Raw genomic sequence first — 112,209 nt, 5'->3', positions numbered from 1 at the left:
ACCTCAATGCAACGAAGCTTCGCTTAAAGCAAGAGTTCGAGACTTTGGGGGGCTACGTCTGGATTACTGAGGGGCGAGAGGTGGAGAACTATATCCCCCCAAAAGTTTTGCACAAATTGGCTGGAAAGGTGCTGAACGCGGATTGCTACGCCGATATCGTGGCGTTGCCAGAGCTTAAGCCATTTGGAGGCGACAAGATAGCGCTAGCACACAGCGTCGTCGAAGAGCTTGGGGCCGAAGGCCTTCTAGGGCACCTAGACTTGAAGATGCGCTTGGACCAGCTTGGTGCAGCGATAGCCAACTGGAACGGTGCATAAATGAATGGCCATTCGGGAATGATTTTTGGGTCAAAAATGTGAGTGCCCATCTCACGGGTGTGGTAACGAGTTTTCCCCCCGTGCCGCCCTAACCTCCGCAGTTCCCGCCATCAAATCTCTGATGAGTGCGGCATCCTTTTCGGCGTCAGCCATTAGCTGCTTGAGATGTGCTAAGCGGGCCCAGTAGCGTTCCCATAGTTCAGCGCCCACTTTGGCGATCATCTCGCATTCGGTTTGAGCGGGCGTAGTCTCAGCAGCTAGTCTTTCCAGCCGAGAGGCCCGCTCATCTATGTCTGTAACGCCGCGTCGTCGGGGTGACTTCTTGGCATTCCCGGTAAGCCAAGTGCGCCAATCACTGCCGCCCTTCGATTGATTGCAAGGGCCGCACGCTGGCACGAGGTTTGTTGTCGAATGGTAGTAACCTGAAGGCTTTCCCCCTTTGACCAATGCAAAAAAGTGGTCTGCATCGGTAGCAGGGCCGCCGCAGTATACGCATTCCCCAGGCTTGAAGCCAAAACGCTCAACGTTACGCGCGACCGCTAGCTCATCCGCTTCTCTTGGAATGATCGCGTGGACGAACGCAGCTGCAACGGATGTTCCACGCCCCTTGATCGTCGGCCTTGATGCCATTGTTTCCCTCCAACTTCCCATTGTTAAGGTACTTTGCGGATATGGCGAGCGCCAGTGAGTGCTTCTGGGCGTGGTCTCACTAGGGCAAGCCCATGTGAGTCTCTCAATTGGTCGCCCAGGCGGTCTCATATGAATGGTCTCTTGACATTTCACCCTTAAGTCTCACATAATGGTCTCACATGAACGCCAATGGGAGACCCAAAGTCATGTCCACATCCGCACTAGTCGGCTACGCCCGAACTTCCACCACCGATCAAAAGGCCGGCCTTGAGGCCCAGCTTCGCGACCTTGAGCAAGCGGGGTGCACCAAGGTGTTCCGGGAAGAGATTTCCTCCGTGGCGACCAATCGGCCACAACTTGCCGCCGTGCTTGAATGGGTTCGCGAGGGTGACATGCTGGTTGTGACCAAGTTGGACCGCCTAGCACGGTCTGTGGCTGACCTTGTGTCGATCACTGCGGCCCTGAAGGCGAAGGGGCAGGCCTTCGTATTCTGGCGATGAACCTCGACACCGCCACCCCCACCGGAAAACTCATGCTGAACCTACTGGGCTCAATCGCGGAGTTCGAGCGGGAGTTGATGCTTGAGCGGCAACGCGAAGGGATCGCGAAGGCAAAGGCGGAGGGGAAGTATGCGGGAAGGCAACCGACAGCCCGCGCAAAGGCAAGCGACGTGTTGCGCCTCAAGTCGGAAGGCAAGTCCGCAGGCGACATCGTGACGTCACTCGGGATCAGCCGGGCGAGTGTGTTTCGGATACTGGCTGAGGTTGCGAAAGGTTAGCGACCACGAGGCGAGTAATCGTTCGCCCACTTGTCCAAGATCGGCCTCAATGCTCCCAGAAATCTGACGACGAGGTTTCGATATTCTTTCGCCTCATCGGACGTGATCGGCCCATCAGAATGAGCGGCGACATTTCTCGTTTGTCTTAAGCTGTCATAGGTTCGCAAAAGGCTCTCAGGCAAAATGCCACGGCTACTTAGATCGCGCATAAAGCTGACATGGTTTGGAATCCTGCTAGTTTCGGGGCCTCCTGCCTTAATAATCGCCTCTCTGATCGTTTGTTCGACACCCCTGTAGGCCGTCATCACGGCGCCCGCCGGATCGGTCTCAGCTTCAATCGATAAGGGATCGGAGCTTGACAGGCGCGGCACAGGTTTTGCTAGTTCTGGCACCGCCGAGACTTGTTCTTTTGCAAGTTCCAGAACGTCCGAGAACTCCCATTCGGTGCCGCCGGGCACAGCAATTTTCTTAGTCCGGTCGAGTAGTCGGGCAATCTTATTTCGAAAGACCAAAACAAGGGTCACAATGGCGACTGGCCAAGCGAGCGAAGAAATTCCGTTCGAAATGAATGTCAGCCAGTCCATAGTAGCCCCTCGCCAATCCGCAGGGATCACTATCACAATGTGCAACCTCTACAACATCACCACATCACAAGAAGCCGTCCGCCAGTGGACACGGACTTTGCGGGACATCCTGGGGAACCTTGAGCCCTCCGTCGACATCTACCCTAACCAGTTCGGCCCGGTGGTCCGCAATGCTCCGGACGTTGAGCGGGAACTTGCCAATCTGCGATGGGGAATGCCCACACCGCTTGAGCGCGTCAGGGGCAACGCGGACTCAGGCACTACCAACATCCGCAATCCGCAGTACGGCCACTGGCAGCAGTATGTTGGCGTCGAGCACCGTTGCGTGGTCCCGGTGACGAGCTTCGCGGAGCCAAGCCCCACGCTGGGCGACAAGGACCCCGAGACGGGCGGCATCCAGCGGAACTTCTGGTTCGCACTTAGCGAGGACCGGCCTTTGTTCTTCTTCGCCGGCTTGTGGACGCGATGGCAAGGGGTGCGCAAGGTCAAGGAAGGACCCGGCGATCATGAGGTCTACGGCTTCATGACGACCGCACCCAATGCCCTCATCAAGCCGATCCACGACAAGGCCATGCCGGTGATACTGAGGACGCAAGAGGAAACCCAGACGTGGCTTACAGCGCCATGGTCGGAGGCGAAGGGGCTACAACGCACGGCACCTGACGATGCGCTTGTGATTGTCGAGAAGCCGGCCACACAGTTTAAGTTTCCGCACGGGGTCGACTCGCGCGGCCAGCTGCCGTTGCTATAGAATATGCCGGTTGGGCAAGCTCAGTCTGAGGGGCAATCGTGAAGAAACATATCTGGCGGGAAAGCTATGCTGAAAATGGATTTCCCCCGTTTCCGTGCCCGCGTTGTAGTACTGGCTCCCTTTGCCTTGATAAAGATACCCTCAAGAAGCTTCACGAGCCGGCCCGGGACGAGGACTACTACAATCGCGGTGGTGCGTTCTCCGGACTCTTAAAATGCTCAATCTCTTGGTGCGGGGAAGTGGTCTCAATGGCAGGCGTATTAGTTCCTAGCAGGGCCATGACCAAGTTGGAGAGATGGTGGAGGAAGACCGCTACCACATCAAGGCGCTGGTCTCCCAAGTGCCAGTCATTGACATTCCTAAAAAGACGCCGGCTGTTATTGAGAAACCAATCAGGGCCGCATTTTCAATGTTGTGGTCTGATCGTGGAGCAGCAGCAAATAAGCTCCGGATCAGCGTTGAACGTATTCTCGACCATTTCGAAGTGCCGGTACGATCTGAACGCGGTGGCGGCTGTCACTAGCTCGGCGAATTGAGCTTTTCAAAGACAGGAGCGAAGGCCATGCCGACACTTTCGACGCTCTGCGAGAAGTGGGGAATACGGGGAGCCATGAGGGGACGTAACTTTCGATGCAATCATAAAGTCGTTCGATATCTATGAGGATGCACTCAAAGACCTCTTCTCCGGGCGAATTGCCGAGCGTGCCGCCATCGCCAAGGAACTCAAGGAGACCCGGGGCAAACGTCGCCAAAAGTGACACTGGGTTCCAAAATCTGGCATCCCTACCCATCCCGCCAGATCACCTTGCGCACCATTCGGATTTCGACAAGCCGCCTCACGCGTATCTTCATGACCTCCGATGCGCTCGGTAGCAGGATGTCGACGTCAAGGTCACGCCGCTTGCACCGCTCACAACGCATATGTCGGTCCACATCCCAGAACGGAATGTTCCCGACTAGCTGCCCAAGGTCTCCCGGCAGATAGTGGCGCGTGTTGCAATTGAAGCATCGGACGCGGATCAACTGACCAACCTCATGTGCCTTGCACAGGGTTTGCACGAGACGGCGGGGTTTCCTGGGCTGCTCTGGCATGGGTAAAAATAGGAATGAGTTCCTCGCCGAGTCAATTCGAGCTTGACATTTATGTTCCCTTTTTGTTCACTTGACGCATCCCATTGTTGGAGTAGGCGCTAATGGACCGCATCGTGACACTCACCACCCGCCAAGAGGCCGCCCTCCAGGCCCACGCAGATGATTTCGTCGCCGTGCATAAGGGCGACGTAATGAAAGCGCTGAAGGAAATGATCGTGCTCAATGGGCATCTTCAGCAACGCCTTGACGCGCTGACTGCACCACGCCACGCGACACGCTAGGAGGAGCCGCAATGGGTACGATGCACTTGGACAACGAAGCCAAAGCAGAGCTGCACGCAGAAGCCGAGAAGCTCGTTGCCCGCTATGACAGCCCGCTTGAGACCGTAAAAGCGCTCATGGCTTATAACTGCGAGCTGGAAACCCAGATACTCGCCATCGCCCACCGGCATCCAGGGATAGTTTCCATAGGCTACGACGACACGCCGCCTGTTGTGAGGTGACGGCCCGTGGACACGTTAGCCGAGTCTATGCCGCCCTGCGGCTCCTAAGCAGATGACCCCTAAGCCAGACAACCCTGCGCCGCCGTCCGATGAGTGGGAGCTTGCCGCCGATGAGATCATTGCGGCCCACGGTGGGGACGCCAAGGCGGCTATGCAGGCGCTTCTTGCTGCCAATGCATCCCTAGAGCGTGAGGTGGCTCTATGGGCTCCTGCGGTCAGCTATGGCTTCAGCAGGGGGTGGCATCGGCGAAGGCGGGGTGAGGCCGACTAGAGAACCCCAGGAAGGGAACTGCCATGTCAGACAACATCCTCCCGCAACAGAAGATGCCGAAGCTGATTGTAGTCACCGCCTTCGACCGCGATGAGGGTGGCGACCTCCAGCCTGTCTTTGGGCCGGCCGAGCAGCAGACTGAGGACCGGGCAATAAGGACAGCGAGGGGCCTAGCCGGGAAGCACGCCGGCGTCATTGCGTGGTCGCGTGATGCTAATCCGTCGCTTGGTGAGTACGGGGAGCCCACGACGCTCTTTGTGGGTGGCGACGTGCCGGACATGGAGTAGGGCTTAGTTGGACAGCGCCCCAGCCACATCGCCATCGTTGTTGATACGGTTCGCCAGCTCGACACATTTCGGAACTTGGAGGCAAGCTCGGATGGTCGCCCGCTGTGCGTAGCCGCGCTCAGAGGTGCTCTCGAAATGCGGCTGGGCTAGCCATCCGGCGCATAGGCCAGCAGCAAGGATTATTGGGTAGCCGTATCGCCTCGCGGTCAGCTCTGCACGCTCCCGACGAAGCTTCCCTTTCTGACCGTCAAAGCTCCAGTTGATAGCGATACCCGCCGCCAGAAAAGTACCAACTGCAAGGCAAAGCATCCATTTGCCGTTCAGGGCAACGAAGGGGCTAGCCATCCAAAGCGCCAGCGCAGCAGCACCTAGCGATAAGCATCCAATGATGATCAAGAACGCCATTGTCTCGAATAGCTGGCGCGTGGCTTCCGTCTTGCCATCTGTGTGGAATGCGGCGAGCAAGCGCTGTCGCTCGGCGTCATCCCTAGCGTGGGAATAGAGGCTTCGCTTCCCTTCTTCGGTTAGCATTTTCCGGTTCCCCTTGGAGGCAGTGGCCTGCGGTACGCCCCCGCAAGCAGCCTCCTCGTGACCCCATGATCGGGGAGTTGGAAAACCGAGTTCCGGTTCCTGCGGCCTTTAGTTCCGGAGAACCTGGACATACGCCACAGGCTCCCCGACCAAAAAAGTCGAGGATCGGCACCGATGTGTTCGGCACCATATTTGAACTCAGGGTTTCCACACCCCGGAACGCCGCGTGAGCGCTCTGCAAGCACCATGATTCAAGGGGGAAGGAATTGCAACATGCATTGCGTCGGGAGGTAGGACACTGGCGAGAGCGCGGAAGTAACCTATTTTTGCCGGGATTTGCGGCAATTCGGCCACAATTGGCTGTGGTCTTTCCCCAGTAAATGCTGCCAACTAGGCTTACATGTCAGTGGACCGTTCTGTCCTTCGCCAACAAGGTATTCCGAGATGAAAGTTGAACTAAGAAAGCCGGAAATTCCCATTCTAGTTCCAAGGCCAAGGCCGGTTGAAGACCTTCGCCTTATCGTAGGCATTTCTGGACCTTCCGGTGGTCAGAAATTCCATGGCTTTTGCGTGCTCATCCTGGCTGGTGGGGATGAAATCGCACGGATTCCGTTCAAATCGAATGGCGAAAAGCGGACGACGCACATGCGCGGAGCCTTGGGAGCAGCTCTGTCGGCTTTCGAGTTTATTGATGCCAACTTTTCAGAGAGCGACAAGGCCAAGGTTTTCTCCAAAGACGAATATGTATGGAAGTGGCTTCCCCAGAATATCTCTGCCTGGATCGCCGAAGCAAAACGACCGAACAGAGATTTGCTCCTAAAGCTCGCGCCGATGATCGAAAAACATTTGGCTGTCAGTTTTCATAGCGCTGCTGAAGCAAGTGAAGCCGATATGAACCTAGCGGCCGATGCAGCAAAGGAAGCCAAGTTAGGAACTGTCAGCGCCTACGACATCGAGGAAGAGCAAGATGTCGAAGAGCAAGCCACCGAATTTCTCCGGCTACGCGCCATGAGCCGAGACCCTTGGAATTAAGGCCCGCCGTTGTGACCTCAGCACCGAGCAACGATGCAAACACCTGCACGATTCCCGGATGTGGCAAGCTATCGGAATTGGCCCAAGGGAATGGCCGGTCCGGCAACTTCTGTCGCTATCATGTGCAGCGGAAATCTCGGCATGGCTCGCATTGGCATCGGACCTACAGAGCGGCTGAATTGAAGCCTTACCTTGATGCCGCATCGAGTTGGCTAACTGCTCAGCAAAGCTGGAATGTCGCATTGGCTAGCGCGATAAGGGAGATGGACTACTTACTGGCCGGCTCCGGCAGGGCTGAAGCTGCAATGAATCTGCGCGGCCTCAGTGCAGCCACCAGGGCGCGGATTGCATTCGCCCGGCTGAGTGAGGCAGAGGTCCCAGCAAACAGGCTGGTCGCCATCTATGTCGCCGTGGCGGCCCTTATTGAAGACGACTTTGGAAGCCATAGGACACGCGAGTTCCAGATCGTGCAGGCTGCCAAGGTTGCTCATCGGTTGGCAAGCGGCACTCATCGGCGGTGGTTGATGTGGAACCCAAGGGGGGCGGACGTTCCAGTTGAGATTCATGCCTACCCGCGATCCGCCGGATTGGTGCGGCGGAATATTGGGGAGGCAATGGGGAAGGTTGTTGACCCGTTAGTTGCCGAAGCCGTGCCTGAAATCATTCAACTGAAAGTCGCCAAGAGCGGCCCGCATCCGTCACACCGAGGCCGGCAGAAATGAAATTCGCGGCCGCTTTATCGAGTGATCACATTGAGCAGGGTGGGGACGCGCATGTTCAACGCTTAGCTCCCCCCATTCCCCTTATCGCCGCCCGTGGTGGTGCGCTTAAGGAGATTAACCTTCCTAGCCCCCATCTCCATCAATTCGGCTTAATGGCTCATTGAGGCCGGCTTAGAGATTGGTGGCTTTGATGGACGATCCCTTCTCCTCCTCCGACCATTGGTTTGATCCCTGGGCAACGGCATCAGGCTCCCACCTCAAGGCCCTCACCGCCTCCATTACCAAGCAGGTGCTTCAAGCCACCGCCAAGGGACCTAAAGCCCGCATGAGGCAGCCCCGTGCTGAGCAGGTGGAGAGGGTGACCAACATAGTGTCCTGCCTAGTGGCCAACCTAGCGACCATGCATCTTGGTCACCCAAAGCATAGCCGTCTCGCCATCCCCCTGCGCCACACCTCGCAGTCCCGCTATGATCGTAAGGGCTTCGGGCACCTGCCCCACGTCATAGATGCGATGGCTGCCGAGGGCCTAGTGATCAAGCACCAGGCGCACATCAAGAAGCGCAGGACCGGCATAGAGGCTACGGGGTGGTTGCTTGATGCCTTGCTCAAAGGGACAGTGGCGGAGGTGGGGAGAGCAGAGGGGGAGGAGGCTATATGGCTGACAGCGAGGATGGGCCGTGATGCCTTAGGCCGAAAGCTTCCCTTCGTGCTGGTGAACTATCGGGACACCCCTGAGACATGCTCACTGCGGAGGGAGATGGAAGAGATCAATACCTTCCTCTCCACCCAGCACATAGAGCTTCAAGGCCAACCCCAAGGCGGCTTCAAGCTCACCCGTCGCTTCACACTCCGCCACAAAGGGGACCCGCACACCTTCCACCTTCATGGCAGGCTTTACGGTGGCTTTTGGGAGTCTCTGCCGACGAGGCTGCGGGCTGACCTGCGCATCAATGGGGAGCCGATAGCCGACCTAGACTTTGCCAGCATGTTCCCCAGGCTTGCCTATGCTCGGATAGGGGCTGAGCCGCCTGTGGGTGACCTCTATGCCATCCCCGGTTTGGAGGATCATCGCGCCGGCGTGAAGGGTGGCTTCGCGGCCATGCTGTCGTCCTCGAACGAAATGACCCGCCTACCGGGTGACGTGAAGGGTGCCCTGCCACCGGGTTGGACCGGACGGAGGTTGGCGGAGGCGGTTGGGGCTAAGCATCCCGCCCTGGTGCCCCTCTTCGGCAAGGACATTGCGCTAGACTTGATGTTCACCGAAAGCACCATCTTGGTTGCCGTATTGCTGCGGCTGGCGAGGATGGGGATAGCGGCCTTACCGATGCATGATGGGGTGATGGTGGCGGCTAGACACTGCGGGATGGCCAAAGAGGTGATGATCGAGTTGGCTGTCATGAGAACCGGCATGTCGATTCCGGTAGAGGTCAAATGAGACCGGTTAGCCTCACTCCTTGCTGGGTCCAGCGCCGCCCTCATTTGGGCTTCTCGAAAGACCGGGAGAAGAATGTCACGAGCGATGCGCATATCCCAAGCACGAGCATAGCATCCTCCTCCGTGACCGCGGCATCGCCGCTTTCGAGCAAGGGGTGACGAATACCTGGCTCATCACTTCCAAACCCGTAAAGCTGCATGATGCCGCGCTTGAAAGAACCGTGGATGGGCCGGCGTTTCGCGAGTTCCTCAAGGGCGTCCGAGAGCTTGTCTTTCCCCGTGAGAGAGCGAACGGTCGATTCGACGGCATGAATACCCTCGCGAATGCTGTCCGCGAAGTTCCCATTAGACAGGTGTGATGCAGCCTCCTTGAGATGCGTGTGCGCCCCTGCAAGGCCAGAGCTTTTGGAAACACGCAGCGCTTGGACGATCGTTTCGGCCTCCTGCGACGATCCAACAGGTACCAGCGTGTCGCCTTCTAACAGTCGGTATGCGCTGCGTTCGCTTTCGAGGACATGCGCGATAGCTGCCCCGAAGGACGAACTGCCATCAAGCCTCACTAAAGCCTGGATCACACCGAAAATCTGTTTCGGCGATAGGTCCGTGAAGATGGTTTCGAAGACATCCATCTGTCTGATCTTGTTGCTCTCAAATTTCGATGAGATCCGCCCCAGGTGCTCGATATAGAATCGTCTCAACACGCTCGTCCAATGGGGGCCGAGGCCCTGGGTAAGGCTTGTGTCGCGCATTTCGGCCTCGACAAATCGAACGAGGGTATGAAGCAGTCGGGCACGGAGCTTCTTCGGCATCTCTTCAGGTAGAAGTTGGCGCGGAAGGTCCTCCATGCCTTCGGCTTGCTCGAAGGTCAAAGCCTTCCGTCTTCGCAATTCGCTATCGTCTGCCATGTCGGAGACCCCATCACCAACGCATAGATATAGCGCAACTAATGCTTGGTGGGGACGAGCAGCATGGCGCAAGGCGGGTTAGGCACAGCTGATTTGGGGCACCAGTGTGGGGCACCGCCACTCACAGCTTTAGTATAAAACTATGCAATAACAGCCAGTTAGACTTCTTCTGAATATCTGGCGGAGAGAGCGGGATTCGAACCCGCGTTACGGTCTCCCGTAAACACACTTTCCAGGCGTGCGCCTTCAACCACTCGGCCACCTCTCCGTCCTTGCATTCGCGCCGGCCGGTTTTGCCACGCGGGTTGGGGAGATGCATCCCTTTGGGATTTGCGGGAAGACCCGCTTGATGGACACCGCCAACCAGCGGATGCCCTTCCCGGCGCCCGTCAATCAAACAGGCGCGGGGCTCATCTAGTCGATCCGGCGCCGAATGCCAAGCCATAACGGCAGTCTATTCGCTTTGCCGGCCATGCATCGTTTCGCGGGGCGTTGAACGGCTCCGCTTCTAAGGCGCTTCGGTTCTGAATGGTGTGCACGGGCAAGGCGGCAGGGCCGGCCGCGCTTGACTTCGCCCCTCGCCACCTGTCGAGTGCGGCGGAGGCTTTGCGGGGGCAACGTCCAGACATGACATCGAGCAATGAACAGCCGGCCAGCGGAACGCCGGCCGGAGGCATGCCAGGCGGGCTGACGCCCGCAGGGCGTCCGGACAGCGGGCTGTCCTTCGTGCCCGTGGTCTGGCTCCTCTTCGTCATGGCATGGTCGGTCTACTGGCTGGTCTCGGCGCGGTGGCTGTTCGAGAGTTCCGGCCTGCCGGACAGGGTCTTCTATTTCGTGCTTGGCGGACTGGCCTTCGACATCGTCACCATCGTGTGGGGGCTTTATCTGCTCGGCCTCGCCTTAAGCCGTTCCGCGCGCTTTCCGCGTCATTTCACCATCTGGCAGATCACCACCATCGCCTGGCGGCTGGCCGAGCAGGTCTATGCGCTGACCGTGCCCGATTTCACCGTCTCCGCCAGGGAGCTTGCGATCGCCGCCACCGAAATCGTCATCGGCCCGTTCTGCATTTACCTGCTGCGCCGCCGCGACGAGGCCAAGGCCTTTTATGCAAGGCCGGAAGCGCAGGCATCGTCAGCCTTTAGTTCGATCGTCGCCGCGCTGGCCGGCATCATCCTCGGCGCCGTGGTCGGCACTGTCGCCGGCTTCGCGCTTGGCGCGGGGATCGCCGAAGCCACCGACATCAGCTGTTTCGAAGGCGGCTGCGGCTACTTCGCGGTGTTCATCGGCCTTGCCGGGCTGGTGGTCGGGGCCATTGGCGGCGGCATCCTCGGCATCTGGCTCGTCCATCGGCGGAGCCGAAAGGTGGCCATATAGGCGGGCGATAGGCTTCAAATTCGCGTATGGCGGTTGCGCGCCGGGCGTGCGCATTCTATTCCTCGCCTTTGACCGGAAGGTCCTCGGGAGGAACTTGAGGACCGGGGAAGATTTCGATGTTGCGTTTTTTGTTTCGCCTCGCGGCCATGATCGCACTCTCGGTCGCCGTCATCATGGCCGTGCTCGACGCGACGCGCTCGGTGGCGGCTTCCACATTGGTCATGACGCCGCTGAATTCGAGCTGGCTGGCGGTTTCGCCCGACACCCGCGCGGCCTTCGAGACCTTCGTGCGCGCCAAGGTCAATCCGATGATATGGGATGGCGGCATCGCCTGGGTGCTTGCCCAGCCGGGGTTTGCCGTATTCGCGGTGCTTGCCTTCATCCTCTATGCGATCGGCTACCGGCGCCGGCGGCGCGGCGGAGAGTTCGCGCCGGGCTGATGGGTTGTCCCAGCGGACTGCGACGACAACGCGGCAATCGTCCACAGCTGTCACCGCATTGGGCATGTTTTTCCAACGGGGGGCATGCTTTTCCAAAAGGTCAAAATTCCGCGTGAATTTTGTTTCGGGCCGTGCCAGATTGCCTTGAGCGGGAGGGAGTACACTCCTGGCTGATGCCGCATGCCTGCCGGAGAACCGGGCAGACGGGCGGCGCGTAACGGAAAAAAATAACCGACAGGGTGTGGATCACATGAAACGTATCGTTCTCGGCCTCCTGGCCGCAACCGCAATGGTTCTTCCGGCTTTCGCCGCGGATGTCCAGCCGGCCATCCTCTACGATCTCGGCGGCAAGTTCGACAAATCCTTCAACGAGGCTGCCTATCACGGCGCCGAAAAGTTCAAGACCGAGACGGGCACCGCCTATGTCGAGTTCGAAGTGTCGAACGCCTCGCAACGCGAGCAGGCGCTGCGCCGCTTCGCCGAGGACGGCCGCAACCCGATCGTCATGGCCGGCTTTGCCTGGGAGGATGCGCTGAAGGTGGTCGCGAAGGAATATCCCGATCTCAACTTCGCCATCATCGACGATGCCGTCGATATGCCCAATGTCCGCTCGCTGGTCTTCAAGGAAAACGAAGGCTCCTATCTCGTCGGCATCCTGGCGGCGATGGCCTCGAAGTCCAAGAAGGTCTCCTTCATCGGCGGCATGGACATTCCGCTGATCCGCAAGTTCGAATGCGGCTATGTCGGCGGCGCCAAGGCGGCCGGTGCGACCGATGTCATCCAGAACATGACCGGTGACACGCCCGCGGCGTGGAACGATCCGGCCAAGGGCGGCGAGATCGCCAAGACGCAGATCGACCAGGGCTCCGACGTCGTCTATGCCGCGGCCGGCGGCACCGGCGTCGGCGTGCTGCAGGCGGCGGCGGATGCCGGCAAGCTCGGCATCGGCGTCGATTCCAACCAGAACGGCCTGCAGCCCGGCAAGGTGCTGACCTCGATGCTGAAGCGCGTCGACGTTGCGGTCTACACCGCCTTCATGGACGGCAAGAACGGCACCTTCAAGGGCGGCCTGCAAAATCTCGGCCTCAAGGAAGGCGGCGTCGACTACGCCATGGACGACAACAACAAGGCGCTGGTCACCGACGAGATGAAGGCTGCCGTCGAAAAGGCCAAGGCCGACATCATCGCCGGCACGATCCAGGTGCACGACTATACCGCCGACAACGCCTGTCCGTATTGATCTGTATCCATTAGAGTTGAAACCGCCGGGCGAGAGTCCGGCGGTTTTGTTTTTGGGTCTTGAAGGGGGCCGCAACTTGAGAGGCGAGAGTGAAGCCGACCATCGGACCGATGACGGAACGCGATGTTGATGCAGTGGCGCGACTGCGCATCGCCGCCTTTTTCGGGGGCAGCGCAAGAACGCTGAATGAGGACGTCGCCGGGCTTCGCGAGTTGCTCAATGGAGATGGCTTCGAGGCGGCGCTTGTGGCGCGGATAGGGGACGTCCCGGTCGGGACCTGCCTGCTGGTTCGCCACGAACTTGAACCCGCGCATGAGCTGACGCCTTGGCTGGCGGGATTGGTCGTCGATAGCGACCACCGCGGCAAAGGGATCGGCCGCGCGCTGGTTGCAGCCATCGAAGCGCATGCAACCGCGATCGGTGTGGAGAGGACTTACCTCTATACCTGGGTGGCGCGAGACTTCTATGCCGGGCTCGGTTGGGCAGTGGTCGAGTCGTTTGAGCAGGACGGCTACCCGATGCTGCTGATGTCGCGCGAACTCGGCTTATAGCTGTCCGACGAGATAACCCAGCGCAAACACCACCATCAGCGTAATGGCGATAGCGAAGCCGCGTCGGCCACCGAGCGAATGCACGCCGACGCCATAGGGCTTCCGCTCCAGTCTGCCGATCACCGGCTTCGCTTCGTCGTGGCCGACCACACGCATCTGCGGCAGTTCGGCGATGCGTTGCGAGATCAGCCGCCAGCGATCGCCGTCGCCCGAGGGCCGCCCCGTGCGGTCGAAGACATGCATGCGCTCGGCCAGCCGCATCACCGTGTCGCGGAAGGCGGGATCGATCTCCAGGTCGCGCTCGGCACGTTCCCGGTCGCGATCGTTCATCAGGCCAAGCACATAATCGCCCGCCCGCGCAACGCGATCGCTTTCACTGGCCATAGGCTTCTCCTTGCTACCAGTGCGGCGGTTTGGTTATCGGCACGTCGGGTGCCGATTGTTCCTCCAGAGCCATGAAGCGCCCGGTCAGGGCATCGAGCTTGCGCTGCATGCGTTCGATCGCCGTCCACTGTTCGGCGATCTGGCCCGACAGTTCCTCGATGGTCTTTTCCTGCTCGGCGGCGCGGATTTCCAGCGTCGTCAGCCGGTCGACAGGCATGATCATTCGAAACTCCCCAGGTCCTGGTGCACGCAGTTGCAGCATGATGCGACTGTTGAGCCTTGCATATTAGTGAATGTGAAGGTCTGCGGCCACGTTCGAAATTGACAAGCGCACCGGGATTTGTCGAGAGTGGCCACTGCGCCGCCAATTGGCACGGGTGGGGCATCATGCTAGGCGTTTTGACCAAGCGATAAAAAAATAAGAGTGGGACAGGCTGCATGGCGCAAGCCGCAATCGAACTGATCGGCATCAACAAGAGTTTTGGCGCCGTTCGCGCCAATCGCGACATCAATCTGGAGATCGCACGCGGCACCATCCACGGCATCGTCGGCGAGAACGGCGCCGGCAAGTCGACGCTGATGTCGATCCTCTACGGCTTCTACCAGGCCGACAGCGGCGAGATCCGTGTCGGCGGCAAGGCGGCGTCGATCAAGACCTCCAACGACGCCATCGCGCTCGGCATCGGCATGGTGCACCAGCACTTCATGCTGGTCGACAATTTCACCGTGCTGGAAAACATCATCCTCGGCGCCGAAAGCGATGCGCTGTTGAAAAAGAGCATCGCCAAGGCGCGCTCCGAACTGGAGCGGCTCGAGCGCGAATACGGGCTGGAAGTCGATCCCGACGCCATCATCGAGGAATTGCCGGTCGGCCTGCAGCAGCGTGTCGAAATCCTGAAGGCGCTTTATCGCGGCGCCGAAATCCTGATTCTCGACGAGCCGACGGGCGTATTGACGCCGGCCGAGGCCGACCATCTGTTTCGCATCCTCAGGCAGTTGAAGGACCAGGGGAAAACGGTGGTGCTGATCACCCACAAGCTGCGCGAGATCATGGCCATCACCGACAATGTCTCGGTCATGCGCCAGGGCACGATGGTGGCGACGCGCGAGACCAGCAAGACGACAGTCGGCGAACTGGCCGAACTGATGGTTGGGCGGCGCGTGCTGCTGCGGGTCGAAAAGGGCGAGACGGAGGCCGGCGCGGTCAAGCTGGCCGTCAAGAACCTGACGGTGAAAGACCAGCGCGGCGTCACCATGGTCGACGATATCTCCTTCGATATCCACGCCGGCGAGATCGTCGGCATTGCCGGTGTCGCAGGCAACGGCCAGTCCGAACTGCTCGAGGCGATTTCCGGCATCAGGCGCGCGGTTTCCGGCTCGGTGATGCTCGATGGCAAGCCGATCGACCTGACCGGGGCCGCCGATCCCGGCGAGTTGCGCGACCGTGGGCTCGCCCATGTGCCGGAGGACCGCCATCATGTCGGCCTGGTGCTGGCCTTCGAGGAGAACGAGAATTCGATCCTCGGCTACCATGACGACCCGCGCTACCTCAAAGGGCCGTTCCTCAACATCGACGCCATCATGACCGATGCCGAGGACAAGATCGAGAAGTACGATATCCGTCCCGGCAATCCGCGTCTGAAGACGGCGAATTTCTCCGGCGGCAACCAGCAGAAGATCGTGCTGGCGCGGGAAATGGAACAGGACCCCGGTGTTCTCATCGTCGGCCAGCCGACGCGCGGCGTCGATGTCGGTGCCATCGAATTCATCCACAAGCGGCTGATTGCCATGCGCGACCAGGGCAAGGCGGTGCTGGTGGTGTCGGTCGAGCTCGACGAGATACGCTCGCTGTCCGACCGTATCCTGGTGATGTTTGCCGGCCGCATCGTCGGCGAGCGCGGCCCGGAGGCGACCGAAGGCGAGCTTGGCCTGCTGATGGCCGGTGTCGAGCGCCAGGAGGCGGCGCAATGAGCACGCCTTACGCAAAATTGCCGGCCTGGGCCGATTATGGGCTGATCCCGCTGATCAACCTGTCGGTGGCCTTCATCGTTGCCGGCTTCGTCGTCATGCTCGTGGGCGAAAACCCATTTCGCGCCGCCGTCATCCTGGTCGAAGGCGCCTTCGGCAAGGGAACCGGCATTGCCTTCACCCTGTTCTACGCCACCACCTTCATCTTCACCGGCCTGTCGGTGGCGGTGGCCGCGCATTGCGGCCTGTTCAACATCGGCACCGAGGGCCAGGCCTATATTGCCGGCCTCGGCGTGGCGGTGGTCTGCCTTGCCTTCGACAGTGTGCTGCCATGGTGGCTGACCTTTCCGCTGGCGATCGCCGCCGGGGCCGCGGTCGGCGCGCTGTGGGCGCTGATCCCGGCCTATCTGCAGGCCAAGCGCGGCTCGCACATCGTCATCACCACCATCATGTTCAATTTCATCGCCGCGTCGATCATGGTCTATCTCCTGGTCGGGCCGTTGAAGCCGGCGGCCTCGCAAGCGCCGCAGACGCGCAACTTCCTCGACGGGGCCGAGCTGCCCAAGCTCAACTGGATCATCGAACTGTTCGGCGCCAAGATCCGCTCGGCGCCGTTCAATATCTGCTTCCTGCTGGCGCTGGTCATGGCCTTCCTGGTCTGGCTGCTGATCTGGCGCACCAAGCTCGGCTATGAGATGCGCACCTACGGGCACAGTCCGAAGGCGGCGCGCTATGCCGGCATTTCGGAGACCCGCATCATCATCATCGCGATGATGATCTCGGGCGCGCTGGCGGGCATGATGACGCTGAACCCGGTGATGGGCGACCAGCACAATGTGGCAATCGACTTCGTCTCCGGCGCCGGCTTCGTCGGCATCGCCGTAGCGCTGATGGGCCGGCTGCATCCGGTCGGCATCGTGCTGGCGGCGATCCTGTTTGGCATGCTCTACCAGGGCGGTGCAGAACTTGCCTTCGAGATGCCAGCGATTTCCCGCGACATGATCGTCATCATCCAGGGCCTGGTCATCCTGTTTGCCGGTGCGCTAGAGCACATGTTCCGGCCCTATGTGCAGGCGCTGTTCGCTTCGTTCAGTCCAAGGTCGGTCGGCATGGAAGCGGTCAAAGGGAAGGGCGCCTGAGATGGATGTGTTCATCGCCATCGTGCAGATCCTGGACTCGACCATACGCCTGTCGGTACCCTTGCTGCTCGCTTGCCTCGCCGGCCTCTATTCTGAACGCGCTGGCGTCTTCGACATCGGGCTGGAAGGCAAGATGCTGGTCGGCGCCTTCGCCGGTGCGGCCGCAGCTTCGGTCTTCCATTCGGCCTTCCTCGGTCTCGGCATGGCGATCGTGATGTCGGTCGCCTTTGCCCTGGTGCACGGCTTCGCCTCGATCACCCACCGCGGCAACCAGATCGTTTCCGGCGTGGCGATCAACTTCGTCGCCGCCGGGTCGACAATCATTCTGGGCCAGGCCTGGTTCCAGCAAGGCGGGCGAACGCCGGCGCTGCAGCCGGGCGAGCGCTTCGAGGCCATCACTCTGCCAGGTGCTGCCGCCATCCACGACGTGCCGATTATAGGGCCGATCTATTCCGAGCTTTTGTCCGGCCATTCGATCCTGGTCTATCTCGCTTTCGCCATGGTGCCGTTCACCTGGTGGGTGCTGTTTCGCACCCGCTTTGGCCTCAGGCTGCGCGCCGTCGGCGAGAACCCGGCCGCCGTCGACACCGCCGGCATCTCGGTCGCCTGGCTGCGCTACCGGGCGCTGATCTGCACCGGTATCCTCACCGGCATCGCCGGCGCCTACCTGTCGATGGTGCAGAATGGCGGCTTCGTGAAGGATATGACCGCCGGCAAGGGCTACATTGCGCTGGCGGCGCTGATCTTTGCCAAATGGCGACCGGTGAACGCCATGTTCGCCTGTCTTCTGTTCGGCTTCCTCGACGCGGCGGCGATCCGCCTGCAGGGTTCGCCATTGCCGTTGATCGGCAAGGTGCCGGTGCAGTTCATGCAGGCGCTGCCCTATGTGCTGACCGTGATCCTGCTTGCCGGCTTCATCGGCAAGGCGATCCCGCCGCGCGCCGGCGGCGTGCCTTATGTCAAGGAACGTTGATCCGGGCGCGCCCAGGAGCACTGTGTCGAACATGCGGCTGGTGCTCGAAAGGCGCCAGGAAAACGCAAAGCGCCGGGTTTTGACCACGATCGTCGGAGAGAACGTCTAGATGTCGCATGATCTGTTCGAAGCCGCGCAGGAGGCCATGGCCAAGGCCTACGCGCCCTATTCGAAGTTTCCGGTGGGTGCGGCGTTGCGCACCGAAGACGGCCGTGTCTTCACCGGCGCCAACATCGAGGTCGCGTCCTATCCGGAAGGCTGGTGCGCCGAGACCACGGCGCTCGGCCATTACATCATGGGCGGCGGCGGCAAGATCGTCGAGGTCGCCGTCATTGCCTCGCGCATGGCCAAATGCTCGCCCTGTGGCGGCTGCCGGCAAAGGCTGGCGGAATTCTGCCGGCCGGACACAAAGCTCTATCTTTGCGACAACACCGGCGTGGTCGAGACCGTGACCATGGGCGACATGCTGCCCTACGGGTTTCGTGGCGACATTTTGAAGTGAGAGTTGGCTGATATGAAGGAAGCTCTGGACCACCTCGTTGAAAGGCTGGACGGGTTGGCGCCGACAACGGCGATGGTGCTGGGGTCGGGCCTTGGCGGGCTTGTCGACCAGGTCGAAAATGCCGTGCGCATCTCTTATGCCGACCTGCCGGGTTTCCCCCGCAGCGGGGTGACTGGCCATGCCGGCGAGGTGGTCGCGGGGCTTTTCGCCGGCACGCCGGTGCTGATGCTGTCCGGCCGCGCCCATTATTACGAGCACGGCGTTGCTGCGGCGATGCGGCCGGCGCTGGAGGTGCTTGCCGGCATCGGCATCACCAAGCTGATCCTTACCAATGCCGCCGGCTCGGTCGATCCCGACATGCTGCCTGGATCGGTGATGCTGATCACCGATCACATCAATTTCTCCGGCTCCAACCCGCTGATCGGCGAGCCGAGCGACCGCCGCTTCGTCGGCCTGACCGAAGCCTATGATGCCGGCTTGCGCGCGGCGATCGAACGGGCGGCGAAGGCGACAGGGACGGCGCTGCACAAGGGCGTCTATATGTGGTTTTCCGGTCCGTGTTTCGAAACCCCTGCTGAAATCCGCATGGCCCGCGTCATGGGCGCCAATGCGGTAGGGATGTCGACCGTGCCGGAGGTCATTCTCGCCCGCTTCCTTGGGCTTCGCGTAGCCGCCTGTTCGGTGATCACCAATCTCGCCGCCGGGATGACCGGGGCGGAACTGTCGCACCAGGAGACCAAGGACATGGCGCCGATCGGCGGCGCACGGCTGGCGACGATCCTTGCGCATGTGTTCCAGGATGGGTTGCCGGAGCCGAAGGGCGCTGCCTGATGCTTCCGCAGGAAATCATCCGCCGCAAGCGCGACGGCCAGAAACTGTCCCCGCAGGAGATTTCGGCCTTCGTCGCGGGCGTGACTTCGGGCAGCGTCTCGGACGGCCAGGTCGGCGCCTTCGCCATGGCCGTGTTCTTCAACGGCATGAACCGCGACGAGGCGGTGGCGCTGACGCTCGCCATGCGCGATTCCGGCGATGTGCTCGACTGGTCGGACCTGCCGGGTCCGGTCACCGACAAACATTCGACCGGCGGCGTCGGCGACAATGTCTCGCTGATGCTGGCGCCGATCGTCGCCGCTTGCGGCGCCTATGTGCCGATGATCTCCGGCAGGGGCCTTGGGCATACCGGCGGCACGCTGGACAAAATGGATGCCATCCCAGGCTATATCAGCCAGCCGGATATCGCGCGCTTCCGCAAGACCGTGCTCGAGACCGGCTGTGCCATCATCGGCCAGACCGCCGATCTCGCGCCCGCCGACCGTCGCCTCTATGCGATCCGCGATGTGACCGGAACGGTGGAATCGGTGCCGCTGATCACTGCCTCTATCCTGTCGAAGAAACTGGCGGCCGGCCTGCAGTCGCTGGTGCTCGACGTCAAGGTCGGCAATGGCGCCTTCATGGAGAAGTCGCGCGACGCGACAGCACTTGCCAACAGCCTGGTCGAGATCGCCAACGGCGCCGGCCTGAAGGCCTCGGCGCTGGTCACCGGCATGAACGAGCCGCTGGCGTCGGCGGCCGGCAACGCGGTCGAGGTGCGCAACGCCGTCGATTTCCTCACCGGGAGGCTCCGCGACAAGCGACTGGAGGATGTGACGCTGGCGCTGGCCGCCGAGATGCTGCAATCGGCAGGGCTGGCGTCGTCCAATCAGGACGGTCTCAGGCGCGCGGCCGAGACGCTGGCCGGCGGCCGCGCGGCGGCCGCCTTCGCACGTATGGTCGCAGCCCTTGGCGGTCCCGCCGATTTCGTCGAGAAGCCGGAAAAATACCTGCCGAAAGCGGCGGTGGAGTTTGCGGTCAAGGCGGCAGGCAACGGCTTTGCCACCGGCATTGCCACCCGCGATATCGGCCTTGCCGTGGTCGGGCTCGGTGGCGGGCGTACGCGGCCGGACGACAGGATCGACCATGCGGTCGGCATCACCAGGCTGCTGCCGCTCGGCGCCGAGGTGCGGACCGGCGAGCCGCTGGCGCTCGTCCACGCCCGCACGCAAGCGGAGGCCGAAGCGGCCGCAGCCGCCGTGCTTTCGGCCTATACGATCGGGGCGTCGAAACCAGCCGCCGACAAGACTGTCATCCGGCGCGTGCTGCCGCGCGGGTAGCGGAAGGCGCTACTGCACCAGCAACAGTGTGCCGTTTTCGACCTGGTATTTTGCCAGCCGCTGCAAAAAGCTCATGCCGATCAGGTTGGTGCGCAGCGCCTTGTCGTCGAGGACCACGGCCTGGATGTTGTCGACGCTGATCTTGCCGATCTGCAGGCGGTCGATGTTGACCACAGCGGCCCTGATCGCGCCATTGGCGGTGTTGACCTGATGGCTGAAATCCGACGGGTTGAGCGAGATGCCGATGCGGCGCGCCGTCGAGGTGTTGATGGCGACCAAAGTGGCGCCGGTGTCGATCATGCCGTCGACCTGGCGGCCGTTGAGCTTGAAGGCGGAGGTGAAATGGCCGCGCTCGTCGGCCGCCACCAGGACCTTGCGACCGGTGGGCAGCGGTGCGGCCGGCTTGTCGGGAACCGAGGCGAGGCTCAGCTCGGGCTGCGGTTGCGGCTTGCCGGCGACGGTCGACTTCAACAGGTTGTCGAGAATCTGCGGGTTCGACTGATAGACGATCGGGATCGATGCCGACGTTCCGGCGAACACGCCCAGAATGAGAAGCTTGCGCAGCATGAATGGACCTTCGTGAAGGCCCATTTTTGCCCACGTATGGTGTGTGCCGCTTTAACGCCAACCCGAAACCGCGGCTTTGCGTAAACGGGCGGTAAACGACTGGATGTCAGCTGGCCTTGCCAGCCGCCGTCATTTGGTTCCGTACATGCGGTCGCCGGCATCGCCGAGGCCGGGCATGATGTAGCCCTTCTCGTTGAGCTGGCGGTCGATGGAAGCGGTGAACACGGGAACATCCGGATGCGCCTTGGTGAAGCGCTCGATGCCTTCTGGCGCCGCCAGCAGGCAAAGGAAACGGATGTTGGTGGCGCCGCGCTCCTTCAGCTTGTCGATGGCCGCGATGGCCGAGTTCGCGGTCGCCAGCATCGGATCGACGACGATCACCAGCCGGTCGGCGAGATCGCTCGGCGCCTTGAAGAAATATTCCACCGCCTCCAGCGTTTCGTGATCGCGGTAGAGGCCGACATGCGCGACGCGGGCCGCCGGGACCAGGTCGAGCAGGCCTTCGAGCAGGCCATTGCCGGCGCGCAGCACCGAGGCGAAGACGAGCTTCTTGCCCTCCAGCGTCGGCGCTTCCATGGTTTCCATCGGCGTTTCGATGGTCGTCGTCGTCAGTTCGAGGTTGCGGGTGACCTCGTAGCCGAGCAGGAGCGAGATCTCGCGCAGCAGCCGCCGGAAACCAGCGGTCGACGTCTCCTTCTTGCGCATGATGGTGAGCTTGTGCTGGACAAGCGGGTGGTCGACGACGGTGACGCCCTGCATGGGTTGCTCCAGTGAATGGTGAATAGTGAATAGTGAATAGTGAGCAGGTTTGCGAGTCCCGATGGATCGATCATTGCCGTTGACAGGCCGAAGCGCCGGCAAACCAATCACCAGTCACCAGTCACCAGTCACCAGTCACCAGTCACCAGTCACCTCTTCGCATCGAGCCGGGCAAGCAGCGCGCTTTTCGTCTTCCTGTCGACGAAAGCCGCCTCGATCGCGGTTCGGGTGATGGCGGCCAGCGCCTTTTCGTTCATAGCGAAATGCTCGGCGGCGATGTCGTATTCGCGCTTCAGCGAAGTCCAGAAATAGGGCGGGTCGTCAGAATTCAGCGTCACCTTGCAGCCGGCTGCCTGCAGCGCAGGGAAAGGGTGATCGGCGAAACTGTCGTAGACCTTGAGCGCGATGTTGGAGCCGGGGCAGCATTCGAGCACGATGCCCTCATCGGCGATGCGGCGCACCAGGTCGGGATTTTCGATGGCGCGCACGCCATGGCCGATGCGCGAGGGGCGGATGTGGTCGAGTGCGGCCTGCACCGTCTCCCAGCCGGTCAACTCGCCGGCATGGATGGTGATGCCAAGACCCGCTTCACGGGCGATCTCGAAGGCCCTGACATAATCCTCCATCTCGCCCATGCGTTCATCGCCGGCGACGCCGAAGCCGGTGACCAGCGGATTTCCGCAGCGCGCCGCAAAACGCGCCGCCTGCTCGATCGATTCGACGCCGACATGGCGTACGCCGGTGACGATCATGCGGCCCTCTATGCCGGTCTTGGCTTTGGCGCGCAGCATGCCTTCGCCGAGCGCATCGGTGTAGGCCTTGGGCGACAGGCCGGCCCTGACGGCATGGTCGGGCGAGGTGAAGACTTCGGAATAGATGGCGCCGTCGCGGGCAAGGCTGGTCAGATAATGGTCGGCGAGGCGGGCATAATCCTCCTCGGAGCGGAACAGGTCGGCGGAAAAGTCGTAAGCCGCGAGGAAAGAGGTGAAGTCGTGCCAGACGAACGAGCCGTTCTGGATATAAAGCGAGGTGTCCTTGCCGTATTTCTGCGCCTGGCGGACGACGAGTTCGGGCGCCGCTGCCCCCTCGATGTGGCAGTGCAGTTCCGCTTTCAAAGGCATGCAGTTATCCCGTCTCATCAGTCCAGGCCGTAAGCCCACCACCTGGAAGCGCGGCCGAACACCGCGCCTTAAACAATAGCGCCCGCACCATCGATCGGCTATGGTCCCGCCGGTTTTATGACGGATCAAAATAATGTCAGTTGAGAGAACCACGGCCGCGGGCGGCATGGAAACCTCCTATGGTTTCAAGAAGGTAGGGCCAGGCGACAAGCAGCCTCTGGTCAATGAGGTTTTCCACAAGGTGGCGAACCGCTACGACCTGATGAACGACCTGATGTCGGCCGGGCTGCACCGGCTGTGGAAGGATGCCATGGTGACATGGCTCAATCCGCCGAAACGTCCGGGCTGGAAAGTGCTTGACGTGGCGGGCGGCACCGGCGACATCGCCTTCCGCATTGTAGACGCCAGCCATGGCAACACGCATGCCACGGTGCTCGACATCAACGGCTCGATGCTTAGCGTCGGCCGTGACCGCGCGGAGAAAAAGGGCCTGTCCGGCAACACCGATTTCGTCGAGGCCAATGCCGAGGAACTGCCTTTCACCGATAGCACCTTTGACGCCTACACCATCGCATTCGGCATCCGCAACGTGCCGCGCATCGATGTCGCGCTGACGGAAGCCTTTCGCGTGCTGAAGCCCGGCGGACGGTTCCTGTGCCTGGAGTTTTCCGAGGTCGAGATGCCGCTGCTGGACAAGGTCTACGAAGCCTGGTCGTTCAACGCCATTCCGCAGATCGGCAAGATGGTGACGGGCGAGGGCGAACCCTATTCCTACCTGGTCGAATCGATCCGCAAATTTCCCAATCAGCAGAACTTTGCTGCCATGATCACCCGCGCGGGCTTCGAGCGCGTGTCGTTCCGCAACTATTCCGGCGGCATTGCCGCCCTGCATTCGGGCTGGAAGCTTTGAGGCACCACAGTTTGCAGCAGCAGGGTAGGCGATGAGCAGCGTCGGCGCCGCCTTTCGGCTCGCGCGGGCCGGCTGGGTGCTGGTCCGCGAGGGCGTGATCGCAGCACTGCCGGGCGACGAACTCGGCGGCCTGCCGAAATTCGGCTGGCGCATGGCCCGGCTCTTCACCCGCCGCCGCGCGCTCGCTTATGAGCGCAGCGACCGGCTGGCCAAGGCGGTGGTCCGGCTCGGACCCTCCTACGTCAAGCTCGGCCAGTTCCTGGCGACGCGGCCTGATGTCGTCGGCAACGACATGGCGCTCGACCTCGCCATGCTGCAGGACAAGATGCACACTTTTTCGCAGGCGGAAGCGGTGGCGGCGATCGAGGGCTCGCTCGGGCGCAAGATCGGCGAACTCTATACGCAGTTCGGCGGGCCGGTCGCGGCGGCCTCCATCGCCCAGGTCCATCCCGCGCAGGCCATGCATGACGGTGTCGATACCAAGGTGGCGGTGAAGGTGATCCGGCCTGGCGTGCGCCGCCGCTTCTTCCAGGATCTCGAAAGCTATTTCCTCGCCGCCCGGCTGCAGGAGAAATACATCCCGTCGTCGCGCCGGCTGCGGCCGGTCGAGGTGACCGAGACGCTGGCGCAGACCACCAAGATCGAGATGGATCTTCGCCTCGAGGCGGCCGCACTTTCGGAACTGGGCGAAAACACCAAGGACGATCCGGGCTTCCGCGTGCCGTCGGTCGACTGGGAGCGCACCGGGCGCGATGTGCTGACCATGGAATGGGTCGACGGCGTCAAGATGAACGACATCGCCGGGCTCGCTGCGGCGGGGCACGATCTGAAGGCGATCGCCACCAACCTGATCCAGTCGTTCCTGCGTCACACGCTGCGGGACGGCTTCTTCCATGCCGACATGCATCCAGGCAATCTGTTCGTCGAGGCCAATGGCAATATCGTCGCCGTCGATCTCGGCATTGCCGGACGGCTCGGCAAGAAGGAGCGCCGGTTCCTCGCCGAAATCCTCTACGGCTTCATCACGCGCGACTATCTGCGCGTCGCCGAGGTGCATTTCGAGGCCGGCTACGTGCCGCGCCAGCACAATGTCGCGGCTTTCGCGCAGGCCATTCGCGCCATCGGCGAGCCGATCCATGGCCAGCCGGCTGAAACCATCTCGATGGCGAAGCTTCTCACGCTGCTCTTCGAGGTCACCGAACTGTTCGATATGGCCACGCGGTCGGAACTGATCCTGTTGCAGAAGACCATGGTGGTGGTCGAAGGCGTCGCACGCACGCTCGACCCGGCCTTCAACATGTGGAAGACGGCCGAGCCGGTGGTCGGCCAGTGGATCGCCGGCAATCTCGGGCCGAGCGGCCTGCTGATGGACGCGCGCGACGGCGCCAAGGCGCTGCTGGCGCTGGCCCGCCAGGCGCCCGATCTTGCCGCCCGCACCGAGCGGCTGTCACGCGAGATCGATTTTATGGCGGAGCACGGCCTCCGCTTCGACGAAGCGACATCGCGCGCCATCGGTAAGGCCGAAGCGCGCTACACCCGCTCGGGCCGGCTGGCGCTATGGGTGATCGCGCTGACGCTGGTGTATATCGCGTGGAAGCTGCTCTGATCGCTTGCATCGCTAGCAACTGTGGTGCTAGCGTTGCAGTCGCGCTATTGATGTCGCGGAGCAAGTCATGGGCACCATTACTGTCCGCAATCTAGCTGACGACGTGAAGCAGAAATTGCGTGAGCGCGCTGCGGCGCGCGGGGTGTCGATGGAGGAAGAGGCGCGTGATGCGCTTGCCAAAAGCGTGCTGTCGGCGGAAGCCGGCATGCCCGAGAGCGAAACCCTCTATGCAACAATCCGCCGCTTGGTTGAGCCTCATGGAGGTTTTGACATCGATCTGCCCGAGCGAGGTCAATCCACAAAAACGCACAAAACCCTCGACGGCAAGCGCATCCTGCTGATCATCGGCGGCGGCATCGCCGCCTACAAGGCGCTGGACCTGATCCGCCGGCTGCGCGAGCGCGGTGCGGCGGTGCGCGTCGTGATGACATCGGCGGCGCAGGAGTTCGTCACCACGCTTTCGGTCGGCGCGCTTTCGGCCGACCATGTCTTCAGCGAATTGTTCGACCGCAATGACGAGCACGATGTCGGCCATATCCGCCTGTCGCGCGAGGCCGACCTTCTGGTAGTGGCGCCGGCCACTGCCGATCTGATGGCCAAGCTCGCCAACGGCCATGCCAACGATCTGGCCTCGACGGTGCTGCTCGCCACCGACAAGAAGGTGCTGATGGCGCCGGCGATGAACCCGAAAATGTGGTCGCATGCCGCGACGAGCCGCAACCGGGCGACGCTCGCCAAGGATGGCATCGCCTTCGTCGGCCCGGCCAAGGGCGAGATGGCGGAAAGCAACGAGGCGGGCGAGGGCCGCATGGCCGAGCCGCTGGAGATCGTGGCAGTGATCGAGGCACTGCTCGACAGCAGGCCGAAGCCGGTGGCCGGCCGCAGGATCATCGTCACCTCGGGGCCGACGCATGAGCCGATCGACCCGGTGCGCTACATCGCCAACCGCTCTTCGGGCAAGCAGGGCCATGCGATTGCGGCAGCGCTGGCAAGACTGGGCGCGGATGTACGCCTGGTCTCCGGTCCGGTTGGCATTGCCGATCCGGCCGGCGTTGTGACGACGCATGTGGAGACCGCGGCCGAGATGAAAGCGGCCGTCGAACAGTTGTTGCCGGCGGACGCCGCGGTCTTCGTAGCTGCCGTCGCCGACTGGCGCACCGCTGGCACGGCCGGCGAGAAGATCAAGAAGGTGGCGGGCCAAGGCCCACCGGCGCTGCAAATGGTCGAAAACCCCGACATTCTCGCCAGCGTCGGTCATCACGGGCAACGCCCGGGGCTGGTTGTCGGCTTCGCCGCCGAGACGCAGGACCTGATTGCCAATGCCGAGGCCAAGCTGAAGAAGAAGGGCGCCGATTTCATTGTCGCCAACGATGTCTCGCATGAAAGCGGCGTCGGCCCCACCGGCGTCATGGGCGGCGACCGCAACAAGGTGCGCATCGTCTCGAAGGACGGCGTCGAGGAATGGCCTGAGATGGGCAAGGACGAGGTGGCGGCGCGGCTCGCCGCGCTCATCGCCGAGCGTTTGCAAGCCTGAGCGGCCGCCGGTTCCGCAATCGGGCAGGCCATGGTCTTGCAGGCAGCCTTGTGGCCGAGGGCATTTGACGCCGACAGCGCCGGCGGAATGCTGTCGCCAAATTCTCGATCCGCCGTGCCCTCAGCCTGTCGCCAATTGCGGCCGGCGTGCCGCCAAAGCCATCTTCAACGCCGCCAGGCAACCGACAATGCCAAGTGGCACGAAGGCCAGGTACAGCCAGCCGGCGACGTGCGCTGCTGCCTCGCGGTTCAGCCCGTCCGAAAAGCCGCTGGCATTGGCGATGATGCCGGCCATGGCGGCGCCCACGGCGTAGCCGATGCGCTGCATGGTCGGCACGGCGGCCGAGGCGATCGTCTGCTCGCCGTCGCGGGCCGAGGCAACGATGATGCGGGTCAGGAAGGGCCATGACACGCCGAAGCCACCGCCTTGCAACAAAGCGCAGAGCAGGATCACCGGGATCGAGCCGGCGGGGATGGCATAGGCGAAACCGGCGAGGCCGGCTGCAATCATCAGCGCGCCGATGACGAGGATCTGCCGTTCGCGCTGCAGCGGCGCATTGGCGACGGCGATCGACAGGATTGACCAGGCGATCGATTCGGCGGCGATGATGTAGCCTGTGGTCAGGATCGGGATGCCGTGCAGCGTGGTAAGCAGAAGCGGCCCGTAGATGGAAAAAGAGACTGTCGCCACCGAGAAGGCGGCAACCATGCTCATGCCGCTGCCGACCGGCGAGCGCCATGAGAACAGGCCCGACGGGAACAGTCGCGATTGCGGCTTCATGGCGTCGACGAAAACGAACAGCGCCAGGCCGGCGAGGCCGAGGACCAGCAGCAGCGACGATCGAAGCAAGGCGACGTCGACGCCTGCGGTGGCGATCAGCACGACGGCGATGGCGAGGCAGCCAAGTGCTGCAAAGGGGAAGGGCGGCGAGGTGCCGGCGGCGGCTTGCGGCTTCGTCGCTTCCGGCGTGTTCAGGACGATGAAGCTTGCCGATGCCATGGCGATGCCACCCAGCACGAAGACGCCGAAGGCCCAGCGCCAGGACAGGAGCTCGACCATGATCGCGCCGAGCATCGGGCCGCTGAAGGCGGCGACGCCCCAGATCGCCGACATGATGCCGAACAGCTGTGGCCAGATGCTGCGGTTAAACAGCCGCTCGACCGAGACGAAGGCCAGCGACACCAGCGCACCGCCGCCGAGACCCTCGACCAGACGGCCGCCAAGAAACACCGGCATGGACGGCGCGGTGGCGCAGATCAGTGCGCCCACGGCATAGAGCAGGGCGGCGACCGTGACGTTGGAGCGTAGAGCGACATAGCTGACCAGCCGCCCGGCCGCTGCGCCGGCGACAATGGCGCCGAGCTCGTAGACGGCCAGCGACCAGCCGACGAACTGCACACCGGCGAGGTCCCCGACCATGGCCGGCATGACCGTCGCCACCATCGTCTCGTTGGTGGCGTGCAGCAGGATGCCGAGGCTGATGAAGCAGAAGCGCGCGAGGTCGCCGCTTGCCCACAATGCCCGCCAGTCGACCTTGTTGCTGGTGATTTCAGTCATTCTTTTACCCTGCCTTTGCATATCTCGATGCCGGCGCATGGCGCCAGAAGCCAATGGGGGCTTTCCGGCGGGGCCATGCGCGCTGTTTCAGTCAGGCGAGTTGTAAAACCTCAAGCGCAGTTGAGCTCAAGTGGCTTTTTATCGAAGTGCAGACGGTCGAGATTGGCCGGAAACCTCTCCGCTTGATGCGCCGGTCAGTTCTCAATGCTGCGCAGCTGAAACTGGCTGACGCCGATGGCAATGTTGATACCGGTCTGCGTCTGCAGGCTGAGCGGCTGCAGAGTGAAGGCCTGCGAGGAGCCGCCGACCAGGAGATTGGCGCCGGCGCCGACCGCCGCGGTCACTTCGGCGCTGGCGCCGATATAGTCGCCGGCCAACGCGCCGGGCGCATAGATGTTCCTCAGCGGCGTCAGCACCAGCCATTGCATGACGGTCTGCTTGGTGGTGCCGATGTCGAGCCCGTATTTGTTGACGGCGCCGAAATAGGCTTCCGGCGAAAAGCTCTTGTCGGCCGGCGTGAAGGTGCAGCTCAGATCCTTGCTGGAGCCGAAGATGAAGCCGGTGCCGCCGCCGATGGCGCAATCGAGCACACCGAGTTCGATACCCTGGCCTTGCGCTTGGGCCTGGGCGGTACAGATGATGGTGATAGCGGCGGCGATGGCTGGTTTCAGCACGGCGGATCCCCCAAAAAGCATGCGGCGCGAAACAGTAACCTGTTCCGCGCCGCGCGTAGAGGGATCAGTCGATCCTTATTTGCCGATGCTTATTTGAACGAGTGGATCAGCTCCAGGGAGGTCACGGCGACCGCTACATTGACGCCGGTCTGCGCCTGGACGCTGAGCGGCTCCAGCACAAAGGCGCCGTCCAGCCCGCCGACCAGCAGATTGGCGCCGCCGCCGGTCACCACGCTCGCCTCGGCGTTGACGCCGTAATAATGGCCGGCAAGGTCGCCCTCGTCATGGCCGCGGGTGGCGGCCAGAACCGCCCACACCAGCTGGCCCTGATGCGTCTGGCCGAGATCGACGCCGAGCTTGGAGATCATCCCCGTGTATTTCTCGGACGGCCCATGGTGATAAGGACGGAACGTGCAGTCGACGCCCTTGTTCGACGTGATGACGTAACCGACGCCGCCGTCGATGGTGCAATCGAGCGTGCCGAGCTGAAGCTTGCCGGCGCTGGCGGGAACGGCAAGCAGCGTCGTGGCAAGTGCCGCGGCACAGATGATTTTCTTGATCATGGGTCAGTCCTTTCGAAAAATGCCTTCAACAACGGTTGAATGGCCCGGAGCGTTCCGCTGAAAACTTGGCGCGATCAAGGCAGGGGTTAACGCTTTGCCCCCGGTGGTTAAGATTGGGTGATAGTGGGGTTTTCTGGATACGCATCCCTAGCGGAAGCGCTCTGCGCTTTCCCGGGGAGAAACCGCTCAAGCGGGGCACTGCATCAGGAATGGAACGTTGTTATAAAAGGCCGCGGATGGCGGCGCGCCGGCTGCATCTCAGCCGGCGGTGGCGCCCGATGTGCGCGACAGGCCGTCCTTGGCCGGCTGGTAGGTCGGGTCGAGATGGACGGCTTCGCGGTAGGCCTTCGAGGCCTTGACCTTGTCGCCGCGGCGCTCGTAGATCAGCGCCTGGTTGGACCAGGCTTCGGCGTTCTTGCCGTCGAGCTTGATGGCCATGTTGAAGTCGGAGAAGGCGTTGTCCTCGTCATTCATGGCGAGATAGGAGAGGCCGCGGCCGTTGTAGGGTTCGGCGGCGTCCGGCGCCAGCGAGATGGCGGTCGAGAAATCCTCGATGGCAAACTTGTGCTGGCCCTGGCTTTGATAGATCAGGCCGCGATTGTGGTAGGCGCGGGCATCCGTGGTGTCGAGCTGGATCGCCTTCTGGAAATCGTTGAAGGCCTGCTGGGTCTGGCCTGCCTTGCGATAAAGGTTGCCGCGGCCGATATAGGCGGCGTCATAATTTGCATTGATCTGGATCGAGCGGTTGTAGTCGGCAAGGGCGGCCGCCTGGTTGCCGAGGAAGCGCTGGATCAGCGCCCGGTTCGAATAGGCCTGGTAGAAATTCGGGTTGAGCTGGATGGCGGTGTCGAAATCCTTCAGCGCCGCCTGATACTGGCCGCCACGGCCATAGGCCGAGCCGCGCACATTGTAGCCTTCCGGATCCTGCGGATTGCGCTGGATCACCGCCGACAGCGAGGAGATGTTCTCGCTCGAGCCTTGCGCCTTGTCGATGTTGTTGAATTCGCCGGTCGGAACGCTCTGGCAACAGGCAAGCACCAGGCCGGACATCAGGGCTGCCGCCAGGGCCAAACCGCGCATTGTGGTTCTGCGCTCTACGCCGATTGCGTTCATGTCTGCCCTGTCCTCACTTCAGCCTCGCCGTCCAGGTCCCCCTCCGGGCCGGGTCACAGATTCTCGTAACAAAATCTAGAACGCCGTTTGCGCGTTCAAGGGAACGGCCTCCAACAGAATGGCGGCGCTCCAAACAAAAAGGTGGCGGCGATTCCGCATCGCGCCACCTCTGAGTATCCTTCGAAAAGGACGAAAAATTGGCGTCAGAACCGCGGCGGACGCGGAGCACCACCAGGACCACCGGCGGCGCCGGCAGCAACCGGGCGCGGCGTCATCGGCAGCAGGCCTTCGCGCTGGGCGCGCTTGCGGGCCAGCTTGCGGGCGCGGCGAACGGCTTCGGCCTTTTCACGGGCGCGCTTCTCGGAAGGCTTCTCGTAATGGCCGCGCATCTTCATTTCGCGGAAAATGCCTTCGCGCTGCATCTTCTTCTTGAGAGCGCGAAGCGCCTGATCAACGTTATTGTCGCGGACGAGTACCTGCACGGGCAATCCTGTCTTTCGGGTTTGATATCAACAGGCAAGTGACCATAGCCACATGCCTCCGCGGCGCTTTACACCACGAATTGTGGCGGCTGATAGCAGAATCAGGCCGCGCTGTCCACACTGGAAATGAAGGACAACCGCCAATTTGCCACGGCAGCCCCGAGATAGGGCGCCAACTAGGCGCTGGCCAGATGGAGCCGTGCGAAATCCTCGAAGAATTCGCCGTAATCGCAGGTAATTTCCTCGCCGGCTGATATATCTCGAGTGGCGGTGGCGCCGCCATATTGCGAAAAATCCGTGTTCGGCCGCTCGGCGTGGTTCATGAAGCGGCCATTATCGACTTCATAGACCATGAAGCCGGGACGGTCGGGGCTCGGATAGGCATAGCGGTCGAGCAATTCCTTGAGGTGCGGCGGCGCCGCCTCGTATTTGTCCATCGGGATCAGCCGGTCGAAATCCGGATCGAGCCGCCAGATCGAGGCGCCCTTCCTGATCGGCTCGGCGGCGAACACGCCGACGCCTTCGATTGCGCTCTGGGCGACATAGGTCCTGATCAGCAGCATGTCCGTCCTCCTCACCCGAAACCGAATCGCCAAATCGCGTGGAAAAAGCAAGTCCGGTTTCGGGGTCTATGGCTGATCGGCGCGGGCGATGACCCGCGAAATGCTTCACGTCCGGGTGATCGAGACGCCGCCATCGGCAAACAGCGCCGATCCTGTGGTGAAGCTCGACGCATCCGATGCCAGGAAGAGCGCAGCGCGGGCGATCTCTTCAGGCACAGCGACACGTTTCAAGGCATGCAGGTTTTCCACGAAAGCGCGTGATTCCGGCGTCTTGAATGTTGCCGACGGCGTGTGGGTGCCACCCGGCATCAGCGCGTTGACCCGCACCCCCCTGGGGCCGTATTCGGCGGCCAGCACCTGCGTCAGGCCGATCAGTCCGGCCTTGCTCGCGGCATAGCTGGTCATGCCCGGCATGCCGACTGTGTGACCGACGAAGGTCGAGGTGAAGATCAGCGATCCGCCGCCACGTTCGACCATCGCCGGCACCTGGTATTTCGCGCCGAGAAAGGCGCTGGTCAGATTGGCGTCGAGCGTCTCGCGCCATCCGTCCAGCGACAGTTCCGAAATCGGACCCATCGTTCCGACGGAGCCGACATTGTTGAAGGCGATATCGAGCCCGCCGAATTTTTCGACGGCGAGATCGACGAGGGCTTTTGCATAGACTTCGTCGCGGACATCGCCGGCAAGCGCGACTGCCGTGCCGTCGGCATCCTCGATTTCGACGACCAGCGCATCGAGTTCGGCCTGGCGGCGGGCGGCGATGACGACCCTGGCGCCTTCTTCGGCGAAGAGTTTTGCGGTGGCGCGGCCGATGCCGGAACTGGCGCCGGTGACGATCGCTATTTTACTGGTGAGTACGAACATTTTCTTACATCCTTTCATCGCGCCGGCTGTGCCGGCAACCGGGATGTTGATCGCAGTTCGGGACGGTGCTAGCCACCCGATACGTGCTCGACTTGCTGAATGGCTTCGCAGCGGCACAAGCGCCGCGCGCCGGACTATTGCTTCAGCAGCCAGCCGAGGCGGTCGAGCGAAAATGCGTAGCTGATGGCGATGAGCAGCGTGATGACAACGCCCGTGGTTGTGTGACCGGCGGCATAGAATCCGGCTGCACCGCCAAACAGGATGGCCAGTTCAAGCACCAGCCTGACTGCGCCTGGTACAGGAACCGGCGCGCGTCCGGACCGGCTTGGGTCGCCGCGCACCGCGAAGGTTCCCCACAGCGCAGCTGCAATGAACGGCAAGGCCAAGGCGAGGACCCAGCGCCACCATCCGCCGGAGAGGCTCCAGCCGGCAAAGCCGAGGCCAAGCAAGGCGGCAAGTTCCAGCAGGAAACGCAACGTCAGATTCCACCAGGCGTTGCCCATATCCGTCCTCCAGAGTCTCGCGATCGCCAGTGTGTCCGAACGCAGCCATGCCTGCCAGCCCGGGCAGGTCTTTTCCACCGCGGCGCAAAACGGCAAGCGCCGTCGCAAACAGCGCAAGGATGGAAGCGCCGTTTCGCTAGTGATACACCTCGCGCGCCGGGGCTGCGTAAAATACCCCACCGCCATTTGCGAGGCTGGAACGTTGAAAAAATATTCGGTATTCGCCATCGCCCGCGAGGCCATGCGCGGCCACAAGGGCTGGGAGGAACAATGGTCCTCGCCGGAACCGAAGAAGGAATATGACGTCATCATCGTCGGCGCCGGCGGTCATGGCCTGGCCACCGCCTACTATCTCGCCACCGTGCACGGCATCACCAATGTCGCGGTGCTGGAAAAGGGCTGGCTAGGCGGCGGCAACACCGGGCGCAACACCACCATCATCCGCTCCAACTATCTCTATGACGAGAGCGCCGGCATTTACGACCATGCGCTGAAGCTGTGGGATGGGCTCTCCCAGGAACTCAACTACAACGTCATGTATTCGGCGCGCGGCGTCATGATGCTGGCGCACAATGTGCACGACATCCAGGTGCTGAAGCGCCATGTCCACGCCAACCGTCTCAACGGCATCGACAATGAATGGCTGACGCCTGAGCAGGCGAAGGAATTCTGCCCGCCGCTCAACATTTCCAGGCAGGCGCGCTATCCCGTCGTCGGCGCCGCCTTGCAGCGGCGAGGCGGCACGGCGCGTCACGATGCGGTGGCCTGGGGCTATGCGCGCGGCGCTTCGGCGCGCGGCGTGCACATCATCCAGAATTGCGAGGTCACCGGCGTCAAGCGGGCGGCCAATGGCGCGGTCATGGGCGTCGACACGACGCGCGGCTTCATCGGCGCCAAGAAGGTCGGCGTGGTGGCTGCAGGCCACTCCTCTGTGATCATGAACATGGCCGGCGTGCGCATGCCGCTGGAAAGCTATCCGCTGCAGGCGCTGGTGTCGGAGCCGGTCAAGCCGGTGGTGCCGTGCGTGGTTATGTCGAACACGGTGCACGCTTATATCTCGCAGTCCGACAAGGGCGAGCTGGTGATCGGCGCCGGCACCGACCAGTATGTCTCCTATTCGCAGACCGGCGGCCTGCATATCCTGCAGCACACGCTCGACGCCATCTGCGAGATGTTCCCGATCTTCACCCGCATGAAGATGCTGCGCTCGTGGGGCGGCATCGTCGACGTGACGCCCGACCGTTCGCCGATCCTGGCCAAGACGCCGGTATCAGGCCTCTACGTCAATTGCGGCTGGGGCACGGGCGGCTTCAAGGCAACGCCCGGCTCAGGCCATGTCTTTGCCCACACGATTGCCAAGGACGATCCGCATCCTATCAACGCGCCCTTCACCATCGAGCGCTTCCGTACCGGCCGCCTCATCGACGAGGCAGCGGCGGCGGCGGTGGCGCACTGATGATGGTGGAGTTGGCTGTAGCGGTGCCGCTGGTGCTGGCGGGGGAGCAGGACCTGTTCCATTTTCCGTCACCGGACGAGGTGCGGACGCAGCCGATCAGCCGCGCCGGCAACGAAGCCAATTGGCCGTTTTCGATCGACGCCGGCATTCTGGCATGCGTGTGGAGTGGTGGCCAGAAGGTGGTCATCTTCATGGAGAACAGGCCCTCCGATCTCGGCGAGGACGACACATTCGAGCCGCGCAGCGTCATCGTGACGACCGATCCGTTTCAGCTCACGATCGGCAACATGGCGTATCGCGAGCTGTTTCGCCCCGCCGCAAGCGTGGAGGAGCGCATTCGGCTCGTCGCGCCTTTTGCGGCGATGGGCCAGAGGCTTTGCAACCAACCGGCCGGCGCGCATGTCGGCCACGGCGAATTGTAGGAACAAACGATAATGCTTCTCATCCGCTGCCCCTATTGCGAGGAAGAGCGCCCGGAGCTCGAGTTCCGTAACGCCGGCGAGGCGCATATTGCGCGTTCGGCCAACATGGCGGGCGAGAGCGACGACGACTTCGAAAAGTTCTTCTTCATCCGCTCGAACCCCAAGGGCATCATCTATGAGCGCTGGCGCCACATCCATGGCTGCGCGCGTTTCTTCAACGCGGTGCGCGACACCGTCACCGACAAGTTCGTCATGACTTACAAAGCCGGCGAGCCGAAACCGTCCAAGCTGCCCAAAAACTCCAACGAAATGGCTTCCAAATGAGCGGCGCGTTCCGCATTCCGAGCGCCGGCCGTCTCAGCCAGGCCAAGACCGCGCGGTTCTCTTTCGACGGCCAGTCTTACACCGGCATCGAAGGCGACACGCTGGCCTCGGCGCTGCTTGCCAATGGCGTGCATCTGGTGGGACGTTCGTTCAAGTATCACCGTCCGCGCGGCTTCCTGTCGGCCGGAGCGGAAGAGCCAAATGCGCTGGTCGAGGTCAAGCGCGACGCGGCACGCAAGGCGCCCAACATCCGCGCCACGGTGCAGGAGCTCTATGACGGGCTCGTCGCCAACTCGCAAAACCGCTGGCCGTCGCTCGCCTTCGACGTCGGCGCGGTCAACGATCTGGCATCGCCGCTGTTTTCGGCCGGTTTCTACTACAAGACCTTCATGTGGCCGAAGGCGGCCTGGAAGAGTCTCTACGAGCCGAAGATCCGCGCCGCGGCGGGTCTCGGCGTTTCGCCCGACAAGCCAGATCCCGACCATTATTCCTCGCGCTATGCGCATTGCGACGTGCTGGTGCTGGGCGGCGGTGCGGCCGGCATCGCGGCAGCGCTTGCCGCTGCCGAAACCGGCGCGCGTGTCATCCTCGTCGACGAGCAGGCCGGCTTCGGCGGCAGCCTGCGTTTCGAGAGCGGCGCCAGGATAGACGGCCATGACGGCTTTGGCTGGGCGCAAGCAGCGGTAGCCAAGCTTGCCGCCATGGACAATGTCCGTGTGCTCTCGCGCACGACGGCGTTCGGCTATTACGCGCAGAATTTCGTCGGCCTGGTCGAGCGGGTCAGCGACCATCTGCAAAACCCCGGCCACGATTTGCCGCGCGAGCGCCTATGGCAGGTACGCGCCAAGCGCGTGGTGCTGGCGACCGGCGCCATCGAACGCCATATGGTGTTTGCCGACAATGACCGGCCCGGCATCATGCTGGCCTCGGCGGCGCGGACTTATCTCAACCAGTACGGTGTCGCGGTCGGCAAAAATGTCGGCGTCTACACCGCCAATGACTCGGCCTACTCCGCCGCGATCGACCTGAAGAAGGCCGGCGTCAACGTGGCGGCGATCGTTGACCTGCGCGACCATCCGACCGGACCTGTGATCGACGAGGCGAGGGCGCTCGGGATCGAGGTCAATTTCGGCCGCGCGGTGATCCGCGCCGGCGGCAAGTTGCGCGTGACCTCGATGACGGTGCAGCCGAAGAATGGGGGCGGCGAGCGCACCATTCCGGTCGACGCCATCCTGATGTCGGCCGGCTGGACGCCGTCGGTGCATTTGTTCTCACAGTCGCGCGGTAAGGTCGCCTTCAATGACGAGACCAAGCGCTTCGTGCCGGGCATCTATGCGCAGGACTGCGTTTCGGTCGGCGCCTGCAACGGTACGGATGGGCTCTCGGCGTCGATCGACGAAGCCTATGCGGCCGGCGCCAAGGCGGCGAAGGATGCGGGCGGCAAAGTGGCCAAGGGCGTTAAGCCGAAGGTCGACGCGTCGGAAAGCTGGTCGCGCGGCATGCTGGGCGCGGCGCCCGGCGCCGGGCCGGACAAGACGGTCAAGGCCTTCGTCGATTTCCAGAACGACGTCACCGCCAAGGACATCCGCCAGGCGGTGCATGAAGGCATGCGCTCGATCGAGCACGTCAAGCGCTTCACCACCAACGGCATGGCGACCGACCAGGGCAAGACCTCCAACATGCACGGCCTGGCGATTGCCGCCGAGACGCTGGGCAAGCCGATCCCCGAGGTCGGGCTGACCACGTTCCGCGCACCCTATACGCCTGTCACTTTCGGCGCGATCGTCAGCCATTCGCGCGGTCCGCTGTTCGACCCGACACGCAAGACCGCGATCCATCCCTGGGCGGAAGCTCAAGGCGCGGTGTTCGAGGATGTCGGCCAGTGGAAGCGCGCCTGGTATTTCCCCAAACCCGGCGAGGACATGCACAAGGCGGTCGACCGCGAATGCGTCGCTGTGCGCAGCAATGCCGGCCTGTTCGATGCCTCGACGCTGGGCAAGATCGAAGTGGTCGGACCGGATGCGGCCAGGTTCATGGAACTGCTCTACACCAATCCATGGGAGAAGCTGGAACGCGGCCGCTGCCGCTATGGCATCATGCTGCGCGAGGACGGCTTCATCTATGATGACGGCGTCGTCGGCCGACTGGCGCCGGATCGTTTCCATGTGACGACGACAACCGGCGGCGCGCCGCGCGTCATGAACCACATGGAGGACTATCTCCAGACCGAGTTCCCGCATCTCAATGTCTGGCTGACGTCGATCACCGAACAATGGGCGGTCATCGCCGTGCAGGGGCCGAAGTCGCGCGACATCATTGCACCGCTGGTCGAAGGCGTCGACATGTCGGACGAGGCGCTGCCGCATATGTCGGTGCGCGAAGGCAAGATCTGCGGCGTGCCGACCAGGCTGTTTCGCATGTCGTTCACCGGCGAGCGCGGTTTTGAAGTCAACGTGCCGGCCGATCACGGCCAGGCCGTCTGGGAAGCGCTGTGGGCCGAGGGCCAAAAGCATGGCGCGACTGCCTACGGCACCGAGGCGATGCACGTGCTGCGCGCCGAAAAGGGCTACATCATCGTCGGGCAGGACACGGACGGTACGGTGACGCCGAACGATGCCGGGCTCGACTGGGCGGTCGGCAAGAAGAAGACCGATTTCGTCGGCATTCGCGGCCTGACGCGGCCCGATCTGGTCGCCAAGGGCCGCAAGCAGCTGGTCGGCTTGAAGACCAAGGACCCGAAAGTGGTGCTTGAGGAAGGCGCGCAGATCGTCGCCGACCCGAAGCAGGCGATCCCGATGAAGATGATCGGTCACGTCACATCCAGCTACTGGTCGGAAAATTGCGGTCGCTCGATCGCGCTGGCGCTGGTTGCCGGCGGGCGCGACCGGATGGGCGACACGCTCTATGTGCCGATGCCGAACGGGATGATCGAAGTGGAGGTTACCGGCATGGTGTTCTTCGACGAGACGGGAGGGCGCCTCAATGGCTAAGGCTGCTGCAAAGAAGACGGCCCCAGCTGCAGCGCCGTCGGTCGAGCGCCGCCCGGCCCTGGCTGAACGCGTCGTTTCCGCAACGGATGTCAAGGTCGAGGTGCTGCCGCCGGCGGAGCGCATGTCGCTGCGCGCGCCGGAGGCTTCCGTCGCGGCGCTGTCGAAGGCGCTCGGCCTGACCTTGCCGAAGCAGCCGAAAACTTCGGCGTCGAAGACAGGGCGCACGGCGCTGTGGCTTGGCCCTGACGAGTGGCTGGTTATCGATGAGGCTGGCAAGGATCCGCTGGCCGATCGTGCTGGGGTTGCCGCATTGCATTCGGCGGTCGGCATCTCGCACCGCAACGTCGCCTTCGCCGTCACCGGCCCGGCGGCTGCCGCCGCGATCAATGCAGGCTGCCCGCAGGATTTGTCGCTCGAGGCTTTTCCGGTGGGCGCGGCGTCGCGCACCATTCTCGGCAAGTGCGAAATCCTGCTGTTGCGCACGGCAGCCGACGCTTTCCGGGTCGAGTGCTGGCGTTCCTTCTCGGACTATGTCTTTACTTTCCTGTCGGAAGCAGCCAGCGACGCGGCGGCGTAGGAACGTTTGACGGGTCAAGCCGTTCTGCTTCCCCCATCAGGGAGAACATACGATGCCGTCGAAAGCGCCGCCGAAGTCAGCTGGCAAGACGTCCGCCGTGCGCTCACTCGAACATGAGCAGCATCACGAGGTGACTGCCGAAGAAGAGGAACTCGAGGAAGGCCTCGAGGACACGTTTCCGGCCAGCGATCCGGTGTCGATCACCTCGACCGCCATCCCAGGCGCGCCGGCAAGACCCGGCAAGGCCAAGACGGTGCCGGGTCGCAAACCGCGCAAGAAATAACCCGTTCGGCTACGCCAGGTTTGAACTCAGGAAAAGCCGGCTTGCGCTGAGGAAATGGGGGCGCTGAGGAAAAAACGGGCGGCCGGGATTATCCTGCCGCCCTTAAATTAATCGTTGTGCTGTGGTCGAGCCCGATCAACTTAGAACGTGCTCGGCACGATCCATGGGTTGATCTCGATGCCGAGACGCGGGCTCTTGGCCTTGACGTCGGACTTTTCGACCGAGCCGGTCACGGCGCAATCGAGCTTGGCATTGGTCGTGGTGTCGACGCAGGTGGCGGCGGGGGCCTGCTTGGTCGAGTGTGTGTTGTTGGCGGCGAAAGCCGAGCCGGAGAGAGCCAGCACGGTGGCGAGAGCGAGAAGGGTCTTGTTCATGTCTGTCTCCATCGGTTAAATTCTTTTCGTACATGTACGATACAACGTACACATACGCCCACCGAGATGGGTTTTCAAGTCGAAAAGCGTACGCGTACGACAAATTTTTTTGAATGCCGAAAATTGCGGCGCACTGACACAGCCGAAGCTGTCAGGCCGGACGTTGAATTGGAGGGGCGGGGATGCTCAGCAGTCGACCGGGGTCTCGGTCAGCGGCGGCACATTCTGAGTGCTGAGCGTGGCGAGTGTGAAATCGCACATCCGCGTCACGAAAGCCTGCGGATCCCCGAAGGGGTAGAACGGGAACGTGATCAAAAGCGAGATGGTGCCGTGGCCGACTGCCCAAAGCATGGTGGCGATGGCGCGCGGATCGCCCTGCAGCTTGCCTGCAGCAACGCAGGCCTCGACCCTGGATATCAGCGCTTTCATCGCCGGGTTGGCCTCTTCCATGTCCTCATAGCTTCTGCCTTCCGGCAGCTTGGTCTTTTCGGTCATGAACACGGTGCGGTATTCGTTGGGGTTGCCGAGCCCGAAGGCGGCATATTCGGTCATCACCGCACGCAAGGCCTCGATCGGATCGTCGGAAGGATGCTCCTCGATGCGGCGGGCAAGTGTTTCGAAGGCATCCTCGGCCAGCGCAAACAGGATGTCTTGCTTGTCGGCGAAGTAGGAATAGACCGACATCGGAGCATAGCCGACCCGCTTGGCCAACTTGCGGATGGTCAGGCCTTCATAGCCCTCTTCCTTGACGAGCTTGTGGGCTGCGTCGAGCAGTTCGGAACGCAGTTCGGCCTTTTGTTTCTCGCGGCGTTTCTGAACGCTCAGTGGCAAGATCCGGTGCCTTTGGTTGGTTGTGCATGACTGAATATATACGCTGTACGGAAACGGGCAAGGGCGCTGTCAGGGACATCAAAAAGCGACCTCAAGCTTTCTCTCGAATAGTCGTGCCCGTCTGGTCCATTTCGCCGGCATCTATGTCACAGCATGTGTAACCTGGGCGCACGCAGGCAACATCGGACTGTTACAAACAAAGCCTATTTGGCGGCTCTGCGAGAAATTTCGGTTTTCGGGGGCCTCTATGGCTGCGATAGAGCTTTCGTCCGGGCTGCCGGGCGCACATCCACTTTCTCATGGCGCAAGGCTGGCGCTCAGGCGAGTCGTGATAGTCGCATGGCTGGCGATCGCAATCGGCTTCGCCATGGAAGCGCTTATTCTGACTGCCGGATTTGCGGCAGGTTCGCACCCGGCCCCGACCCAGGTTCTGATAGACTTGGCGCAAGGCGTGACCTGGTCATTCTTCGTCTGCGCCGGCGTCAGCCTCGGCACGGCGATCACCAAGGTGCGAGCCTCGCTTGGCGGCCTTATCGCCATGATCTCGGGGCCGCTGGCCATGGGCATCGCCAAAGGTACGCAAAAGGTGATGGTGAGCGCGCTTGATGTATCGGCAAAGCCCGTGATCCTGTCGCTCACCACGCTCGGTATGTTGCGGGCGATCGAGTATGGCTTGCTGGGCTGGATGCTGGCTTCGCTGGCATCCAAGGAAAAACCTCGCTCGCTGCATTTCATGCTGGCGGGTGCCTTGGCCGGCGCGGTGTTCGGCGGCGGGATCACGGCGCTGACGATCGAGACCGCCGCAGCCAAGGACATTGCGCTGGCATTGCCGCAGGCTGTCGCCACCGGCCTCATTGAGATCGTGTTTCCGATCGGATGCTCGCTGGTCGTCTACATCGCCCTGCAAGTCAGCCGGCACATGAAGTTCATTTCCAGCGATGCGCGCTAGAGCCGGATGATTTCAGGTCGAATTGACCTGAATCTGAATCCGGCTCTAAATCAAATAGATAGAGCATGATGTCGTCCGAAAACCGCTTCACACTTTTCGGCATCATGCTCTGTCTACAGACGGTGATCGGTTTGCGTCCTGTTTCCAGGCCGGTTGCCACCGCCTCCGTGTGGGCTTGCTCCCCGGTCGGGGAACGGAACTGATCCGATCTGTCATCAAATCGCGCCGACCACACTATCTCATTGTCTACTCAGGTTCGGTCGATCAGCTTGGCGGCAAGGTGCGACAGCAGCTTCACCGCTTCGCCATAGGTCCTGGCCTTTTCGGGATTGGAGGCGTTGCCGTCGAGCGCCCGTTTGTAGACGCCCTGACAGATGGCCGCCAAGCGGAAGAAGGAGAAGGCGAGGAAGAAGCTCCAATTGTCGATGCCGCCCAGCCCGCGCCGCCGGCAATAGGCGGCGACGTACGCGTCCTCGGAAGGAAGGCCGAGGGCGGCGCGGTCGACGCCGCCAAGACCGCGAAAGCCCGAGGCGTGCGGCAGGCGCCATTGCATGCATTGATAGGCGATGTCGGCGAAGGGATCGCCGAGTGTCGACAGTTCCCAGTCGAGCACGGCCAGCACTTTCGGCTCATTGTGCGCGAAGATCATGTTGTCCAGCCGGTAGTCGCCATGCACGAGAGATTTTCGGCCGTCATCGGCCGGAATATGCGTCTCCAGCCACGCGATCAGCAGGTCCATGTCGGCGACCGTGCCGGTCTCCGAGGCGCGGTACTGGCTGGTCCAGCGTGCCAGCTGGCGTTCGAAGTAATTGCCGGGTTTGCCGAAATCGCCGAGCCCGACCGCCTCGACATCGACGTCGTGCAGGGCGGCCAGGGTGGCGTTCATGGCATCGTAGAGGGCGGCGCGCTCATCGTTGCCAGCGGCCTCCGGCACTGCCGGATCCCAGAAGATGCGGCCGTCGAGAAAATCCATGACGTAGAACATGCGGCCGATCGGCGTCGCCTCCGCCGACAGATGCAGCATCGCCGGCACCGGCACGGCGGTGCCGGCCAGCGCCTTCATGACCGTGAATTCGCGGTCGACCTGATGCGCCGATTTCAGCAACTGGCCCGGCGGCTTGGCGCGCAGGACATAGCGGCCGCTGGCCGCGGTCAGCAGATAGGTCGGGTTCGACTGGCCGGATTTGAATTTTTCGATTGCGGAAAGCCGTGCAAAACCAGGGATGTGCGCCTCGAGGTAAGGGGCTAGCGCTGTCTGGTCGAGCGTATTGGCGTCGCTCATGCGGTCTCCGGCTCACGCTCGATCAGCGTCAGCGTCAGCCAGCGCGCGGTCAGCGCCGGCTTCTTCGAGCCTTCGATCTCGATGGTCACGTCATGCGCCGTCTGCACCCAGCCCGACGGCCTGACCTTGACGTCGGCCAGCACGAAGCGGGTGCGGATGCGCGCGCCGGTCTTCACCGGCGCCAGGAAGCGCAGCGAATCGAAACCGTGGTTGACGCCCATCTTGCCCTTTTCCAGCGGCGGCATGGTCTCGAAGGTCATCGCCGAGAGCAGCGACAACGACAGGAAGCCATGCGCGATGGTGCCGCCGAACGGCGTCTCGTTTTTGGCCCGCTCGGGGTCGCAATGGATGAACTGGTGGTCGTCGGTGGCGTCGGCGAACTGGTCGATCATGGTCTGTGTGACCTCGCGCCATGGCGAGACGCCGACTTCCTTGCCGACGCTGGCCAGAAGCACATCGAGACTGATCGGTTCCACTGCGGTGTCCTCCCCTTGCCGCCGACCGCGGCTCATTCCTTGAACAATGTCAGCCCATGCTGCACCGACTGCCCGCCGTCGATCGGCAGGATGGCGCCGGTGACATAGGAACCGGCACGGCTGCACAAATAGAGCGTTGCGCCGCCGATGTCATCCGCCACGCCGATACGGCCGATGGGGACATGGCTGCCGACATGTCTGGCCTTTTCTTCGGTGCCGGTGGCAAAGGCGGTCATCCGGCTCTGGAAGGGGCCGGGGGCGAAGGCGTTGACGGTGATGCGCCGCGCCGCGAGTTCGATCGCCAGCGTGCGCGTCAGGTGGTGAACGGCGCCCTTGGACGCGGTGTAGGAATAGGCGTCGTCGGCCAGCGGCTGCGTGCCCATCACCGAGCCCAGGTTGATGACGCGGGCCGGATCGGCATCGCTCGCGGCGGCTTCCAGCAGCGGCAGCAATTCGCGCGTCAGATGGAAGACGGCGGTGACGTTGACGGCGAACACCTTGGCCCAGCCGCTATAGGGAAAATCCTCCAGGGAGGCACCCCAGGATATGCCGGCATTGTTGACCAGAATATGCAGCTTCTCGGTGCGCGCCTTGACCTCGCCGACCAGCGCGGCAATGCCTGCTTCGCTCGAGACGTCACCGGCAAAGCCTTCGGCACTGCCGGAGCCGCCGAGCCCGTTCAACTCAGCGGCGACCTTGATGCAATCCTCGCCCTTGCGTGAAGCGATCATCACGGTGGCGCCGGCTTGGACCAAAGCGGTCGCCACCATGCGGCCGATGCCGGTCGCGGCTCCCGTCACCAGCGCTGTCTTGCCGGCGACTGAGAACAGTTCTTCCAGATAGCTCATCGGAATTCCTCCGCGCTTTTCTGCTCACGGTCCGGGGCGAAAGGGGCTCGCGTTGACAAGGCTACCCGAAGTACGGTCATCCTTGCCACGGGTAAAGTGCCCAGATGCGTGAAAGGGTTGGAGACCGATGGCGGACATGAATCTCGGCATGACCGAGCGGCTGAAGCCGATCCACGCCCGTGTCGCCGCCATGGTGCGCGATGAGATCATGCCGCTCGATCATGATTTTTTGAGTGAGGTCGGCAAGGGCGGCGACCGCTGGGTCTACACCGCGCGGCAGACCGAGATCCTCGAGGGATTGAAGAAGACGGCCAAGGAGCGCGGCCTGTGGAATTTCTGGCTGACCGGGTCCGAGCGCGGCTATGGTCTCTCGACGGTCGAATACGCCTACCTCGCCGAGGAGATGGGCAAGGCGCATCTCGGCGCCGAGACCTTCAACTGCTCGGCGCCCGACACCGGCAATATGGAGGTGCTGGAGCGCTACGGCTCGGACGACCACAAGCAGGCATGGCTTGAGCCGCTGCTCGAGGGCAAGATCCGCTCGGCCTATCTGATGACCGAGCCGGACGTCGCTTCCTCCGACGCCACCAACATCGCCATGCGCTGCGAACGGCGAGGCGACGACTATGCACTCAACGGTGAGAAATGGTGGGCGTCGGGGGCCGGGGACCCGCGCTGCGCCATCTACATTGTCATGGTCCGCACCGGCGGCGAAGCCGAGCCGCAGCACCGCCGCCATTCGATGATCCTGGTGCCGTCCGACACCAAGGGCGTGATCAAGCTTCGACCGATGCAGGTCTATGGCGATGACGACGCGCCGCACGGCCACATGCACCTCCGCTTCGACAATGTCAGGGTATCGGCCGGAAACCTGATCCTCGGCGAGGGCAGGGGGTTCGAGATCGCGCAGGGGCGGCTCGGCCCCGGCCGCATTCACCATTGCATGCGCGCCATCGGCCAAGCCGAAATGGCGCTGGAGCTGCTGTGCCAGCGCTCGGTGCGCCGCGAGGCCTTCGGCCAGCCATTGGCCAAGCTCGGCGCCAATTTCGATATCATCGCCGAGTGCCGCATGGAGATCGAGATGGCGCGGCTGCTCTGCCTCAAGGCGGCGTGGATGATCGACCAGGGCGATGCGCGCGCAGCCGCGCCCTGGATCAGCCAGATCAAGGTCATCGCACCGCGCGTCGCGCTCAAGGTCACCGACGAGGCCGTGCAGATGTTCGGGGCGCAAGGCATCAGCCAGGACACGCCGCTGGCACGCTCATGGACGCATCTGCGAACCCTGCGCCTTGCCGACGGGCCGGACGCGGTGCACCGCCGGCAGGTGGCGCGTACGGAACTCAGGAAATACACGCAGGAAAAGGTCTGAGCGGATGAAGGCCATTATCGCCCGCGATTTCGCGCCGCTCGACCAGCTCGTCCATGCCGACAATCTGAAGGCGCTGGTCGGCTGGCATCTCGCCGGCAAGGTTCGGCCGGCCATCGAAGGCACTTATCCGCTGGCCGATGCCGCCGCCGTGGTGACGCGCGTGCTTGGCCGTGGCGCATCCGGCAAGCTCATCCTCAAACTGTAAGGAGCCCCGCCATGGCGATCCCCTCAGACATGAAAGCACTGCTGCTGACCGGCGACGGCTACACCAGGACGCCCTCCGGCAGTGCGCTGGAGGCGATGGAGCCGTATCTCAAGCTTGGCAGCATCGGCGTGCCGACGCCCGGACCGAGCCAGGTTCTAATCAAGGTCAGCCTCGCCTCGATCAACCCGTCCGACGTCATGTTCATCAAGGGCCAGTACGGTCAGCCGCGCGCCAAGGGCCAGCCGGCCGGCTTCGAGGGTGTCGGCACGGTCGTTGCCAGCGGCGACGAGCCCTATGCGAAAAGCCTGATCGGCAAGCGCATCGCCTTCACCACCGGCGTCACCAATTGGGGCGCGTGGGCGGACTATGCAGTTGCCGAAGCTGCCGGCTGCATTCCGCTGCTCGACACGGTCCGCGACGAGGATGGCGCGGCGATGATCGTCAACCCGCTCACGGCGCTCGCCATGTTCGACATCGTCAAGGAGACGGGCGAAAAAGCCTTCATCATGACCGCCGGCGCCAGCCAGCTTTGCAAGCTGATCGCGGGTCTCGCCAAGGAGGCTGGGTTCCGGCCGATCGTCACCGTACGCCGCGACGAGCAGATTCCGCTGTTGAAGGAGATCGGGGCTGCCCATGTGCTCAACGAGAAGGCGCCGGATTTCAAGGCAGCACTACGCGATGTGGTCAAGGCCGAGCAGCCGCGCATCTTCCTCGATGCCGTGACCGGGCCGCTGGCCTCGGCGATCTTCGACGCCATGCCGAAGCGCTCGCGCTGGATCATCTATGGACGGCTCGATCCGGACACCACTGTCATCCGTGAGCCCGGCCAGATGATCTTCCAACACAAGCACATTGAAGGCTTCTGGCTGGTCGAATGGATGCGCCAGTTCCGCGACAAGCGCGGCCCGGCGATCATGGAAGCACAGAAGCGCTTTTCGGATGGGCGCTGGTCAACCGACGTGACGGCGGTGCTACCGCTGGATGAGGCGATGGCGAAGGCCCCGGCGGAGCTGGCCAAGCCGAACGGGAAGGTGTTTATTAGGCCGTGACTTTCTACCCTCCCCCTTGTGGGGAGGGTCGACGAAAGAGCAATTTTGCTCTTTCGTCGGGGTGGGGGTTTTGGCTCCTACCTCTGTTATTCGCGGGAGCGCTGCACCGACGTTAGTTGGCGCTGCACCCCACCCCGGACCTGCGGTCCGACCCTCCCCACAAGGGGAGGGTAAGCGGAGCTATTCCGCCGGCTCGACATTGGCGTACGCCGCTTCCTCAAGCTCCCGCTTCAGCCTCGCTTCCTCATGCGCCTTCGGCGTGACGAAGCGGCCGAGCAGGAGGTAGGCGACCGGGGTCAGGAACAGCGTCGAGACGGTGGCGAGACCCAGCCCGCCGACGATGACCCAGCCGAGCGCGATGCGCGCTTCGGCACCGGCGCCGGCGGCCAGCACCAGCGGGACCCCGCCGAGGATGGTGCAGATCATCGTCATCATCACCGGCCGCAGGCGGATGATCGAGGCCTGCTCGATCGCCTCGCGCACGCCGAGGCCGCGGTCGCGCAGCTGGTTGGCGAATTCGACGATGAGGATGCCGTTCTTGGCCATGACGCCGACCAGAAGCACGAGGCCAATCTGGCTGTAGGCATTGAGGCTGGTGCCTGACAAAAGCAGCGCAAAGATTGCGCAGGCAAGGCCGAGGGGGACCGTCGCCATGATGATGACGGCGCTGACGAAGCTTTCGAACTGGGCGGCGAGCACCAGGAGGATGATGACCAGCGCGAAGCCGAAAATGGTGATCATGGCGCTGTTGGTCTCGCCGAGCGTCGCGGCTTCGGCCAGCGGCAGGACGCGGCTGCCCGGCGGCAGCAGCGGGGCGGCGATCTGCTCGGCAACGCCGAGCGCGTCACCCAGTGCGAAATTGCCGTTCAGGTTCGAGGTGATCGCCACAGAAGGCTGCTGCTGTTCGCGGGTCAGCGACGGCGGCACGGCGCGCTCGGTCAGCGTGGCGATGGTCGACATCGGCACGAAGCGGCCGTCGGCGGTCTTCAGGAAGATGTTTTCCAGATCGGTCGGATCATTGATCGGGTTGGTGGTCGAGACCAGCTTCACGCCATAGCTGCGGTCGGCGATGTAGACATCGACGACATCGTTGCCGTCGAGCATCGCCTGCAAGGTGTTGGCGAGCCCTGATATGTCGATGCCGAGATCGGAGGCGCGCTCGCGGTCTATGGCGACAGCCAGCTGCGGCTGCGTCGGGTCGATGGAAAGCCGCGGCGTCTGGAAGCGCGGATCGGCCTGCATCCGGGCGATGATCTTGACCGCCGCGTCGCCGAGCGCCTTGCGGTCGTTGCCGACCAGCGCGAATTGCAGGCCGTTGCCGGCGCCGCGAATGCCGAGGCTATTGGCCTGCACCGGGAAGATGCGCACGGATGGCACCTGCCGGGTCAGCTGGCTTATCTGCGCCATGATCTCCTGCTGGCTGCGCGTGCGCTCGTCCCACGGCGCCAGCGTCATCACCATGAAGCCGGAATTGTAGGCGCCGTTCTGGCCGGCGTTTTCGAAGGTCGAGACGATCTCGCCGGAATCGCGCAGCGGCTGGATCAGCCTCTCGATCTTCTGCATCTGCTGCGTGGTGTAATCGAGGCTGACGCCTTGCGGCGCGTTGATGCGCAACAGCACGACGGCGCGGTCCTCGCTCGGCGTCAGTTCCTGGCGGATGGTGCCGAACAGGCTGAAGGCGACGCCCGCAAACAGCACCGCAACCAGCAGCACGATCCACGGCGCGCCGAGGCAGGCATGCAGGGCGCGCTTGTAGGCCGCGTTCAGCGCGCCACCGACGCGCGCGCCAATGCCGTGACCGCCTTCATGGTGGAGCGATGCGCCGGTCAACATGCGCGAGGCCAGCATCGGGCACAGCGTCAGCGCCACCACGCAGGAGAGCAGCACCGACATGGCGAGGACGAAGCCGAATTCGCGAAACAGGCCGCCGGTCTGTCCCGGCAGGAAGGAGATCGGCACGAAAACGGCAACGAGCGTCAGCGTCGTGGCGATGACTGCGAAGAACACTTCTTGGGCGCCGAGCACGGCGGCGGCACGAGGCCCCATGCCTTCGTTGCGCCGTCGCACGATGTTTTCCAGAACGACGATGGCGTCGTCGACGACAAGGCCGGTTGCCAGCACCAGCGCCAGAAGCGTCAGGATGTTGATGGAGAAGCCGGCGAGATAGATGGCGGCGATGGTGCCAATCATGGCGACCGGCATTGACAGACCAGGGATCAGCGTCGCGCGCCAGTCGAGCAGGAAGATGTAGATGACGATCAGCACCATGGAGATCGACAGGCCGAGCGCGATCTCGACCTCGTGCACGGCGCCGTTGACGAAGACTGCGTCGTCGCTGGTGATCTTGATCGACATGCCCTTGGGCAGGTTTTCCTGCAGCTTGGCGACGGCTGCCTTCACTCCGGTGGAAATATCCAGCGTGTTCGATTCCGCCTGGCGGATGATGCCAAGGCCAATGCCGGTCTTGCCGTCGGAGCGCAACGAGGTCTGGCCGATGTCGGGACCGAGCGTGACGGTGGCGACGTCGCGGATGCGCGTCGTGCCGCCGATGATGATGTTTTCGAATTCTTCCGGCGTCGTCACATCGGCCGTGGTGCGGACGATGAGATCCTGGTTGGTGGTGGTGATCGAACCGGCTGGTGAATCGAAAGCGACCGAGGCAAGCGCTGCCCTCAGATCGGCGACAGTGAAGCCGAGGCTGGCGAGCTTGTTCTGGTCGACATCGATGCGGAAGATCTTGTCGCGGTCGCCATAGACCTGAACGTCGGCGACGCCGGGCACGGCAGCCAGTTCGTCCTCGATCTGGTCCTGGACAATCACCGTCATGTCCTGCACCGACATGGTGTCGGAGGTGACGGCCAGTCGCATCACGGCATCGGAATTGGCATCGGCCTTGACGATGCGCGGCGGATCGGCGGTGTCCGGTATCATGTTGGCGACACGGCCGACCGCGTCGCGCACGTCGGAAGCGGCGACGTTCAAATCGACGCCGTCGTTGAACTCGATGGTGACGCGGCTCTGGCCGAAGGACGAGGTCGACGAGATCGACTTGACGCCGGATACGCGCGCGACCGCACCCTCGATGGTGTCGGTCAGTTCACGGTCGACGGTTTCGGCGGCGGCACCCTCGAAAGCCGTCGACACGGTGACCACGGCGCGGTCGACATCGGGGAGTTCGCGGATTTCGACGCCGTAGAAAGCGGCAAGGCCGGCCACTGCGATCAGCGTGTTCAGCACGAAGGCCATAACCGGCCTGCGGATGAAGAGTGCGGTGAAGCCGGTTTCGCTGGCGGTGCTGACGGGTGCAGTCATGAGCCTTCGGCAGCTTCCGCGGCGCGCTGATCCTGGCCGGCGATGCGGACCGCGCCGCCTTCGCTGACGCTCTGGGTGCCTTCGGTGACGACCATGTCGCCATCCTCGATCTCAGCGTCGATCAGCACCGTCTCAGTGTTGCGCTGGATGATGCGCACGGGAACGCGCCTGGCCTTGCCGTCCTCGACCTGCCAGACATAGGCGCCGTCGGAACCCCACAGGATTGCCAGCGGGCTGACGGCCGGATAGGTGTCGCCGGGGAAGCGCATGGTGATGCCGAACGACATGCCGGCGCGCAGCGAATCCGCCGGATTGGCGATTGCAGCCTTGACCAGCAGGGTGCGGCTCTTTTCGTCGATGTGGTTGTCGATGGCCGACACGGTGCCGGTATAGGCCTTGCTCGGATTGGCGATCGGCGTCGCCGACAGTTGCGCGCCGACCTTGACGGCGGCGGCGAAGCGCTCGGGCACCAGGAAATCGACCAGGATGGAGGAGCGGTCGTCAAGCGTGGCGATCGCCGACTGGCTGGTGACGTAATTGCCGGCCGATATCGGCAGGATGCCGACCGTGCCGGCGATAGGGGCGACGATCGAACGACGCTGCAAGGCGAGTTCGGCATCCTGCAGCGCCAGTTTGGCGCCGGCCAGCACCACTTGGGCATCGGCGACGGCGACCGGGGTCGCGGCGTTGGAGGCCCTCAATGATTTCACCCGCTCGAGCTTGTCCTGGGCATCCTGCAAGGCGAGCTTGGCACGATCCTGCGAGATCACCTCGGTCTCGGAATCGAGAACAGCGATGATCTGCCCCTTGTCGACGCGGGTGCCGGACTGAACGAGGAATTCAACCAGCCGGCCGGAGCTGTACGGGTTGACCGTCACCGAGGCGTTGGCGCGGCCGGTGCCGATCGCCTGCAGGCGATCGTTGATGGTGGCGGTGGCCGCAGGCAAGGCGACGACATTTGCCGGGCGGCCGGCAGCGTTGCGACCGCCTGCCTGTTTTGTCGTGTCGACCGCACCGGTTGTGGCGGGCGCCGAAGCATAGGTCCAGTCGATACCCCAGCGTGCCAGAACCTCCGGCGCGCCCGGGAAGAATCGCGCCCAGGCGAGGACAGCCGCGACCAGGATCACAAGCGCAAAAACGATCTGTTTCCAGGCGACCATCGACACTCCGGTTGGCAAAACGTCTACCGGTTTCACCAAGCAAAAAAACGCGCAGCGACGCACCCGGTATGTGCGAAGCCGCCGCAATATCATGGCTTTATGGCAATTCTGCCGCTTCCATGCACATTAAATCTGCGTAATTTTGCGCACCTGCGGCCGGGATTGAGCGTGTCAGCGCAGGCTTTCCAGGTCGCGGATGCGCTTGGCGCTGTCGGCCTCGAGCTGCCTGGTGACAGCGCCGATCAGCGTCTCGGCGACAACGAACAGAGCGGCGGAAGAGTCCCACGCCGAAGGCACGGCGGTGCGTCCTGCAATGACATGGCGGGCGAAGCGGGCGATCGGCGATAGCCACTGGTCGGTGAACAGCACGATCTGTACGCCGCGCTGATGCGCGGTCTCGGCAAAGCGTACCAGACTGTCCTGGTAGCGCCTGATGTCGAAGATCACCAGCACGTCGCGCTTGCCCATGTCGATCAGCCGGTCGCGCCAGATGCTCTCCTGACCGGCGAGGTGATAAACGTCGGGCTGGATGATGGCGAGGTGGGCGGCCATGTAGCGCGCCAACGGATCGGTGAAGCGGCCGCCGATCAGGAATGTCTTGCCGCGCCGTTCGGCGAGCCTTTCGGCGATGTCGGCAAGCTGCCTGTCGGACAGATGCCTGAAGGTCTCGCGCATATTGTCCAGCGTCGCCTCCAGCATTGGCGACACGGCACTGCTGCCCGGTGAGGCCGGATTGAGCGTGCGCGATGCCGGCGACTGCAATTGCGCCGCCAGTTCGTCCTGCAGCGCCGACTGGAATTCGGGATAGTTCTGGAACCCCAGCCTGGAGACAAAGCGCAGGATGGTCGGCGACGATACGCCGGCGGCGGTCGAGAACTCGGCGACCGTCTTCAGCCCGATCAGCGGATAGTTGGCAATCAGCGTTTGCGCGGCGCGGCGCTCGCCGGCCGGCATCGTGCCGATGCGGTCCGAAATCAGTTCGGCAATGCTGGAAATCATCGTTTTCCCCACCCCTGAGCCCGTCCAGACCGCTTCCCCGAAATCGCGTTTGACAAAGCCGGACAAACTGTATGAAATCATCCAGAGGGACGCAATGACGCAAAATACGTAACATAAGATACAGCGCTCCCAGGGACGGCAGACTATGGAGAGAGCACGGCCCGCCAGCCTTGCATCGTCTGATACCGTAGGGGTGACGAACCCCGGCGGGTCCAGCCCTTTCGTGCTGACCTGCGACCACGCTTCCAACTTCCTGCCATCCGAATTCGGCACGCTTGGCCTGCCGGCCGAAGATCTCTCCCGCCACATCGCCTGGGACCCCGGCGCGCTGCCGGTGGCCCGCCGCATCGCGACCGCCCTCGATGCGACGCTCATCGAAACCCGCATCTCGCGCCTGATCATCGACTGCAACCGTCCGCTCGACGCACCGGACCTGGTGCCGCCGGTCAGCGAGACGACGGCCATTCCGGGCAATGCCGGCCTGTCGGACAGTGAGCGCGCCGAGCGCATCGCTTTGTCGTGGCGGCCGTTCCACGACACGATCGCATCGATCATCGACGACCGGCAGGCGCGTGGGCAGGAGACCCGGCTGGTGTCGGTGCATTCCTTCACCCCGGTCTACAAGGGCAAGAACCGGCCCTGGCATATCGGCATCATCCACGATGACGACCGCCGGCTGGCGTCGCCGCTCATAGCGGCGCTGCAGCGGCTCTCCGGCGTCAGTGTCGGCATCAACGAGCCCTATTCGCCGGCCGACCGCGTCTATTTCACTTTGGAGCGCCATGCACGCTCGCGCGGCCTTGCCTGCGCAATGATCGAAATCCGCAACGACGAGATCTCCGGCGAGACCGGGCAGCGGAAATGGGCGGATCTGCTCACAGGCATTTTTTCTGACCTGGAACCCGAGGAGGCCAAGGGTTCCCGGCGACACGCAGTGGGAAAGTCAGTTCAATCGGCCAGCTAGAAAAACAGGGGACGAAAATGGCAGGACCGGACAAATCAGACGCTGAAAGATCGGAGGATGTAAAAACCCTCCATAGCATGGGCTATGCCCAGGAGTTGGCTCGCCGCATGAGCGGCTTCTCGAACTTCGCTATTTCCTTTTCGATCATTTGCATTCTGGCGGGCGGCATCACGTCCTTCCCGCTGGCCATGGCGACCGGCAGCGGCTTCGAGGCGACTGTCGGCTGGGTCATCGGCGGCGTCTTTGCACTTGTCGTTGCCGCGTCCCTTGGCCAGATCGGCTCGGCCTATCCGACGGCCGGCGGTCTCTACCACTGGTCGTCAATTCTCGGCGGGCGCGGCTGGGGCTGGGCCACGGCCTGGATCAACTTGCTCGGCCTGGTCTTCGTCGTCGCCTCGGTCAATGTCGGCGTCTACGCGCTGTTCAAGGACCTTGTCTGGTCCGGCGTGTTCGGCAACGACGTCTCCGCGTGGGGCTATCAGGAGCAGGTGATCGGCGTTGTGATCATCACGGTCGCGCAGGCGCTGATCAACCATTTCGGTATCAGGCTCACCACCATGCTGACGGATTTCTCGGGCTACCTCATTCTGGTCGTCGCCGTCGTGTTGACCGCGATGTTCCTGATCTGGGGCGCAAGCTGGGATTTCTCGCGGCTCACCACCTTCGTCAACAACACCGGTGATCCAGGCGCAGGCTACGTTCCGACCGCACGGACGGCACTCGTCGCCTTCCTGATCGGCCTGCTCTACCCACTCTACACCATCACCGGCTTCGACGCTTCGGCCCACACGTCCGAAGAGACCCACAATGCCCGCGTGGCGGTGCCGCGCGGCATGATCCATTCGGTTCTGTGGTCGCTGGTGTTCGGCTTCGTCATGGCCGTTTCGTTCGTACTGGCCAGCCCCGATCTGGCAGCGACGGCCAAGGATGGCGCCAATGCCTGGTTCAATCTCTTCAACAATCTGCCGGCGCCATTCCTGCTGAAGAGCATCATTGCCATCGCGATCGTGCTGGCGAACTTCATCTGCGCGCTCGCCGGACTGACGTCGACCTCGCGCATGATCTTTGCCTTCGCGCGTGACGGCGGCCTGCCCGGTTCGTCGGTGTGGAAAACCGTCAGCCCGACATGGCGCACGCCGGTGGCGGCAATCTGGCTCGGAGCGGTGCTCGCGGTCGCAGCGACATTGTACTCGCCGGCTTTTGCCGCACTGGCGGCCGGCTGTGCATTGTTCCTCTACGTGTCCTACGCCATGCCCGTGGCCGCCGGCCTGCTTGCCGAGGGCAAGAGCTGGACCGAATTCGGCCCGTTCCGCCTCGGCATCTGGTCCAAGCCGTTCGCCGTCATCACGGTGCTTGGCGTTCTGGTGCTGATGTATGCCGGCATCCAGCCGCCCTTCGACATCCTGATCAACTATGCCATCGGCCTCATCGTTCTGCTGGTGGTTCTGTGGTTCGGCATCGAATCGCGCCGCTTCAAGGGCCCGCCGATCGGCGCCGACATTGCTCGCCGCGCTTCGGAGATCGCGGCCGCGGAAGCAGCCGTCGGCCAGACGGCAGGCTAACAGCAAAGACTAGATGCTCCGGCCGGCGCAAGCCGACCGGGGCAGGGCCGGCCAGCTAAGAATGGAAAGGGGACTACAATGGCAGCACCGGGTTATTCAGACACAGACAAGGCGGAAGACGTAAAGCACCTCCATTCCATGGGCTACGCCCAGGAACTTGAGCGGCGGCTAAGCCGCTTCTCCAACTTCGCCGTTTCCTTCTCCATCATCTGCATCCTGTCGGGCGGCATCAATTCGCTGGCGCAGGCAACGTCGGGCGCCGGTGGCATCGGCATCGGCATCGGCTGGCTGGTCGGCTGCTTCGTCTCGCTGACCTTCGCGGTCGCCATGTCGCAGATCAGCTCGGCCTATCCGACGGCCGGCGGCCTCTATCACTGGGGTTCGATCCTCGGCAATCGCGGCACCGGCTGGGTGACGGCCTGGCTCAACCTGCTCGGCCTGATCACCGTGCTCGGCGCCATCAATGTCGGCACCTGGACGTTCTTCATCGGCGCCTTCGGGCCGACGCTCGGCATCGAGGGTACGCTGACCAATCAGATGATCTTCCTGGTCATCATCACCGGCGCCCAGGCCCTGATCAACCATCTCGGCATTAAGCTGACTGCGAAGTTGACCGACTTTTCGGGCTACCTGATCTTCTTCGGCTCGATCCTGATTGCTGTCGTCTGCCTGTTCTCCGCCGAGACCTGGGATTTCAGCCGGCTCTTCACCTTCCACAACTACTCGGGTGAGGCCGGCGCCAGCGTCTGGCCGTCCGTCTCGAACGCCTGGGTGTTCGCTCTCGGCCTTCTGCTGCCGATCTACACCATCACCGGCTACGATGCTTCGGCACACACTTCCGAGGAAACCATCAAGGCGGCCTCATCGGTGCCGCGTGCGATGGTGATGTCGGTTATCTGGTCGGCGGTCTTCGGCTATTTGTTCCTGGCCGCCTTCGTGCTGATGATCCCCAACATGGACGACGCCGCCAAGCAGGGTTGGAACGTGTTCTTCTGGGCCTTCGACCAGCGCGTCAGTCCCGGCCTCAAGGAGTTCGTCTACCTCGTCGTGTTCATCGCCCAGCTGTTGTGCGGCCTCGCAACCGTCACCTCGGCTTCGCGCATGATCTTTGCCTTCTCGCGTGACGGCGGCCTGCCGGGCTCGTCGGCACTGGCCAAGGTCAGCCCGACCTATCGCACGCCGGTGGCGGCGATCTGGACGGCGTCGGTCCTGTCGGTGCTGTTCGTCTGGGGTTCGACGCTGGTTTCGGTCGCCGGTACTTCGGCCTACACCATCGTCGTGTCCTGCACCGTCATCTTCCTGTTCCTGTCCTTCACCGTGCCGATCGTGCTCGGCATGCTGGCCTGGGGTACCCCGAAGTGGGACAAGATGGGACCGTGGAACCTGGGCCGTGGCATCTTCATGCTGTTCGGGGTCCTTTCCATAGTGTCGATGATCCTGATCTTCATCATCGGCATCCAGCCGCCGAACGACTGGGCGCTGTACATCACCGTCGGCTTCTTCATCCTGACGGCGATTGTCTGGTTCGCCTTCGAGCGCAATCGCTTCCAGGGCCCGCCGCTGGGCGACATCATCGCGGCGCGTCAGGCAGCGATCAAGGCTGCCGAACAAGCTGTCGGCGAAACCGGCCACTGACGTCACCATCATGGCCATGGCCGGCGTGCAGCCGGCTATGGTTTCGTCCTCAACGACCAAGCACTGGAGTGCCAAAGGAATGGCCGGAAATTTCTCGTTCGATCAGTTGAAGAAAGCGGTCTCCAGTGGCGAGATCGACACGGTGCTGGCCTGCATCGTCGACATGCAGGGGCGGCTCGCGGGAAAGCGTTTCCTGGCGCAGTACTTTGTGGATTCTGCTCATGACGAGACGCATGGCTGCAACTATCTGCTCGCCGCCGACATCGATATGGAGCCGGTGCCGGGCTACAAGGCGGCAAGCTGGTCGAAGGGCTATGGCGACTTCGTCATGAAGCCGGACCTTGCGACGCTGCGGCGGATTCCGTGGCTGGAAAAGACCGCGCTGGTGATCTGCGACGTGCTCGACCACCACACCCATGACGACCTTCCGCATTCGCCGCGCGCGATGCTGAAAAAGCAGGTCAAGCGGCTCACCGAACGCGGCTATATCGGCTACTTCGCCTCCGAGCTCGAATTCTACCTGTTCAACGAGACCTACGATTCCGCCCGCAAGAAGCACTGGCAGGGGCTCGACACCGCGTCGCCCTATATCGGCGACTACCAGATCGGCATCACCACCAAGGAAGAAGGCGTCATGCGCCGGCTTCGCAACGAGATGGAAGCGGCGGGCATTCCGATCGAAAACTCCAAGGGCGAATGGGGCCCGGGCCAGGAAGAGATCAATGTGCGCTATGCCGAGGCGCTCGACATGGCGGACCGCCACGTCATCCTGAAGAACGGCGCCAAGGAGATTGCCGAGTCCGAAGGCAAGTCGATTTCCTTCATGTCGAAATACAATTACGGGCTCGCCGGTAATTCCAGCCACATCCACAATTCGCTGTGGAGCGCCGATGGCAAGACGCCATTGTTCTTCGACAAGAAGGCGGACTGGACTTTGTCCACGCTTGGCCAGCAATGGGCGGCTGGGCAACTGAAATATGCCAGGGAGTTTACTTGGTTCCTGGCGCCCTACATCAACTCCTACAAGCGCTTCCAGGCCGGCACCTTCGCACCGACCAAGATCATGTGGAGCGAGGACAACCGCACCGCCGGCTTCCGCCTGTGCGGTGAGGGCACCAAGGGCATCCGCATGGAATGCCGCATCGGCGGCGCCGACCTGAACCCCTATCTCGCTTTCGCGGCGCTGATCGCCGCCGGCCTTGCCGGCATCGACGAGAAGCTCGAACTGCAGAAGCCGTTCGTCGGCGATGCCTACCAGGCCTCGCGCCTGCCGGAGATCCCGAAGACGCTGCGCGACGCCACCGAGACGCTGGCCAAGTCGAAGATGCTGAAGCAGGCGCTCGGCGACGATGTGCTCGAACATTATGTCCACACCGCAAAGTGGGAGCAATTCGAATACGACCGCCGCATTACGGATTGGGAACTGCACAGGGGGTTCGAGCGGTATTAAACTTTATACAGCTTTAATGTTGACACTGTAGTGAAGTTAGTACCATATGGTCCCTGTAAACTGCAGTGCGCTACATTGAGGAGTTTGCAATGTCCAAATATGCGCCGCTCAAGGACTTTCTCATTGCCCAAAATGTCGATCGCGTTCCGATGTCATTCGCCGAAATCGAGAGAGTGCTCAATCTGCCGCTGCCCGCATCGAAGCAATACCCTGCATGGTGGAGCAACAATCCGAGCAACAATCCCATGACAAGGGAGTGGCTTGAGGCTGGGTTCGAGACCGAATCCGTCAATATAGGGAGTGGGAAACTGGTATTTCGCCGCGTTCGCAAAGTGCCCATTTCGACGCCGCCCAGTGGTAGCGTGCCTGCCGCGCCAAAGGAGGCGCGCGCGGATCGCCACCCCGGTTTTGGTTTCATGAAGGGCCTGATAACAATCGAAGCCGGATTTGATATCACCAAACCTTTCGATGACGAGCCATGGGACCGGGGCTATCTGGGCGGTGAGGCTGACGCGCGTGACGGCAAACTTGCGGTGCGTAAATGAGCGAAGGGCCGAACCTACTTCTGGATACATGTGCGATGATCTTTGTCGCCAACGATAGTCTGATCGATCCGCACGCAAGCCGGGAGATTTCGGAAGCGGCCTATGACGGCCGTCTGTATCTTTCGCCGATGTCGGCATGGGAGATCGGAATTGGCGTAGCCAAGGGCCGGCTCAATCTGCCATTGGCGCCACTCGACTTCGTGGAGCGATTCATCGAGCGAATGTCGGCAAAGCTCAGCGCTATCTCACCAGCCATTCTGATTGCGTCATCCAACCTGCCCGGTCCGCCTCATGGTGATCCCATGGATCGGATACTGATGGCAAGTGCGAGAGCGTTGGACATGGTTCTGGTGACGCGTGACGAGCCCATCCTTCGCTATGGCCGCAATGGCCATCTGCGCACCCTAGCCTGCTAACTTGGAGTATCCTTTGGAAACCGTAAAACTCAAGTCGCCCATCGATGGTTCCATTTACGCCGAGCGGCCAATCGCGACCGACCAGGCGATCAATGCCGCGGTCGAGCGCGCCAAGGCGGCGCAGGAGAAGTGGGCGCTGACGCCGATCGTCGAGCGCGGCAAATTTATGCTGGCGATGCTCGAAGCGCTGGTCGCGATGACCGACGAGATCGTGCCGGAGATCGCCTGGCAGATGGGGCGACCGGTGCGCTATGGCGGCGAGTTCGGCGGCGTCAGGGAACGCACCAATTACATGGTCGAGATCGCTGAAGCCGCGCTGAAATCCGTGCCGGCATCAAACCCGAAGGACGGCTTCCGACGCTATGTGAAGAAGGATCCGCTCGGCGTCGTCATGGTGATCGCGCCGTGGAACTATCCCTATCTGACCGCCGTCAACACCATCGTGCCGGCACTGATGGCCGGCAATACCGTTATCCTCAAACATGCGGCGCAGACTCTGCTGGTCGGCGAACGGTTCCAGCAGGCGTTCGACAAAATTGGGCTGCCCAAGGGCGTGTTCCAGAATGTCGTGCTGAACCATTCCCAGACCGAAAAGCTGCTCGGCTCGGGCAAGATCGACCATGTCAATTTCACCGGTTCGGTCGGCGGCGGCCGCGCCATCGAGAAGGCGGCGGCCGGCACCTTCATGACGCTCGGGCTCGAACTCGGCGGCAAGGATCCGGCCTATGTGCTGCCCGACGCCAAGCTCGACCATGCGGTGGCCAATCTGGTCGACGGCGCCTTCTACAATTCCGGCCAGTGCTGCTGCGGCATCGAGCGCGTCTATGTGCATGAGAAGGTCTACGACCAGTTCGTCGAAGGTTTCATCGCCGAGACGAAGAATTATGTCGTCGGCAATCCGCTGGAACAGGCGACGACAATGGGGCCGATGGCGCAGGCGCGCTTTGCCGACCTGATCCGCGAGCAGAAGGCCGAGGCGCTGCGCAAGGGTGCAATCGCACACATCAGTATGAAGGTGGCTAACGACAAGGCCGGCTCGCCCTATCTGGCGCCGGAAGTGCTGACCGGCGTCGACCACCAGATGAGCGTCATGCGCGAGGAAAGTTTTGGCCCGATCGTCGGCATCATGAAGGTGCGTAACGACGAGGAGGCGATCGCGCTGATGAACGACAGCCCCTACGGGCTGACCGCTTCGATCTGGACCGGCGATATCGAGCATGCGGTGGCGATCGGCGACCGCGTCGAGACCGGCACCGTGTTCATGAACCGCTGCGACTACCTCGATCCGGCGCTGGTCTGGACCGGCGTCAAGGACACCGGCAAAGGCGTCGCCCTTTCGGCGCTCGGCTACGACAATCTGACCCGGCCGAAATCCTTCCATCTGCGCGAAGCCATCTGATTTTTTGAAAGACAAGACATGTCCAAGCTGATCTCCAAATGGAACTACCCGACCACCGTCCGCTTCGGTGCCGGGCGCATCAAGGAACTGCCTGAGGTGCTCGCGGCCACCGGCATTAAGCGGCCGCTTTTCGTCACCGATCCGGGGTTGGCGAAACTGCCGGTCGTCGCTTCGACGCTGAAATCCTCGACGACGCCAAGGTATCCTATGGCGTGTTCTCCGAGGTGAAGCCGAACCCGGTCGATTCCAACCTCACCGCCGGGATCGCCGTGTTCAAGAAGGGCAAGCATGACGGCGTCATCGCCTTCGGCGGCGGTTCAGCGCTCGATCTCGGCAAGCTGATCGCGTTCCAGGCTGGCCAGACGCGGCCGATCTGGGACTTTGAGGATGTCGGCGACTGGTGGACGCGCGCCAATTCGGATGCCATCGCGCCGATCATAGCCGTGCCGACCACTGCCGGCACAGGCTCGGAAGTCGGGCGTGCCGGCGTCATCACCAATGAGGCGACGCACACTAAGAAGGTGATCTTCCATCCGAAGCTTTTGCCGGCAATCGTCATTGCCGATCCGGAACTGTCGGTCGGCATGCCCGGCTTCATCACCGCCGGCACCGGTATGGATGCGCTGGCGCACTGCCTCGAAGCCTATTGCGCGCCGGGCTATCACCCGATGGCCGACGGCATTGCGGTGGAAGGTGTGCGCCTGGTGTTCGAGAACCTGCCCAAGGCCTACGCCAACGGCAAGGACCTTGTCGCGCGCGCCCACATGATGAGTGCGGCCGCCATGGGTGCTGCCGCCTTCCAGAAGGGTCTTGGCGCCATCCACTCGCTGTCGCATCCGATCGGCGCGCTCTACGACACCCATCACGGCATGACGAATGCGGTGTTCATGCCCTATGTCTTGGCCTTCAATCGCGACTCCATCGAGGAGCGGATTGCCCGGCTCGCTGCCTATTGCGGCATCAAGGGTGGCTTCGACGGCTTTGCCAAAGCGATCATCAAGCTGCGCAAGGAATTGAAGGTGCCGCATGCGCTGCCCGATCTGATCAAGGGGCTCGACATGGACAAGAAGCGCAAGGGGCTGATCGCCGACATGGCGGTGGTCGATCCGACCGCCGGCGGCAACCCGGTCAGGCTGACCAAAAAGGCGGCGCTGACGCTGCTCGAGAACACTATCGCCGGCACTGTCTGAGGCGGTTTCTGCGCCGGACGTGATCTAAAAACGAAGGGAAAGGAAGGGCAAGGGGGCAAAAAGCAAGGCAATAAACCATTAGCCGGGAAATTAAGTCGAGGCTAATTGCTACAGCCGGTTAAAAAGAGTTAACTTTTCGTACCGCCGGGGGCCAGTTTCGAAAAGCTTTCATCTGGCTGTCATATGAAACCGATACCGCATCGCAGGCGTCCAGGACGCCAGTTCAACGGAGAGAACACATGTTCAAGTTCACAGGGAAAGTGCTTTCCCTTTCGGCCGTCGCCCTCATGGCGACCTCTGCTATCTCGTCGGCCCAGTCCATGGATGAACTGGTTGCCGCTGCGAAGAAGGAAGGCCAGCTCACGACCATCGCGCTGCCGCATGACTGGTGCGGCTACGGCGCCGTCATCGACGGCTTCAAGGCAAAGTATCCTGAGATCACCATCAACGAACTCAACCCCGATGCCGGCTCCGGCGACGAGGTCGAGGCGATCAAGGCCAACAAGGACAACAAGGGCCCGCAGGCGCCCGACGTCATCGACGTTGGCCTGTCCTTCGGCCCGACCGCCAAGGCTGACGGCCTGATCCAGCCCTACAAAGTGTCGACTTGGGACTCGATCCCCGACAGCGCCAAGGATGCCGATGGTTACTGGACCGGCGACTACTATGGCGTGCTATCCTTCCTGGTGAACAAGGACCTCGTCAAGGAAGCGCCTGCTGACTGGGCTGACCTGCTGAAGCCGGAATTCGCCAACACCGTGGCGCTTGCCGGCGACCCGCGCGCCTCGAACCAGGCCATCCAGGCCGTCTACGCGGCCGGCATTTCCGGTGGTGCGGCTGCCGGCGAAGCTGCTGGCACTGCTGGTCTCGACTTCTTCAAGAAGCTTAACGCCGCCGGCAATTTCGTGCCGGTCATCGGCAAACCGGCGACCCTGGCACAAGGCCAGACGCCGATCCTGGTGACCTGGGATTACAATGCACTTGCCGGTCGCGACACGCTGAAGGGCAATCCGCCCGTCGACGTCGTCGTGCCCAAGACCGGTGTCGTTGCCGGCGTCTATGTGCAGGCGATCAGTGCTTTCGCACCGCATCCGAACGCTGCCAAGCTCTGGCTGGAGTATCTCTACTCCGACGAAGGCCAGATCGGCTGGCTGAAGGGCTATTGCCACCCGATCCGCTTCAACGATCTTGCCAAGAACGGCAAGCTCCCGGCGGACGTGATGGCCAAGCTGCCGCCGGCCGAGGCTTACGCTGCCGCGGTGTTCCCGACGCTGGACGAGCAGGGCAAGGCAAAGGAAGCCGTCACCAAGAACTGGGATGCCGTCGTCGGCGCCAACGTCAAGTAAGGCTTGAAACCAACCGGGCGGCCTCGCGGCCGCCCGGTGTTCCTCGGAGACGGTAGCCGGCGCATGACAGATATCTCGCTTTCCGATCACGCAGTTGCCGGGAAGACCGCGCCCCCCAGCGAGGCGCGTGCAATGCGACTGCCGACGCAATGGCTCGGCGTTGCGCCATTCTTCATCTTCGCCATCATGTTCCTGATCCTACCCACGCTCTATCTGATGCTGGGTGCATTCCAGAACGATGCCGGCGAATTCACGTTCGAAAACATAGCAGCACTGGCGCAGCCATCGATTGTCGCCGCCTACTGGATCTCGCTCAAGGTCAGCCTTTCCTCGTCGCTGATCGGCGCCTTCGCAGGTCTCGGCATCGCCATCGCCATCGTGCGCGGCGGCCTGCCGGAGTGGATACGTTCGGCGACGCTGACATTCTCCGGCGTGGCTTCCAATTTCGCCGGCGTACCGCTGGCCTTCGCCTTCATCGCCACGCTCGGACGCCTCGGTCTCGCCACGGTGCTGCTCAACACCGTGTTCGGCCTCAACATTTATGCGCACGGCTTCAACATCCTATCGTTCTGGGGCCTGACGCTGACCTATGTCTATTTCCAGATTCCCCTAATGGTGGTCATCATCACGCCGGCGATCGACGGCTTGAAGAAGGAGTGGGGCGAGGCTGCGGCGACGCTTGGCGCCACCCAGACGCAATACTGGCGCATGGTGGTCATCCCGGTGATCTGGCCGAGTTTCCTCGGCACGGTCATCCTGCTCTTCGCCAATGCCTTCGGCGCCATCGCCACCGCCTATGCGCTGACCGGCTCTTCACTCAACATCGTGCCGATCCTGCTCTATGCGCAGATACGCGGTGACGTGCTGCACAATGCCCATCTCGGCTATGCGATCGCCTTCGGCATGATCGTCATCACCGGGCTGGCCAATGTCTTCTACATCTGGTTCCGGACGCGCTCGGAGAGGTGGCTGAAATGAAGTCCGGAAAATTCTGGGCCTGGGTCGTCTTCGGGCTGGGCGCGGCCTATTTCTTCATTCCGCTGATCGCGACGGTGGAATTTTCCTTGCGCATGCGGCGCGGCGCTTATTCCTTCGACGCCTATCAGATCGTGCTTGGCGACCCTCGTTTTCAGGCGACCTTTGGCTACTCAGTGCTTGCCGCCATCTTCACCATCATTCTGGGCGTGTTGATCGTGGTGCCCGCCGCCTACTGGATTCGACTGCGCCTGCCGCAACTGCGGCCGATCGTAGAGTTCATCACGCTGCTGCCGCTGGTCATTCCCGCCATCGTCATCGTCTTCGGCTATATCAGGATGTACGGTTCGAATTCGCCGCTGCCGTTCCTGGCGACCGACATGGGCACAAATGCCTTGCTGGTCATCGGCTATGCAATGCTGGCGCTGCCCTACATGTATCGCGCGGTCGATACCGGACTGCGCACCATCGACGTCAGGACGCTGACCGAAGCGGCGCAGATCCTTGGCGCCGGTTGGGGCACGATCATTGGTCGTGTGATCCTGCCCAATGTGCTGATCGCCGTGCTGTCGGGCGCCTTCCTTACCTTCGCCATCGTCATTGGCGAATTCACCATGGCCAGCTTGCTCAACCGGCCCGCCTTCGGCCCCTATCTGCAAAACGTTGGCGCCAACCGCGCCTATGAGCCGGCGGCGCTTGCCATCATCGCCTTCGCCATTACCTGGGGCTGTATGTCGCTGATCCAGATCCTGTCCCGTTTCGCGCCGAGATCGGCGAACCGCCCGAACTGATCGACAAAGTACTGATCGAAAGAAAAAGCCATGGCCGAACCATTCCTCTCCATCCAGCATGTGCGAAAATCCTTCGGCGCCACCACCGTGGTCGAAGATTTCAATCTTGATGTCGAGCCGGGCGAGTTCGTTTCCTTCCTTGGGCCATCGGGTTGCGGCAAGACCACCGTGCTGCGCATGGTCGCCGGTTTCGAAGAGCCGTCGGCGGGCAAGATCGTCGTCGCAGGCAAGGACATCACGAGGCTGAAGCCCAACCAGCGCAATGTCGGTATGGTGTTCCAGGCTTACGCGCTGTTCCCGAACCTGACCGTGGCGCAAAATATCGGCTTCGGCCTGAAGGTCGCCGGCATGGCAAGGGCAGAGATCGATTCCCGGGTCGCCGAGATGCTCGACATCATCAAGTTGCCGCAGATGGCAGACCGCTATCCCTATCAGCTCTCGGGCGGCCAGCAGCAGCGTATCGCGCTGGCGCGTGCCATCGCGCCGAAGCCGAAGCTGCTTTTGCTCGACGAGCCGCTGTCGGCGCTCGATGCCAAGGTACGTGTGTCGTTGCGCGAGGAAATCCGCTCGATCCAGAAGAAGCTCGGCATCACCACCATCTTCGTCACACATGACCAGGAAGAGGCGCTGTCGATCTCCGACCGCATCGCGGTGATGTATGGCGGCAAGGCCGAGCAGGTCGGCACGCCGTTCGAGATCTACAACCGGCCGGCGACCAAGTTCGTCGCCAACTTCGTCGGCACGCTGAACGTGCTCGAAGGCAAGGTCACTGACGCCGCGGCCGGCACGGTGCAGGTCAACACGCAGGAAGTCTCGCTCAAGGGCAAGCTCAACGGCTCGAAGTCCGGTGACACGCTGTCGCTGGCGCTGCGTCCCGAGGCGATTTCGCTAGGCCGCCAGCCCGGTCGCGATTCAAGCCTGTCGGGCGAAATCTCCGAAGTGCACTTCCTCGGCTCGGTCATCCGCGTTCGCGTCGGCATCGGAGGCAACACGGTGTCGCTCGACACCTTCAACAGCCCGGCAACGCCACCGCCGGCTGTCGGCGAGAAGGCCGACATATCGTTCTCATCAAGCGATATGCTGGTGCTGCACTAGCAAGCAGCATTTTGGCGCGACCGAGGCGGTCGATTCGAGCTGGCGCGATGAACGGCCGTATCATTGCCGGACCCCGAGTGCTGGACAATCAACAGCATCTTGCCATCCAGCCACTGCCCATGATGCCGCTTCGCCGCTACGATGGGCCATGGCGCTATTCGAACTTACCCTCATCCTGCTTCTGGCTGCCGTCGCGCTGACGGCGCTGTCGCGGCGGCTGGAAATTCCCTATCCGTCCCTGCTGGCTCTGGCCGGCGTCGCGATTGCCTTCGTACCCGGTGCGCCGACGATCGAGATCGATCCGGAGCTGGCGCTTGCCCTGTTCATCGCGCCGGTGCTTCTCGACGCCGCCTATGACACGTCGCTGCGCGACCTCAAGCGCTACCGGCTGTCGCTCGCGCTGCTGGCGCTAGGCGCCGTCGTCTTCACCACCGTGGTGGTTGCCTTCGTCGGCTGGAAGATGGCCGGCCTGCCGATCGCGGCGGCAATCGCGCTTGGCGCCATCGTCGCGCCACCGGATGCGGTGGCCGCATCCGCCGTGCTCAGCCAGTTCAAGGTACCGCACCGCATCACCGCCATCCTGCAGGGCGAGAGCCTGCTCAACGATGCCACGGCGCTGCTGATCTACCGGCTGGCGGTTTCGGCCGCGCTTGGCACCATCATGCTCAGCAACGCCGTTCCGGTGATCCTGCTGGCAACAATCGGCAGTCTGGTCGCGGGCTATCTGTTTGGCCGCGTCTCGCTGCTGGCGCTCGGCCGCATCGAGGATGCGGCGAGCAGCACGGTGGTGCAGTTTGCCGGAACCTTCGCCGTGTGGATCATCGCCGACAGGCTCGGCCTTTCCGCCATCATCACCATCGTCGTCTATGCCATGACCATTGCGCGCAGGGCGCCGCGCCAGTCGTCGGCGAGACGCCGCGTCAGCACCTATTCGGTCTGGGAGTCGGCCGTGTTCGTGCTCAACGTGCTGGCTTTCGTGCTGATGGGCCTGCAGGCACGCACGATCGTCGGCAGGCTGGCCGGCGACGGGCAAGGCGAAGCATTCCTTTTCGCCGCAACGGTGCTGGTCGTCGTTATCGTCGCGCGCCTTGTCTGGGTGGCGAGTTACGTCGCGATCATCCGGTGGCTTGCCCGCTTCGGCAGCCAAGAGGCAAGGCGGGAATTGCCGACATTCGGCGGCGCCGTCATTGTCGGCTGGTGCGGCATGCGTGGGTTGGTGACGCTGGTGGTGGCCATTGCGCTGCCGGCCGATTTTCCCGGCCGCGACCCGATCGTGCTTGCCGCCTTCGCGGTGGTGCTGGGCACGCTGGTGCTGCAAGGCATGACGCTGAAGCCGCTGCTGCGCTGGATCAACTTCGACCCCGATAGAACCGTCGACAATGAGGTGGCGCAGGCGCGCGTCGCCATCATGCAGGCAGCACTGGACGTGCTGAGCCGCAAGACATCTGCGGCCGCCGCCGTCGTGCGCGAACAGTATGAAGCGCAGCGCCTGATTGCGGAAAACCCGGAGGACGCTCAGGCCGCGACCGAATACGACCGGCTGCGCCTCTATGCCATCAACCGCCAGCGCGACACGCTCGAGGAGTTGCGCAGCAACGGCACGATCGGCGACGAAGCCTACCACCGGCTGGAGGAAGAGATCGACTGGGCCGAACTGGCGGCATCGCCGGCGGGCCGGTTCCAGCCGCTGACCACATCATAGACGCTGGCCCAGTTCCGCCGTCGTGCCGGTACATTGCAACCCGTCTGCCGAACCGCTACTGCCAAAGCGAAATTGAGCCGGATAAGCAATGAAGCTGGTCAGCTACAACATCCAGTACGGGTTCGGCGGCGATGGCCGTTACGATCTTTCGCGCTGCACCAAGCTGGTCGACGGCGCCGATATCATCGCGCTGCAGGAGGTCGAGCGGCATTGGCAGCGCACCAATGAGGACGACCAGCCGGAGGTCCTGTCCAAGCTGCTGCCTAGCTATTACTGGGTCTATGGCCCGGCCTTCGACATGGACGCCAGTGAGCAGCGCGACGGCCGGGTCGTCAACCGCCGCCGCCAGTTCGGCACCATGCTGCTGTCGAAGCTGCCGATCGCCTGGTCGCGGCTGCACGCGCTGCCCATGCGCCGCACGCTGCGGCCGCTCAACACGCGCAACGCCGCGCTCGAATGCATGATCCGCACGCCGGCCGGACCGGTAAGGGTCCTGTCGCTGCATCTCGCCCATATCGCGGCGGAGGAGCGTCTGGAGCAGATCGACTATCTCTTGGCCGAGCATCGCCGCGCGCCGTCCGAGGGCGGCCCGTGGAGCGGCGCGGACGATGAGCCTTCGCGCAACTGGACCAGTGGCGAGGCCGAGCCGGAAAACCCGACAGCTGCGATCTGGATGGGCGATTTCAACATGGAGCCGGGCAGCGCCGAATACAGCCGCATCGTCGGCAGCACGCCCTATCATCGCGGGGCAGCTTATCTCGACGGCTTTGTTGATGCCGCTGCCGTCGCTAGCGAGCCGGCTGCCGATTTCCACACCCATGTGAAAACGATCGACGGGAAAGTGGCAAAACGCCGGCTCGACCATTGCTTCGTCGGCGGTATGTTCGCGGACCGTGTGCGCTCGGTCAGTGCCGATATAGGCGAGATCGCTTCAGACCATTTTCCGGTCCGGATCGATATCGATCTCGAAACGCCTTTGAGCTCAGGAGATCGGTGAGCCCTCGATGACGCTTTTCGTCTTTTTCGCGGTGCTTGCCGCCGCCGCCATGCACGCGATCTGGAACGCGCTGGTCAAGGTGCATCTCGACCGCTTCCTGTCGATCACGCTGATGACGCTGGGCATGGGTTTTGCCGCGCTGTTCGTGCTGCCCTTCGTCGAGTTTCCGAAGGCTGCGGTATGGCCCTTCATCATCGCCTCGGTGCTCTTTCACATGGGCTACCGGACCTTCCTCATCGGCGCCTACAAGGCAGGCGACTTTGCCCAGACCTACCCGCTGGCGCGCGGCACGGCACCCCTGCTTGCGGCCCTCGGCGGCGTTGTCGTGGTGCAGGAGATCCCCGGCCCATTCGCCATCCTCGGCATCCTCTTGTTGTCGGCCGGCACACTGGTGATGTCGTTTCGCGGCGGCGCGCATCTGGAGCGGATCAATCTGCGCGCAGTCGGCTTTGCGCTCGGCACCTCTATCTTCATTGCCAGCTATACGCTGTCGGATGGCAGCGGCGCGCGGCTGGCGGCGACGGCGCAGAGCTATGCCGCCTGGTTGTTCATCTGCGATGCCTTTGGCGCGCTGGTGCTGTGCCTCATCTTTCGCGGACCCAAGGCGCTACCCGTGCTGGCGCGCGACTGGAAGGCAGGCCTGTTCACCGGCGTGCTCAGCGGCGCGGCCTACTGGATCGTCATGTGGGCGATGACCAAGGCGCCGATCGCCTCGGTGGCGTCGTTGCGCGAGACGTCGATCTTGTTTGCCATGATGATCTCGGTTTTCGCGCTCGGCGAGAAAATGACAGGCTGGCGCGGCGCCGCCGCGCTCAGCATCGTTGCCGGTGTGGTGGCCCTCAGACTGGGCTGAGAGCCTGATACTTCAGCCGAGCACGGTCATCGCCTGTCCGCGCCGTTCCGGACTGAAGCGGATGACGACGATGATGCAGACGGCGACCACGCCGGCAAACAGCGCCAGCGCGTAGCCACGAGATTGGGCGAGAAGGCAGCCAGCGCGCCGATCACCGAATAGCTGACGATGTTGAGCATCAGAATGGGCTTGCGGCCATATTTGTCGGCCAGCCTGCCGAAGAAGAAGGCGCCGATGAAGCGTGTCGTCAGAAGGAAGAAATCAAAAGCGTCGAGCGTCCAGCCGAGGAAGGAGGCAAGGACGGTTTTCTTCTGCTGCGCGGTGAGAGCCACGACGTTCCTCCTAAACGCCCCCGGGGAACGATGTGTTCCTTGGGGCGCAAAAGAGAACAGGCGTCAGCCGGCTTTCGAAAGAAGCGCGGTCACTTTTTCGTAATGTCGAGATCGAACACCATCAGCCCGTCGGTGCCGCCTTCGAGCGCTGCGACCAATCGGGCGCCGGCGCGCTGATGCGCTTCATGCACGAGATAGGCGTCGCGGGCGGCGGCATCGCGGAAGTCGATGGTGAAGGCATGGCTGAAGCCGCGCGCGAACGGCTCCGGGCTGACATTGGTGCTGAAATGGACCGTGTCCATGCCGTCGACGACGGAGCGCAGTGCTTCGAGATCGTCGTGGATTGCCGTGCGCTCGGTGGCGGGCACATCGCTGCGGAAGCGTACGAAGACGCAGTGTCTGATCATTGGTTCGTTCTCCTAAGTGGCTATGCGGCCCGATTGCCGGAGAACACCGCCGGCGGAAGCGGCTCGCGGCCGAGGATGATGTCGGCGCCTTTTTCGCCGACCATGATGGTCGGCGCATTGGTGTTGGAGGAAGGCACGCGCGGCATCACCGAGGCATCGCAGACGCGCAGGCCCTCGATGCCGCGCAGGCGCAGGTCCGGTGTGACCACCGCCATATCGTCATGGCCCATGCGGCAGGTGCCCACGGGGTGATGGTCGGTCTTGGCGGTGCGGCAGGCATAGTCGATCAGCTCGTCATCGCTGGCGAGCGATGGTCCGGGCAGCACCTCGCGCAACACGTAAGGTGCAAGCGCCTTCTGCCGCATGATCTCGCGCGCAAGCCTGAGGCCCTTGATCGACATGGCGCGGTCATAAGGGTCCGACCAATAGTTGGGATCGATCAGCGGGTGGTCGGCCGGGTCGGCGCTGCTCAGCCGCACCGTGCCGCGCGAGCGCGGGCGCAGGAAGGCCGAGTTCAAGGTCACGCCGGGGTTCTTCAACCTCTCGACGCCGGCCTCGATGCCGGAGCCGAGTCCCAGATGGAACTGGATGTCGGGCGAGGCGGCGGTCGGATCGGCGTACCAGAAGCCGCCGGTCTCGAACAGGCTGGAGGCGACCGGCCCTTTCTTCAGCAGCAGATACTGCAAGCCGGCCCACGCGGTGCGGTGCAGCTTGGCGTAGTTGTCATAGGTGTGGTCGCCGGTGCATTCGGCGATGACGAACAAATCGAGATGGTCCTGCATGTTGGAGCCGACACCGGGCAGATCATGCACCGGCGTCACGCCGACCGATTTCAGGTGATCAGCCGGGCCGATGCCCGACTGCATCAACAGCTTCGGCGAACCGATGGCGCCGGACGAGACGATCACTTCGCGCTCGGCGCGCATGATGGTCTTCTCGCCGCCGGGTTTGTCGACGATCTCGACGCCGATGGCGCGGCCTTTCTCGACGACGATGCGGGTGACCAGCACATCGGTTCGGACTGTCAGGTTCTTGCGGGCGCGGATGGGCTTCAAATAGGCGACCGAAGCGGATGAGCGCCGGGCGTCCTTCTGGGTCAGTTGGTAGTAGCCGACGCCTTCCTGGCTAGCGCCGTTGAAATCCGGGTTGAAGGGGATGCCCATCTCTTGGCCGGCGCGGAAATAGGCCTCGCAAATCGGCAGCGGCGAAATCGGGTTCGACACGCCGAGCGGCCCCTGGTCGCCGTGAAAATCGTTGGCGAAGCGCTGGTTGTTCTCGGCGCGCTTGAAATAGGGCAGCACGTCGCGATAGCCCCAGCCCGCGAGGCCCTCTTCCTTCTCCCATGCGTCGTAGTCGCGAGCGTTGCCGCGCGTGTATATCTGGGCATTGATGGACGAGCCGCCGCCGACCACCTTCGCCTGCGTATACCAGAAGACGCGGTCCTGCATGTGCCTCTGCGGCACAGTCGACCAGCCCCAGGAAGCGATGCCCTTGGTCATCTTGGCAAAGCCCGCCGGCATGTGGATGTAGGGGTGCCAGTCCTTGCCGCCGGCCTCGAGCAGCAGCACGGAATTCGCTGGATCCTCGCTCAGCCGGTTGGCCAGAACGCAGCCGGCCGGGCCGGCACCTACGATGATGTAGTCGGTCATAACTCTATCCACCTACAGTCGAGGCACGGAGAGCGCGCCGTCGACATTGATAATCGAGCCTGTGGAAAAGCCGAGCTTGCCGGCGGCAAGCGTCGCCACCACGGCGCCGATGTCCGATGCTTCGCCCCAGCGTTTTGCCGGCACCAGGCCGCTGTCGATAAGCGCGTCGTATTTGGCTGATACGCTCGCGGTCATGTCGGTGCGAATGATGCCCGGCCGCAGTTCGAACACGCCGATGTTTTCCGGCGCAAGCCGTAGCGCCAGGTTCTTCACCCACATCGAAAGGCCGGCTTTCGAGATGCAGTAGTCGGCGCGTTCCGGCGAGGCCATATCGGCGCTGACCGAGGTGATGGTGATGATCGAGCGCGGATGATTGCTGGGAGCCGCCAGCATCGCCTTGGCGACGGCCTGGCTAAGGAAGACTGTGCCGCGCAGATTGATGGCGAGCGCACGGTCGAAGTTTTCGGGCTTCAGCTCCAGCAGGTCGCCGCGCACCATGGCGCCGACGCCGGCATTGTTGACGAGGCAGTCGATTCGGCTGAAGGCACGTATGGCGGCGTCGACGAGGGCCGTGTGATCCTCGAGGTTGGCGATATCACAACGGACATAGGCGAACTCCGCACCCCGTGCGGTGATGTTGGCGGCCAGTTCGTCCGGCGCTTGTTCGGCAAGGTCGGCGATCAAAATGTCGAAGCCGGCCCCGGCCAGCGCCTCGGCGCAGGCGAGCCCAATGCCGCGCGCACCGCCGGTGACGATTGCTGCGGGGCGGGTCATGCCGCGAGGTCCGTTCGGCGAATATGCTCGGCCACGCGCAGCGCCTGTGCCGCAATCGACAGCGCCGGATTCACGGCGGCCGAGTTCGGCAAAAAACTGGCGTCGACAACGAACAGGTTCGGGTGGTCGAAGGCGCGGCAGAAAGGGTCGAGCGGCGACGTCGCCGGATCGTCGCCCATTTTCACCGTGCCGCACTGGTGCGAGGGCGTGCGCTTGTCGAAGGGACGCGACAGCACGATGGGATAACCGCAGGCGCGGAAGTTCTCACGCATCAGCTTGGTCAGCCCGTCCAGCGACTGCATGTTGGAGCGCCGCCATTGCATGACGATGTCCTTGCCGTCGACCATGATGCGGCTTTCCGGATCGGGTAGATCCTCGCACATCAGATACCAGTCGACGGCGTGACCGGCCATGTAATCGAGCGCGAATTTCGGCACGCGTTTGACGTTGGCCTTCAACATGTTGCCGTCGATCTTGCCGAGCAGCTGGACGTTGCCGAGCGGCTTGCCGCCTTTGCCGTCGGAGAGATAGTAGTCATTCAGCATCAGCGTCTTCTGGTAGACGCTGTCGTTCCTGCGGCGCGGATCGATCGCCAGCATGGCGCTCGAATTATGGTTCATGAAATTGCGGCCGACCTGGTCGGAGCGGTTGGCGAAGCCTTTGCCATCTGGTGAAGGCGAGCGCAGCAGGATGACGGCGGAATTGACCGCGCCGGCGGACAGGATGACCAGCTTCGGCGCGACTTTCTTCAGCTCGCCATTCTGACGGTAGTGAACGGCAGCGATGCTTTTGCCGTCGGACGACGCTTCGAGATATTCGACATGGCAGCCGGTTTCGAGCCGGATATTGCTGTCCTTAAGTGCAGCCGTCAGCGGTCCGGTCTGCGCATCGACCTTGCCCTGGGCGGTGTTGGGGAATGCGTCCCAGCCGGTCTTGCCCTCCTTCAGCCAGGTGTCGATGTCGACGCCGAGCGGCAGCGAGGCGGGGTGCAGGCCCAGTCCCTTCAGCTCGGCGCGGGCGCGCGCAATCGGCGCTTCGTCGGGCACCGGCTTGAAGGCATAGGGGACCGAGTGGAACGGTTCGGTCGGGTCCTCGCCAAGTGAGCCGCGGACGCGAAACAGCTGCTCGGCTTTCGAATACCAAGGCTCGAATTCATCGTAGGAAAACGGCCATGCCGGCGAGACGCCACCGAAGTGCTCCACGGCGGCGAAATCCTCTTTGCGGTAGCGGATCAGCACCGCGCCGTAGAATTTCGAATTGCCGCCGACATAGTAGTAATTGCCGGGGTTGAAGGCGGCGCCGCCGGGCTCGCGCCACATCTCCTTCGGACGGTAGTGGCCGTCGACGAAGATGGAGCGCGTGTCGCGGGCATGCGGCGTTGCCGTCAAGGGCTCGCCGCGCTCCAGCATCAGGATCGAGGCGCCGCTGCCCGCCAGACCGGAGGCGATCGTAGCGCCGCCGATGCCGGAGCCGATGATGACGATATCGGGGCTGACCATCTCGATCAGCGGATGCGGTGTTCGGTCGCCGGATCGAAGAACACGGCCTTGGTCAGGTTGAAGGCGAGCGGCGTGCTGGTGCCCGGCTGGATGTTGGCGTCGGCCCGCAACCGCGCCACCACGCCCTTGCCGCCGAGATTGGTCACCGCGAAAGTATCGGACCCTGCCGGCTCGACCACTTCGATGTGCAGGTCGGCAGTGGCAATGTTGGAGGCGTTGCGTTCCGCACCTTCCGGATCGGTCAGCGCTTCCGGGCGCACGCCGAAGATGATCGGCTTGCCCTGGAATGCCGAAAGACCCGCCGGCGCGTTGGCCATCGGCAGCGTGATCGGCTCGCGCGCCTCGCGCTCCAACACGACGGACAGCGCATTTCCCGACGTGGCAATGGTCGCCGGGATCAGGTTCATCGCTGGCGAACCCATGAAGTCGGCGACGAACAAATTGGTCGGGTTGTTGTAGATCTCGGCCGGGGTGCCGAACTGCTGCACCTCGCCGTCGCGCATGACGGCGATCTTGGTAGCCAGCGTCATCGCCTCGATCTGGTCGTGGGTGACGTAGACGATGGTTGTGCCGGTGGTGGCATGCAGGCGCTTGATCTCGATGCGCATGTCAACGCGCAATTTGGCGTCGAGGTTGGACAAAGGCTCGTCGAACAGGAACAGCTTGGGGTCGCGCACCAGCGCCCGGCCCATGGCGACGCGCTGGCGCTGGCCGCCGGAAAGCTGGCTCGGCTTGCGCTGCAGGAGGTGGCCGATCTGCAGGACCTTGGCCACCTTGTCGATCGCCTTTTGGCGTTCGTCGGCCGGCACGCCGCGCATCTCCATGCCGAAGGAGATGTTTCCGGCCACCGTCATGTTCGGATAGAGCGCATAGCTCTGGAACACCATGGCGATGTCGCGCTTGGATGGGTGCAGATCGTTGATGGCGCGGCCGTCGACGCGGATTTCGCCCTCGGTGATCTGCTCCAGGCCGGCAATCGTGTTGAGCAAGGTGGACTTGCCGCAGCCGGACGGGCCGACCAGCACCAGGAAGCCGCCCTTTTCGAGCTCGACATCGATGCCCTTCAGGATCTCGACATTCCCGAAGCGCTTCTTCAGCCCATCAATTTCCAGAAAAGCCATGGTCGTTCCTTCCGAATTGATCAGCCCTTGACCGCGCCAGCCATCAGCCCGCGCACGAAATAGCGGCCGGCGACGACATAGACGATCAGAGTGGGCAGAGCCGCGATCATCGCGGCCGCCATGTTGACGTTGTATTCGACGACGCCGGTCGAGGTGTTGACGACGTTGTTGAGCGCCACCGTCATCGGCATGGAGTCGCCTGTGCCGGCGTAAGCCGAAGCGAACAGGAAGTCGTTCCAGATGTTGGTGAACTGGTAGATGACGGTGACGACGAAGATCGGCATCGAGTTCGGCAGCATGATGCGGCGGAAGATCTGGAAGAAGGAGGCGCCGTCGACCTGCGCCGCCTTGATCAATTCGTTCGGGAACGCCTCGTAATAGTTGCGGAAAAACAGCGTGGTGAAGCCGATGCCGTAGACGACATGGACGAAGACCAGGTTGACCGTCGGATTGCCGAGACCGAAACTCGTACCCGTCGCATTCTGCAGCTTCACGCCGAAACGTCCCAGGCTGCCGAGGATGGTCGCCATCGGCAGCAGCACCGACTGGAACGGAATGAAGCAGGCAAACAGCATCAGCCCGAACACCAGCGTGGCGCCGCGAAAGCGCCATTTGGTCAAGACGTAGCCGTTGAGCGCGCCGAGCATGGTCGAGATCAGTACGGCTGGAACCACCATCTTGATCGAGTTCCAGAAATACCCCTTGATGCCGGCGCAGGTGAGGCCGACGCAGGTCTCGCCCCAGGCCTTCAGCCACGGGTCGAAGGTCGGCGCCGTGGGCAACGCCAGCATGTTGCCGTTCTGGATCTCGTCCATGGTCTTGAACGAGGTCACCAGCATGACGAACAGCGGCATCAGATAAAACAGCGCAAACAGCGCTAGAAGCCCGTAGATGACGATGCGGTTGAGGGTCTTGGTGCTCATGCCGCCGGAGGCCTTTTGGGAAGCAGCGGGGCGGGCAGGGGTGGCGACAGCGCTCATCGCGGCTTCTCCCTGAGTTCCGAATAGAGATAAGGCACGATGATGGCAACGATGGTCATCAGCATGATCACGGCACTGGCCGAGCCGACAGCCATTTCGTTGCGCTTGAACGTGTACTCATACATGAAGTTGGACGGCAGCCAGGCCGAGCCACCGGGGCCGCCGCTGGTCAGCGCCACCACCAGATCGTAGGACTTGATGGCAAGGTGCGCGAGCACGATGAAGGCCGACAGGAAAATTGGCCGCAGCAGCGGAATGACGATGCGGCGATAGAGCTGGAAGGTGGTGGCGCCGTCGATCTGCGCCGCCTTCATGATCTCGCCGTCGATGCCGCGCAGGCCGGCCAGGAACATCGCCATGATGAAGCCGGAGGCCTGCCAGACGCCGGCAATGACCACCGTGTAGATGACGAAATCCTTGTTCTTGATCCAGTCGAAATGGAAGCTCGTCCAGCCCCACTGATGCAAGGTCTGCTCAAGACCGAGGCCGGGGTCGAGGAACCATTTCCAGGCGACGCCGGTGACGATGAAGGACAGCGCCATCGGGTAGAGATAGATCGGCCGCAACACGCCTTCGCCGCGAATCTTCTGGTCGAGCAGGATGGCCAGGAACAGGCCGAGCGCCAGGCAGATGGCGATGTAGAGAAAGCCGAAAATGCCCATATTGACGATCGACGTGTACCAGCTCGATGGCGGGTCGGAGTCGAACGTCCAGCCCCATAGCCGTAGGTAGGCGCGCGGTCCGGTGATGACATAGGACGGAAAAGTCTTGGAATTGGTGAAGGACAGATAGACCGTCCACAGGATGAAGCCATAGACGAAGACGATGGTGATGGCGAAGCTCGGCGCCAGCACGATCTTCGGCAGCGCGTCCTGCAGTCGCGCGCGCACGGAGGGGCGAGACCGCTCGGGCGTCAGCTTGATCTGGGTTGTCGCTACACTGCTCATAGGGCTCCTCCCGTTCGGGTCGTCCGTGCCTGCCGTCAGGCGGCAAGGCGGCCCCGTGCATACGGGTCTCTGGTCGGCATGGTGTTCAAGAGGGTTTCACCGTTTCACGGAAACGGCGAACCTCTCTACTCTTTCTTTTACGCAATTCCGGCCGGAAAACCGCTCACACTTTTCCTGGAATTGCGCCAGCCGGCCAATCCTGAGGCGAACCTTCCCCGCCGAAGCGGGGAAGGTGTCTTGCTGGCCAGGGCTTACTTGGCGTCGTCGATTGCCTTGACCAGTTCGGTCACGGCTTCGTCCGAGGTCTTGATCTGACCGTGGACGAACTTCGAAACGACGTCCTTGTAGGCATTGGCGACCGCCGGAGGCGCGCCATAGCCCTGGGCAAGCGAGCCGAACAGCGTGCCGCCTTCGTTGGCAGCCTTCAGGTCGGCGATGCCCTTCTTGCCGCACGCGTCGAAGTCGGTGTCGGGAACGTCGGTACGGGCGGGAACCGAACCCTTGACGACGTTGAAGGCCGACTGGAAGCTCTTCGACAGGGTGGCGGTGGCCAACGCGACCTGGGCGGCCTTGCGGTCGTCCGGAACGTTGAACATGCCGAACATGTCGGAGTTGTAGACCACCGAGCCTTCCGTGCCCGGGAAGCGATAGCACAGGAAGTCGGTGCCCGGCGTTTTCTTGGCGGCGTTGAACTCGCCCTTGGCCCAGTCACCCATCACCTGCACCAGGGCATCGCCCTTGATGACCATGGCGGTGGCAAGGTTCCAGTCGCGGCCCGAGAAGTTCGGGTCGACATAGGTGACGAGCTTGGCGAGGTTATCGAACGACTTCTTCATCGTGTCCGACTTGAGGGACTCGTCGTCGAGGTCGTTGAAGGCCTTCTTGTAGAACTCAGGTCCGCCGGTCGACAGCACAACCGAGTCGAACATGGTGGCTTCCTGCCAGTTCTGGCCGCCAAGGGCGAGCGGGATGACGCCAGCCGCCTTGGCTTTGTCGAGCAGGGCGACGAAGTCGTCGAAGGTCTTTGGCTCGGTGCCGCCGATCTTGTCCATCACCGCCTTGTTGATCCACAGCCAGTTGACGGAGTGGACGTTGACTGGAGCAGCGACCCACTTGCCGTCATAGACGGAGAACTTCTGCAGGGCTGCCGGAACCGACTTGTCCCAGCCTTCCTTCTTCGCCGTCTCGGTCAGGTCGCCCATCACGCCGGCCGCCGCATAGTCGAGCACGGTGTAGCCGAGCATCTGCGACGCGGTCGGGTAATTGCCGGCCGCGACCATCGCCTTCAGCGCAGTCATGGCGGCGTCGCCGCCACCACCGGCCACCGGCACGTCCTTCCAGGCATAGCCTTCCTTGGCAAGGTCGCCCTTGAGGACATTGAGAGCAGCCGCTTCGCCGCCCGACGTCCACCAATGCAGCATCTGCACTTCCTTGACGTCCTCGGCATGGGCCGAGAAAGCAAAGGCCGTCGCCAGAGCCGTTCCGATAAGCAGTTTGCGCAACATGTTCTACCTCCCTTGTTGCATTACACGACCGGTGGAAGCCCACCGGGTTCTTCCAAACTCAGCCGACCCACCAACCGGTGCGCTGGCCGCGATGAAACTGGATTGTCTTTTCCTCGGTATAATCCTCGACAGCGCGTTTGCCGAGTTCGCGTCCGATGCCGGACTGCTTGTAGCCCCCGAATGGCAACTCGGGAAAGCCTTCCATGAATGTGTTCACCCAAACGGTCCCCGAACGCACACCACGCGCCACCGACATACAAGTGTCGATGCTGGCGCTCCACACCCCTGCAGACAGACCATAGGGCGTGTTGTTGGCGATGTGCAACGCCTTTTCAATCGATCCAAAAGTCAGCACGGAGAGCACCGGGCCGAACACTTCCTCGCGCGCAATAGCCATGTCTTCGGTAACGCCGCGGATGATGGTCGGATCGAGGTAGTGGCCGGCATTGGACGCCAATTGGCCGCCACCGCTATAGACATTGCTGCCGTCTTTTGCTGCTGCCGCAACGTAATCCGCGACCTTGGTCAGATGGTCGGCGGAAATCATCGCGCCAACCTTGGTTCGGTCGTCGAGTGGGTCGCCGACCGTTACCTTGGCGGTCAGGGCCTTGACAGTGGCGAGGAAATCGTCGGCGATGGCTTCATGCACGATCAGCCGACTGCCGGCATTGCAGCATTCGCCGGCGTTGAAGAAGCCGCCGAACACTGCTGCGTCAGCGGCCGCCTCGAGATCGGCATCGGGGAAGACGATCTGGCCGTTCTTGCCGCCGAGCTCCATCGAGACTTTCTTCAGCGACTGCGCGGCGGAAGCCATGGTCATCTTGCCGACGCGGGTAGAGCCGGTGAACGACACCATCTCGACCAGCGGATGGCTGACCATCGGCCCCCCGACATCGGCGCCGAGGCCGGCCAGGATGTTGACGACGCCCGCGGGCAGGCCGGCCTGCATCAGGATGTCGCCGAGCACGAAGGTCGAGGCCGAGGTCATTTCGCTCGGCTTGACCACCGCGGTGCAGCCGGCGGCGAGCGCGAAGGGCAGTTTCTGGCTGACGATCAGGAACGGGAAATTCCACGGGGTGATGATCGAGACGACGCCGATCGGCTCGCGCAGGACGACGCCCAGCATGGCGTCGCCGAGATTGGCGTAGCTCTCGCCGTGCAGCGTGCGGGCGAGCGAGGCGGCATAACGCCAGATGTCGACGGCGCCGCCGATCTCGCCACGCGCCTGGGCGATCGGCTTGCCGGACTCCAGCGCATCGAGGCGGGCGATGTCTTCGAGCTGGGCCTCGATCAGGTCGGCCGTCTTGAGCAGGATGGCTGCGCGCTCGGCCGCCTTCGTGCGCGGCCACGGGCCGGTCTCGAATGCCTTGTGCGCGGCCTGCATGGCCGCCTCCACCTCGGCCTCGCCGGCCTGCGCATAGCGCGAAACGGTGAAGCCATGGCCGGGGCTGTTGCGCGCAATCGTGCGGCCGTCACGGGCATCGACATGCTTGCCGTCGATCAGGAGCTTGTAAGCCTTCGGCGCCTTGGACGCCTCGGCCGGCATGGAAATGTTGAGCGGTGCGTTCATCATGCTTTCTCTAGGATCTTGAAAAGGCCGGCTTCTGCTTGGCCTTGAAGGCGCTCACGCCGGCTTTGAGGTCGCCGGTCAGCGCAACGAAGCCGCTGGCGAGCGCCTCGGTGGCGGCCGCACTTTCCTCGCCTTCGGCGACTGCGATCATCAGCTTGGCGGCTTCGGTTGCGAGCGGCCCGCGCCCGGCGATTTTTTCGGCCCAAGTCCTGGCCTCTGCCAGCGCCTGGCCGGTCTCGACCACGCGGTCAACGACGCCGAGTGCAAGCGCGTCGGAGGCGGCAAAGAGCTCGCCGCCGAGTGCCATGCGGCGCACGATCTGGGCCCCAAAGCGGCGCACGGCGCGCTGCGTGCCGGACCAACCGGGGACGACGCCGATCGATGTCTCGGGGAAGCCGAGCTTCACCTGCGTTTCGGCGACACGGAAGTCGCAGGCGACCGCCAGCTCCAGCCCGCCACCCAGCGCATGGCCGGAAAGCACCGCGATGGTCGGCTGCCGCAGCCGCGCCAGTCGGTCGAAGACACGGTGGCCGTAGCGCACCCATTGCACCTGAAAGTCGGCAGCGCTCATTTGTGCCCAGGCCTCGACGTCGCCGCCGGCGCAAAAGCCTTTGCCTTCGCCGCGGATCAGCACGACGCGCACGCCTTCAGCCATTTCGGCTTCGTCGAGCGCTGTCTCGAGCGCGCGCAGCATCGGAATGTCCAGCGCGTTGAACTTCTCCGGCCGGCGCAGCGTGACGATGCCGATGGCGCCGTCCTGCTCGAAGGTGACGAGGCGCTCAGCCATGCGCGCCTCCGAGAGAAGCGCCACCATTCAGCGACAGGCCGATCGGCCGGTCCTGATAGAGAGCCGCCGGCGTGAACTTGAGATCGTTGGCGATGCCGAGCGGAATCTCTGACTGCGCCAGCACATCGCGTTCGAGGTCGATGCCGGGCGCCAATTCCGTCACCATCAGACCGTCCGGCGTCAGCTTCATCACGCAGCGCTCGGTGACGTAGGTGATGTCCTGCCCTTGCGCGACGGCGCGCTTGCCGGAGAAGGAGATGTGTTCGACCTCGTTGACCACCTTCTTGACCTTGCCTTCTGCATCGATGCGGATGCCGCCATCGGCGAGCGACAGTTTTGCGCCGGCATTGAAGAAGCCGGAGAAGACGATCTTTTTCGCCCGTGCCGTGATGTCGACAAAGCCGCCGGCCCCGGCGGTGACATGTGGCCGGGCCGAGAGTTTCGACACGTTGACGGAGCCATGGCGGTCGATCTGCAAGAAGGAGAGCAGCGAGGCATCGAAGCCGCCGGCCTGGAAATAGATGAACTGGTGCGGCGAGGGCATGATCGCTTCGGCATTGGAAGCGCAGCCGAACTTGAAGTCGAGCAGCGGCACGCCGCCGACGGCGCCCTGCTCGATCACCCAGGTGACCTTGCCGTGCTGGCCTTCCTCGAGAAGGATACGCGGCACGTTTGCCGAGATGCCGAAGCCAATGTTGACCGCCATGCCGTCGCGCAATTCCATGGCGACGCGGCGCGCGATTACTTTCTGGACGTTCATCTCAGCGTTGCGGAAGCTGGACAACGGCCGGAAGATCTCGCCCGAAATCGCCGGGTCGTAAGGCGTCAACGTCGTCTGCAACTGGTCCGGCGCCACCACGATGTGGTCGACCAGGACGCCGGGCACGCGCACGTCATGCGGCTTCAGCGTGCCGTTCTCGACGACCCGCTTGACCTGCGCAATGACGATGCCGCCATTGTTGCGCGCGGCGAGTGCCTGTTCGAGGCCGCCGAGATAGGCGCCTTCATGTTCATAGGTCAGGTTGCCGCGCTCGTCGGCGGTGGTGGCGCGGATGATCGAAACGTTGGGCACGATCGAGCGGAAATAGAGCCATTCCTCGCCGTCGAACTGCTGCACCGAGACGATCGGCTCGCTTGCAGCCGCATTCATGGCGCAGCCCTGGTGGCGCGGGTCGGCGAAAGTGTCGAGGCCGACCTTGGTCAGCACACCGGGCCGCTTGGCGGCGGCCTCGCGGTGCATGTCGAACAGGATGCCCGACGGCACATTGTAGGCAGCGACCGAATTGTCGCCGATCATCTTCCATATCTGCGGCGGCTCGGTCGAGGAGGGGCCCGAGGGATAGGAGCCGCAGAGCGTGCGCTTCAACAAGCCGGGCTTGGCCAGATGGTCGATGCCCTTGATGCCATACATGTCGCCGGCGGCGATCGGATGCAGCGTGGTGATGTCTTTCGGATGGCCTTCGGCGTCGAAGCGCTCGCCGATGGCAGCCAGGACGGCGTCAGGGCAGCCAAGGCCGCTCGACGACGAGACGGAGACGGTCATGCCGTCCTTGATGAGGCTTGCTGCTTCAGCGGCGGAGACGAGCTTGCTCACACGACACCTTTCGGATCGATAGTGACGGCCTTGCCGGACTTTGCCGACTGCAACGCTGCTTCGGCTGAGGCCAGCGACCAGACGCCGTCCTCGCCGGTGGCGGAGGGCTGGCCTTCTCCACGCATGGCGGCATGGAACTGGCGCAGCGACCTGGCGTAGAGGTCTTCTCGGTCGAAGCTCAGTTCTTCCTCGCCCTTGGCGGTGCGTAGCAGCACCGAGCCGACTGGCTTCTGCGTCATCACATTTTTTGCGATCAGCGAACCTTCGGAACCATGCACCTCAAAGCCGGTATCGGCGAACTTGGTTGTGAAGCCTTCATGCGACTGGGCGATGATGCCCGACCCGAAGCGCCAGATGCACATGGCGCCGTCTTCCAGCCCGCTGCTGGCCATGCCGGCCAACTGGGTGAAGGCGGAGACCTCGACCGGGTCGTCGCCGAGCACGAAGCGCAGCGTGTCGGCATCATGCACGGTGATGTCGAGCACCACGCCGCCGCCGGCCTCAGGCTTGGTAATGCGCCAGCCCTGCAGGTTTTCCGGCAAATAGACGGAATGGAAGACGCGCGCGGCAATCGGCTTGCCGATGCGGCCGGCTGATATGGCGTCGCGCATGGCGCGGTGGGCGCCGGCATTGCGCAGATGATGGTTGGTGCCAAGCACCACGCCGGCTTCCTTGGCGGCGGCGACGATCGTGCGCGCATCAGTGCTGTTCAGCGCCAGCGGCTTTTCGCACAGAACATGCTTTCCCGCCTTGATCGCGGCCAGCGCCTGTTCGAGATGCAGTTCATTGGTGGTCGAGATGTAGACGACGTCGATGTCGGCGCCGAGCAAATCGTCAAGCGTCGAGACGGCGAGAGGAATGTTGTTTTCTGCGGCATAGGTCTTGGCGCGCTCCGGGTTGGAGCTCATCACCGCTGATATCTCGCCATCCTTTTGTGCGCGGATGGCGTTGATCATGAACTGTTTGGCGATCGTGCTGGCGCCGATCAGTCCCCATCTGACGCTCATGCCGCGTCTCCCATTCCTGCTGATGTGTCCTGGGCGCGGCGACCGGGACCGCAGCTGTCCCTGACGACCAGATTGACGGCGCCGATATGGTCCTCGGCATGCGTGGTGCGCGACTGGATCATCTTCAGCATGACGTGGGCGGCGCGTTCACCGAGGCCGGGTGTGTCGACCGAGACGCTGGTCAGCGCCGGCATATAATGCTCGGCCTCGACCACGTCGTCGAAGCCGACGACGGCAAAGTCCGCGCCGGGCTCCAGCCCGCGCTTGCGCAGCGCCAGCATGACGCCGAAGGCGACGGCATCGTTGAAGCACAGTGCCGCCGTCGGCGGCTCGGCCATGGCAAGGGCGGTTTCCAGGCACGCGATGCCGCCCCTGCGGCTGGTCTCGCCTTCGACGACAAGCACGTCGCGCCTGGCAATGCCCAATGTTTCGCAAGCTTCACGAAAACCGCCCAGGCGCTCCTGATAGACGACCAGGTCGGAGGTGCCGCCGAAGAAGGCCAGCCGGCGATGGCCCTTGCCGATCAGATGGGCGGCGGCGAGATACGCGCCGCGATGGTTGTCAGGAGCGATCACCGGGATGCGGCTGTCCGGCAGGCGGCGCATGGCGAAGACGACCGGCACGCCCGCCATCTCGAGGCGACGGAAGGCGCCCGGCGTGGTGCCGCGTGCCGGTGACACGATCAGGCCTGCGACGCCCTGTTCCATCAGCGACTTCAGCACTTCTTCCTGGCGCACCGGGTTCTCCGCCGTGTTGGCGATGAAGGGCACGATGCCGGCCGACTGGAAGACGCGCTCCATGCCGACCGCCAGCTCGGCGAAAAAGGGGTTGGTGAGATCGTTGATGACCATGCCGATGACGTTGGAATGGGCTTTGCGCAGATTGGCGGCGCCGCGGTTGTAGACATAGCCGACATCCTCGATCGCCTTGCGAACCTTGACCGCGGTTTCAGGCCGGATCAGCCCTGAGCCTTGCAGCACAAGCGACACCGTCGATTTGGACACACCAGCCTCGCGGGCGATGTCCAGGATCGTTGCCTTGGCCCGGCTGGCCATGTCGGTGGTTTCCTCCGCCTAAATGAGAAAATCTATTGGAACGTTCTAATCACTCTGCCAAACGAGAGTCAATCGGGATTCTTGCGGAGATCGAAAAGGTGATGAATGTGGTTCCTAGCAAGGACTCTTAGCCTTCTTCAACGTTTGGGCCGGTTCAATCGCCGGAATCATAAAGTTTCTTGATTTATTGGAACGTTCCATTTATAGGATGCCGAAACGGAGGTTGCCATGGATATCACCCTGCCTACGCAGAATGGCGGCCGCGTCAGCTACAAGCTCGCGGGCAGTCCGGTCGAGCCCGTAATCGGTGCGGTTTTCCCGCGCATCGCCTATGCCGCGGCCCATGTCGTCGCCGACCCTTTCGCGATGACCGACCCCTGGTCGAAGCCTGCGGTCGACTGGGACAAGACGATGGCGTTTCGGCATCATTTGTGGCGGCTTGGCTTCCGCATCGCCGAGGCGATGGACACCTCGCAGCGCGGCATGGGTTTCGACTGGGCGAATGCGCAGGAATTGATCCGGCGCTCGATCGCCGAGGCGCGCAGCGTCGAATGCGCAGACCTCGCCTCGGGCGCCGGCACCGATCATCTGGCGCCGGCCAATTCGAGATCACTCGAAGATGTGATCGCCGCCTATGAGGAGCAGTTCGCTTTCATTGAAGGCGAGGGCGGCAAGGCGATCATGATGGCCAGCCGGGCGCTGGCAGCGGTCGCAAAGGGTCCGGACGACTATATCAGGGTCTACGATCGCATCCTCAGCCAGGCATCCGGCAAGGTCATCCTGCACTGGCTGGGCGACATGTTCGATCCTGCACTGAAAGGTTATTGGGGCAGCGGCAATTTCGAGGCCGCGCTCGACACCGTCGTCGCCATCATCGAGCGTCATGCCGGCAAGGTCGAGGGGATAAAGATTTCCCTGCTCGATGCCGGCAAGGAAGTTGCCTTGCGCAACCGGTTGCCGGAAGGCGTCGTCATGTTCACCGGCGACGATTTCAACTATCCCGAACTGATTGCCGGCGACGGGAAGCGGCACTCGCACGCCTTGCTCGGCATATTCGACGCCATCGCGCCGGTCGCCAGTGCGGCGCTCGCGAAACTGGCTGACGGCGACCGCGCCGGCTTTGACGCGCTGATGGCGCCGACAGTGCCGTTGTCGCGCAAGATCTTCGAGGCGCCGACGGAGTATTACAAGGCCGGCATCGTCTTCATTGCCTGGCTCAACGGCCATCAGGACCATTTCGCCATGGTCGGCGGCATGCAGTCGGCGCGCGGCATCCTGCACTATGCCGACATCTTCCGCCTTGCCGACCAGGCAGGGTTGCTCGCCGATCCCGAGCTTGCGCTGGCCAGGATGAAGCATTTCTGCGCGGTTGCAGGTGCCTGAGAACGACACAATCGCTGGCTGAAACCTGTCCCCCGTATGGGGGATTTGCGTTCTCGCGCCAAATCTGTATTCGGTTGCCGGGATTGGATGCGGACGGAGCGGCAATGACGGAAAAAGTGGCGCTCATCACCGGGGTTACCGGGCAGGACGGGGCCTATCTCGCAGAATTGCTTCTGCAGAAGGGCTATATTGTCCATGGCGTCAAACGCCGCTCGTCCTCGTTCAACACCGAGCGCGTTGACGACATCTATGTCGATCCGCACGAGCGCGGTGCGCGTTTCTTCCTGCATTATGGCGACCTGACCGACGCGACCAACCTTATTCGCCTGGTGCAGGAGACACAGCCCGGCGAGATCTACAATCTCGGCGCCCAGAGTCATGTCCAGGTGAGTTTCGAGACGCCGGAATACACCGGCAATGCCGATGCGCTGGGAACACTCAGGCTGCTCGAGGCGATCCGCATCCTGCGCCTGGAGAAGTCGGTGCGCTTCTATCAGGCATCGACGTCGGAGCTTTACGGCAAGGCGCGCGAGGTCCCGCAAAGCGAGGCGACGCCCTTCCATCCGCGCTCGCCCTATGCCGCGGCCAAGCTTTACGCCTACTGGATCACGGTCAACTACCGCGAGGCTTACGGCATGTTCGCCGCCAACGGAATCCTGTTCAACCACGAAAGCCCGACACGCGGCGAAACCTTCGTCACCCGCAAGATCACGCGGGCCGTCGCCTCGATCCATCACGGCCTTCAGGCCACGCTCTATCTCGGCAATCTCGACGCCAAGCGTGACTGGGGCCATGCGCGCGACTATGTGGAGGGCATGTGGCGCATTCTGCAGCACAGTGAAGCCGACGATTTCGTGCTGGCGACTGGTGAGGCGCATTCGGTGCGCGAATTCGTCGAACTGGCTTTTGCCGAGACCGGACGCACCATCCGCTGGCAAGGCGAGGGTGTCGATGAAGTTGGTGTCGATGCCGGTTCGGGCACTGTCCTGGTGCGCATCGATCCGCGCTATTTCCGGCCGACCGAGGTCGATCTGCTGCTCGGTGACCCCGCCAAGGCCAAGGCAAGACTTGGCTGGTCGCACACGACCGGCTTCAGGGATCTGGTGACGGAAATGGTGCAGGCCGATCTGGCGCGCGCGGCCGGCGGCACGCGGCAGAACAGCCGTTCTGCGTGAGGCAGGCCGATGGACGCGACATTTGAGCTGAAGGGCAAGCGTGTCTTCGTCGCCGGGCATCGCGGCATGGTCGGTTCGGCCGTCGTGCGCCGGCTGGCGAGCGAGGACTGCGAGATACTCACCATCTCGCGCGACAGGCTCGACCTGCTCGACCAGGCAGGGGTGCAGCGCTGGATGGCCGAGCACAGGCCGGATGCGGTGGTGATGGCGGCCGCCAAGGTCGGCGGTATCCTGGCCAATGACCGGTTCCCGGTCGATTTCCTGCAGGACAATTTGGTCATGCAGGGCAATGTCATCGACGGCGCCTTTCGCAGCGAGGTCGGCAAGCTTTTGTTTCTCGGCTCGTCCTGCATCTATCCAAAGCTCGCGCCGCAGCCGATCAGGGAAGACGCCCTGCTGACCGGGCCGCTCGAGCCGACCAACGAATGGTACGCGATCGCGAAGATCGCCGGGCTGAAACTGTGCCAGGCCTATCGGCGCCAGCATGGGGTCGACTATATCTCGGCGATGCCGGCCAGCCTCTACGGACCGGGTGACAATTTCGACCTGCAGAGCAGCCATGTCGTGCCGGCCCTGATGCGAAAGGCGCATGCGCTGGCGCTGAGCGGCGGCAACAGCCTCAATGTCTGGGGCTCGGGCACGCCACGGCGTGAATTCCTGCATGTCGACGACGCCGCCGATGCCTTGGTCTGGCTGTTGAAGAATTATGCCGGCGACGGCCACGTCAATGTCGGTTCGGGCGAGGATGTCACCATTGCCGAGCTTGCCCAGACCGTCGCATCGGTCGCCGGCGTCGAGGCTGATATCGCCTTCGATACGACCAAGCCAGACGGCACGCCGCGCAAGTTGATGGATGTTTCGCGGCTGTTTGCAACGGGATGGCGCCCGCGCTACGCACTTCGCGGTGGATTGGAACAGACATATGCGTGGTTTCTCAACCATATTGGGAAGGGTGGTGTCCGCCTCGGCGCGGCCTGATTCCAATTTTCCTTGAACCATTTCGCTGCCGCCCGCGACCAAGCGGTGTGTAGCAAACACGGTCCATCAAGGAGAACGTCAATGTTTATCACTTCAAGAAACGCATTTCTCGCCGCCATCGCGGTTTCGGTGCTGGCAGGGTGTCAGACGGCACCGCCGAGGGAATGCGAGAAGACCAAGCCCGGTGTCACCTACAACGGCAAATGCTGCGGCATCGGCACACCGTGCCGTGAAGGCAACAACACCCCTCATGACAAGCCCGACAGGCCCGATCCGCGGCCACAGTGATCCGCGAGCCAGAAACGTCCCGGCACGTGCCGGGACGTTTCGCCCCCGACAGGGCGGATACGGATCGGAAGGCCGCTACCCGGTTCCTTGCTGGCCGGCATTTGAACACGAAACGGGACGGCGGGGCAGTAGACGATGCGGTCGCGCAGATCGCGCGAAAACTTCCCGCCGGATCTGTACTTCAAGGGGCTGTTCGACTGTTCGAAGGGAAGGTCCCGTAGAAACTCAGATTTCGCTTTCCGTCGATGCGAAGGATGCTACTAAAAAAAATTCGAGATGCTCTTGAACTCATTTGGGGCGCCTCCTAATTCGATTTCCGCCAAGGCCATAAGGCTCGGCAAAAAATGGCGGCGCCGCACAGGGCGGCGTCCTTGTACCCATGTTGCTTCAAGGAGGATGTGGCTATGAGAACCTTTGATACCCTCTATCGGACCACCGTCGGTTTCGACCGGCTTTTCGACATGCTCGACAGCGGCACGCGTCCAGACTGGCCGCCCTATAACATCGAGAAGGTCGACGAGAACGATTACCGTATCTCGATGGCCATCGCAGGCTTCAGCCAGGATGAGGTCGAGCTTACCCAGCATGGACCCGAACTGGTCGTGGTAGGCCAGAAAGCTGATGATCAGAGCGGACGCCAGCTGCTGCACCAGGGCATCGCCTACCGCAGTTTCAGGCAGACGTTCAAGCTTGCCGACCACATGAAGATCAAGGCAGCCAAACTGGAGAATGGCCTCCTCTCGATCGACATTGTCCGCGAGATTCCCGAAGAGCTGAAGCCGCGCCGCATCAGCATCGGCGTGGGCGACACGCCGACGGCCGCCACTCAGATCACGCAAGACACGGACCGCGCGCGTAAAGCCGCGTAATCCTGTCGATCTGTCACACTTTGAACTGCGGGTCCGCCTCCCGGTTTTCGGCCGGGAGGCTGTGATTGCGGAGAAACGAAGATGATCACTGCAGGACGTACTGGCGCGCCTCTGTCGCGCGCCCGCAGTTGGCCTGGACCGCGCAAACCATGAAACTCAATGGTTCGTTCGATTTGGAGGATCATATGAACGATCGGATGTTCGACAGCGCCGTTTTCGTGAAAAGCGGCGACAACCTTGTTCAGGAAATCACGTGTCTCGAGGACGCTCTGGAGTTCCTCTATGAATGGCCGAAGGACAGGCGCGGCCCCATTCACCAAACCGCATTGCGGGCCTGCCAGCGAGCTTTCGATAGCGATTATCCGCTTTCCGCAGCCAGAGACGCGTTCAGCGGTTTTGCGAAAGCAGCCAGAATCCTTGAGGAAGTATCCACGACAATGCCGTGGATGATGGGCAGAGGTGGCGAAGGCGGAGGAGTGACTGCCTAAAGCGCGTCGCGAAACGGATTCATGCGACACGCTTTAAGTCTTTGTTTTGATGCATGTCGTTGTCCCAGAACCGCGGCATACTTCTGGGTGACATGCATTAGGAAAGGAGGTCATGATGCTATCGAAACCTTTTGAAAAGCCAGTCCGGGTGTGGGTGGGATTGGGCTTTCCCCGCCAACTCAACACGGTCGCGGATGCTTATCAATTCGCAGCCGAATGGTGTGGCAACAGCCCGGAGCAGAGAGCTGCTATTCGCGCTTGCAAAGCCGCTCTGATTGGTGATGTGGAACCCGAGACAGCACGAGGCGTCTTCGTCGCGTTCGCTCGCAAGAAGGATATTCTTATGGAGGACGGCATCGAGCCTGCGCCTTCAAGGACGCTAAGTCCGCGCCACGTCTAAAGCGCGTCGCGTTTGAACGGACTCAGACGACGCGCTTTAGGTCTTTGTTTTTATGCATGTCGTAGTCTCAAAACCGGGGCCACTTTTGAGCGCCATGCATTAGAATGTCCACAAACACGAGGCGGCTGCCATAAGCGGTGGCCGCCTTACCGGCTAAGTCGTCGAAGGGGTGCGCCAAAAACGGGCTTGGCTAAGTTATCGAAAGGATGGTGGGCGTGACAGGGATTGAACCTGTGACCCCTGCAATGTCAATGCAGTGCTCTCCCGCTGAGCTACACGCCCATCCGAAGCCGCGCATACACCATTTTTGGTCCAGCGCGTCAATAGCCGGAAAAGGGAAAGAAAGGCTCGTTTTGTCGCGCCGCCGACGAAGCGGCGAGATCACACTGTGCGCGCTTCAGGCGGCCTGCAGCATTTTTTCGACCTCGTTGACGAGATCGCGCAGGTGGAAGGGCTTGGACAGCACCTTGGCGTCTTTCGGCGCCTTGGAATCGGGGTTGAGCGCGACGGCCGCGAAACCGGTGATGAACATCACCTTGAGGTCGGGATCGATCTCGGTGGCGCGGCGGGCGAGTTCGATGCCGTCCATCTCCGGCATGACGATATCGGTCAGCAGCAGGGAGAAAGGTTCTTCGCGCAGCCGCTCGTAGGCGCTGGCGCCATTGTCGAAATCGCTGACGTGGTAGCCGGCCCGCTCCAGTGCCTTGACCAGGAACCGGCGCATGTCGTCGTCGTCTTCCGCCAGCAGAATGCGTGCCATCTTGTCCCGTCCGAATCACCCCAGCCAAGCCTGCCGTCCGGCAAGCCCGTTAACCATCCTGTATATGAGGAGCTGACGGTAAACATCAAGTGAACGTTGGCGGCATTAATCCTGATTTGACGCGGTTCCTGACATGCCGAAATGCTGGACATGCGGCCGATGAGGTGGCAGTTTCCCATCATGATGCATTGCTGTTTCCGGGTTCGTTCAAATTGACGACGGCAGCCGAAGATTTTTCGGTCGTTCCACCCTTCGAAATCCGATCGGGCGCCGAGCAGCGCGTTCCCTTCGTCTTCAACTCACCGCATAGCGGCCGCTATTATCCAGACCGCTTCCTGGCCATGGCGCGGCTCGACCGGAACGCCATCCGCCGCTCCGAGGATTGCTATGTCGACGAGTTGTTCGGCAGCGCGGTGGTGCTGGGCGCGCCGATGCTGGCGGCGAATTTTCCGCGCGCTTACCTCGACGTCAACCGCGAACCCTGGGAACTCGACCCGCGCATGTTCGCCGAGCCGGTGCCGTCCTTCTGCAACATCCGCTCGGCGCGTGTCGCCGGCGGGCTCGGCACCGTGCCCAAGCTGGTGGGCGAGGGGCTCGACATCTATTCCGGCCGTCTGCCGCTGGCGGAGGCCGTCCAGCGCATAGAGGCGGTCTACAAACCCTATCACGAGACGCTGAAGCGGCTATTGACCAGAACCCATGCCAGGTTCGGCTATGCCGTGCTGATCGACTGCCATTCGATGCCGGCGAGCATCAGGGTGGGCGACAGCGGCCTGCGGCCGGATTTCATCGTCGGCGACCGTTTCGGCATCTCGGCCACGGCGGCCCTGACCGAGACGGCGATCGGCCTGCTCATCGGCATGGGCTACACCGTCGCCCACAACAAACCCTATGCAGGCGGTTTCATCACCGAGCATTACGGCCGGCCGGCGCGCCATCTGCATGCGCTGCAGATCGAGGTCAATCGCGGCCTCTACATGAATGAGCGGACGTTCCAGAAATCGGCCGGCTTCGATGCGCTGGCCGACGATATGGCGCGCTTTTCGGCCGACCTGATGGCGATGCCCGACCACCACTTCATCGACCTGCCGCTGGCCGCCGAATGACGCCGGAGCGGCGGCTGTTCATGCAATCCCGCGCTGGCCATCCCGCAGCGTAAAAAAAGACCGCATCGTTTGCACGACACGGTCGAAGTCTAGGGAGGAAACGCCCAAGGAGGGCATGGACAGGAAAACCTGTCCGAGAACAAATTTATTGTGCGATGCACAAATGTCAATCGATCCCACGCTTTTTTAATTCACTCTGATGTGGAAATGCGTTTCGATGGTCCCGATGTGTGACATTTCGGCAACGCTGATGTCTCTGATAAATCGATAAACCGGCTTGTTTTGGCGGGAAAGTGCCGGCAGACCGGGTTGGCACTCTGTAATGCGGGAGAATCACGTGGACATCAGCATCGATTTCATGCGCCGGATCGCGCAAGCGGCGGCGGCTGAAACCTTGCCGCGTTTCCGCGCACAGGGCGCGGTGGCCAACAAGGAAAAAGGCAGTTTCGACCCGGTCACCGAGGCCGACCGCGAGGCCGAGCGCGCCATTCGGGCGCTGATCTCGGCTGAGTATCCCGATCACGGTATCCTTGGCGAAGAACATGGCAGCGAAAACATCTCCTCAAGGCATGTCTGGGTGATCGATCCGATCGATGGTACCCGCGCCTTCATCTCAGGCTTGCCGGTGTGGGGAACGCTGGTCGGATTGACGGTCGACGGTGACGCCGTCGCCGGCATGATGGCGCAGCCGTTCACCGGCGAGCTGTTCTACGCCAACGCTTCCGGCTCCCACTACGAAGGCCCCGGTGGGCCGCGGAAGCTGTCGACCCGCAAGAGGACGAAGCTTGACGAGGCGACCTTGTTCACCACCACGCCGGCGCTTTTCAAGGGCGAGGCGCGCACCCGCTACGACGCGTTCGAGAAACAGATCCAGCTCGCCCGCTACGGCGCCGATTGCTACGCCTATGCCATGATCGCGTCCGGCAGCGTCGACATCGTCGCCGATCCCGGATTGAAACCCTACGACATCGTGGCGCTGATCCCGATCATCGAAAAGGCCGGCGGCGTCGTCACCACATTCGAGGGCGGTCCGGCGGAAAAGGGCGGCGACATCCTGGCCGCCGCAACGCCGGAGCTTCATGCGGCTGCAATGGCAGCCCTGCGGGGCTGATAGTCGACCCGATCAGCGCGGCTTGATCGAGCGCTGGAATTCCGCCGGCGTTCGCCCGTAGACCTGCCTGAACGCTGAGCTGAAATGGCTGTGGCTGGAGAAGCCGAGGTCCAGGCCGAGCGTGGTCAGATTGTCGTAGCGGCCAAGCAGGTCGAGCGCGCGCGCCAGCCGCAGGCGCAGATGGTAGCGATAGAGCGGCATCGCCTCGACCTGCTGGAAAACCTGCGTGAGATAAACCGGTGATACCCCGACTTCAGCGGCGATCTCGGCCAGCGTCCAGCGCCGCGAAAGATCCGAGGACAGGACGAGCTTGGCGCGATCGACCAGCTTCTGCCGGCCAGCGCTGGCGCCGGCGGCATGCGAGGTGCGCTCGCCGAGGGAGCGCCGCACCAGCGTCAGCGCCAGGGTTTCGGCCTCCAGCGTTTCGGCAATGTTGCGGCTCAGGCTGTGGCGCAGCACCGCCACCAGCGCCTGAGCCCGCGGGTCGATGCGGCGGCGCTGACGACGAAACGCCACGGCGCTGCCCGAGCGCAACTGCTCCTTCGGCGTCAACTCCTGCAGTTGCGCCTCCTCGATAACGAGATCGAGGCAGGAATCGCCACCCTCGACGGGATGGCTGATCCGGTAGCCTTCGGCGTTGTTGAAGAACAACAACTGGTTGGCTTCGGCGACCGCATCGTTGCGGCCGACATGGCGCACGAAGACGCCGCGATAGGGAAACACAAGATGCGTGGCAGCGGTGCACTCTTCTTCGCTCTTGTGCCGGCATTCGCCGCTGCAGAGGACATCCCTCACCCTGACGGTGCCGGTGTCCAGAAGCGTCTGTACCGTGAACTGCGACATGGTGAGCTGAGACATGGCCGTTGCATTCTACCCTTGCGCCGAAAGCTGCTCCGGCACATTAGGCGATTGGCTTGTCCAAACCTGTCAGGAGACTTCACCTGTCGGGCCCTTCGTAACGGCCATGGCTCAGTCCCACAAACGGCGCATGTATTCGCAGTGAGCGTCGCTGCGCGACAGGCCGATGTCCTTGAGCTGTTCGTCGGTCATTTCGAGCAAGGCAAGGCGGCTTCGGCGCCTTTCCAGTTGACGGCCGATCCAGTTGGCCGCCGCGATGCCTTGTGTCCGCAAGGACCGCCGGAACGTCGCGGTTTGAGTTGTCGGCTGATGTGCGAGGCATTGCGCCGCCGCTGCATGATCGGGGCGCATCGCTCAGGCTTCCCCGTTGCCGGCCACTGATGCGCCGGCCACTGAGGCGCCGGCTTCGTTCAGCGCAATCGCGCATTCCTCGCAGCAGACCTCGACGGTCTTGCCGCCGACCTTGACGCGGATCGGGTTGGCGTCCAGCTGGCAATCGCAGGCAGCGCAGGTTTTCTCGGTCATGACGTCATCCCCTTGGCGTTCAGTATGCGGAGAGATGAGCATTCCGGGGCGGCACCGGCTGTCAGAATCTTTAGCTCTTTGGGTGCTGCCGGCGCTGCTCCTGACAGAAGGCTGTCAGCAGGCGCAAGCTCAAGGCGCCGCAACATGCAGCGCCGGCGGCATCAGGCTGTTGGGTCGTCGTTGCCGGGTATGAAGGCGTCGAAGGCGGCGAGCAACTGCTCGCGATAGACATCGGCCTCCTGCAGGATCTCGTGTTTCGAGCCATCGATCATCAGCAGCGAGCCGAGGCGCAGACGCCTGGCATAGGCTTCCACGGCCTTGGTCGAGACGACCTGATCGGCGCCGGCGGCGATCATCAGCAGCGGCACCTGGATCCTGGCCATGAAGTCGGGCTCACTGATGGCTTCGCCTGCCTTGATTGCCGCCTGCAGCCAGCGGATCGTCGGCCCGCCGAGCGCCAGTTGCGGATAGTGCTCGTAGATTTTCGTGTTGCGCTGATAGCGCCCGGGGTCCGATGTCACCTTGTTGAGGGCGAAGGGCAGGGTTTCCCTGGGACGCGGACCCCAGGCGGCGTAGAGCCGGCCGAGGCCGAGAAAGCACAATATCGAGCAGACGCGGCGCGCGGTTTTTGCCGACACGGGCGAGTCGGGCACCGTCAGGAAAGGCGCAATCAGCACCATGCGACGCACCCGGTTGACCATCGACGGCGCCGCGAGCAGCGCGATCACGGCGCCCATCGAATGGGCGAGGATGTAATACGGGCCGCGGCAGTCGGGCAGCACGATATCCTCGAAGAACTGTTCGAGGTCGCCGGTGTAATCGTAGAAAGAGCGGACATAGCCGCGTTGCGGATCGGCGATCAGCCGGTCGGAATCGCCCTGGCCGCGCCAGTCGAGCGTGGCGACGCCGAGGCCGCGGTCGGTCAGGTTGCGGATGGTTTCGAAATACTTCTCGATGCACTCGTTGCGGCCGGGCAGCAGCACGACGGTGCCTTTCAGCGGCCGGGTGATCGCGGCAAACAGGCCGTAGCGGATCTTCTTGCCGTCGCGCGTGGTGAAAAAGCCGCCGGCGACATTTTGCGGCGGCGGATTGCCTGGCGTGGGATGGAAGAGATCCGTCATTAGGCGCTTGCGTCTTCGTGGTGTCTCACCCGGCAGGGCGTCGGCATGGTGATAGACGCCAATGGATGAAAAGCAAAGGGAGGACGCCAAGGGGGCGGACGAACGACAAGCAAGGCCGGAAGCAGCCTGCGGCGGCGTGCTTCCGGCCTCTGTCGATCCGGGAGGAAGGGACGTTACACCCGGTCGGCCTCGTCGCGGCGCTTTCATCCGGCGCCGCCTGGTTCTTTATCCTGGGGGCACTCTAGCGCCGGCCGGCTGAACGGGCGCCGAAGCAGCGGTTCATCTGCCGTTCATCGACGCCTCGATTGGCGCTCTTCAAAAATCCTTGAAATGCGCTTTTGCGCTCCCCAAATGTCGGATGCAGCCGCCGATGTCGGGGCTGCTGGTCCACCCGAAACGCCTTTCCAGGGTTTCGCACCGGCCACACGCAAACATGTTGCTCAACAGGAGAACACCTCATGCGTCACGTTGATTTTTCCCCGCTCTATCGCTCGACCGTCGGCTTCGACCGCCTGTTCACCATGCTCGACTCGCTGGCCCAGCCCGATGGCGCGCAGACCTATCCGCCCTACAACATCGAGCGCACCGGCGAGGACGCCTATCGCATCTCGATGGCGGTTGCCGGCTTCTCGGACGAAGAGATTTCGATCGAAGCCCACCGCAACGTGCTGACCGTCAAGGGTGAGCGCAAGGAAGAGGGCAATGGCGAAGGCTCCGAGCTGCTCTACCGCGGCATTGCCTCGCGTTCGTTCGAGCGCCGCTTCCAGCTTGCCGACCATGTCGAGGTCGTCGGCGCCACCCTGAAGAACGGCCTGCTTTTCGTCGACCTTAAGCGCAACATCCCCGAGGAGCTGAAGCCGCGCAAGATCGCGATTACCGCCTCTTCGGCCAACGCCAAGCAGATCGAGGCCAAGAACGCCGCGTGATCAAGACGGCGGCGTCACAACGCCCAAGGTTGAAAGCGTCTCCTCCCGAGACGAAAGCGGCGCCGCGAGGCGCCGCTTTTTTTCGCCGCAGCCTCTGTCACCCCAACCGAAGAGTTCTGGCTCTTTTGCGGCGGGCGCCGTCTTCCCATGAAGGGCGATGTCTGATCTTTCGGCTGATTTTTCCCTGGCCCTAACGGCAACCATTGCGGTGACCTTCCTGCTGGCCGGCATCGTCAAGGGCGTTACCGGTATGGGACTGCCGACGTTGGCGATGGGGCTGCTGGGCACAATCATGCCGCCGGTCGCCGCGGCTTCGCTGCTGATCGTGCCGTCCTTCGTCACCAATATCTGGCAGCTGTTTGCCGGCCCGAGCTTCGGATGGATCCTCAGGCGGCTGTGGCTGATGATGGTCGGCATCGTCGCCGGCACGCTGGCCGGCTCATGGCTGCTGGCCAGCGACAATGTCAAATGGACGACGGCCGGCCTCGGGGCGGCGCTGATCGTCTATGCCGTCTATACGCTGCTGGCGCGGCAGTTGACGGTTCCCGCGTCAGCCGAGCGCTGGTCGTCGCCCATCGTCGGTTTCCTTACCGGCATCGTCACCGGCGGCACCGGCGTGTTCGTCTTGCCCGCTGTACCTTACATTCAGGCGCTGGGCTTGAGCCGTGACGATCTGATCCAGGCGCTCGGCCTGTCCTTCACCGTGTCGACGATCGCGCTCGCTGCCGGCCTTGCCTCGCACGGCGCGTTCCAGGTCGGGCATGTCGCCATGTCGTCGCTGGCGGTTGCGCCGGCCTTGCTCGGCATGTGGCTCGGACAGTTGCTCCGGCAGCGGATCAGCCCGGCGACCTTCCGGCGCTGGTTTCTTGTTTTCCTGATCTTGGTTGGCCTCGAGCTTTTGGCGCGGCCTTTCCTTGCTTAGCGACCGGTGCCGGTTGCGAGAACGGCCTCGATGTTTTGCCGGTGGACGGGCTCGTACAGCGCGAAGTACTCGACCGCGCCCGTGGCGAATATGTCGGCGCCGAAGGTTTTCAGATCCTGCTTCGCAAGATCAGGCTCACGCCGGCAGCGAAGCAGTTTTTGAACGTAGGCTTGCGTGGCGGCGATGAGGCCTTTGTCGTAGCCGCCTCGCTCAATCGCTTCGAGCGAGCCGTGATTGGGCAAGATGCGGTCTATCGGCCACCCGCTCATGCGTTCGAGATCGACCAGATGTTGCGCCAGCCGATCCGCCTCGCTGACATAGGTGATTGGATCCTCGAGCGTGTCGCCCGCCAGCAGCAGGCCGTTCCCAGGCATGAACAGCACCGTGCCGTCATGGCTGTGGATTTCGACCTGACGCAGCTCGACGGCGATCGATCCAACGGTGAGGTCAAGACTGCCTTCGAAGGTCCTGTTCGGCAGCACGAGAGGCTTGATCGGTGGAACACTGCTTTCGATCTCCGCCCGGTTGTTCGCGAGCGCCGAGGCGGTGAGCGTGTTGGCGATAATCTCGCAATCCTGAAACACCTCATTGCCGGAAATATGATCGTCATGCCAGTGGCTGAGCACGATTCGGATCGATGTTGCGCCCATGTCTTCGAGCGTCTGCCTGATGAAGCGCGCGTGAGGCAGCGAAATATGCGTGTCGTAGACAAGCGCCTGCGAGCCATCGACGATCGCATAGGTGCAGATGCCGAGGGCATAGGCGCCGTCGTCCAGCCAGTTCGGCTCGTCCGACCAGGCGCGAACGCCGTCAACGCGGCCATCGTAGAAGCCGAGCACGTTTGGCGCCGGGCGAACCAGCCGCATGTTTGAGCCGAGAGGTGGCTTTGTCATTGGCGCGGTCTCGCGGGTTCAGGCGATCATCTGGCCGAAGCGATCGACCTCATCTGAAGTCGTGGCAAAGCTCGTGACGAAGCGATAGAGCAACTCGTCGTCGCCGACATGGCCGTCGAAGCCGTGCGGCCTGTGCCAGTCGTAAAAGGCGGCGCCGACGGATTGCAGCCTTTCGGCTTCCGCCTTTTTCATCACCGCGAACACCTCGTTGGCCTGCGGCAACCAGGCGAGCTTAGCCGTTGCCGAATCCTCGATCGCAGCCGCCAGGCGCGCGGCCATGGCATTGGCATGACGGGCCATGTCCAGCCACAGGCCGTCCGTGAAGTAGGCGTCGAACTGCGCTGCGATGAAGCGCGACTTGGAGAACAGCTGTGCGGCGCGCTTGCGCAGGAAGGACAGCTCCTTGGCGCGGTCTAGATCGAACAGCACCACCGCTTCGGCGCACCAGCAGCCGTTCTTGGTGCCGCCGAACGAGACGATGTCGACGCCGCGCTTCCAGGTCATTTCGGCCGGCGTCGTCTCAAGCGCGACCAATGCGTTGGCAAAACGGGCGCCGTCCATATGCAGCGGCAGGGAAAAGCGTTTGGCGATCTCCGAAATGGTGGAAATGTCGTCGAGCCCGTACACTGTGCCGACTTCGGTCGATTGGGTGATCGAGACGGCCGTCGGGCGTCCCCAATGGACGATTTCGGGTGCGAAACGGGCGACGGCGCGTTCAAGATTGTGCGGATCGATCTTGCCCAGGGCGCCGTCGACAGCATGGAGACGCGAGCCGCCGCTGAAATATTCCGGCGCGCCGCATTCGTCCTCGATGATGTGCGATTCGCGGTGCGCAAAGGAAATGCCGCCGGGCTTGTTGTAAGCGGCCAGGGACAGCGAGTTGGCCGCCGTGCCGGTAGCGACGAAGAACACCGCGACCTCGCGTTCGAAGATCTCGCTGAAACGCTGGTAGACGGCGCGGTCGAGATCGCCATCGCCATAGGCGGTCGAAAAGCCTCCGGCATTGGCTGACAGCCCGGCGGCCATGTTGGAATGGACGCCCGCCCAGTTGTCGGATGCAAAGAACATCAGGAAAGTCCCTGCCTGGTTGAGAAAGTCTGGTTGCGACAAGAGCGCGACCATGGCCGTTTCGGGGTTTGATGCGCAAGGGCCAAGGGCTGAAAAAGCGGTAAAGCCAAAGGCGATCACGAAGGAGTGCCGGGACCGAAATTTCGTTTCAACAGCGCCTGACGTAATTTTCTGTCGCCAAACGTCCACGAATTTGGTGAATCGGTCTTGTGTGCGCCCAGGATTTCTGCCATAAAAATTTAGGACAGTAGTGCTGTCTTATTTTGTCGCACAAGTCAGGCTGGATTGGCGTATCATTTGGGCCACTCCGGCCGTTGCCGCGAGCGACGGGTAGACGGCTCGGCTGTGGCCTGTACGATACCGGATACGAACCGGCGGTGCACCGCACGGTCCGCCAAGGATTTCGAAAAGACGTGCCGCAAGAATGAGAGCGGAAGCCAGTCGCTTCCCAAGGTAGACCAGCGCCCCAAATGCTAGACGTGCAAGGGGCCGGAACGGAGGACAGGACGATGACGGAACTGACGCCATCTGCGATTATCGGCCAGGCCGAGCAGACGAAAGCGGCAGCCGTTAAAAATACCGTTCTGACCAAAGAAGGCCGAACCACCAACGGCCTGACCGGCAATGGCATGGCCGCGCAGGGTCTCTATGATCCGCGCAACGAGCATGACGCGTGCGGCGTCGGCTTCATCGTCAACATGAAGAACGTGAAGTCGCACCAGATCGTCAAGGACGGGCTCTTCGTGCTCGAAAACCTGACGCATCGCGGCGCTGTCGGCGCCGATCCGCTGATGGGCGACGGCGCCGGCGTGCTGGTGCAGGTTCCCGATCATTTCTTCCGCGAAGAGATGGCGGCCCAGGGCGTCGAACTGCCGGCGGCAGGCCAATACGGCGTCGGCCACTGGTTCATGCCGCAGGATGCGGCACTGCGCGCCCATATCGAAGAGATCATCGCCGAATCGGCGCAGTCAGAAGGGCTGCCGCTGCTCGGCTTTCGCGACGTGCCGGTCGACAATTCATCGCTGTCGAAGGCGCCCGATATTGCGGCCTCCGAACCGTTCCATCGCCAGGTCTTCATCGGCCGGACATCGGACATTCCAGATGACGAGGAATACGAGGCCAGGCTGTATCTGCTGCGCAAGGTGATTTCCGGCCGCATCTACGCCGAGAACAACAACAAGGATATCGGCGCCTACTGTGTGTCGCTATCGGCGCGTACCATCGTCTACAAGGGCATGTTCCTGGCCTACCAGGTCGGCGCCTATTACAAGGATTTGTCGGATCCGCGTTTCGAGACCGCGCTGATCCTCGTCCACCAGCGCTTCTCGACCAACACCTTCCCGTCATGGAAGCTCGCGCACCCCTACCGCATGGTCGCGCATAATGGCGAGATCAACACGGTGCGCGGCAACAACAACTGGATGGCGGCGCGCCAGGCCTCGGTCGATTCCGAACTGTTCGGCAACAACATCTCCAAGCTGTGGCCGATCTCCTATGACGGCCAGTCCGACACGGCGTGCTTCGACAATGCGCTCGAATTCCTGTTCCAGGGCGGCTACAGCCTCAGCCACGCCATGATGATGCTGATCCCGGAAGCCTGGGCCGGCAACAAGCTGATGGATGCCGATCGCAAGGCTTTCTACGAATACCATGCAGCGCTTATGGAGCCGTGGGACGGGCCGGCCGCGGTCGCCTTCACCGACGGCCGCCAGATCGGCGCCACGCTCGACCGCAACGGGCTGCGCCCGGCGCGCTACATCGTCACCGACGACGACCGCGTCATCATGGCGTCCGAAGCCGGCGTGCTGCCGGTGCCGGAGGAGAGGATCGTCAAGAAGTGGCGGCTGCAGCCTGGCCGCATGCTTCTGATCGACCTTGCCAAGGGCCGCATCATTTCCGACGAGGAGATCAAGTCGGAGATCGCCACCAGGCATCCCTACAAGACCTGGCTCAACAACACGCAGCTGATCCTGGAGGATCTGAAGCCGGTCGAGCCGCGCGCGCTGCGCAAGGATGTCAGCCTGCTCGATCGCCAGCAGGCTTTCGGCTACAGCCAGGAAGACACCAAGCTGTTGATGTCGCCGATGGCGACCACCGGCCAGGAAGCGGTGGGTTCGATGGGCACGGACACGCCGATCTCGGCGATGTCGGACAAGTCGAAGCTGCTCTACACCTACTTCAAGCAGAATTTTGCCCAGGTCACCAACCCGCCGATCGACCCGATCCGCGAGGAACTGGTGATGAGCCTTGTCTCGTTCATCGGGCCGCGGCCGAACATCTTCGACCTGGTCGGCAATTCGCGCCGCAAGCGGCTCGAAGTGCGCCAGCCGATCCTGACCAATGGCGATCTGGAAAAGATCCGCTCGATCGGCCACACCGAGGACCGTTTCGACACCAAGACCATCGACATCACCTACGGGTCGAGCGAGGGCGCGGCCGGCATGCAGGGCGCCGTCGAGCGTCTGTGCGAGCGCGCCGAGGCGGCCGTTGCCGGCGGCTACAACATCATCATCCTGTCCGACCGCCAGGTGGGTCCCGACCGTATCGCCATTCCGGCACTGCTGGCGACGGCTGCCGTGCACCACCATCTGATCCGCAAGGGTCTGCGCACCGCGGTCGGCCTGGTTGTCGAATCCGGCGAGCCCCGCGAAGTGCATCATTTCTGCTGTCTCGCCGGCTACGGCGCCGAGGCGATCAACCCCTACCTTGCTTTCGACACGCTGCTCGACATGCACAAGCGTGGCGAACTGCCGGCGGAGGTCGACGCCTACGAGGTGGTCTCGCGCTATATCAAGTCGATCGGCAAGGGCATCCTCAAGGTGATGTCGAAGATGGGCATCTCCACCTACCAGTCCTATTGCGGCGCGCAGATATTCGACGCCATCGGGCTGAAGTCGGATTTCGTCGAGAAGTACTTCACCGGCACAGCGACGCTGATCGAAGGTGTCGGCCTGGACGAGGTCGCGGCTGAGACGCTCAGCCGTCACACCGACGGTTTCGGCAACGATCCGGTGCTGCGCAACAGCCTCGAGGTCGGCGGCGAGTACATGTACCGCATGCGCGGCGAAGCCCATATGTGGTCGCCCGACGCCGTCGCCACCTTGCAGCACGCCGTGCGTCAGGGCTCGTGGGAGACGTTCAAGGAGTATTCCGCGCAGATCAACAGCGAGACGGCCCGTGCCCAGACCATACGCGGCCTGTTCAGGATCAAGCTTGCGGAAGAGACCGGCCGCAAGAAGGTGGCGATAGAGGACGTGATGTCGGCGGCCGATATCGTCAAGCGCTTCTCGACCGGGGCGATGTCGTTCGGCTCGATCTCGCGCGAGGCACACACGACGCTGGCGCGCGCCATGAACCAGATCGGCGGCAAGTCGAACACCGGCGAGGGCGGCGAAGAGGCCGACCGCTATCTGCCGCTGCCCGGCGGCAGCAAGAACCCCGAACGTTCGGCGATCAAGCAGGTCGCCTCGGGGCGCTTTGGCGTCACCGCCGAGTATCTCGTCAATTCCGATGTCATGCAGATCAAGGTCGCGCAGGGCGCCAAGCCCGGTGAGGGCGGCCAGCTGCCCGGCCACAAGGTCGACGCCACCATCGCCAAGGTCCGGCACTCGACGCCCGGCGTCGGCCTGATCTCGCCGCCGCCGCATCACGACATCTATTCGATCGAGGATCTGGCGCAGCTGATCTACGATCTGAAGAACGTCAACCCGGCGGCCGACGTCTCGGTAAAGCTGGTGTCGGAAGTCGGTGTCGGTACGGTTGCGGCGGGCGTCGCCAAGGCGCGCGCCGACCACATCACCATCTCCGGCTATGATGGCGGCACCGGCGCGTCGCCGCTGACCTCGCTCAAGCATGCCGGCAGTCCATGGGAAATGGGCCTTGCCGAGACGCACCAGACGCTGGTACTGAACGGGCTGCGCTCGCGCGTTGCGCTGCAGGTCGATGGTGGCTTGCGCACGGGGCGCGACGTCATCATCGGTGCGCTGCTCGGTGCCGACGAGTTCGGCTTCTCGACCGCGCCGCTGATCGCGGCCGGCTGCATCATGATGCGCAAGTGCCACTTGAACACCTGCCCGGTCGGCGTCGCGACGCAGGACCCGGTTCTGCGCAAGCGTTTCAAGGGCACGCCCGAGCATGTCATCAACTTCTTCTTCTATGTTGCGGAAGAGGTGAGGGGGCTGCTGGCCGAGATGGGCTACACCCATATCGACCAGATCATCGGCGACAGCGACCTGCTGGAAAAGCGCGAGATGATCCAGCATTGGAAGGCGCGCGGGCTCGATTTCGGCAAGATGTTCTTCAAGCCGGACGCGCCGCATGAGGCGGTGCACTGGACCGAACGGCAGAAACACCCGATCGACGATGTACTCGATCGCAAGCTAATCGAACTGGCGAAGCCCGCGCTCGAAAGCAAGCAGCCGGTCAAGATCGAGGTCGACATCCGCAATGTCGATCGCTCCACGGGCGCCATGCTGTCGGGCGAAGTCGCCAAGCGCTTCAGGCACAAGGGCCTGCGCGAGGACACGATCCAGGTGAAGCTGACCGGCACCGCCGGCCAGTCGTTCGGCGCCTTCCTGGCGCGCGGCATCTCGTTCGATCTCGTCGGTGCGGCCAACGACTATGTCGGCAAAGGCCTGTCGGGCGGACGCATCGTCATCCGGCCGCCGGAGGAGTCCAGGATCGTCGCGGCGGAATCGATCATCGTCGGCAACACCGTCCTCTATGGCGCGACCGAGGGCGAGGCCTATTTCGCAGGTGTCGCCGGCGAGCGCTTCGCGGTGCGCAATTCGGGCGTCGCCGCCGTCGTTGAAGGCGTCGGCGATCATGGCTGCGAATACATGACCGGCGGCATCGTCGTCGTCATCGGCCAGACCGGTCGCAACTTCGCTGCCGGCATGTCGGGCGGCGTGGCCTATGTTCTGGATGAGGCCGGCGATTTCGCCGCGCGCTGCAACATGGCGATGGTCGAGTTGGAGCCGGTTCCGGAAGAAGACGATCTGATGGAAAGGCTGCTGCATCATGGCGGTGACCTCGACCACAAGGGTCGCGTCGACGTCTCGGGCGACATGACCACCCATGACGAGGAACGGCTTTACCAGCTTATCTCGAACCACGTCCATTTCACCGGTTCGGTACGCGGCCGCGAGATACTCGACGACTGGACGACCTTCCGGCCGAAATTCCGCAAGATCATGCCGGTCGAATACCGCCGCGCGCTGATCGAGATGGAACGCATGCGCATGGGCGTGGCGGCGGAATAGGTTTTTCGACTTGCCGGGAGGCGCAGGCTTCCCGGCGGAACTTTCAGCGACAGTTTGACCTCGGATGCAAGGTTGCCACGGCTGCCTCAAGGGGTTAACGGGTGCGAAAACCGCACCATCTGGACAGCAGGAACTGGACTATGGGCAAGGTAACAGGCTTTCTCGAAATCGACCGGCAGGTGCACAAGTACCAGCCGGCCTCCGACCGCATCCGGCATTTTCGTGAATTCACGCTGCCGATGTCGGACAAGGAGGTCGAGAAACAGGCGGCGCGCTGCATGGATTGCGGCATCCCGTTCTGCCACGGGCCGACCGGTTGCCCGATCCACAACCAGATCCCGGACTGGAACGACCTCGTCTACAATGGCGACTGGGACAATGCGATCCGCAACCTGCATTCGACCAACAATTTCCCCGAGTTCACCGGCCGCATCTGCCCCGCGCCCTGCGAGGAAGCCTGCACGCTGAACCTCGAGGACATTCCGGTTGCCATCAAGACTGTCGAACAGGCAATCGCCGACAAGGCTTATGAAACCGGCCATATCCGGCCTTATCCGCCAGAGAAGAAGACGGGCAAGCGGGTCGCTGTTATCGGCTCCGGCCCGGCAGGGATGGCGGCGGCGCAGCAGCTTGGCCGCGCCGGCCACGAGGTCAGCGTTTATGAGCGTGAGAGCCGTCCCGGCGGGCTGATGCGCTACGGCATTCCCGACTTCAAGATCGAGAAGCACTATATCGACCGCCGCATCGAGCAGATGCAGGGCGAGGGCGTGACCTTCCATTGCGGCGTCAATGTCGGCGTCGACAAGCCGGTGGCAGAGTTGCTCGCCGGATACGATGCGGTGCTCTATTGCGGCGGTTCGGAATCGCCGCGTCCGGCCAACATTCCGGGCGACGATCTCGGCGGCGTCTATGACGCCATGCCCTATCTGGTGCAGCAGAACCGTCGCGTCGGCGGCGAGCCGATCCAGTCGGTGGCCTGGCCGTCGCATCCGATCATCGCCGGCGGCCAGCATGTCGTCGTCGTCGGCGGCGGCGATACCGCGTCCGACTGCGTCGGCACCGCCTTCCGCCAGGGCGCGGTGCGCGTCACCCAGCTCGACATCCGCCCGCAGCCGCCGGAGAAGGAAGACAAGCTTTCGGTCTGGCCTTACTGGGCGACCAAGATGCGCACCTCGTCCTCACAGGCCGAAGGTGCGGAGCGCGAATTCCAGGTGGCGACGCTCGAATTCATCGGCGAGGACGGCCAGCTGACCGGCGTCAAATGCTGCGAAGTCGACGAGAAGCGCAAGCCTATCCCCGGCACCGAATTCGTCATCCGTGCAGACCTCGCCTTCATCGCCATCGGCTTTGCCGGACCGGCTGCCGCCGGCGTCGCGAAAGAGCTGGACGGTGAGATGAAAATCACCACCGACAGCCGCCGTTCCCGCAATGTCGAAGCCAACGATCGCGACTACAAGACCAGCGTCGACAAGCTCTACGCCGCAGGTGATGTGCGCCGCGGCCAGTCGCTGGTTGTGTGGGCGATCCGCGAAGGCCGCCAGGCCGCGCGCTCGATCGATGAAGCGCTGATGGGGTCGACGGTACTCCCCCGTTAACGATTGATCGCCGTCGTCGTATCCGTCGCGGCAGCGGCCTTGGGCGGCCACGAGAAGTCGTCGGCGCGGCCGGGCGAGGCCTCGGGCGCCTTGCCTTCGAGGATTAGTTTTTCGCCGGGCAGATCCGGATTGGCTTTCGGCGCCGCCGCCGCACCGAGAAGTTCGGTACCGCCGTCGAGCGCCGGATCGTTGAGCAGCATTGGAACGGTGCGGTCGACCACGATCGGGGCGGCGGGCAGCGACGGCGCCTCGACCGGGGCGCCGGCCGGTGCGGCAGCCGTCACCACGCTTCCCGGCGCTGCCAGGCCGAGGATCTTGGCCAGCGGCTTTTCGGTGTAGAAGGCGAGCTTTCGCTTGCCGGCTTTCGAGACGTTGATGCCGTCGTCGGAGCGCAGCCGCACGGCCTGGCCGTTAATGTCGGGGCCGGTCGAGACAAAGGCGCCGTTCTCGTCGACGAACCCATCCCAGACATCGACGAATTCGCCGCCGTTCTTCTCGGCAGCCGAGTGGTAGATGTCGTTGAATGCGAGCATGTCGGAGGTCATCTTCGGCGTCTTGAAGGCTGGCATGCCGACCCACAGATAAGGCACCTTGGTCGCCGCCAGTGCCTTTCCCAAGGCTTCGGTCCGGCGTTCGTATTCCTTGGTCCAGTTCTCGGAGCGCGGCTGCTCGCGCACATCGTTGACGCGCATCTGCTGGCGGTCGTTGGAGCCGAGCATGACGACGACCACGGAGGGTTTTTCGGTCTCGACCAGCGATTTGACCTGTTCGGGCCAATTGTAGACATCATCGCGCACGAAACCCGAAGAACCGTTGGCGCGCTCGACGATCCTGACGTTGGCATTGTCGGCAAAGGCTGTTTCGAGGCCTTCGGCCAGGCCGTTGGCCATGAAATCGCCGATCACCAGAACGACGCGGGCATCCGGTGTCTTCTCGACAATCGGAGCGGAAGGTTCAACGGGTGCACGGGGCTTCTTCTTGACCTTCGGCTTTGCCTTGCGGACGTCGAGCGGCGGCTCGATGCGTTCGCTGCGGCGCGGGAACAGAAGGTCGCGCAGCGACCAGCCGCGGTTCTGCGGTTGCTCCTGCGCCAAAGCCGGTGTGTGGAAACTGCCGGCGACCCCCGTCGCCAGGACGACGATGGCCAGAATGAGGATCGGCAAGCGGAAAACGATCACACGGATACGCGCTGCCGAAACCAAGCACCCTCTCCATCCCTTGGTGCATGGCCCTTGCAGGGGATCATGCACAGACCGATGCTACGGCATCCCTTGCGTCGCAAATGCAAGCTGCCGTCGCCGGCTCTATTTCTTTCTGAGCCATTTGAGCACTTCCATGCTCGGATACCCGTCCTGGGTCAAGCCGACCGTTGCCTGATAGGTCATGATGGCGGTTTTCGTGCCGTCACCGATCTTGCCGTCGAACTTGCCGTCGTAAAGTCCGTGCTGCGAAAGCCGCTTCTGCAACTCCTGCCTTTCCTCGAAGGACAGTTTGGTGAAGGGCCGCTTCCAGTCCTGCACCAGACCATTAGAGCCGGCGATTTCGTCGGCAAGAAGGCCGACGGCCAGGGCATATTTGTCGGCGTTGTTGTAGGCCTTGATGACGGAGAAGTTCTTGATCATCAGGAATGCCGGTCCGCCGCGGCCGTCCGGCACTTTCAGCGTCGCCTTGTCGGTTGCGTTCTTGAACGGCTTGCCATTGGCCCTGGCGACGCCGAGCGCCTGCCACTGCGCCAATGTCTTCGAGCCGGCAGGCAGTTTGCCGGCTGGAATGGTGACCTCGTAGCCCCAGGTCTTGCCGCCCTGCCAGCCATTCTTCTTCAGCAGATTGGCTGATGTCGCCAACGCATCGGGGATCGAATTCCAGATGTCGCGCTTGCCGTTGCCGTCCATGTCGACGGCATAATGCTGGTAGCTGGTCGGGATAAACTGGGTCTGGCCCATGGCGCCGGCCCAGGAGCCCATCAGGTGGCTTTCGTCGATGTCGCCGGTCTGCAGGATTTTCAGCGCGGCGACCAATTGGGTGCGGGCGAATTTCGAACGCTTGGCGTCGCCATAGGCGAGGGTTGCCAGCGAGCGGATGACATTGCGCATGATGTCGTCGCGCTTGAGGATCTCGCCATAATTCGATTCCATCGACCAGATGGCGAGCAGGATGTAGCGGTCGACGCCGAACCTGGCTTCGATCCGGTCCAGCCACGGCTTCCATTTCCTGGCCATCTGCTGGCCGACGGCAACGGACTGGTCGTGGACGCGGTTGTCGAAATAGTCCCAGGCAGGTGCGGTGAACTCGGGCTGGGTGCGTGCCTTTTCCAGCACCACCGGGTCGGGCTCATTGATGCCCCGGAACGCTCGGTCGTAGACCGCGCCGGAAACGCCGCCCGCCACGGCCGTGGCGCGGAAGCCGGCGACCCATTGCCGAAAACCGGCATCGGCGAAGGCCGGTCCGGCCGGCATCAGCAAGGCGAGCGAGAGGCTGGCCGCCGTCAGCACGCTGGTAAAGAGTTTTGCGGCACTGCGAACGGACATATTTTCCCCTTTCTCTATCTCAGGAAAGACCATTCATCGCCGAACCGGGTTAGCAATTGGTTTACCATAGGCGGCGCCTGGAACGAAAAGACACCTGGATGCTTTACCGGTTGATGTTTCCCTCAATGGCCCGATAATCCACAATTCCGGCGCGAAAATGTCGCGAGGCGGGATTGCCGGGCACGCCCTCAAACGGATAATTGACGCATGAAGCGAGTTCGCAAGGCAGTTTTCCCGGTCGCCGGTCTCGGCACACGGTTTCTCCCGGCCACCAAGGCCATTCCCAAGGAGATGCTGACCGTCGTCGACCGGCCGGTCATCCAGTATGTCGTCGATGAGGCGCGCGAGGCCGGCATCGAACATTTCATCTTCGTCACCGGCCGCAACAAGGCGGTCATAGAAGACCATTTCGATATCCAGTTCGAGCTCTATGATACGCTGGCACAGCGCGGCAAGGACGACCAGCTGGCCCGCTTGCAGCGGCTGCAGCCGGCCCCGGGGCAGACCTCGTTCACCCGCCAGCAGGTGCCGATGGGTCTCGGCCACGCCGTCTGGTGCGCCCGCGAACTGGTCGGCGACGAACCCTTCGCGCTGTTGCTGCCCGACATGATCATGCAGTCGGAGAAGAGCTGCACGAAGGCCATGGTCGAGCTCTACGAGGAGACCGGCAACAACATCATCGCGGTGCAGGAATGCGATCCGGCCGAAACCCACAAATATGGCATTGTCGGCCGCGGCGAGGACACGCATCACGGCTTCCGCATCACCGAGATGGTCGAAAAGCCGAAGACCGGCACCGCGCCGTCCAATCTCTACATCAACGGCCGCTACATCCTGCAGCCCGAGATTTTCAAGATCCTCGAAAGCCAGGAAAAGGGCGCCGGCAACGAGATCCAGCTCACCGACGCGATGCTGAAGCTGGAAAAGCAGCAGCCCTTCTTTGGCTACCACTTTCAGGGCCGCACCTTCGATTGCGGCTCGCCGGAAGGCTTCGTCGAGGCCAATGTCGCCTTCGCGCTGTGGCGCAGCGACATGAACGAGAACATGGCCGGCGTCATCCGCACGCTGCTCGATGAGATGAAGCCGTCCGAGCGTCGCGGCGCTGCTTTTTAGCTACCGCTGCAGCTTCAGCCCCAAATAGATGCTGTTGGCGGTGTAGTTGCGCCCGGGCAGATTGCTGGTCAGCTTTTCGGTGCGGGCGCGGCTGGTGAGGCCGACATAGCGGTTCAGCCACCAGGTCAGCCCGGCCTCTGCACTCAGCGTCATGTCATGGCCGTCGGAGCCGGTGTAATTGCGCCAGTCGAGCCCAAGGGCTGCGTTGCCGGTCAGGTCGGCGCGGATCTGCCGCTCGCCGGTGAGGCGGCCGGAATAGAGGATGTCGCCGCTCTTACCGGCATTCGTCGTGCCTTCGACCGTGGTTCGCCCGGTGAGGCCGATGATGGTACCGCGCTCGGGCGACCATTTGAGGTCGGCATTGATGGTGGCTCCCGAAATCGCCTCCAGGTTCTTGTCGTCGATCGCCTCCCTCAGCCAGCCGGCCGAGAACTCACCCTTGAGCTTCTCGCCCATGTCGACTTCGATACCGGCGCGCGCGCCAAGCCGGGTCGAAGAGCGCTCGAAGCCCTTGTTGTCGATCCGTTGGTCATATACCCGGCGGCCGAGCTCAATCTCAGCAAAGGGCGTCAGAGCCGGGGAAATTTCATAGCCGGTCCGCAACGTTGCGGTGTAGAGCGTGTTGTCCTGGTCCTTCTGCGACAGCGAGGTGCCATCGGTAAGTTCGGCATCGCCATAGATGTCGTGGGAGACGGCGCCGGTCAGCGCAAAGCGCATCTTGCCGACGTCCTTCTCGACGCCGAGGCTGCCGTCGACCGTCTGGCGGATCGGCTGCGATTTGACGCCGGCAATGGCGTCGGGCGCGGAGGCCGATTCCGGTGCAATCTCGTAGCCGAGCTTGGCGATGGCGCGCAGTTCATTGTCGAGGTCGACATTGTACGTGCCTTGGATACGGCCGCGTGCCTCATTGATCTTCTGGCCCGAAATGGTGTTGCGGAAATTACCGTAGCCGTCGATGACCGCCGAATTCTCGCGCCAATCGGAGGCGGCGGAGAAACGCAGCGCCGTTTCGGACAGCACCGCCGACTTGCCGCCAGCGCTGGAATCGGCGTTCGACGTGACGGCAACGCCCTGCTCGAGCGCCGGCCGCAGCAGGAACGAGCCGACCTTGATGCCGGTTGCCGCGTACGGGTCGTCCTCGAGCTTCTTCTTCAGGCCCTCGATGGCGTCGGTGCGCTCGGCGCCGGGGTCGAGCTTTCGTCGGTCGACGCCGTCGACGGTGAGGACACGGCGGTTGGCTATGTCCTGATCGGCGTCGCCTGCCGCAGTGCCGTCCGGAGTCGTTCCGGTGGTGGTCTGGTCCGTGGCTTTGCCAGGCTTCTTCTTGTCGGCAGCCTTGGTTTTGTCCTTGGCCTTGTCTGCATCCGCGTCGGCGCGTTGCTTTGCCGTCGACGGGCGGCGTGGCAGGACGGTTGGCGGCTTGTCGGCGAACGAATCGTCGATGGTCGCCGGCGGGTCGAAAATGCTGTTTGCGCCGGCCTGTGACGGGTCGGTGTCATCAGGCAAGGCGCCATCGCTGGCCGGCACATAAGCGGTTGGCGTGTTTCCCGTGGGGGCGGTGTCGGCAGGGGCGGGCTTGACCTGCGTGTTGGCCTTGCTCAATTGCCTGGCCCGGCGCTGCTGGTCGGACAGGATCGCCGATTCCGAAACTTCGCCGCGCAGCTCGGTCTCCTGGGCATGAAGCGCAGTTGGCCGCAGCAAAGCGAGCACGCTCGTCGCCAGAAGCAGAGCGCAAAACGCTCTGCCCGTTCGACCTTTTTTCTCTTGAGGTTGGGCCCGCGACATCGTCACCACTGCTTGCGCGGCGCAAGCGCGCCATCCTTACCGAACCGTAAACGGGGATGGTTAACGGAGGGTTGAAGGGGTGCCTGTCGGACATGGCTGGACGGCAATTCTGTTGGACAGGCGAACGGCAAAGCGCTAATCGCATCAGCCATGCATGCGGGATCCCAAGAAAAGAAGCCTTTGGAGGCTTCGATCGCCTCGGCGCTGAGAACGGTAGCCACGGAACAGGCCGGCGTGGCGGCATTGGCCGCCGCGCTGGAGAACGAACTGGCCGAACCTTTCGCCCGCGCCGTCGACATGGTGTCGCGCATCAATGGCCGCGTCATAGTCACCGGCGTCGGCAAAAGCGGCCATATCGGCACTAAGATCGCGGCCAGTCTGGCTTCGACCGGCACGCCTGCCTTCTTCGTCCATCCGGCGGAGGCCAATCATGGCGACCTTGGCATGATCGCCAGAGACGATGCCATCATCGCCATGTCATGGTCCGGCGAGAGCAGAGAATTGATGGGCATCGTCGCCTATTCCAGGCGCTTCTCGATCCCGCTGATTGCGATTACCGCGGGCGCGGCCTCGGCGCTGGCGCGCGCGGCCGACGTGGTGCTGCTCCTGCCGTCCGTGCCGGAAGCCTGC

General features: G+C 62.8%; 109 protein-coding genes, 2 tRNA genes and 3 pseudogenes (1 of these 114 cut by a window edge). 64 read left to right on the top strand and 50 right to left on the bottom strand.

All coding sequences use genetic code 11. From position 1 onward, the window contains the following. The first annotated feature begins 80 nt into the window (after positions 1-80). The gene (locus NLY44_RS17040) at positions 81-317 is read left to right on the top strand and encodes a hypothetical protein (protein WP_286454763.1); all 237 of its coding nucleotides are present in this window, start codon (positions 81-83) and stop codon (positions 315-317) included. Between the two features lie 809 nt (positions 318-1,126). Next, positions 1,127-1,725 (top strand): annotated as a pseudogene (locus NLY44_RS17035) (recombinase family protein). On the opposite strand, the gene NLY44_RS17030 reads toward NLY44_RS17035, so the two are convergent. Further along, entirely contained in the window at positions 1,722-2,309 is a 588-nt protein-coding gene (locus NLY44_RS17030; protein ID WP_156940972.1) for a DUF4145 domain-containing protein, read from the bottom strand. The pseudogene NLY44_RS17035 and the gene NLY44_RS17030 overlap by 4 nt on opposite strands. Positions 2,310-2,346: 37 nt before the next feature. On the opposite strand from NLY44_RS17030, the gene NLY44_RS17025 reads away from it, so the two are divergent. The 6 genes and pseudogenes from NLY44_RS17025 to NLY44_RS17005 all read left to right on the top strand — a co-directional run bounded on the left by NLY44_RS17025 (position 2,347) and on the right by NLY44_RS17005 (position 5,212). Further along, the gene (locus tag NLY44_RS17025; RefSeq protein WP_023804669.1) at positions 2,347-3,060 is read left to right on the top strand and encodes an SOS response-associated peptidase; all 714 of its coding nucleotides are present in this window, start codon (positions 2,347-2,349) and stop codon (positions 3,058-3,060) included. Between the two features lie 38 nt (positions 3,061-3,098). Next, a pseudogene (locus tag NLY44_RS33225) lies at positions 3,099-3,326 on the top strand (DUF8608 domain-containing protein); the annotation flags it as partial. 29 nt (positions 3,327-3,355) lie between these two features. Then, the gene (locus tag NLY44_RS17020; protein ID WP_286454759.1) at positions 3,356-3,583 is read left to right on the top strand and encodes a hypothetical protein; all 228 of its coding nucleotides are present in this window, start codon (positions 3,356-3,358) and stop codon (positions 3,581-3,583) included. A gap of 670 nt (positions 3,584-4,253) precedes the next feature. Continuing rightward, on the top strand, positions 4,254-4,433 hold the full coding sequence (locus NLY44_RS17015; protein ID WP_023804672.1) for a hypothetical protein: 180 nt from the start codon (positions 4,254-4,256) through the stop codon (positions 4,431-4,433). Positions 4,434-4,444: 11 nt separating this feature from the next. After that, positions 4,445-4,654: a hypothetical protein gene (locus NLY44_RS17010; RefSeq protein WP_023804673.1), complete on the top strand. Its 210-nt coding sequence runs from the start codon at positions 4,445-4,447 to the stop codon at positions 4,652-4,654. A 294-nt stretch (positions 4,655-4,948) separates the two neighbouring features. Next, the gene (locus NLY44_RS17005; RefSeq protein WP_023804675.1) at positions 4,949-5,212 is read left to right on the top strand and encodes a hypothetical protein; all 264 of its coding nucleotides are present in this window, start codon (positions 4,949-4,951) and stop codon (positions 5,210-5,212) included. Between the two features lie 3 nt (positions 5,213-5,215). On the opposite strand, the gene NLY44_RS17000 is transcribed toward NLY44_RS17005, so the two are convergent. After that, on the bottom strand, positions 5,216-5,743 hold the full coding sequence (locus NLY44_RS17000; protein ID WP_023804676.1) for a hypothetical protein: 528 nt from the start codon (positions 5,741-5,743) through the stop codon (positions 5,216-5,218). A 444-nt stretch (positions 5,744-6,187) separates the two neighbouring features. Here NLY44_RS17000 and NLY44_RS16995 point away from each other — a divergent pair, with 444 nt between their 5' ends. The 3 genes from NLY44_RS16995 to NLY44_RS16985 all read left to right on the top strand — a co-directional run bounded on the left by NLY44_RS16995 (position 6,188) and on the right by NLY44_RS16985 (position 8,932). Then, positions 6,188-6,775, top strand: a complete 588-nt coding sequence (locus tag NLY44_RS16995; protein WP_156940974.1) for a ribonuclease H family protein — start codon at positions 6,188-6,190, stop codon at positions 6,773-6,775. Between the two features lie 263 nt (positions 6,776-7,038). Next, a complete protein-coding gene (locus NLY44_RS16990) occupies positions 7,039-7,497 on the top strand; it encodes a hypothetical protein (RefSeq protein WP_023804678.1) in 459 nt (152 codons plus the stop codon). A 190-nt stretch (positions 7,498-7,687) separates the two neighbouring features. Then, complete coding sequence (locus NLY44_RS16985) at positions 7,688-8,932, top strand: hypothetical protein (protein ID WP_023804679.1); 1,245 nt, start codon at positions 7,688-7,690, stop codon at positions 8,930-8,932. A gap of 40 nt (positions 8,933-8,972) precedes the next feature. Here the strand turns inward: NLY44_RS16985 and NLY44_RS16980 are convergent, their stop codons facing one another. Beyond that, complete coding sequence (locus NLY44_RS16980; RefSeq protein WP_023804680.1) at positions 8,973-9,836, bottom strand: hypothetical protein; 864 nt, start codon at positions 9,834-9,836, stop codon at positions 8,973-8,975. 178 nt (positions 9,837-10,014) lie between these two features. After that, positions 10,015-10,104, bottom strand: a tRNA-Ser gene (locus NLY44_RS16975). A 359-nt stretch (positions 10,105-10,463) separates the two neighbouring features. Between NLY44_RS16975 and NLY44_RS16970 the strand changes: the two genes are divergently transcribed. The 4 genes from NLY44_RS16970 to NLY44_RS16955 all read left to right on the top strand — a co-directional run bounded on the left by NLY44_RS16970 (position 10,464) and on the right by NLY44_RS16955 (position 13,441). Continuing rightward, positions 10,464-11,210, top strand: a complete 747-nt coding sequence (locus NLY44_RS16970) for a hypothetical protein (protein ID WP_023804681.1) — start codon at positions 10,464-10,466, stop codon at positions 11,208-11,210. Positions 11,211-11,326: 116 nt separating this feature from the next. Then, positions 11,327-11,650 (top strand): hypothetical protein, encoded by a 324-nt coding sequence (locus NLY44_RS16965; protein WP_023683176.1) that lies wholly within the window; start codon positions 11,327-11,329, stop codon positions 11,648-11,650. Between the two features lie 250 nt (positions 11,651-11,900). Next, on the top strand, positions 11,901-12,890 hold the full coding sequence (locus NLY44_RS16960) for a BMP family lipoprotein (protein ID WP_023683177.1): 990 nt from the start codon (positions 11,901-11,903) through the stop codon (positions 12,888-12,890). Positions 12,891-12,979: 89 nt separating this feature from the next. Beyond that, a complete protein-coding gene (locus NLY44_RS16955) occupies positions 12,980-13,441 on the top strand; it encodes a GNAT family N-acetyltransferase (protein WP_023804682.1) in 462 nt (153 codons plus the stop codon). On the opposite strand, the gene NLY44_RS16950 is transcribed toward NLY44_RS16955, so the two are convergent. Both NLY44_RS16950 and NLY44_RS16945 read right to left on the bottom strand, forming a co-directional pair. Continuing rightward, complete coding sequence (locus NLY44_RS16950) at positions 13,436-13,825, bottom strand: hypothetical protein (RefSeq protein ID WP_023804683.1); 390 nt, start codon at positions 13,823-13,825, stop codon at positions 13,436-13,438. The genes NLY44_RS16955 and NLY44_RS16950 overlap by 6 nt on opposite strands. A 13-nt stretch (positions 13,826-13,838) precedes the next feature. After that, positions 13,839-14,045, bottom strand: a complete 207-nt coding sequence (locus NLY44_RS16945; protein ID WP_196813821.1) for a SlyX family protein — start codon at positions 14,043-14,045, stop codon at positions 13,839-13,841. Positions 14,046-14,263: 218 nt separating this feature from the next. Between NLY44_RS16945 and NLY44_RS16940 the strand changes: the two genes are divergently transcribed. The 6 genes from NLY44_RS16940 to deoA all read left to right on the top strand — a co-directional run bounded on the left by NLY44_RS16940 (position 14,264) and on the right by deoA (position 20,557). Continuing rightward, complete coding sequence (locus NLY44_RS16940; RefSeq protein ID WP_023804684.1) at positions 14,264-15,796, top strand: ABC transporter ATP-binding protein; 1,533 nt, start codon at positions 14,264-14,266, stop codon at positions 15,794-15,796. Then, complete coding sequence (locus NLY44_RS16935) at positions 15,793-16,932, top strand: ABC transporter permease (RefSeq protein ID WP_023804685.1); 1,140 nt, start codon at positions 15,793-15,795, stop codon at positions 16,930-16,932. Before NLY44_RS16940 ends, NLY44_RS16935 begins: the two co-directional genes overlap by 4 nt. A 1-nt stretch (position 16,933) precedes the next feature. Next, positions 16,934-17,905 (top strand): ABC transporter permease, encoded by a 972-nt coding sequence (locus tag NLY44_RS16930; RefSeq protein WP_023671125.1) that lies wholly within the window; start codon positions 16,934-16,936, stop codon positions 17,903-17,905. Positions 17,906-18,014: 109 nt separating this feature from the next. Beyond that, positions 18,015-18,407 carry a cytidine deaminase gene (gene cdd, locus NLY44_RS16925; RefSeq protein ID WP_023714063.1) on the top strand — a complete coding sequence of 131 codons (393 nt, stop codon included), beginning with the start codon at positions 18,015-18,017 and terminating at the stop codon, positions 18,405-18,407. A gap of 12 nt (positions 18,408-18,419) precedes the next feature. After that, positions 18,420-19,238 (top strand): purine-nucleoside phosphorylase, encoded by an 819-nt coding sequence (locus tag NLY44_RS16920; RefSeq protein ID WP_023686468.1) that lies wholly within the window; start codon positions 18,420-18,422, stop codon positions 19,236-19,238. Then, positions 19,238-20,557: a thymidine phosphorylase gene (deoA, locus tag NLY44_RS16915; RefSeq protein WP_023740922.1), complete on the top strand. Its 1,320-nt coding sequence runs from the start codon at positions 19,238-19,240 to the stop codon at positions 20,555-20,557. The genes NLY44_RS16920 and deoA overlap by 1 nt, the downstream gene beginning before the upstream one ends. Before the next feature lie 9 nt (positions 20,558-20,566). Here deoA and NLY44_RS16910 read toward each other — a convergent pair whose 3' ends face one another. The 3 genes from NLY44_RS16910 to NLY44_RS16900 form a co-directional block, all read right to left on the bottom strand. Then, a complete protein-coding gene (locus NLY44_RS16910) occupies positions 20,567-21,124 on the bottom strand; it encodes a TIGR02281 family clan AA aspartic protease (protein ID WP_023740923.1) in 558 nt (185 codons plus the stop codon). A 129-nt stretch (positions 21,125-21,253) separates the two neighbouring features. Then, the gene (upp, locus tag NLY44_RS16905; RefSeq protein WP_023671129.1) at positions 21,254-21,883 is read right to left on the bottom strand and encodes a uracil phosphoribosyltransferase; all 630 of its coding nucleotides are present in this window, start codon (positions 21,881-21,883) and stop codon (positions 21,254-21,256) included. Positions 21,884-22,032: 149 nt separating this feature from the next. Next, positions 22,033-23,004 carry an adenosine deaminase gene (locus tag NLY44_RS16900; RefSeq protein WP_023804686.1) on the bottom strand — a complete coding sequence of 324 codons (972 nt, stop codon included), beginning with the start codon at positions 23,002-23,004 and terminating at the stop codon, positions 22,033-22,035. Positions 23,005-23,137: 133 nt separating this feature from the next. Between NLY44_RS16900 and ubiE the strand changes: the two genes are divergently transcribed. The 3 genes from ubiE to coaBC all read left to right on the top strand — a co-directional run bounded on the left by ubiE (position 23,138) and on the right by coaBC (position 27,054). After that, on the top strand, positions 23,138-23,914 hold the full coding sequence (gene ubiE / locus NLY44_RS16895; protein ID WP_023691856.1) for a bifunctional demethylmenaquinone methyltransferase/2-methoxy-6-polyprenyl-1,4-benzoquinol methylase UbiE: 777 nt from the start codon (positions 23,138-23,140) through the stop codon (positions 23,912-23,914). 31 nt (positions 23,915-23,945) lie between these two features. Next, positions 23,946-25,520 (top strand): 2-polyprenylphenol 6-hydroxylase, encoded by a 1,575-nt coding sequence (ubiB, locus tag NLY44_RS16890; RefSeq protein WP_023671132.1) that lies wholly within the window; start codon positions 23,946-23,948, stop codon positions 25,518-25,520. Between the two features lie 67 nt (positions 25,521-25,587). After that, entirely contained in the window at positions 25,588-27,054 is a 1,467-nt protein-coding gene (coaBC, locus tag NLY44_RS16885) for a bifunctional phosphopantothenoylcysteine decarboxylase/phosphopantothenate--cysteine ligase CoaBC (RefSeq protein ID WP_023804687.1), read from the top strand. Between the two features lie 120 nt (positions 27,055-27,174). On the opposite strand, the gene NLY44_RS16880 is transcribed toward coaBC, so the two are convergent. From NLY44_RS16880 to NLY44_RS16845, 8 genes are all read right to left on the bottom strand, one after another. Continuing rightward, positions 27,175-28,611 (bottom strand): MFS transporter, encoded by a 1,437-nt coding sequence (locus NLY44_RS16880; RefSeq protein WP_023740927.1) that lies wholly within the window; start codon positions 28,609-28,611, stop codon positions 27,175-27,177. Between the two features lie 194 nt (positions 28,612-28,805). Continuing rightward, the gene (locus NLY44_RS16875; protein ID WP_023671135.1) at positions 28,806-29,285 is read right to left on the bottom strand and encodes a DUF992 domain-containing protein; all 480 of its coding nucleotides are present in this window, start codon (positions 29,283-29,285) and stop codon (positions 28,806-28,808) included. A gap of 89 nt (positions 29,286-29,374) precedes the next feature. Then, entirely contained in the window at positions 29,375-29,848 is a 474-nt protein-coding gene (locus NLY44_RS16870) for a DUF992 domain-containing protein (RefSeq protein WP_023671136.1), read from the bottom strand. Between the two features lie 258 nt (positions 29,849-30,106). Further along, positions 30,107-30,961 (bottom strand): tetratricopeptide repeat protein, encoded by an 855-nt coding sequence (locus tag NLY44_RS16865; protein ID WP_023804688.1) that lies wholly within the window; start codon positions 30,959-30,961, stop codon positions 30,107-30,109. Between the two features lie 203 nt (positions 30,962-31,164). After that, on the bottom strand, positions 31,165-31,443 hold the full coding sequence (gene rpsU / locus NLY44_RS16860) for a 30S ribosomal protein S21 (protein ID WP_023671138.1): 279 nt from the start codon (positions 31,441-31,443) through the stop codon (positions 31,165-31,167). Between the two features lie 176 nt (positions 31,444-31,619). Next, positions 31,620-32,006: an SET domain-containing protein gene (locus tag NLY44_RS16855; protein ID WP_023671139.1), complete on the bottom strand. Its 387-nt coding sequence runs from the start codon at positions 32,004-32,006 to the stop codon at positions 31,620-31,622. A gap of 105 nt (positions 32,007-32,111) precedes the next feature. Further along, positions 32,112-32,870, bottom strand: a complete 759-nt coding sequence (locus NLY44_RS16850) for an SDR family oxidoreductase (RefSeq protein WP_023804689.1) — start codon at positions 32,868-32,870, stop codon at positions 32,112-32,114. Between the two features lie 134 nt (positions 32,871-33,004). Then, the gene (locus tag NLY44_RS16845; RefSeq protein ID WP_023683195.1) at positions 33,005-33,373 is read right to left on the bottom strand and encodes a YrdB family protein; all 369 of its coding nucleotides are present in this window, start codon (positions 33,371-33,373) and stop codon (positions 33,005-33,007) included. Between the two features lie 202 nt (positions 33,374-33,575). Here NLY44_RS16845 and NLY44_RS16840 point away from each other — a divergent pair, with 202 nt between their 5' ends. From NLY44_RS16840 to NLY44_RS16815, 6 genes are read left to right on the top strand one after another with little or no spacing between them, the layout of a single operon-like run. Beyond that, entirely contained in the window at positions 33,576-34,829 is a 1,254-nt protein-coding gene (locus NLY44_RS16840; protein WP_023686460.1) for a sarcosine oxidase subunit beta, read from the top strand. Then, positions 34,829-35,251 carry a hypothetical protein gene (locus tag NLY44_RS16835; protein WP_023710913.1) on the top strand — a complete coding sequence of 141 codons (423 nt, stop codon included), beginning with the start codon at positions 34,829-34,831 and terminating at the stop codon, positions 35,249-35,251. Before NLY44_RS16840 ends, NLY44_RS16835 begins: the two co-directional genes overlap by 1 nt. Positions 35,252-35,263: 12 nt before the next feature. Continuing rightward, the gene (locus NLY44_RS16830) at positions 35,264-35,575 is read left to right on the top strand and encodes a sarcosine oxidase subunit delta (protein ID WP_023683197.1); all 312 of its coding nucleotides are present in this window, start codon (positions 35,264-35,266) and stop codon (positions 35,573-35,575) included. Further along, entirely contained in the window at positions 35,572-38,565 is a 2,994-nt protein-coding gene (locus tag NLY44_RS16825; protein ID WP_023814643.1) for a sarcosine oxidase subunit alpha, read from the top strand. The genes NLY44_RS16830 and NLY44_RS16825 overlap by 4 nt, the downstream gene beginning before the upstream one ends. Next, entirely contained in the window at positions 38,558-39,142 is a 585-nt protein-coding gene (locus NLY44_RS16820; protein ID WP_023691852.1) for a sarcosine oxidase subunit gamma, read from the top strand. The genes NLY44_RS16825 and NLY44_RS16820 overlap by 8 nt, the downstream gene beginning before the upstream one ends. A 52-nt stretch (positions 39,143-39,194) precedes the next feature. Continuing rightward, a complete protein-coding gene (locus NLY44_RS16815) occupies positions 39,195-39,425 on the top strand; it encodes a hypothetical protein (RefSeq protein WP_023691851.1) in 231 nt (76 codons plus the stop codon). A 140-nt stretch (positions 39,426-39,565) separates the two neighbouring features. Here the strand turns inward: NLY44_RS16815 and NLY44_RS16810 are convergent, their stop codons facing one another. Beyond that, positions 39,566-39,799, bottom strand: a complete 234-nt coding sequence (locus NLY44_RS16810) for a DUF680 domain-containing protein (protein ID WP_023671148.1) — start codon at positions 39,797-39,799, stop codon at positions 39,566-39,568. Positions 39,800-39,985: 186 nt separating this feature from the next. Continuing rightward, positions 39,986-40,630 carry a TetR/AcrR family transcriptional regulator gene (locus NLY44_RS16805; RefSeq protein ID WP_023671149.1) on the bottom strand — a complete coding sequence of 215 codons (645 nt, stop codon included), beginning with the start codon at positions 40,628-40,630 and terminating at the stop codon, positions 39,986-39,988. Between the two features lie 328 nt (positions 40,631-40,958). Here NLY44_RS16805 and NLY44_RS16800 point away from each other — a divergent pair, with 328 nt between their 5' ends. After that, the gene (locus NLY44_RS16800) at positions 40,959-41,579 is read left to right on the top strand and encodes a hypothetical protein (RefSeq protein ID WP_023710915.1); all 621 of its coding nucleotides are present in this window, start codon (positions 40,959-40,961) and stop codon (positions 41,577-41,579) included. Between the two features lie 250 nt (positions 41,580-41,829). Here the strand turns inward: NLY44_RS16800 and NLY44_RS16795 are convergent, their stop codons facing one another. The 3 genes from NLY44_RS16795 to NLY44_RS16785 are packed head-to-tail and all read right to left on the bottom strand — an operon-like array spanning position 41,830 to position 44,185. Beyond that, positions 41,830-42,861 carry a phosphotransferase family protein gene (locus tag NLY44_RS16795; RefSeq protein WP_023728438.1) on the bottom strand — a complete coding sequence of 344 codons (1,032 nt, stop codon included), beginning with the start codon at positions 42,859-42,861 and terminating at the stop codon, positions 41,830-41,832. Next, positions 42,858-43,373: a MaoC family dehydratase gene (locus NLY44_RS16790; protein WP_280790513.1), complete on the bottom strand. Its 516-nt coding sequence runs from the start codon at positions 43,371-43,373 to the stop codon at positions 42,858-42,860. The genes NLY44_RS16795 and NLY44_RS16790 overlap by 4 nt, the downstream gene beginning before the upstream one ends. Beyond that, the gene (locus NLY44_RS16785; RefSeq protein WP_023671153.1) at positions 43,370-44,185 is read right to left on the bottom strand and encodes an SDR family oxidoreductase; all 816 of its coding nucleotides are present in this window, start codon (positions 44,183-44,185) and stop codon (positions 43,370-43,372) included. The genes NLY44_RS16790 and NLY44_RS16785 overlap by 4 nt, the downstream gene beginning before the upstream one ends. Before the next feature lie 127 nt (positions 44,186-44,312). On the opposite strand from NLY44_RS16785, the gene NLY44_RS16780 reads away from it, so the two are divergent. The 3 genes from NLY44_RS16780 to NLY44_RS16770 are packed head-to-tail and all read left to right on the top strand — an operon-like array spanning position 44,313 to position 46,808. After that, complete coding sequence (locus NLY44_RS16780; RefSeq protein ID WP_023733516.1) at positions 44,313-45,554, top strand: acyl-CoA dehydrogenase family protein; 1,242 nt, start codon at positions 44,313-44,315, stop codon at positions 45,552-45,554. Continuing rightward, a complete protein-coding gene (locus NLY44_RS16775; protein WP_196813644.1) occupies positions 45,475-45,759 on the top strand; it encodes a zinc-binding dehydrogenase in 285 nt (94 codons plus the stop codon). Before NLY44_RS16780 ends, NLY44_RS16775 begins: the two co-directional genes overlap by 80 nt. Before the next feature lie 11 nt (positions 45,760-45,770). Continuing rightward, complete coding sequence (locus NLY44_RS16770) at positions 45,771-46,808, top strand: zinc-binding dehydrogenase (RefSeq protein ID WP_023691846.1); 1,038 nt, start codon at positions 45,771-45,773, stop codon at positions 46,806-46,808. A gap of 180 nt (positions 46,809-46,988) precedes the next feature. On the opposite strand, the gene NLY44_RS16765 is transcribed toward NLY44_RS16770, so the two are convergent. The 3 genes from NLY44_RS16765 to NLY44_RS16755 all read right to left on the bottom strand — a co-directional run bounded on the left by NLY44_RS16765 (position 46,989) and on the right by NLY44_RS16755 (position 52,279). Then, entirely contained in the window at positions 46,989-50,120 is a 3,132-nt protein-coding gene (locus tag NLY44_RS16765) for an efflux RND transporter permease subunit (RefSeq protein ID WP_023804691.1), read from the bottom strand. Next, a complete protein-coding gene (locus NLY44_RS16760; RefSeq protein WP_023804692.1) occupies positions 50,117-51,280 on the bottom strand; it encodes an efflux RND transporter periplasmic adaptor subunit in 1,164 nt (387 codons plus the stop codon). The genes NLY44_RS16765 and NLY44_RS16760 overlap by 4 nt, the downstream gene beginning before the upstream one ends. 171 nt (positions 51,281-51,451) lie before the next feature. Next, entirely contained in the window at positions 51,452-52,279 is an 828-nt protein-coding gene (locus tag NLY44_RS16755) for a MurR/RpiR family transcriptional regulator (RefSeq protein WP_023686446.1), read from the bottom strand. 145 nt (positions 52,280-52,424) lie between these two features. Between NLY44_RS16755 and NLY44_RS16750 the strand changes: the two genes are divergently transcribed. The 15 genes and pseudogenes from NLY44_RS16750 to NLY44_RS16680 all read left to right on the top strand — a co-directional run bounded on the left by NLY44_RS16750 (position 52,425) and on the right by NLY44_RS16680 (position 69,199). Further along, the gene (locus NLY44_RS16750) at positions 52,425-53,243 is read left to right on the top strand and encodes an N-formylglutamate amidohydrolase (RefSeq protein ID WP_023686445.1); all 819 of its coding nucleotides are present in this window, start codon (positions 52,425-52,427) and stop codon (positions 53,241-53,243) included. A 17-nt stretch (positions 53,244-53,260) separates the two neighbouring features. After that, on the top strand, positions 53,261-54,805 hold the full coding sequence (locus NLY44_RS16745; protein ID WP_023691842.1) for an amino acid permease: 1,545 nt from the start codon (positions 53,261-53,263) through the stop codon (positions 54,803-54,805). A gap of 78 nt (positions 54,806-54,883) precedes the next feature. Next, the gene (locus NLY44_RS16740; protein WP_023671163.1) at positions 54,884-56,440 is read left to right on the top strand and encodes an amino acid permease; all 1,557 of its coding nucleotides are present in this window, start codon (positions 54,884-54,886) and stop codon (positions 56,438-56,440) included. Positions 56,441-56,519: 79 nt separating this feature from the next. Further along, positions 56,520-57,890: a glutamine synthetase family protein gene (locus NLY44_RS16735; protein WP_023701008.1), complete on the top strand. Its 1,371-nt coding sequence runs from the start codon at positions 56,520-56,522 to the stop codon at positions 57,888-57,890. Between the two features lie 89 nt (positions 57,891-57,979). Beyond that, complete coding sequence (locus NLY44_RS16730) at positions 57,980-58,435, top strand: DUF7662 domain-containing protein (RefSeq protein ID WP_023686443.1); 456 nt, start codon at positions 57,980-57,982, stop codon at positions 58,433-58,435. Then, on the top strand, positions 58,432-58,851 hold the full coding sequence (locus NLY44_RS16725) for a type II toxin-antitoxin system VapC family toxin (RefSeq protein ID WP_023804693.1): 420 nt from the start codon (positions 58,432-58,434) through the stop codon (positions 58,849-58,851). The genes NLY44_RS16730 and NLY44_RS16725 overlap by 4 nt, the downstream gene beginning before the upstream one ends. A 13-nt stretch (positions 58,852-58,864) precedes the next feature. Beyond that, on the top strand, positions 58,865-60,250 hold the full coding sequence (locus tag NLY44_RS16720; RefSeq protein ID WP_023804694.1) for an aldehyde dehydrogenase family protein: 1,386 nt from the start codon (positions 58,865-58,867) through the stop codon (positions 60,248-60,250). 18 nt (positions 60,251-60,268) lie between these two features. Beyond that, positions 60,269-61,440: pseudogene (locus NLY44_RS16715) on the top strand (iron-containing alcohol dehydrogenase). A gap of 239 nt (positions 61,441-61,679) precedes the next feature. Next, complete coding sequence (locus NLY44_RS16710) at positions 61,680-62,786, top strand: ABC transporter substrate-binding protein (protein ID WP_023671169.1); 1,107 nt, start codon at positions 61,680-61,682, stop codon at positions 62,784-62,786. Between the two features lie 63 nt (positions 62,787-62,849). Next, the gene (locus tag NLY44_RS16705) at positions 62,850-63,764 is read left to right on the top strand and encodes an ABC transporter permease (RefSeq protein ID WP_023671170.1); all 915 of its coding nucleotides are present in this window, start codon (positions 62,850-62,852) and stop codon (positions 63,762-63,764) included. Further along, on the top strand, positions 63,761-64,552 hold the full coding sequence (locus NLY44_RS16700; protein ID WP_023671171.1) for an ABC transporter permease: 792 nt from the start codon (positions 63,761-63,763) through the stop codon (positions 64,550-64,552). Before NLY44_RS16705 ends, NLY44_RS16700 begins: the two co-directional genes overlap by 4 nt. 30 nt (positions 64,553-64,582) lie before the next feature. Beyond that, positions 64,583-65,647, top strand: coding sequence for an ABC transporter ATP-binding protein (locus NLY44_RS16695; RefSeq protein ID WP_023671172.1), 1,065 nt, complete (start codon positions 64,583-64,585; stop codon positions 65,645-65,647). Positions 65,648-65,795: 148 nt separating this feature from the next. After that, positions 65,796-67,349, top strand: coding sequence for a cation:proton antiporter (locus NLY44_RS16690; RefSeq protein WP_023804695.1), 1,554 nt, complete (start codon positions 65,796-65,798; stop codon positions 67,347-67,349). An 88-nt stretch (positions 67,350-67,437) separates the two neighbouring features. Continuing rightward, a complete protein-coding gene (locus NLY44_RS16685; RefSeq protein ID WP_023671173.1) occupies positions 67,438-68,346 on the top strand; it encodes an endonuclease/exonuclease/phosphatase family protein in 909 nt (302 codons plus the stop codon). Positions 68,347-68,353: 7 nt separating this feature from the next. Further along, entirely contained in the window at positions 68,354-69,199 is an 846-nt protein-coding gene (locus tag NLY44_RS16680; protein ID WP_023671174.1) for an EamA family transporter, read from the top strand. Between the two features lie 26 nt (positions 69,200-69,225). Here the strand turns inward: NLY44_RS16680 and NLY44_RS16675 are convergent, their stop codons facing one another. From NLY44_RS16675 to NLY44_RS16610, 14 genes are all read right to left on the bottom strand, one after another. Next, positions 69,226-69,531 carry an MFS transporter gene (locus tag NLY44_RS16675; RefSeq protein ID WP_023671175.1) on the bottom strand — a complete coding sequence of 102 codons (306 nt, stop codon included), beginning with the start codon at positions 69,529-69,531 and terminating at the stop codon, positions 69,226-69,228. Positions 69,532-69,620: 89 nt separating this feature from the next. Next, positions 69,621-69,938 (bottom strand): Dabb family protein, encoded by a 318-nt coding sequence (locus NLY44_RS16670; protein ID WP_023671176.1) that lies wholly within the window; start codon positions 69,936-69,938, stop codon positions 69,621-69,623. 20 nt (positions 69,939-69,958) lie between these two features. Continuing rightward, positions 69,959-71,587 (bottom strand): GMC family oxidoreductase, encoded by a 1,629-nt coding sequence (locus tag NLY44_RS16665; protein WP_023691834.1) that lies wholly within the window; start codon positions 71,585-71,587, stop codon positions 69,959-69,961. A gap of 12 nt (positions 71,588-71,599) precedes the next feature. Next, positions 71,600-72,361, bottom strand: coding sequence for a 3-ketoacyl-ACP reductase (locus NLY44_RS16660; RefSeq protein ID WP_023804696.1), 762 nt, complete (start codon positions 72,359-72,361; stop codon positions 71,600-71,602). Further along, positions 72,358-73,860, bottom strand: coding sequence for a GMC oxidoreductase (locus tag NLY44_RS16655; RefSeq protein ID WP_023804697.1), 1,503 nt, complete (start codon positions 73,858-73,860; stop codon positions 72,358-72,360). Before NLY44_RS16655 ends, NLY44_RS16660 begins: the two co-directional genes overlap by 4 nt. 5 nt (positions 73,861-73,865) lie before the next feature. After that, on the bottom strand, positions 73,866-74,981 hold the full coding sequence (locus tag NLY44_RS16650; protein WP_023671180.1) for an ABC transporter ATP-binding protein: 1,116 nt from the start codon (positions 74,979-74,981) through the stop codon (positions 73,866-73,868). Positions 74,982-75,001: 20 nt separating this feature from the next. Continuing rightward, positions 75,002-75,961 (bottom strand): carbohydrate ABC transporter permease, encoded by a 960-nt coding sequence (locus NLY44_RS16645; protein WP_023671181.1) that lies wholly within the window; start codon positions 75,959-75,961, stop codon positions 75,002-75,004. Beyond that, the gene (locus tag NLY44_RS16640; protein WP_023671182.1) at positions 75,958-76,908 is read right to left on the bottom strand and encodes a carbohydrate ABC transporter permease; all 951 of its coding nucleotides are present in this window, start codon (positions 76,906-76,908) and stop codon (positions 75,958-75,960) included. The genes NLY44_RS16645 and NLY44_RS16640 overlap by 4 nt, the downstream gene beginning before the upstream one ends. A 251-nt stretch (positions 76,909-77,159) precedes the next feature. Continuing rightward, positions 77,160-78,413 carry an ABC transporter substrate-binding protein gene (locus NLY44_RS16635; protein ID WP_027049809.1) on the bottom strand — a complete coding sequence of 418 codons (1,254 nt, stop codon included), beginning with the start codon at positions 78,411-78,413 and terminating at the stop codon, positions 77,160-77,162. 58 nt (positions 78,414-78,471) lie between these two features. Then, positions 78,472-79,983, bottom strand: coding sequence for an aldehyde dehydrogenase family protein (locus NLY44_RS16630; RefSeq protein WP_023804698.1), 1,512 nt, complete (start codon positions 79,981-79,983; stop codon positions 78,472-78,474). Positions 79,984-79,993: 10 nt separating this feature from the next. Continuing rightward, positions 79,994-80,770, bottom strand: a complete 777-nt coding sequence (locus NLY44_RS16625; RefSeq protein WP_023671185.1) for an enoyl-CoA hydratase/isomerase family protein — start codon at positions 80,768-80,770, stop codon at positions 79,994-79,996. After that, a complete protein-coding gene (locus tag NLY44_RS16620) occupies positions 80,763-82,364 on the bottom strand; it encodes an acyl CoA:acetate/3-ketoacid CoA transferase (RefSeq protein WP_023804699.1) in 1,602 nt (533 codons plus the stop codon). Before NLY44_RS16620 ends, NLY44_RS16625 begins: the two co-directional genes overlap by 8 nt. Next, a complete protein-coding gene (locus NLY44_RS16615; protein WP_023804700.1) occupies positions 82,361-83,371 on the bottom strand; it encodes a Gfo/Idh/MocA family protein in 1,011 nt (336 codons plus the stop codon). The genes NLY44_RS16620 and NLY44_RS16615 overlap by 4 nt, the downstream gene beginning before the upstream one ends. Then, entirely contained in the window at positions 83,368-84,426 is a 1,059-nt protein-coding gene (locus NLY44_RS16610; RefSeq protein WP_023804701.1) for a LacI family DNA-binding transcriptional regulator, read from the bottom strand. The genes NLY44_RS16615 and NLY44_RS16610 overlap by 4 nt, the downstream gene beginning before the upstream one ends. Before the next feature lie 228 nt (positions 84,427-84,654). On the opposite strand from NLY44_RS16610, the gene NLY44_RS16605 reads away from it, so the two are divergent. The 7 genes from NLY44_RS16605 to NLY44_RS16575 all read left to right on the top strand — a co-directional run bounded on the left by NLY44_RS16605 (position 84,655) and on the right by NLY44_RS16575 (position 90,007). Continuing rightward, entirely contained in the window at positions 84,655-85,809 is a 1,155-nt protein-coding gene (locus tag NLY44_RS16605) for a dihydrodipicolinate synthase family protein (RefSeq protein ID WP_023804702.1), read from the top strand. 104 nt (positions 85,810-85,913) lie between these two features. Beyond that, complete coding sequence (gene gmd / locus NLY44_RS16600) at positions 85,914-86,984, top strand: GDP-mannose 4,6-dehydratase (RefSeq protein ID WP_023804703.1); 1,071 nt, start codon at positions 85,914-85,916, stop codon at positions 86,982-86,984. A gap of 9 nt (positions 86,985-86,993) precedes the next feature. After that, complete coding sequence (gene fcl / locus NLY44_RS16595; RefSeq protein ID WP_023804704.1) at positions 86,994-87,962, top strand: GDP-L-fucose synthase; 969 nt, start codon at positions 86,994-86,996, stop codon at positions 87,960-87,962. A gap of 81 nt (positions 87,963-88,043) precedes the next feature. Then, positions 88,044-88,250 carry a hypothetical protein gene (locus tag NLY44_RS16590; protein WP_023710933.1) on the top strand — a complete coding sequence of 69 codons (207 nt, stop codon included), beginning with the start codon at positions 88,044-88,046 and terminating at the stop codon, positions 88,248-88,250. Positions 88,251-88,654: 404 nt separating this feature from the next. Next, positions 88,655-89,119, top strand: coding sequence for an Hsp20 family protein (locus tag NLY44_RS16585; protein ID WP_023671192.1), 465 nt, complete (start codon positions 88,655-88,657; stop codon positions 89,117-89,119). Between the two features lie 65 nt (positions 89,120-89,184). Further along, positions 89,185-89,607: a DUF982 domain-containing protein gene (locus tag NLY44_RS16580; protein ID WP_348524324.1), complete on the top strand. Its 423-nt coding sequence runs from the start codon at positions 89,185-89,187 to the stop codon at positions 89,605-89,607. Between the two features lie 112 nt (positions 89,608-89,719). Then, complete coding sequence (locus NLY44_RS16575; RefSeq protein WP_245263703.1) at positions 89,720-90,007, top strand: DUF982 domain-containing protein; 288 nt, start codon at positions 89,720-89,722, stop codon at positions 90,005-90,007. 207 nt (positions 90,008-90,214) lie between these two features. Here NLY44_RS16575 and NLY44_RS16570 read toward each other — a convergent pair. Together NLY44_RS16570 and cpdR are read right to left on the bottom strand one after the other, a co-directional pair. Continuing rightward, a tRNA-Val gene (locus NLY44_RS16570) sits at positions 90,215-90,289 on the bottom strand. A gap of 115 nt (positions 90,290-90,404) precedes the next feature. Then, the gene (gene cpdR, locus NLY44_RS16565) at positions 90,405-90,767 is read right to left on the bottom strand and encodes a cell cycle two-component system response regulator CpdR (RefSeq protein WP_023671195.1); all 363 of its coding nucleotides are present in this window, start codon (positions 90,765-90,767) and stop codon (positions 90,405-90,407) included. Between the two features lie 164 nt (positions 90,768-90,931). Here cpdR and NLY44_RS16560 point away from each other — a divergent pair, with 164 nt between their 5' ends. Next, positions 90,932-91,873 carry an N-formylglutamate amidohydrolase gene (locus NLY44_RS16560; RefSeq protein WP_023704024.1) on the top strand — a complete coding sequence of 314 codons (942 nt, stop codon included), beginning with the start codon at positions 90,932-90,934 and terminating at the stop codon, positions 91,871-91,873. 337 nt (positions 91,874-92,210) lie between these two features. Further along, positions 92,211-92,984 (top strand): histidinol-phosphatase, encoded by a 774-nt coding sequence (gene hisN / locus NLY44_RS16555; protein ID WP_023804707.1) that lies wholly within the window; start codon positions 92,211-92,213, stop codon positions 92,982-92,984. Between the two features lie 12 nt (positions 92,985-92,996). Here the strand turns inward: hisN and NLY44_RS16550 are convergent, their stop codons facing one another. The 4 genes from NLY44_RS16550 to NLY44_RS16535 all read right to left on the bottom strand — a co-directional run bounded on the left by NLY44_RS16550 (position 92,997) and on the right by NLY44_RS16535 (position 95,488). After that, the gene (locus NLY44_RS16550) at positions 92,997-93,827 is read right to left on the bottom strand and encodes a helix-turn-helix domain-containing protein (RefSeq protein WP_023714041.1); all 831 of its coding nucleotides are present in this window, start codon (positions 93,825-93,827) and stop codon (positions 92,997-92,999) included. A 126-nt stretch (positions 93,828-93,953) separates the two neighbouring features. After that, positions 93,954-94,193, bottom strand: a complete 240-nt coding sequence (locus tag NLY44_RS16545) for a DUF1127 domain-containing protein (RefSeq protein ID WP_023686421.1) — start codon at positions 94,191-94,193, stop codon at positions 93,954-93,956. Between the two features lie 3 nt (positions 94,194-94,196). Then, positions 94,197-94,367, bottom strand: coding sequence for a hypothetical protein (locus NLY44_RS16540; protein ID WP_023683236.1), 171 nt, complete (start codon positions 94,365-94,367; stop codon positions 94,197-94,199). A 161-nt stretch (positions 94,368-94,528) separates the two neighbouring features. Next, positions 94,529-95,488: an alpha/beta fold hydrolase gene (locus NLY44_RS16535; protein ID WP_023686420.1), complete on the bottom strand. Its 960-nt coding sequence runs from the start codon at positions 95,486-95,488 to the stop codon at positions 94,529-94,531. 458 nt (positions 95,489-95,946) lie between these two features. Between NLY44_RS16535 and NLY44_RS16530 the strand changes: the two genes are divergently transcribed. Further along, complete coding sequence (locus NLY44_RS16530; RefSeq protein WP_023671202.1) at positions 95,947-96,414, top strand: Hsp20 family protein; 468 nt, start codon at positions 95,947-95,949, stop codon at positions 96,412-96,414. A 157-nt stretch (positions 96,415-96,571) separates the two neighbouring features. Beyond that, positions 96,572-97,336: a sulfite exporter TauE/SafE family protein gene (locus NLY44_RS16525; protein ID WP_023804708.1), complete on the top strand. Its 765-nt coding sequence runs from the start codon at positions 96,572-96,574 to the stop codon at positions 97,334-97,336. On the opposite strand, the gene NLY44_RS16520 is transcribed toward NLY44_RS16525, so the two are convergent. Next, positions 97,333-98,229, bottom strand: coding sequence for an MBL fold metallo-hydrolase (locus NLY44_RS16520; RefSeq protein ID WP_023804709.1), 897 nt, complete (start codon positions 98,227-98,229; stop codon positions 97,333-97,335). The genes NLY44_RS16525 and NLY44_RS16520 overlap by 4 nt on opposite strands. Before the next feature lie 18 nt (positions 98,230-98,247). Next, positions 98,248-99,297, bottom strand: coding sequence for a threonine aldolase family protein (locus tag NLY44_RS16515; RefSeq protein ID WP_023804710.1), 1,050 nt, complete (start codon positions 99,295-99,297; stop codon positions 98,248-98,250). Positions 99,298-99,806: 509 nt separating this feature from the next. Between NLY44_RS16515 and gltB the strand changes: the two genes are divergently transcribed. Together gltB and NLY44_RS16505 are read left to right on the top strand one after the other, a co-directional pair. Next, entirely contained in the window at positions 99,807-104,558 is a 4,752-nt protein-coding gene (gene gltB / locus NLY44_RS16510; RefSeq protein ID WP_023804711.1) for a glutamate synthase large subunit, read from the top strand. Positions 104,559-104,698: 140 nt separating this feature from the next. Then, positions 104,699-106,153 carry a glutamate synthase subunit beta gene (locus NLY44_RS16505; protein WP_023686414.1) on the top strand — a complete coding sequence of 485 codons (1,455 nt, stop codon included), beginning with the start codon at positions 104,699-104,701 and terminating at the stop codon, positions 106,151-106,153. Here the strand turns inward: NLY44_RS16505 and NLY44_RS16500 are convergent. Both NLY44_RS16500 and NLY44_RS16495 read right to left on the bottom strand, forming a co-directional pair. Further along, a complete protein-coding gene (locus NLY44_RS16500; protein ID WP_023695706.1) occupies positions 106,150-107,355 on the bottom strand; it encodes an SGNH/GDSL hydrolase family protein in 1,206 nt (401 codons plus the stop codon). The genes NLY44_RS16505 and NLY44_RS16500 overlap by 4 nt on opposite strands. 102 nt (positions 107,356-107,457) lie before the next feature. Next, the gene (locus NLY44_RS16495) at positions 107,458-108,681 is read right to left on the bottom strand and encodes a lytic murein transglycosylase (RefSeq protein WP_023744196.1); all 1,224 of its coding nucleotides are present in this window, start codon (positions 108,679-108,681) and stop codon (positions 107,458-107,460) included. Between the two features lie 207 nt (positions 108,682-108,888). Between NLY44_RS16495 and galU the strand changes: the two genes are divergently transcribed. After that, entirely contained in the window at positions 108,889-109,794 is a 906-nt protein-coding gene (gene galU / locus NLY44_RS16490; RefSeq protein WP_023671956.1) for a UTP--glucose-1-phosphate uridylyltransferase GalU, read from the top strand. Here the strand turns inward: galU and NLY44_RS16485 are convergent, their stop codons facing one another. Beyond that, complete coding sequence (locus tag NLY44_RS16485; RefSeq protein WP_031201344.1) at positions 109,795-111,579, bottom strand: outer membrane beta-barrel protein; 1,785 nt, start codon at positions 111,577-111,579, stop codon at positions 109,795-109,797. It lies immediately after the preceding gene. A 150-nt stretch (positions 111,580-111,729) separates the two neighbouring features. Between NLY44_RS16485 and NLY44_RS16480 the strand changes: the two genes are divergently transcribed. After that, positions 111,730-112,209 carry the 5' end (the start) of a KpsF/GutQ family sugar-phosphate isomerase gene (locus tag NLY44_RS16480; protein WP_023671954.1) on the top strand. 516 nt of this gene lie beyond the right edge of the window, so only the first 480 of its 996 coding nucleotides appear in the window; its start codon is at positions 111,730-111,732; its stop codon lies off the right edge, out of view.

Origin of the sequence: Mesorhizobium sp. C089B (assembly GCF_030323125.1) — a bacterium.
In the GTDB taxonomy this organism is placed as follows: Bacteria; Pseudomonadota; Alphaproteobacteria; order Rhizobiales; family Rhizobiaceae; genus Mesorhizobium.
The sequence above is the reverse complement of the archived record's forward strand: the minus strand, read 5'-3'. Positions and strand labels throughout refer to the sequence as shown.

What these genes read in the sequence shown, in the direction of transcription:
- NLY44_RS17030 (WP_156940972.1), bottom strand. Translation starts at nt 2,309, where the DNA reads ATGGACTGGCTGACATTCATTTCGAACGGAATTTCTTCGCTCGCTTGG.
- NLY44_RS17025 (WP_023804669.1), top strand. Translation starts at nt 2,347, where the DNA reads ATGTGCAACCTCTACAACATCACCACATCACAAGAAGCCGTCCGCCAG.
- NLY44_RS17020 (WP_286454759.1), top strand. Translation starts at nt 3,356, where the DNA reads ATGGTGGAGGAAGACCGCTACCACATCAAGGCGCTGGTCTCCCAAGTG.
- NLY44_RS17015 (WP_023804672.1), top strand. Translation starts at nt 4,254, where the DNA reads ATGGACCGCATCGTGACACTCACCACCCGCCAAGAGGCCGCCCTCCAG.
- NLY44_RS17010 (WP_023804673.1), top strand. Translation starts at nt 4,445, where the DNA reads ATGGGTACGATGCACTTGGACAACGAAGCCAAAGCAGAGCTGCACGCA.
- NLY44_RS17005 (WP_023804675.1), top strand. Translation starts at nt 4,949, where the DNA reads ATGTCAGACAACATCCTCCCGCAACAGAAGATGCCGAAGCTGATTGTA.
- NLY44_RS17000 (WP_023804676.1), bottom strand. Translation starts at nt 5,743, where the DNA reads ATGCTAACCGAAGAAGGGAAGCGAAGCCTCTATTCCCACGCTAGGGAT.
- NLY44_RS16995 (WP_156940974.1), top strand. Translation starts at nt 6,188, where the DNA reads ATGAAAGTTGAACTAAGAAAGCCGGAAATTCCCATTCTAGTTCCAAGG.
- NLY44_RS16990 (WP_023804678.1), top strand. Translation starts at nt 7,039, where the DNA reads ATGGACTACTTACTGGCCGGCTCCGGCAGGGCTGAAGCTGCAATGAAT.
- NLY44_RS16985 (WP_023804679.1), top strand. Translation starts at nt 7,688, where the DNA reads ATGGACGATCCCTTCTCCTCCTCCGACCATTGGTTTGATCCCTGGGCA.
- NLY44_RS16980 (WP_023804680.1), bottom strand. Translation starts at nt 9,836, where the DNA reads ATGGCAGACGATAGCGAATTGCGAAGACGGAAGGCTTTGACCTTCGAG.
- NLY44_RS16970 (WP_023804681.1), top strand. Translation starts at nt 10,464, where the DNA reads ATGACATCGAGCAATGAACAGCCGGCCAGCGGAACGCCGGCCGGAGGC.
- NLY44_RS16965 (WP_023683176.1), top strand. Translation starts at nt 11,327, where the DNA reads ATGTTGCGTTTTTTGTTTCGCCTCGCGGCCATGATCGCACTCTCGGTC.
- NLY44_RS16960 (WP_023683177.1), top strand. Translation starts at nt 11,901, where the DNA reads ATGAAACGTATCGTTCTCGGCCTCCTGGCCGCAACCGCAATGGTTCTT.
- NLY44_RS16950 (WP_023804683.1), bottom strand. Translation starts at nt 13,825, where the DNA reads ATGGCCAGTGAAAGCGATCGCGTTGCGCGGGCGGGCGATTATGTGCTT.
- NLY44_RS16940 (WP_023804684.1), top strand. Translation starts at nt 14,264, where the DNA reads ATGGCGCAAGCCGCAATCGAACTGATCGGCATCAACAAGAGTTTTGGC.
- NLY44_RS16935 (WP_023804685.1), top strand. Translation starts at nt 15,793, where the DNA reads ATGAGCACGCCTTACGCAAAATTGCCGGCCTGGGCCGATTATGGGCTG.
- NLY44_RS16930 (WP_023671125.1), top strand. Translation starts at nt 16,934, where the DNA reads ATGGATGTGTTCATCGCCATCGTGCAGATCCTGGACTCGACCATACGC.
- cdd (WP_023714063.1), top strand. Translation starts at nt 18,015, where the DNA reads ATGTCGCATGATCTGTTCGAAGCCGCGCAGGAGGCCATGGCCAAGGCC.
- NLY44_RS16920 (WP_023686468.1), top strand. Translation starts at nt 18,420, where the DNA reads ATGAAGGAAGCTCTGGACCACCTCGTTGAAAGGCTGGACGGGTTGGCG.
- deoA (WP_023740922.1), top strand. Translation starts at nt 19,238, where the DNA reads ATGCTTCCGCAGGAAATCATCCGCCGCAAGCGCGACGGCCAGAAACTG.
- NLY44_RS16910 (WP_023740923.1), bottom strand. Translation starts at nt 21,124, where the DNA reads ATGCTGCGCAAGCTTCTCATTCTGGGCGTGTTCGCCGGAACGTCGGCA.
- upp (WP_023671129.1), bottom strand. Translation starts at nt 21,883, where the DNA reads ATGCAGGGCGTCACCGTCGTCGACCACCCGCTTGTCCAGCACAAGCTC.
- NLY44_RS16900 (WP_023804686.1), bottom strand. Translation starts at nt 23,004, where the DNA reads ATGCCTTTGAAAGCGGAACTGCACTGCCACATCGAGGGGGCAGCGGCG.
- ubiE (WP_023691856.1), top strand. Translation starts at nt 23,138, where the DNA reads ATGTCAGTTGAGAGAACCACGGCCGCGGGCGGCATGGAAACCTCCTAT.
- ubiB (WP_023671132.1), top strand. Translation starts at nt 23,946, where the DNA reads ATGAGCAGCGTCGGCGCCGCCTTTCGGCTCGCGCGGGCCGGCTGGGTG.
- coaBC (WP_023804687.1), top strand. Translation starts at nt 25,588, where the DNA reads ATGGGCACCATTACTGTCCGCAATCTAGCTGACGACGTGAAGCAGAAA.
- NLY44_RS16880 (WP_023740927.1), bottom strand. Translation starts at nt 28,611, where the DNA reads ATGACTGAAATCACCAGCAACAAGGTCGACTGGCGGGCATTGTGGGCA.
- NLY44_RS16870 (WP_023671136.1), bottom strand. Translation starts at nt 29,848, where the DNA reads ATGATCAAGAAAATCATCTGTGCCGCGGCACTTGCCACGACGCTGCTT.
- NLY44_RS16865 (WP_023804688.1), bottom strand. Translation starts at nt 30,961, where the DNA reads ATGAACGCAATCGGCGTAGAGCGCAGAACCACAATGCGCGGTTTGGCC.
- NLY44_RS16855 (WP_023671139.1), bottom strand. Translation starts at nt 32,006, where the DNA reads ATGCTGCTGATCAGGACCTATGTCGCCCAGAGCGCAATCGAAGGCGTC.
- NLY44_RS16850 (WP_023804689.1), bottom strand. Translation starts at nt 32,870, where the DNA reads ATGTTCGTACTCACCAGTAAAATAGCGATCGTCACCGGCGCCAGTTCC.
- NLY44_RS16845 (WP_023683195.1), bottom strand. Translation starts at nt 33,373, where the DNA reads ATGGGCAACGCCTGGTGGAATCTGACGTTGCGTTTCCTGCTGGAACTT.
- NLY44_RS16835 (WP_023710913.1), top strand. Translation starts at nt 34,829, where the DNA reads ATGATGGTGGAGTTGGCTGTAGCGGTGCCGCTGGTGCTGGCGGGGGAG.
- NLY44_RS16830 (WP_023683197.1), top strand. Translation starts at nt 35,264, where the DNA reads ATGCTTCTCATCCGCTGCCCCTATTGCGAGGAAGAGCGCCCGGAGCTC.
- NLY44_RS16825 (WP_023814643.1), top strand. Translation starts at nt 35,572, where the DNA reads ATGAGCGGCGCGTTCCGCATTCCGAGCGCCGGCCGTCTCAGCCAGGCC.
- NLY44_RS16820 (WP_023691852.1), top strand. Translation starts at nt 38,558, where the DNA reads ATGGCTAAGGCTGCTGCAAAGAAGACGGCCCCAGCTGCAGCGCCGTCG.
- NLY44_RS16815 (WP_023691851.1), top strand. Translation starts at nt 39,195, where the DNA reads ATGCCGTCGAAAGCGCCGCCGAAGTCAGCTGGCAAGACGTCCGCCGTG.
- NLY44_RS16810 (WP_023671148.1), bottom strand. Translation starts at nt 39,799, where the DNA reads ATGAACAAGACCCTTCTCGCTCTCGCCACCGTGCTGGCTCTCTCCGGC.
- NLY44_RS16795 (WP_023728438.1), bottom strand. Translation starts at nt 42,861, where the DNA reads ATGAGCGACGCCAATACGCTCGACCAGACAGCGCTAGCCCCTTACCTC.
- NLY44_RS16790 (WP_280790513.1), bottom strand. Translation starts at nt 43,373, where the DNA reads ATGAGCCGCGGTCGGCGGCAAGGGGAGGACACCGCAGTGGAACCGATC.
- NLY44_RS16785 (WP_023671153.1), bottom strand. Translation starts at nt 44,185, where the DNA reads ATGAGCTATCTGGAAGAACTGTTCTCAGTCGCCGGCAAGACAGCGCTG.
- NLY44_RS16780 (WP_023733516.1), top strand. Translation starts at nt 44,313, where the DNA reads ATGGCGGACATGAATCTCGGCATGACCGAGCGGCTGAAGCCGATCCAC.
- NLY44_RS16770 (WP_023691846.1), top strand. Translation starts at nt 45,771, where the DNA reads ATGGCGATCCCCTCAGACATGAAAGCACTGCTGCTGACCGGCGACGGC.
- NLY44_RS16765 (WP_023804691.1), bottom strand. Translation starts at nt 50,120, where the DNA reads ATGACTGCACCCGTCAGCACCGCCAGCGAAACCGGCTTCACCGCACTC.
- NLY44_RS16760 (WP_023804692.1), bottom strand. Translation starts at nt 51,280, where the DNA reads ATGGTCGCCTGGAAACAGATCGTTTTTGCGCTTGTGATCCTGGTCGCG.
- NLY44_RS16755 (WP_023686446.1), bottom strand. Translation starts at nt 52,279, where the DNA reads ATGATTTCCAGCATTGCCGAACTGATTTCGGACCGCATCGGCACGATG.
- NLY44_RS16750 (WP_023686445.1), top strand. Translation starts at nt 52,425, where the DNA reads ATGGAGAGAGCACGGCCCGCCAGCCTTGCATCGTCTGATACCGTAGGG.
- NLY44_RS16745 (WP_023691842.1), top strand. Translation starts at nt 53,261, where the DNA reads ATGGCAGGACCGGACAAATCAGACGCTGAAAGATCGGAGGATGTAAAA.
- NLY44_RS16740 (WP_023671163.1), top strand. Translation starts at nt 54,884, where the DNA reads ATGGCAGCACCGGGTTATTCAGACACAGACAAGGCGGAAGACGTAAAG.
- NLY44_RS16735 (WP_023701008.1), top strand. Translation starts at nt 56,520, where the DNA reads ATGGCCGGAAATTTCTCGTTCGATCAGTTGAAGAAAGCGGTCTCCAGT.
- NLY44_RS16730 (WP_023686443.1), top strand. Translation starts at nt 57,980, where the DNA reads ATGTCCAAATATGCGCCGCTCAAGGACTTTCTCATTGCCCAAAATGTC.
- NLY44_RS16725 (WP_023804693.1), top strand. Translation starts at nt 58,432, where the DNA reads ATGAGCGAAGGGCCGAACCTACTTCTGGATACATGTGCGATGATCTTT.
- NLY44_RS16710 (WP_023671169.1), top strand. Translation starts at nt 61,680, where the DNA reads ATGTTCAAGTTCACAGGGAAAGTGCTTTCCCTTTCGGCCGTCGCCCTC.
- NLY44_RS16705 (WP_023671170.1), top strand. Translation starts at nt 62,850, where the DNA reads ATGACAGATATCTCGCTTTCCGATCACGCAGTTGCCGGGAAGACCGCG.
- NLY44_RS16700 (WP_023671171.1), top strand. Translation starts at nt 63,761, where the DNA reads ATGAAGTCCGGAAAATTCTGGGCCTGGGTCGTCTTCGGGCTGGGCGCG.
- NLY44_RS16695 (WP_023671172.1), top strand. Translation starts at nt 64,583, where the DNA reads ATGGCCGAACCATTCCTCTCCATCCAGCATGTGCGAAAATCCTTCGGC.
- NLY44_RS16690 (WP_023804695.1), top strand. Translation starts at nt 65,796, where the DNA reads ATGGCGCTATTCGAACTTACCCTCATCCTGCTTCTGGCTGCCGTCGCG.
- NLY44_RS16685 (WP_023671173.1), top strand. Translation starts at nt 67,438, where the DNA reads ATGAAGCTGGTCAGCTACAACATCCAGTACGGGTTCGGCGGCGATGGC.
- NLY44_RS16680 (WP_023671174.1), top strand. Translation starts at nt 68,354, where the DNA reads ATGACGCTTTTCGTCTTTTTCGCGGTGCTTGCCGCCGCCGCCATGCAC.
- NLY44_RS16670 (WP_023671176.1), bottom strand. Translation starts at nt 69,938, where the DNA reads ATGATCAGACACTGCGTCTTCGTACGCTTCCGCAGCGATGTGCCCGCC.
- NLY44_RS16665 (WP_023691834.1), bottom strand. Translation starts at nt 71,587, where the DNA reads ATGACCGACTACATCATCGTAGGTGCCGGCCCGGCCGGCTGCGTTCTG.
- NLY44_RS16660 (WP_023804696.1), bottom strand. Translation starts at nt 72,361, where the DNA reads ATGACCCGCCCCGCAGCAATCGTCACCGGCGGTGCGCGCGGCATTGGG.
- NLY44_RS16655 (WP_023804697.1), bottom strand. Translation starts at nt 73,860, where the DNA reads ATGGTCAGCCCCGATATCGTCATCATCGGCTCCGGCATCGGCGGCGCT.
- NLY44_RS16650 (WP_023671180.1), bottom strand. Translation starts at nt 74,981, where the DNA reads ATGGCTTTTCTGGAAATTGATGGGCTGAAGAAGCGCTTCGGGAATGTC.
- NLY44_RS16645 (WP_023671181.1), bottom strand. Translation starts at nt 75,961, where the DNA reads ATGAGCGCTGTCGCCACCCCTGCCCGCCCCGCTGCTTCCCAAAAGGCC.
- NLY44_RS16640 (WP_023671182.1), bottom strand. Translation starts at nt 76,908, where the DNA reads ATGAGCAGTGTAGCGACAACCCAGATCAAGCTGACGCCCGAGCGGTCT.
- NLY44_RS16635 (WP_027049809.1), bottom strand. Translation starts at nt 78,413, where the DNA reads ATGTTGCGCAAACTGCTTATCGGAACGGCTCTGGCGACGGCCTTTGCT.
- NLY44_RS16630 (WP_023804698.1), bottom strand. Translation starts at nt 79,983, where the DNA reads ATGAACGCACCGCTCAACATTTCCATGCCGGCCGAGGCGTCCAAGGCG.
- NLY44_RS16625 (WP_023671185.1), bottom strand. Translation starts at nt 80,770, where the DNA reads ATGGCTGAGCGCCTCGTCACCTTCGAGCAGGACGGCGCCATCGGCATC.
- NLY44_RS16615 (WP_023804700.1), bottom strand. Translation starts at nt 83,371, where the DNA reads ATGAGCGTCAGATGGGGACTGATCGGCGCCAGCACGATCGCCAAACAG.
- NLY44_RS16610 (WP_023804701.1), bottom strand. Translation starts at nt 84,426, where the DNA reads ATGGCCAGCCGGGCCAAGGCAACGATCCTGGACATCGCCCGCGAGGCT.
- NLY44_RS16605 (WP_023804702.1), top strand. Translation starts at nt 84,655, where the DNA reads ATGGATATCACCCTGCCTACGCAGAATGGCGGCCGCGTCAGCTACAAG.
- gmd (WP_023804703.1), top strand. Translation starts at nt 85,914, where the DNA reads ATGACGGAAAAAGTGGCGCTCATCACCGGGGTTACCGGGCAGGACGGG.
- fcl (WP_023804704.1), top strand. Translation starts at nt 86,994, where the DNA reads ATGGACGCGACATTTGAGCTGAAGGGCAAGCGTGTCTTCGTCGCCGGG.
- NLY44_RS16590 (WP_023710933.1), top strand. Translation starts at nt 88,044, where the DNA reads ATGTTTATCACTTCAAGAAACGCATTTCTCGCCGCCATCGCGGTTTCG.
- NLY44_RS16585 (WP_023671192.1), top strand. Translation starts at nt 88,655, where the DNA reads ATGAGAACCTTTGATACCCTCTATCGGACCACCGTCGGTTTCGACCGG.
- NLY44_RS16575 (WP_245263703.1), top strand. Translation starts at nt 89,720, where the DNA reads ATGATGCTATCGAAACCTTTTGAAAAGCCAGTCCGGGTGTGGGTGGGA.
- cpdR (WP_023671195.1), bottom strand. Translation starts at nt 90,767, where the DNA reads ATGGCACGCATTCTGCTGGCGGAAGACGACGACGACATGCGCCGGTTC.
- NLY44_RS16550 (WP_023714041.1), bottom strand. Translation starts at nt 93,827, where the DNA reads ATGTCGCAGTTCACGGTACAGACGCTTCTGGACACCGGCACCGTCAGG.
- NLY44_RS16545 (WP_023686421.1), bottom strand. Translation starts at nt 94,193, where the DNA reads ATGCGCCCCGATCATGCAGCGGCGGCGCAATGCCTCGCACATCAGCCG.
- NLY44_RS16540 (WP_023683236.1), bottom strand. Translation starts at nt 94,367, where the DNA reads ATGACCGAGAAAACCTGCGCTGCCTGCGATTGCCAGCTGGACGCCAAC.
- NLY44_RS16535 (WP_023686420.1), bottom strand. Translation starts at nt 95,488, where the DNA reads ATGACGGATCTCTTCCATCCCACGCCAGGCAATCCGCCGCCGCAAAAT.
- NLY44_RS16530 (WP_023671202.1), top strand. Translation starts at nt 95,947, where the DNA reads ATGCGTCACGTTGATTTTTCCCCGCTCTATCGCTCGACCGTCGGCTTC.
- NLY44_RS16525 (WP_023804708.1), top strand. Translation starts at nt 96,572, where the DNA reads ATGTCTGATCTTTCGGCTGATTTTTCCCTGGCCCTAACGGCAACCATT.
- NLY44_RS16520 (WP_023804709.1), bottom strand. Translation starts at nt 98,229, where the DNA reads ATGACAAAGCCACCTCTCGGCTCAAACATGCGGCTGGTTCGCCCGGCG.
- NLY44_RS16515 (WP_023804710.1), bottom strand. Translation starts at nt 99,297, where the DNA reads ATGTTCTTTGCATCCGACAACTGGGCGGGCGTCCATTCCAACATGGCC.
- gltB (WP_023804711.1), top strand. Translation starts at nt 99,807, where the DNA reads ATGACGGAACTGACGCCATCTGCGATTATCGGCCAGGCCGAGCAGACG.
- NLY44_RS16505 (WP_023686414.1), top strand. Translation starts at nt 104,699, where the DNA reads ATGGGCAAGGTAACAGGCTTTCTCGAAATCGACCGGCAGGTGCACAAG.
- NLY44_RS16495 (WP_023744196.1), bottom strand. Translation starts at nt 108,681, where the DNA reads ATGTCCGTTCGCAGTGCCGCAAAACTCTTTACCAGCGTGCTGACGGCG.
- galU (WP_023671956.1), top strand. Translation starts at nt 108,889, where the DNA reads ATGAAGCGAGTTCGCAAGGCAGTTTTCCCGGTCGCCGGTCTCGGCACA.
- NLY44_RS16485 (WP_031201344.1), bottom strand. Translation starts at nt 111,579, where the DNA reads ATGTCGCGGGCCCAACCTCAAGAGAAAAAAGGTCGAACGGGCAGAGCG.